The organism is Cryobacterium lyxosi (assembly GCF_004403345.1).
Taxonomy (GTDB): domain Bacteria; phylum Actinomycetota; class Actinomycetes; order Actinomycetales; family Microbacteriaceae; genus Cryobacterium; species Cryobacterium lyxosi.
This window is the reverse complement of the sequence record NZ_SOGT01000012.1, coordinates 1-112,152: the sequence shown is the minus strand read 5'-3', so window position 1 is coordinate 112,152 and position 112,152 is coordinate 1. Positions and strand designations below refer to the sequence as shown.

At 62.2% G+C, this 112,152-nt stretch carries 110 protein-coding genes and 3 pseudogenes (1 of these 113 only partly in view); 57 read left to right on the top strand and 56 right to left on the bottom strand.

The features are described from left to right. Together E3T27_RS10360 and drmB are read left to right on the top strand one after the other, a co-directional pair. A protein-coding gene (locus tag E3T27_RS10360; RefSeq protein ID WP_134572592.1) for a helicase-related protein crosses the window boundary here: on the top strand, positions 1 to 56 show its 3' portion. It extends 3,070 nt beyond the left edge of the window; the window shows 56 of its 3,126 coding nt (coding positions 3,071-3,126); its start codon lies beyond the left edge, outside the window; the stop codon is at positions 54 to 56. Beyond that, positions 53 to 1,858: a DUF1998 domain-containing protein gene (gene drmB / locus E3T27_RS10355; RefSeq protein WP_134572590.1), complete on the top strand. Its 1,806-nt coding sequence runs from the start codon at positions 53 to 55 to the stop codon at positions 1,856 to 1,858. The genes E3T27_RS10360 and drmB overlap by 4 nt, the downstream gene beginning before the upstream one ends. Before the next feature lie 72 nt (positions 1,859 to 1,930). On the opposite strand, the gene E3T27_RS10350 is transcribed toward drmB, so the two are convergent. Next, a complete protein-coding gene (locus E3T27_RS10350) occupies positions 1,931 to 3,001 on the bottom strand; it encodes a DNA cytosine methyltransferase (protein WP_134572588.1) in 1,071 nt (356 codons plus the stop codon). A gap of 502 nt (positions 3,002 to 3,503) precedes the next feature. Here E3T27_RS10350 and E3T27_RS10345 point away from each other — a divergent pair. Further along, positions 3,504 to 4,536: pseudogene (locus E3T27_RS10345) on the top strand (NADPH:quinone reductase). Between the two features lie 119 nt (positions 4,537 to 4,655). Here the strand turns inward: E3T27_RS10345 and E3T27_RS10340 are convergent. Continuing rightward, positions 4,656 to 5,162, bottom strand: coding sequence for a hypothetical protein (locus E3T27_RS10340; protein WP_134572586.1), 507 nt, complete (start codon positions 5,160 to 5,162; stop codon positions 4,656 to 4,658). A gap of 307 nt (positions 5,163 to 5,469) precedes the next feature. Here E3T27_RS10340 and E3T27_RS10335 point away from each other — a divergent pair, with 307 nt between their 5' ends. From E3T27_RS10335 to E3T27_RS10310, 6 genes are all read left to right on the top strand, one after another. After that, a complete protein-coding gene (locus E3T27_RS10335) occupies positions 5,470 to 5,718 on the top strand; it encodes a type II toxin-antitoxin system Phd/YefM family antitoxin (protein ID WP_134572585.1) in 249 nt (82 codons plus the stop codon). Further along, entirely contained in the window at positions 5,715 to 5,972 is a 258-nt protein-coding gene (locus E3T27_RS10330) for a type II toxin-antitoxin system RelE family toxin (protein WP_104199701.1), read from the top strand. Before E3T27_RS10335 ends, E3T27_RS10330 begins: the two co-directional genes overlap by 4 nt. Positions 5,973 to 5,975: 3 nt before the next feature. After that, entirely contained in the window at positions 5,976 to 6,302 is a 327-nt protein-coding gene (locus E3T27_RS10325; protein WP_134572583.1) for a hypothetical protein, read from the top strand. Between the two features lie 166 nt (positions 6,303 to 6,468). After that, positions 6,469 to 6,804, top strand: coding sequence for a hypothetical protein (locus E3T27_RS10320; RefSeq protein ID WP_134572581.1), 336 nt, complete (start codon positions 6,469 to 6,471; stop codon positions 6,802 to 6,804). Between the two features lie 165 nt (positions 6,805 to 6,969). Beyond that, a complete protein-coding gene (locus E3T27_RS10315) occupies positions 6,970 to 7,257 on the top strand; it encodes a DUF3253 domain-containing protein (RefSeq protein WP_198416523.1) in 288 nt (95 codons plus the stop codon). A gap of 196 nt (positions 7,258 to 7,453) precedes the next feature. Beyond that, positions 7,454 to 7,825 (top strand): PH domain-containing protein, encoded by a 372-nt coding sequence (locus E3T27_RS10310; RefSeq protein ID WP_104198190.1) that lies wholly within the window; start codon positions 7,454 to 7,456, stop codon positions 7,823 to 7,825. Between the two features lie 136 nt (positions 7,826 to 7,961). Here E3T27_RS10310 and E3T27_RS10305 read toward each other — a convergent pair whose 3' ends face one another. Together E3T27_RS10305 and E3T27_RS10300 are read right to left on the bottom strand one after the other, a co-directional pair. Then, a complete protein-coding gene (locus tag E3T27_RS10305) occupies positions 7,962 to 8,111 on the bottom strand; it encodes a YccF domain-containing protein (RefSeq protein ID WP_420898056.1) in 150 nt (49 codons plus the stop codon). Then, a complete protein-coding gene (locus E3T27_RS10300; RefSeq protein ID WP_198416522.1) occupies positions 8,108 to 8,857 on the bottom strand; it encodes an IclR family transcriptional regulator in 750 nt (249 codons plus the stop codon). Before E3T27_RS10300 ends, E3T27_RS10305 begins: the two co-directional genes overlap by 4 nt. Before the next feature lie 163 nt (positions 8,858 to 9,020). Between E3T27_RS10300 and E3T27_RS10295 the strand changes: the two genes are divergently transcribed. The 6 genes from E3T27_RS10295 to E3T27_RS10270 are packed head-to-tail and all read left to right on the top strand — an operon-like array spanning position 9,021 to position 14,567. Further along, entirely contained in the window at positions 9,021 to 9,845 is an 825-nt protein-coding gene (locus E3T27_RS10295) for an ABC transporter ATP-binding protein (protein ID WP_206750164.1), read from the top strand. A 1-nt stretch (position 9,846) separates the two neighbouring features. Then, positions 9,847 to 10,701: an ABC transporter permease gene (locus E3T27_RS10290; protein WP_198416520.1), complete on the top strand. Its 855-nt coding sequence runs from the start codon at positions 9,847 to 9,849 to the stop codon at positions 10,699 to 10,701. A gap of 30 nt (positions 10,702 to 10,731) precedes the next feature. Beyond that, positions 10,732 to 11,772 carry an ABC transporter substrate-binding protein gene (locus tag E3T27_RS10285; RefSeq protein ID WP_158251896.1) on the top strand — a complete coding sequence of 347 codons (1,041 nt, stop codon included), beginning with the start codon at positions 10,732 to 10,734 and terminating at the stop codon, positions 11,770 to 11,772. 39 nt (positions 11,773 to 11,811) lie between these two features. Next, positions 11,812 to 13,050, top strand: a complete 1,239-nt coding sequence (locus tag E3T27_RS10280; protein ID WP_134572577.1) for a CaiB/BaiF CoA transferase family protein — start codon at positions 11,812 to 11,814, stop codon at positions 13,048 to 13,050. Beyond that, positions 13,050 to 13,973 (top strand): beta/alpha barrel domain-containing protein, encoded by a 924-nt coding sequence (locus E3T27_RS10275; protein WP_134573006.1) that lies wholly within the window; start codon positions 13,050 to 13,052, stop codon positions 13,971 to 13,973. Before E3T27_RS10280 ends, E3T27_RS10275 begins: the two co-directional genes overlap by 1 nt. Before the next feature lie 54 nt (positions 13,974 to 14,027). Continuing rightward, a complete protein-coding gene (locus tag E3T27_RS10270) occupies positions 14,028 to 14,567 on the top strand; it encodes a DUF2256 and DUF3253 domain-containing protein (protein WP_241992214.1) in 540 nt (179 codons plus the stop codon). Between the two features lie 52 nt (positions 14,568 to 14,619). Here E3T27_RS10270 and E3T27_RS10265 read toward each other — a convergent pair whose 3' ends face one another. Both E3T27_RS10265 and E3T27_RS10260 read right to left on the bottom strand, forming a co-directional pair. After that, on the bottom strand, positions 14,620 to 14,994 hold the full coding sequence (locus tag E3T27_RS10265) for a YccF domain-containing protein (protein ID WP_104198183.1): 375 nt from the start codon (positions 14,992 to 14,994) through the stop codon (positions 14,620 to 14,622). 9 nt (positions 14,995 to 15,003) lie between these two features. Further along, positions 15,004 to 15,330, bottom strand: coding sequence for a cupin domain-containing protein (locus E3T27_RS10260; protein ID WP_134572575.1), 327 nt, complete (start codon positions 15,328 to 15,330; stop codon positions 15,004 to 15,006). Between the two features lie 170 nt (positions 15,331 to 15,500). Between E3T27_RS10260 and E3T27_RS10255 the strand changes: the two genes are divergently transcribed. The 3 genes from E3T27_RS10255 to E3T27_RS10245 all read left to right on the top strand — a co-directional run bounded on the left by E3T27_RS10255 (position 15,501) and on the right by E3T27_RS10245 (position 19,422). Further along, positions 15,501 to 16,049, top strand: a complete 549-nt coding sequence (locus E3T27_RS10255) for a PadR family transcriptional regulator (protein WP_104198181.1) — start codon at positions 15,501 to 15,503, stop codon at positions 16,047 to 16,049. 55 nt (positions 16,050 to 16,104) lie between these two features. After that, on the top strand, positions 16,105 to 17,760 hold the full coding sequence (locus E3T27_RS10250; RefSeq protein WP_134546393.1) for an ABC1 kinase family protein: 1,656 nt from the start codon (positions 16,105 to 16,107) through the stop codon (positions 17,758 to 17,760). A 138-nt stretch (positions 17,761 to 17,898) separates the two neighbouring features. Beyond that, positions 17,899 to 19,422, top strand: a complete 1,524-nt coding sequence (locus E3T27_RS10245) for an HNH endonuclease signature motif containing protein (RefSeq protein WP_134572573.1) — start codon at positions 17,899 to 17,901, stop codon at positions 19,420 to 19,422. 86 nt (positions 19,423 to 19,508) lie between these two features. On the opposite strand, the gene E3T27_RS10240 is transcribed toward E3T27_RS10245, so the two are convergent. The 7 genes from E3T27_RS10240 to E3T27_RS10210 form a co-directional block, all read right to left on the bottom strand. Further along, on the bottom strand, positions 19,509 to 20,054 hold the full coding sequence (locus tag E3T27_RS10240; protein WP_104198177.1) for an HAD domain-containing protein: 546 nt from the start codon (positions 20,052 to 20,054) through the stop codon (positions 19,509 to 19,511). Positions 20,055 to 20,300: 246 nt separating this feature from the next. Continuing rightward, entirely contained in the window at positions 20,301 to 21,515 is a 1,215-nt protein-coding gene (locus E3T27_RS10235) for a M20 metallopeptidase family protein (protein ID WP_134572572.1), read from the bottom strand. A 61-nt stretch (positions 21,516 to 21,576) separates the two neighbouring features. After that, positions 21,577 to 22,347, bottom strand: a complete 771-nt coding sequence (locus tag E3T27_RS10230) for an amino acid ABC transporter ATP-binding protein (RefSeq protein ID WP_241992213.1) — start codon at positions 22,345 to 22,347, stop codon at positions 21,577 to 21,579. Continuing rightward, on the bottom strand, positions 22,344 to 23,306 hold the full coding sequence (locus E3T27_RS10225) for an amino acid ABC transporter permease (RefSeq protein ID WP_134572570.1): 963 nt from the start codon (positions 23,304 to 23,306) through the stop codon (positions 22,344 to 22,346). The genes E3T27_RS10230 and E3T27_RS10225 overlap by 4 nt, the downstream gene beginning before the upstream one ends. Before the next feature lie 2 nt (positions 23,307 to 23,308). Then, the gene (locus tag E3T27_RS10220; protein ID WP_166786178.1) at positions 23,309 to 24,133 is read right to left on the bottom strand and encodes a transporter substrate-binding domain-containing protein; all 825 of its coding nucleotides are present in this window, start codon (positions 24,131 to 24,133) and stop codon (positions 23,309 to 23,311) included. Positions 24,134 to 24,356: 223 nt separating this feature from the next. After that, complete coding sequence (locus tag E3T27_RS10215) at positions 24,357 to 25,262, bottom strand: IclR family transcriptional regulator (RefSeq protein ID WP_134572568.1); 906 nt, start codon at positions 25,260 to 25,262, stop codon at positions 24,357 to 24,359. Continuing rightward, positions 25,259 to 26,536 carry a metal-dependent hydrolase family protein gene (locus E3T27_RS10210; protein WP_134572566.1) on the bottom strand — a complete coding sequence of 426 codons (1,278 nt, stop codon included), beginning with the start codon at positions 26,534 to 26,536 and terminating at the stop codon, positions 25,259 to 25,261. The genes E3T27_RS10215 and E3T27_RS10210 overlap by 4 nt, the downstream gene beginning before the upstream one ends. A gap of 285 nt (positions 26,537 to 26,821) precedes the next feature. On the opposite strand from E3T27_RS10210, the gene E3T27_RS16830 reads away from it, so the two are divergent. From E3T27_RS16830 to E3T27_RS10195, 4 genes are all read left to right on the top strand, one after another. Further along, a complete protein-coding gene (locus E3T27_RS16830; RefSeq protein WP_206750163.1) occupies positions 26,822 to 27,013 on the top strand; it encodes a hypothetical protein in 192 nt (63 codons plus the stop codon). Beyond that, the gene (locus E3T27_RS10205; RefSeq protein ID WP_134572564.1) at positions 27,010 to 28,368 is read left to right on the top strand and encodes a M20/M25/M40 family metallo-hydrolase; all 1,359 of its coding nucleotides are present in this window, start codon (positions 27,010 to 27,012) and stop codon (positions 28,366 to 28,368) included. The genes E3T27_RS16830 and E3T27_RS10205 overlap by 4 nt, the downstream gene beginning before the upstream one ends. Before the next feature lie 509 nt (positions 28,369 to 28,877). Beyond that, on the top strand, positions 28,878 to 29,768 hold the full coding sequence (locus tag E3T27_RS16700; RefSeq protein ID WP_174722207.1) for an aggregation-promoting factor C-terminal-like domain-containing protein: 891 nt from the start codon (positions 28,878 to 28,880) through the stop codon (positions 29,766 to 29,768). A 353-nt stretch (positions 29,769 to 30,121) separates the two neighbouring features. Next, positions 30,122 to 34,972: an NAD-glutamate dehydrogenase gene (locus E3T27_RS10195; RefSeq protein ID WP_134572562.1), complete on the top strand. Its 4,851-nt coding sequence runs from the start codon at positions 30,122 to 30,124 to the stop codon at positions 34,970 to 34,972. Between the two features lie 78 nt (positions 34,973 to 35,050). On the opposite strand, the gene E3T27_RS16560 is transcribed toward E3T27_RS10195, so the two are convergent. The 4 genes from E3T27_RS16560 to E3T27_RS10180 form a co-directional block, all read right to left on the bottom strand. Beyond that, positions 35,051 to 35,206: a hypothetical protein gene (locus E3T27_RS16560; RefSeq protein WP_166786177.1), complete on the bottom strand. Its 156-nt coding sequence runs from the start codon at positions 35,204 to 35,206 to the stop codon at positions 35,051 to 35,053. 242 nt (positions 35,207 to 35,448) lie between these two features. Further along, positions 35,449 to 35,772, bottom strand: coding sequence for a hypothetical protein (locus E3T27_RS10190; RefSeq protein ID WP_104198170.1), 324 nt, complete (start codon positions 35,770 to 35,772; stop codon positions 35,449 to 35,451). A 57-nt stretch (positions 35,773 to 35,829) separates the two neighbouring features. Beyond that, positions 35,830 to 36,102, bottom strand: a complete 273-nt coding sequence (locus E3T27_RS10185; protein ID WP_104198169.1) for a glutaredoxin family protein — start codon at positions 36,100 to 36,102, stop codon at positions 35,830 to 35,832. Between the two features lie 52 nt (positions 36,103 to 36,154). Beyond that, entirely contained in the window at positions 36,155 to 36,451 is a 297-nt protein-coding gene (locus tag E3T27_RS10180) for a hypothetical protein (RefSeq protein WP_104198168.1), read from the bottom strand. A 62-nt stretch (positions 36,452 to 36,513) separates the two neighbouring features. Here E3T27_RS10180 and E3T27_RS10175 point away from each other — a divergent pair, with 62 nt between their 5' ends. Next, positions 36,514 to 36,804 (top strand): hypothetical protein, encoded by a 291-nt coding sequence (locus E3T27_RS10175; RefSeq protein ID WP_134572560.1) that lies wholly within the window; start codon positions 36,514 to 36,516, stop codon positions 36,802 to 36,804. A 77-nt stretch (positions 36,805 to 36,881) separates the two neighbouring features. Here E3T27_RS10175 and E3T27_RS10170 read toward each other — a convergent pair whose 3' ends face one another. Both E3T27_RS10170 and E3T27_RS10165 read right to left on the bottom strand, forming a co-directional pair. Continuing rightward, entirely contained in the window at positions 36,882 to 37,658 is a 777-nt protein-coding gene (locus E3T27_RS10170) for an ice-binding family protein (protein ID WP_134572559.1), read from the bottom strand. 265 nt (positions 37,659 to 37,923) lie between these two features. Then, the gene (locus E3T27_RS10165; RefSeq protein ID WP_134572557.1) at positions 37,924 to 38,523 is read right to left on the bottom strand and encodes a histidine phosphatase family protein; all 600 of its coding nucleotides are present in this window, start codon (positions 38,521 to 38,523) and stop codon (positions 37,924 to 37,926) included. A gap of 221 nt (positions 38,524 to 38,744) precedes the next feature. On the opposite strand from E3T27_RS10165, the gene E3T27_RS10160 reads away from it, so the two are divergent. Next, positions 38,745 to 39,506, top strand: coding sequence for an endonuclease/exonuclease/phosphatase family protein (locus E3T27_RS10160; protein WP_134572555.1), 762 nt, complete (start codon positions 38,745 to 38,747; stop codon positions 39,504 to 39,506). A gap of 25 nt (positions 39,507 to 39,531) precedes the next feature. Here the strand turns inward: E3T27_RS10160 and E3T27_RS10155 are convergent, their stop codons facing one another. Continuing rightward, positions 39,532 to 40,275: a sulfite exporter TauE/SafE family protein gene (locus tag E3T27_RS10155; RefSeq protein ID WP_104198164.1), complete on the bottom strand. Its 744-nt coding sequence runs from the start codon at positions 40,273 to 40,275 to the stop codon at positions 39,532 to 39,534. 129 nt (positions 40,276 to 40,404) lie between these two features. On the opposite strand from E3T27_RS10155, the gene E3T27_RS10150 reads away from it, so the two are divergent. Beyond that, the gene (locus E3T27_RS10150; RefSeq protein WP_134572553.1) at positions 40,405 to 41,085 is read left to right on the top strand and encodes an HAD-IA family hydrolase; all 681 of its coding nucleotides are present in this window, start codon (positions 40,405 to 40,407) and stop codon (positions 41,083 to 41,085) included. 188 nt (positions 41,086 to 41,273) lie between these two features. Then, positions 41,274 to 42,173 carry a DarT ssDNA thymidine ADP-ribosyltransferase family protein gene (locus E3T27_RS10145; RefSeq protein WP_134572551.1) on the top strand — a complete coding sequence of 300 codons (900 nt, stop codon included), beginning with the start codon at positions 41,274 to 41,276 and terminating at the stop codon, positions 42,171 to 42,173. 64 nt (positions 42,174 to 42,237) lie between these two features. Here the strand turns inward: E3T27_RS10145 and E3T27_RS10140 are convergent, their stop codons facing one another. Beyond that, complete coding sequence (locus E3T27_RS10140; RefSeq protein WP_134572549.1) at positions 42,238 to 42,795, bottom strand: MOSC domain-containing protein; 558 nt, start codon at positions 42,793 to 42,795, stop codon at positions 42,238 to 42,240. 137 nt (positions 42,796 to 42,932) lie between these two features. Between E3T27_RS10140 and E3T27_RS10135 the strand changes: the two genes are divergently transcribed. The 3 genes from E3T27_RS10135 (at position 42,933) to mgrA (ending at position 44,972) form a co-directional block, all read left to right on the top strand. After that, entirely contained in the window at positions 42,933 to 43,235 is a 303-nt protein-coding gene (locus E3T27_RS10135) for a hypothetical protein (RefSeq protein ID WP_104198160.1), read from the top strand. Between the two features lie 158 nt (positions 43,236 to 43,393). Then, a complete protein-coding gene (locus tag E3T27_RS10130) occupies positions 43,394 to 43,873 on the top strand; it encodes a Dps family protein (protein WP_104198159.1) in 480 nt (159 codons plus the stop codon). Between the two features lie 73 nt (positions 43,874 to 43,946). Next, complete coding sequence (mgrA, locus tag E3T27_RS10125) at positions 43,947 to 44,972, top strand: L-glyceraldehyde 3-phosphate reductase (RefSeq protein ID WP_134572547.1); 1,026 nt, start codon at positions 43,947 to 43,949, stop codon at positions 44,970 to 44,972. Here the strand turns inward: mgrA and E3T27_RS10120 are convergent, their stop codons facing one another. From E3T27_RS10120 to E3T27_RS10105, 4 genes are all read right to left on the bottom strand, one after another. After that, positions 44,973 to 47,660 carry a DEAD/DEAH box helicase gene (locus tag E3T27_RS10120; RefSeq protein WP_134572545.1) on the bottom strand — a complete coding sequence of 896 codons (2,688 nt, stop codon included), beginning with the start codon at positions 47,658 to 47,660 and terminating at the stop codon, positions 44,973 to 44,975. Positions 47,661 to 47,664: 4 nt separating this feature from the next. Further along, positions 47,665 to 49,791: a S9 family peptidase gene (locus tag E3T27_RS10115; RefSeq protein ID WP_134572543.1), complete on the bottom strand. Its 2,127-nt coding sequence runs from the start codon at positions 49,789 to 49,791 to the stop codon at positions 47,665 to 47,667. A 44-nt stretch (positions 49,792 to 49,835) separates the two neighbouring features. Then, on the bottom strand, positions 49,836 to 51,017 hold the full coding sequence (gene hutI / locus E3T27_RS10110; protein WP_134572541.1) for an imidazolonepropionase: 1,182 nt from the start codon (positions 51,015 to 51,017) through the stop codon (positions 49,836 to 49,838). A 307-nt stretch (positions 51,018 to 51,324) separates the two neighbouring features. Continuing rightward, positions 51,325 to 56,391, bottom strand: a complete 5,067-nt coding sequence (locus tag E3T27_RS10105) for a multicopper oxidase domain-containing protein (RefSeq protein ID WP_134572539.1) — start codon at positions 56,389 to 56,391, stop codon at positions 51,325 to 51,327. A 348-nt stretch (positions 56,392 to 56,739) separates the two neighbouring features. Between E3T27_RS10105 and E3T27_RS10100 the strand changes: the two genes are divergently transcribed. After that, positions 56,740 to 57,168 (top strand): ISAzo13-like element transposase-related protein, encoded by a 429-nt coding sequence (locus E3T27_RS10100; protein ID WP_166786174.1) that lies wholly within the window; start codon positions 56,740 to 56,742, stop codon positions 57,166 to 57,168. On the opposite strand, the gene E3T27_RS10095 is transcribed toward E3T27_RS10100, so the two are convergent. The 4 genes from E3T27_RS10095 to E3T27_RS10085 are packed head-to-tail and all read right to left on the bottom strand — an operon-like array spanning position 57,159 to position 60,451. Next, on the bottom strand, positions 57,159 to 58,502 hold the full coding sequence (locus E3T27_RS10095; RefSeq protein ID WP_134572535.1) for a formimidoylglutamate deiminase: 1,344 nt from the start codon (positions 58,500 to 58,502) through the stop codon (positions 57,159 to 57,161). The genes E3T27_RS10100 and E3T27_RS10095 overlap by 10 nt on opposite strands. Continuing rightward, complete coding sequence (locus E3T27_RS17185; RefSeq protein WP_255408782.1) at positions 58,499 to 58,621, bottom strand: hypothetical protein; 123 nt, start codon at positions 58,619 to 58,621, stop codon at positions 58,499 to 58,501. The genes E3T27_RS10095 and E3T27_RS17185 overlap by 4 nt, the downstream gene beginning before the upstream one ends. 2 nt (positions 58,622 to 58,623) lie before the next feature. Then, positions 58,624 to 60,288 (bottom strand): urocanate hydratase, encoded by a 1,665-nt coding sequence (gene hutU / locus E3T27_RS10090; protein ID WP_134572533.1) that lies wholly within the window; start codon positions 60,286 to 60,288, stop codon positions 58,624 to 58,626. Then, positions 60,239 to 60,451 (bottom strand): hypothetical protein, encoded by a 213-nt coding sequence (locus E3T27_RS10085; protein ID WP_134572531.1) that lies wholly within the window; start codon positions 60,449 to 60,451, stop codon positions 60,239 to 60,241. The genes hutU and E3T27_RS10085 overlap by 50 nt, the downstream gene beginning before the upstream one ends. 85 nt (positions 60,452 to 60,536) lie before the next feature. Between E3T27_RS10085 and E3T27_RS10080 the strand changes: the two genes are divergently transcribed. Continuing rightward, a complete protein-coding gene (locus E3T27_RS10080) occupies positions 60,537 to 60,809 on the top strand; it encodes a DUF2277 domain-containing protein (RefSeq protein WP_104198150.1) in 273 nt (90 codons plus the stop codon). Here E3T27_RS10080 and E3T27_RS10075 read toward each other — a convergent pair. The 3 genes from E3T27_RS10075 to E3T27_RS10065 are packed head-to-tail and all read right to left on the bottom strand — an operon-like array spanning position 60,806 to position 62,879. After that, positions 60,806 to 61,243, bottom strand: a complete 438-nt coding sequence (locus tag E3T27_RS10075) for a hypothetical protein (RefSeq protein WP_104198149.1) — start codon at positions 61,241 to 61,243, stop codon at positions 60,806 to 60,808. The genes E3T27_RS10080 and E3T27_RS10075 overlap by 4 nt on opposite strands. Before the next feature lie 16 nt (positions 61,244 to 61,259). Next, complete coding sequence (locus E3T27_RS10070; RefSeq protein ID WP_134572527.1) at positions 61,260 to 61,742, bottom strand: hypothetical protein; 483 nt, start codon at positions 61,740 to 61,742, stop codon at positions 61,260 to 61,262. 39 nt (positions 61,743 to 61,781) lie between these two features. Next, positions 61,782 to 62,879, bottom strand: coding sequence for a type I restriction endonuclease (locus E3T27_RS10065; protein WP_104198147.1), 1,098 nt, complete (start codon positions 62,877 to 62,879; stop codon positions 61,782 to 61,784). Between the two features lie 278 nt (positions 62,880 to 63,157). Between E3T27_RS10065 and E3T27_RS10060 the strand changes: the two genes are divergently transcribed. The 4 genes from E3T27_RS10060 (at position 63,158) to E3T27_RS10045 (ending at position 69,262) form a co-directional block, all read left to right on the top strand. Then, the gene (locus E3T27_RS10060; RefSeq protein WP_134572525.1) at positions 63,158 to 63,508 is read left to right on the top strand and encodes a hypothetical protein; all 351 of its coding nucleotides are present in this window, start codon (positions 63,158 to 63,160) and stop codon (positions 63,506 to 63,508) included. Positions 63,509 to 63,592: 84 nt separating this feature from the next. Continuing rightward, positions 63,593 to 66,160, top strand: a complete 2,568-nt coding sequence (locus tag E3T27_RS10055) for an Ig-like domain-containing protein (protein WP_134572523.1) — start codon at positions 63,593 to 63,595, stop codon at positions 66,158 to 66,160. 25 nt (positions 66,161 to 66,185) lie between these two features. Next, positions 66,186 to 67,340, top strand: a complete 1,155-nt coding sequence (locus E3T27_RS10050; protein WP_134572522.1) for a threonine synthase — start codon at positions 66,186 to 66,188, stop codon at positions 67,338 to 67,340. A 305-nt stretch (positions 67,341 to 67,645) separates the two neighbouring features. After that, positions 67,646 to 69,262 (top strand): isocitrate lyase, encoded by a 1,617-nt coding sequence (locus E3T27_RS10045; protein WP_104198143.1) that lies wholly within the window; start codon positions 67,646 to 67,648, stop codon positions 69,260 to 69,262. Positions 69,263 to 69,394: 132 nt separating this feature from the next. On the opposite strand, the gene E3T27_RS10040 is transcribed toward E3T27_RS10045, so the two are convergent. Beyond that, the gene (locus E3T27_RS10040) at positions 69,395 to 70,297 is read right to left on the bottom strand and encodes a DUF808 domain-containing protein (RefSeq protein ID WP_104198142.1); all 903 of its coding nucleotides are present in this window, start codon (positions 70,295 to 70,297) and stop codon (positions 69,395 to 69,397) included. A 279-nt stretch (positions 70,298 to 70,576) separates the two neighbouring features. Here E3T27_RS10040 and E3T27_RS10035 point away from each other — a divergent pair, with 279 nt between their 5' ends. From E3T27_RS10035 to E3T27_RS10025, 3 genes are read left to right on the top strand one after another with little or no spacing between them, the layout of a single operon-like run. Continuing rightward, positions 70,577 to 71,629: a permease gene (locus E3T27_RS10035; RefSeq protein WP_420898063.1), complete on the top strand. Its 1,053-nt coding sequence runs from the start codon at positions 70,577 to 70,579 to the stop codon at positions 71,627 to 71,629. Positions 71,630 to 71,666: 37 nt separating this feature from the next. After that, positions 71,667 to 72,374, top strand: coding sequence for a TIGR03943 family putative permease subunit (locus E3T27_RS10030; protein ID WP_241992210.1), 708 nt, complete (start codon positions 71,667 to 71,669; stop codon positions 72,372 to 72,374). Next, the gene (locus tag E3T27_RS10025) at positions 72,364 to 73,776 is read left to right on the top strand and encodes an Ig-like domain-containing domain (protein ID WP_134572518.1); all 1,413 of its coding nucleotides are present in this window, start codon (positions 72,364 to 72,366) and stop codon (positions 73,774 to 73,776) included. Before E3T27_RS10030 ends, E3T27_RS10025 begins: the two co-directional genes overlap by 11 nt. Before the next feature lie 333 nt (positions 73,777 to 74,109). Here the strand turns inward: E3T27_RS10025 and E3T27_RS10020 are convergent, their stop codons facing one another. Next, positions 74,110 to 74,646 (bottom strand): hypothetical protein, encoded by a 537-nt coding sequence (locus E3T27_RS10020; protein WP_134572516.1) that lies wholly within the window; start codon positions 74,644 to 74,646, stop codon positions 74,110 to 74,112. A 7-nt stretch (positions 74,647 to 74,653) separates the two neighbouring features. Next, complete coding sequence (locus tag E3T27_RS10015; RefSeq protein WP_134572514.1) at positions 74,654 to 75,982, bottom strand: LbetaH domain-containing protein; 1,329 nt, start codon at positions 75,980 to 75,982, stop codon at positions 74,654 to 74,656. Between E3T27_RS10015 and E3T27_RS17230 the strand changes: the two genes are divergently transcribed. Continuing rightward, complete coding sequence (locus E3T27_RS17230) at positions 75,981 to 76,346, top strand: hypothetical protein (RefSeq protein ID WP_134572512.1); 366 nt, start codon at positions 75,981 to 75,983, stop codon at positions 76,344 to 76,346. The genes E3T27_RS10015 and E3T27_RS17230 overlap by 2 nt on opposite strands. A 157-nt stretch (positions 76,347 to 76,503) precedes the next feature. Here E3T27_RS17230 and E3T27_RS10005 read toward each other — a convergent pair whose 3' ends face one another. After that, complete coding sequence (locus E3T27_RS10005; RefSeq protein WP_104198136.1) at positions 76,504 to 77,127, bottom strand: response regulator; 624 nt, start codon at positions 77,125 to 77,127, stop codon at positions 76,504 to 76,506. Next, on the bottom strand, positions 77,124 to 78,344 hold the full coding sequence (locus tag E3T27_RS10000) for a sensor histidine kinase (RefSeq protein ID WP_104198490.1): 1,221 nt from the start codon (positions 78,342 to 78,344) through the stop codon (positions 77,124 to 77,126). The genes E3T27_RS10005 and E3T27_RS10000 overlap by 4 nt, the downstream gene beginning before the upstream one ends. A 187-nt stretch (positions 78,345 to 78,531) precedes the next feature. On the opposite strand from E3T27_RS10000, the gene E3T27_RS09995 reads away from it, so the two are divergent. Both E3T27_RS09995 and E3T27_RS09990 read left to right on the top strand, forming a co-directional pair. Beyond that, the gene (locus E3T27_RS09995) at positions 78,532 to 79,107 is read left to right on the top strand and encodes a GlcG/HbpS family heme-binding protein (protein ID WP_134572511.1); all 576 of its coding nucleotides are present in this window, start codon (positions 78,532 to 78,534) and stop codon (positions 79,105 to 79,107) included. 757 nt (positions 79,108 to 79,864) lie between these two features. Further along, entirely contained in the window at positions 79,865 to 80,554 is a 690-nt protein-coding gene (locus tag E3T27_RS09990) for a GNAT family N-acetyltransferase (RefSeq protein WP_241992209.1), read from the top strand. A 223-nt stretch (positions 80,555 to 80,777) separates the two neighbouring features. Here E3T27_RS09990 and E3T27_RS09985 read toward each other — a convergent pair whose 3' ends face one another. Then, a complete protein-coding gene (locus E3T27_RS09985; protein ID WP_134572509.1) occupies positions 80,778 to 81,224 on the bottom strand; it encodes a hypothetical protein in 447 nt (148 codons plus the stop codon). Between the two features lie 355 nt (positions 81,225 to 81,579). On the opposite strand from E3T27_RS09985, the gene E3T27_RS09980 reads away from it, so the two are divergent. Further along, entirely contained in the window at positions 81,580 to 82,098 is a 519-nt protein-coding gene (locus E3T27_RS09980) for an adenylyl-sulfate kinase (RefSeq protein ID WP_198416519.1), read from the top strand. A gap of 324 nt (positions 82,099 to 82,422) precedes the next feature. On the opposite strand, the gene E3T27_RS17180 is transcribed toward E3T27_RS09980, so the two are convergent. The 3 genes and pseudogenes from E3T27_RS17180 to E3T27_RS17350 form a co-directional block, all read right to left on the bottom strand. Continuing rightward, a complete protein-coding gene (locus E3T27_RS17180; protein ID WP_255408790.1) occupies positions 82,423 to 82,551 on the bottom strand; it encodes a hypothetical protein in 129 nt (42 codons plus the stop codon). Between the two features lie 309 nt (positions 82,552 to 82,860). Next, positions 82,861 to 83,049: pseudogene (locus E3T27_RS09975) on the bottom strand (ISL3 family transposase); the annotation flags it as partial. A gap of 1,813 nt (positions 83,050 to 84,862) precedes the next feature. Beyond that, positions 84,863 to 85,336 (bottom strand): DNA-processing protein DprA, encoded by a 474-nt coding sequence (locus tag E3T27_RS17350; RefSeq protein ID WP_104198132.1) that lies wholly within the window; start codon positions 85,334 to 85,336, stop codon positions 84,863 to 84,865. A gap of 1,099 nt (positions 85,337 to 86,435) precedes the next feature. Here E3T27_RS17350 and E3T27_RS09965 point away from each other — a divergent pair. Next, positions 86,436 to 87,020, top strand: coding sequence for a recombinase family protein (locus tag E3T27_RS09965; RefSeq protein ID WP_134572998.1), 585 nt, complete (start codon positions 86,436 to 86,438; stop codon positions 87,018 to 87,020). Positions 87,021 to 87,136: 116 nt separating this feature from the next. Here the strand turns inward: E3T27_RS09965 and E3T27_RS09960 are convergent, their stop codons facing one another. Further along, entirely contained in the window at positions 87,137 to 87,469 is a 333-nt protein-coding gene (locus E3T27_RS09960; protein ID WP_104198130.1) for an SdpI family protein, read from the bottom strand. Positions 87,470 to 87,693: 224 nt separating this feature from the next. Here E3T27_RS09960 and E3T27_RS09955 point away from each other — a divergent pair, with 224 nt between their 5' ends. From E3T27_RS09955 to E3T27_RS09945, 3 genes are all read left to right on the top strand, one after another. Further along, positions 87,694 to 88,041 (top strand): hypothetical protein, encoded by a 348-nt coding sequence (locus tag E3T27_RS09955; protein ID WP_104198129.1) that lies wholly within the window; start codon positions 87,694 to 87,696, stop codon positions 88,039 to 88,041. An 820-nt stretch (positions 88,042 to 88,861) separates the two neighbouring features. Then, on the top strand, positions 88,862 to 89,599 hold the full coding sequence (locus E3T27_RS09950; protein ID WP_166805468.1) for an ATP-binding cassette domain-containing protein: 738 nt from the start codon (positions 88,862 to 88,864) through the stop codon (positions 89,597 to 89,599). 278 nt (positions 89,600 to 89,877) lie between these two features. After that, positions 89,878 to 90,894 (top strand): hypothetical protein, encoded by a 1,017-nt coding sequence (locus E3T27_RS09945; RefSeq protein WP_166786172.1) that lies wholly within the window; start codon positions 89,878 to 89,880, stop codon positions 90,892 to 90,894. Positions 90,895 to 91,921: 1,027 nt separating this feature from the next. Here E3T27_RS09945 and E3T27_RS09940 read toward each other — a convergent pair. Further along, a complete protein-coding gene (locus tag E3T27_RS09940; RefSeq protein ID WP_134572505.1) occupies positions 91,922 to 92,728 on the bottom strand; it encodes an alpha/beta fold hydrolase in 807 nt (268 codons plus the stop codon). 51 nt (positions 92,729 to 92,779) lie between these two features. Then, positions 92,780 to 93,331 carry a hypothetical protein gene (locus E3T27_RS16820; protein ID WP_206750162.1) on the bottom strand — a complete coding sequence of 184 codons (552 nt, stop codon included), beginning with the start codon at positions 93,329 to 93,331 and terminating at the stop codon, positions 92,780 to 92,782. Between the two features lie 322 nt (positions 93,332 to 93,653). Here E3T27_RS16820 and E3T27_RS09935 point away from each other — a divergent pair, with 322 nt between their 5' ends. Both E3T27_RS09935 and E3T27_RS09930 read left to right on the top strand, forming a co-directional pair. After that, complete coding sequence (locus tag E3T27_RS09935; RefSeq protein WP_134572503.1) at positions 93,654 to 94,169, top strand: hypothetical protein; 516 nt, start codon at positions 93,654 to 93,656, stop codon at positions 94,167 to 94,169. A 21-nt stretch (positions 94,170 to 94,190) separates the two neighbouring features. Then, positions 94,191 to 94,457 carry a hypothetical protein gene (locus E3T27_RS09930; protein ID WP_134572501.1) on the top strand — a complete coding sequence of 89 codons (267 nt, stop codon included), beginning with the start codon at positions 94,191 to 94,193 and terminating at the stop codon, positions 94,455 to 94,457. Here the strand turns inward: E3T27_RS09930 and E3T27_RS09925 are convergent. From E3T27_RS09925 to E3T27_RS17345, 3 genes and pseudogenes are all read right to left on the bottom strand, one after another. Further along, a complete protein-coding gene (locus E3T27_RS09925) occupies positions 94,438 to 95,064 on the bottom strand; it encodes a chymotrypsin family serine protease (protein WP_134572499.1) in 627 nt (208 codons plus the stop codon). The two genes, E3T27_RS09930 and E3T27_RS09925, sit on opposite strands and share 20 nt — an antisense overlap. Before the next feature lie 252 nt (positions 95,065 to 95,316). Next, a pseudogene (locus tag E3T27_RS09920) lies at positions 95,317 to 95,655 on the bottom strand (recombinase family protein); the annotation flags it as partial. Positions 95,656 to 96,132: 477 nt separating this feature from the next. Next, the gene (locus E3T27_RS17345) at positions 96,133 to 96,483 is read right to left on the bottom strand and encodes an alpha/beta hydrolase fold domain-containing protein (RefSeq protein WP_198416518.1); all 351 of its coding nucleotides are present in this window, start codon (positions 96,481 to 96,483) and stop codon (positions 96,133 to 96,135) included. 941 nt (positions 96,484 to 97,424) lie between these two features. On the opposite strand from E3T27_RS17345, the gene E3T27_RS09910 reads away from it, so the two are divergent. Both E3T27_RS09910 and E3T27_RS09905 read left to right on the top strand, forming a co-directional pair. Further along, entirely contained in the window at positions 97,425 to 98,039 is a 615-nt protein-coding gene (locus E3T27_RS09910) for a nucleotidyltransferase domain-containing protein (RefSeq protein WP_104197138.1), read from the top strand. Beyond that, entirely contained in the window at positions 98,036 to 98,437 is a 402-nt protein-coding gene (locus E3T27_RS09905; protein WP_104197137.1) for a hypothetical protein, read from the top strand. The genes E3T27_RS09910 and E3T27_RS09905 overlap by 4 nt, the downstream gene beginning before the upstream one ends. A gap of 116 nt (positions 98,438 to 98,553) precedes the next feature. Here E3T27_RS09905 and E3T27_RS09900 read toward each other — a convergent pair whose 3' ends face one another. The 3 genes from E3T27_RS09900 to E3T27_RS09890 all read right to left on the bottom strand — a co-directional run bounded on the left by E3T27_RS09900 (position 98,554) and on the right by E3T27_RS09890 (position 101,117). Further along, positions 98,554 to 99,528 carry an NAD-dependent epimerase/dehydratase family protein gene (locus tag E3T27_RS09900; RefSeq protein ID WP_104197136.1) on the bottom strand — a complete coding sequence of 325 codons (975 nt, stop codon included), beginning with the start codon at positions 99,526 to 99,528 and terminating at the stop codon, positions 98,554 to 98,556. Between the two features lie 172 nt (positions 99,529 to 99,700). Continuing rightward, positions 99,701 to 100,225, bottom strand: a complete 525-nt coding sequence (locus E3T27_RS09895) for a GNAT family N-acetyltransferase (protein WP_134572495.1) — start codon at positions 100,223 to 100,225, stop codon at positions 99,701 to 99,703. Positions 100,226 to 100,391: 166 nt separating this feature from the next. Beyond that, positions 100,392 to 101,117: a carbon-nitrogen hydrolase family protein gene (locus E3T27_RS09890; protein ID WP_166786171.1), complete on the bottom strand. Its 726-nt coding sequence runs from the start codon at positions 101,115 to 101,117 to the stop codon at positions 100,392 to 100,394. 245 nt (positions 101,118 to 101,362) lie between these two features. Here E3T27_RS09890 and E3T27_RS09885 point away from each other — a divergent pair, with 245 nt between their 5' ends. Beyond that, entirely contained in the window at positions 101,363 to 101,695 is a 333-nt protein-coding gene (locus E3T27_RS09885) for a GNAT family N-acetyltransferase (protein ID WP_206750161.1), read from the top strand. 93 nt (positions 101,696 to 101,788) lie between these two features. Here E3T27_RS09885 and E3T27_RS09880 read toward each other — a convergent pair whose 3' ends face one another. From E3T27_RS09880 to E3T27_RS09870, 3 genes are all read right to left on the bottom strand, one after another. Next, positions 101,789 to 103,186, bottom strand: a complete 1,398-nt coding sequence (locus E3T27_RS09880; RefSeq protein WP_198416517.1) for a S8 family peptidase — start codon at positions 103,184 to 103,186, stop codon at positions 101,789 to 101,791. Positions 103,187 to 103,385: 199 nt separating this feature from the next. Next, the gene (locus E3T27_RS09875) at positions 103,386 to 103,991 is read right to left on the bottom strand and encodes a hypothetical protein (RefSeq protein WP_134572489.1); all 606 of its coding nucleotides are present in this window, start codon (positions 103,989 to 103,991) and stop codon (positions 103,386 to 103,388) included. A gap of 88 nt (positions 103,992 to 104,079) precedes the next feature. Continuing rightward, entirely contained in the window at positions 104,080 to 104,688 is a 609-nt protein-coding gene (locus tag E3T27_RS09870; protein ID WP_241992208.1) for a phosphotransferase, read from the bottom strand. Between the two features lie 345 nt (positions 104,689 to 105,033). Between E3T27_RS09870 and E3T27_RS09865 the strand changes: the two genes are divergently transcribed. The 4 genes from E3T27_RS09865 (at position 105,034) to E3T27_RS16980 (ending at position 107,631) form a co-directional block, all read left to right on the top strand. Then, on the top strand, positions 105,034 to 105,372 hold the full coding sequence (locus tag E3T27_RS09865; protein WP_134572487.1) for a PadR family transcriptional regulator: 339 nt from the start codon (positions 105,034 to 105,036) through the stop codon (positions 105,370 to 105,372). After that, positions 105,369 to 105,983: an HAAS signaling domain-containing protein gene (locus tag E3T27_RS09860; RefSeq protein WP_134572485.1), complete on the top strand. Its 615-nt coding sequence runs from the start codon at positions 105,369 to 105,371 to the stop codon at positions 105,981 to 105,983. The genes E3T27_RS09865 and E3T27_RS09860 overlap by 4 nt, the downstream gene beginning before the upstream one ends. A 343-nt stretch (positions 105,984 to 106,326) precedes the next feature. Further along, positions 106,327 to 106,533 carry a hypothetical protein gene (locus E3T27_RS09855; RefSeq protein ID WP_104197129.1) on the top strand — a complete coding sequence of 69 codons (207 nt, stop codon included), beginning with the start codon at positions 106,327 to 106,329 and terminating at the stop codon, positions 106,531 to 106,533. Between the two features lie 387 nt (positions 106,534 to 106,920). Next, complete coding sequence (locus E3T27_RS16980; protein ID WP_241992207.1) at positions 106,921 to 107,631, top strand: hypothetical protein; 711 nt, start codon at positions 106,921 to 106,923, stop codon at positions 107,629 to 107,631. Positions 107,632 to 107,811: 180 nt separating this feature from the next. Here the strand turns inward: E3T27_RS16980 and E3T27_RS16555 are convergent, their stop codons facing one another. Beyond that, positions 107,812 to 107,955: a hypothetical protein gene (locus E3T27_RS16555; RefSeq protein ID WP_166786169.1), complete on the bottom strand. Its 144-nt coding sequence runs from the start codon at positions 107,953 to 107,955 to the stop codon at positions 107,812 to 107,814. A gap of 124 nt (positions 107,956 to 108,079) precedes the next feature. Here E3T27_RS16555 and E3T27_RS09845 point away from each other — a divergent pair, with 124 nt between their 5' ends. Both E3T27_RS09845 and E3T27_RS09840 read left to right on the top strand, forming a co-directional pair. Then, positions 108,080 to 109,993: a sensor histidine kinase gene (locus tag E3T27_RS09845; RefSeq protein ID WP_134572483.1), complete on the top strand. Its 1,914-nt coding sequence runs from the start codon at positions 108,080 to 108,082 to the stop codon at positions 109,991 to 109,993. 56 nt (positions 109,994 to 110,049) lie between these two features. Then, on the top strand, positions 110,050 to 110,709 hold the full coding sequence (locus E3T27_RS09840; RefSeq protein WP_420898062.1) for a response regulator: 660 nt from the start codon (positions 110,050 to 110,052) through the stop codon (positions 110,707 to 110,709). A gap of 123 nt (positions 110,710 to 110,832) precedes the next feature. On the opposite strand, the gene E3T27_RS09835 is transcribed toward E3T27_RS09840, so the two are convergent. Both E3T27_RS09835 and E3T27_RS09830 read right to left on the bottom strand, forming a co-directional pair. Next, positions 110,833 to 111,408 (bottom strand): tetratricopeptide repeat protein, encoded by a 576-nt coding sequence (locus E3T27_RS09835; protein WP_241992206.1) that lies wholly within the window; start codon positions 111,406 to 111,408, stop codon positions 110,833 to 110,835. Further along, on the bottom strand, positions 111,377 to 111,877 hold the full coding sequence (locus E3T27_RS09830; RefSeq protein WP_134572480.1) for a GNAT family N-acetyltransferase: 501 nt from the start codon (positions 111,875 to 111,877) through the stop codon (positions 111,377 to 111,379). Before E3T27_RS09830 ends, E3T27_RS09835 begins: the two co-directional genes overlap by 32 nt. Positions 111,878 to 112,152 lie beyond the last annotated feature (275 nt).

Genomic DNA, 112,152 nt, shown 5'->3' with positions numbered 1-112,152 from the left:
GGTCCGTTGATCGGGCGGTGCGGGTAATTGTGCGCGGCGAGAAGGCTCCCGCATGACGCAGGACGGGTTGAGGACTTTGCGGCTTAGCGAGACAATTGCTCCGTTTGGAGTCGGTGCAATTGTTGATATCGCTGGCGACTCTCTGATGGCGACGGACATTAGCTGGTGGCCCAAGAATTCACCTCGTTTGTCCTGTGATCGTCTTGAGCGAGAGCTTCGTGGCAGGACCCTCAAATCGCCTCCCAGCGTGCCGTCGTACCCCTCCAAGAAGACGCCCGGGCTTACCTTTCAGCGCTTCCCCTCATGGCTGTTCTGTCAGAACTGCCGGTCGCTCCGTCAACTGAACTCGAGCGAGGAGACAGGGAAAGCTCCTCGATGCGTGAAATGTGCTGGCCCTCGGGTTCCGATGCGCTTTATTGCATTGTGTGAGAAGGGTAGCCATGTTCAGGATATTTCCTGGAGATGGTGGGCCCACCGAGCAGCGACTGTTCTATCCCAGCAGAAGTGCGCAGATGGCGAAAACTTATTCTTCTGTACGTCCGAAAACGGCAACGAAGGGCTTTCGGGGCTAAGCGTCGAATGCAAGTCCTGCGGTGTTCGACGCAACTTTGGAGAGTTGTCAGCCAAGGGTGCGTTGAAAGGTGATGGCGTCAAGTGCAGCGGTAAGCAGCCTTGGCAATCAAAGCTTGAAGCTGTTGATTGTGACGCGACCGTCCAGGTCGTGCAGCGAGGGGCAACGAACGTTCATATGGCGGATGTGATCTCGGCGATAGACATCCCGGAAGCCAAACCTCTGAGCCTTGTGCACGCCGAAAGTATCCGAAACCACGGTTCGTTCGGGGCCCTCAGCTCTGACCCTGACGGCCCAATCTCCGAGTACTTGCGAGAACTGATCGCAAAAGAACTCAGCGTGCCACCGGAAACGGTCCAGGCGGTTGCACTCTCCAATGATGCGATTACGGACGGGAGCCTTGCCACTGCCAGGTCGGGTCTTCTCGACGGTGAATGGGCAGCATTCCAGACGCCCTCGAAGGAGCGCTTCGCGGCCAGCCCCAACTTCATAACTGAGGCAACCGGATTCGTGCGTCACTCGGACGCCCCAGTGCTCCACAGGCTCGGAGATCTCATTTCCTCAGTCGTGCTTGTGCGACGTCTGAGGGAAGTTCGGGCAATGACCGGATTCCGCCGGTATTCGCCCGACTCGAGCGTCATACCGGTCAGCTTCGCACCCAAGGGGACGGAGCAGTGGTATCCAGCGATCGAATCGTTTGGAGAAGGTATCTTCTTTTCCCTGTCCGAGGCTGCAGTTTCGGCGTGGGAATCTGCGCTGTCAGTGCGGGAACGCACGGCTGTGCTCGAGCGACGGCGGCTGGATTCACAGATTGCATCTCGGCACAGTGAAGTCACGCCGAGGTCGGTCATGCTTCACACACTGGCGCACCTCGTCATGCGACGACTCGCTTTCAACAGCGGCTACGCGTCGGCAGCATTGCGGGAGAGGGTCTATTCAAGTGTCGAGGGCGCCGATCGCCAAGCGGGAATTCTTATCTACACGGCATCGGGTGACAGCGAAGGTACGTTGGGAGGTCTTGTGCGTCAGGGGGAACCGCCCCGACTAGCCCGCATGCTGTTGGCCGCGATTGAGGATAGCGATTGGTGCTCAAATGATCCGGTTTGTCGTGAGAGCAAAGGGCAGGGCATGAACGCTCTTAACCTGGCTGCTTGCCACGGGTGTGCCCTTGCCCCTGAGACATCATGCGAGTCCTCGAACCTGTTCCTGGACCGCAGCCTGGTCGTGGGGTCAGACGGAATGGGATTCTTCGATTCAGTCCTGGCCGCCGGGCGATTGGCCAGCTAGCTTGTTGGCCTGGCGTCGAGGGCGACTCGTACTCGGAGCCACAACAAGCGGTTTCGTCCGCGGAGGCGCGTCTTAGAGGCGCGCCTCCAGGGAGCGCGCAATCGCAGCGCCCAGGGGGATAGGGACAGCATTGCCAATTTGTCGCGCGATCGCTGACTTCGACCCAACGAATTTATGCTGTGGTGGGAAGCCTTGAAGGATGGCTGCCTCGTAGTGCGTGATGGCACGTCTGGCCGTGGGGTGCAGATACCGACCCTTCTCAGGCTTGAAAAACTCCGTCCGGATGGTCACCGACGGCTTATCCCAATGCAACCGTCCCATCACGTCACCCGAACCGGTCGTGTGTCTTCTCCAGCACGGCGACTTGAGATCATCAGGGAGATTGAACCTGTTTCCCCCTGGCGGTATGGCATCGAATCGGTCGAGAGAGAGCTGCCTGTAATTTCGCCCAAAGTGGAGCTCGCTCGCGATGAAAGCCCCGTTAAACGTCTCACCGTCGAAGAGCACCCTTCGGCTGTGAGGTAGGTCGAAGATCGGCGCGCTGAGGGCGATGCCCTCAAAAGCCTCACGAACCGTTTTGTGATTGGCGGTGTGCGTTGCCTCGGGGAGGCCGGAAGGCTCAACGTCGTTTCGGTAACCAATGAGCACCGCCCGTTTCCGGGCTTGAAAGGCTCCGAAGTCGGCTGCGTTGAGCACGTCATCCTCAAACGTGTACTTCTCGAGAAGGCCGCCCTTTTTCGTCGCATCCACAAAGTCCTGGTACTGATGGGATTTTCGAAAAGCCGCAACGTTTTCGACCACGAAGTACTTTGGCTTCGCGCGAATAATTGTTTCCGCGTATTGCTCCCAAAGGGAATTACGCGAGTCTTCGATGTCCTGCTTGCCCAGGGTGGAGAACCCTTGACAGGGCGGTCCTCCGATGATGACGTCGACCTCCGGAACCGTCTCTTGCGCGAGCCAATCCTGAATCGAACCGGGGTAGACGATGCCCTTACCAAACGTTGCCTCGTATGAAGCTGCTGCTGCGCGATCCATTTCAACTGCTCGAACGGTCGTGAAGCGTGAAGACGCGGAGTGGAAGCCGGCCGTCAGCCCGCCCGCCCCGGCAAATAGGTCTAAGACTTTGATCTCGCGTGCACTCATTCTTGTTTGATCTTAGCGGTCCCTGTGAGGCGAGCTGCCGCCCGTCACGTCAGTTAGGCAACGAGCCCCCTACGACGCCGCTGTCACTGGACACGTGGGCTTTGGCTTTGTTGGGTGCTCGCCGAGTCGGCGGAGCATCGGTGACCGAAAACGTCGCGGGGGCGCCTTCATCAGCCATTTTGGCGGAGCGGCCTGAGGCGCGCCGCACATGCAAGAGAAGTGCTCTTAACGAGATGCTCTGCCTCCAAGGCTGAGGGACGAAAGGGTGGGAACACGTGGATCACAATTGGGCGGCCGACGCCCCCAATGGCTGATCTAAGCCAACTGGCTCTTGTCGTGCGGTTTCTGTCCTGCGGACTCCGGTCGAGCGCTTGTCTGAAAGCTATCGGGACCCTACAGGGGGACGGCCTTACGGCGGCGGTTTCATTAACTGGGCCTCGCCCCGGCGTCGGAGAAGGACGAGCGCGGGAAACATTCCACCCCCGCCCGCGTTACCCCTGACATGAAGTCAATTGTCTACAGCCAGACCGGTGACCCATCCGTGCTCCACCTCGTCGATCGGCCAGTGACCGAACCCGGAGCCGGCGAGGTGCGGGTGCGGATCGTGGTCAGTGGTGTGAACCCCACCGACTAGAAGTCGCGCCGCGGCTCGGCACCGGGCCAGGGGCTCGCGTTCGACGACGTCGTGCCCGGCCAGGACGGCGCCGGCATCGTGGAAGCGGTCGGCGCCGGCGTGCAGCACGTCAGCGTGGGTGACCGGGTGTGGCTGGCGCTGGCCGCGGACCAGCGCGCGAACAGCGGCTCGGCCCAGGAGCACGCCGTGCTTCCGGCGGAGCGCGTCTTCTTGCTGCCGGCGAATGCGAGCTTCGACCAGGGCGTGAGCCTCGGCGTGCCGGCGATCACGGCGTACCCTGCGCTGACGGTGGCCGAAGACGGACCGCGGCTGCAGCCGGGCGCCCTGACCGGGAAGGTCGTGCTCGTGGCCGGCGGGGGTGGCCCGGTCGTGCACGCGGCGATCCAGCTGGCCCGGTGGGCGGGAGCATCCGTTGTCACGACCGTGAGCGGACCGGCGAAGGCGGTGCTCGCCACTGCGGCCGGCGCGCAGCACGTGCTCACCTACACCGACCCGGACATCGTCGACCAGATCCAGGCGATCGCTCCAAACGGCGTCGACCAGATCGTCGAGGTCGCCCCCGCCCAGAACGCGCCGCTCGACCTGGCCGTCATCCGCAACCGCGGGTCGATCGCGGTCTTCGCCAACAATGGCGGCGACCAGATGACGCTCGACGTGCGCCGGCACTTCAGCCTCAACGTGCGGTGCGCTACCAGTTCGTGCTGCTGTACACGGTGGGTGCCGACGTAATCCGGGCGGCGGTCGAGGACATCAACGCTGTTCTCATTGACGGCGCTTTGGCAGTTGGGGAGGGGCGGGGCTGCCCTTGCACCGCTTCGACCTCGCGCACACCGCGGATGCCCACGCCTTGGTCGAGAGCGGTGCGGTCGGAAAGGTGCTGATTGACGTCTCGGTGGGGTGATCTCCGGGCGGGATTGAGCGGGGGCCGGAAGCTGATTTCGGGTTAACGACACCTTCCTGGGCGAGCTCTGCTCGTTCAGACTGTCAATGGCGGCGACTGGCCGGGACCATCAGTCAGTCTCAGTAGCCGATCACCGTGACTGTCGCGAGGGGAAGAGTGAGCCGCCCTGAGGTGTAAAGCGTGTCGAACCAATTGACGACTTTGAAAAAGTCCCTTGAGTCGCGGTAGTTATTGCGCACGGCGATAACGAGGTGTTGGGCGTCAGGCATCATGCAGGCCTGAAAGAGATCCTTCAAGAACTGATTGTTCGCATAGCCGCGCCCTGCTTCAACTTCAAGCACCGTGCCGGAGGCTGAATGGAAGGCATCTGCATCAAAGCTCTTCTGCACGGCGTCGTTCTGCCCGTACAGAACCGGAAGCTTGATCTGGTTTGCGTGAGTCTTCCCCTCCTCGACGACAAAATTCAGAGCACGAAGACCCTCGGCCAGAATTGCGAGAACTTGGTCGGATTTCAGGTTGGTCGACTCCGAATCAATTGAAACGAACTCAGCCTCGAACACTGCTATCGCGAGCCTCGTGGCTACGGGAGTTGGGCCAGATTTCGGATAAGTCTGCCACACGATCATGCGCCGGTGCTCCCATTCGTCGTGTTCTGCGACGCTATTACCTGCAGGAATCGGACACTGGCGTGCGCTGACCTCACGGGCAATTTCATATCCTTAATCAACCATTTCGCATTTGCGCCTGCACGATGGTTGAAGCCGCCGGACAACGTCAGCCTCACGTTACCGTGATCGACCAGCCACAAAATGCCATCGGCGGTCACTGGCCGTGAGAGCGGGGCGATCGGAAAGGTGCTGCGGGTCGAGGGCTGTCAACTGCAGACCGACACTGCACATGTACATCGCAATCACGCTGATGTACATTTGAGGCATGTCGAAGTCAAGCGTCACCGACGCCAGGGCGCGCCTACCCGAGTTGATTGCCCAGGCCCACTCAGAGGCCGTCTTCTTGGAGCGTCGCGGACAGGTCGCTGCTGTGCTGGTGAGCCCCGAGCAGTATGCACGCATGCGAGAAGCGCTTGAGGATGCTGAGGATGTTGCGGCGTTTGATGTGGCGATGGCCGACGAGGGCGACAACATTCCCTGGGAGCAGGTCAAAGCGGATCTCGGCTGGATGTGAGCAAATACCGGATCGAATTGCGCCCGGCAGCGGTCAAAGCGTTGCGTCGCATTGATCCGCAGGACCGCGGTCGGGTACAAGGCGCCATCGCCCTGCTGGGCGAAGACCCTCGCCCGCCCGGGGCTCGAGCGTTGCAAGGACGGGACGGCTATCGGGTGCGGGTGGGCAACTATCGGATTATCTACACCATCCGCAACGACATCCTTGTGGTGGTCGTGGTCACCGTCGGCCATCGCCGGGACGTGTACGAGTAGCGCGTGGTGCTGCCCGACGGCCGCGTTGTCGTGGCCCACAACGCCGCCTACGACATCGATCTCATCGGAGCCCCGAGCCTCCGTCGACGCGTACGCCACCGCCTACCGCTGGCCGATTCTGCCGTCATCGGCGCGTCCATGGTACGCGCTGCCGGATTTCGCGACGGAGCAGACGGCATCCGCTTTTCTGGAACGTATCAGCGTGAGGCTGCCCGAAATTACGGGACCGGCCGAACAGCAGGACTACCGCGCTGCTCGACCGCTGCCTGCTCGACCGGCAGCTCTCCACCCACGAAGCCGTGGCACTCTGATTCGCCAGAACCTCCCTAAATCAGCCCTGTCCGAGGGCCGCGGGCCGGCTACGTGTTCACTAGAGTGCGAAGTGCGGGCGGAAGCCCGCCTCGCGCACTCACGACGATTGTTGGAATGCACGGCCATTCAGCCGTGGGCCCTGCAACCGGATCGAACTCGCCGAGCTAGCGAGAGGACAGCCAGCATGCCGCCGACTTGGCAGCCATCCGCCTGGGGCAAGGCCCTCACCAGCTCCGGCGACTGGAAGCTCGCACTCCACGGCGACTCCGTCACGGTCACCCTGGGTGGCGTCGCTATTGTGACCGCGGTTGAGGACGTTGAGGCTGTCGTCGTCACCCGCGGCCTGTTCTGGAGTCAGATCCGGCTCGAGGTGGGGGAGTGGGTGAGTCGGCTCTACGGCATCCGCTCGAAGGACGCTGCCGCGTTCGAACGAGCCTTCGCCGCGTCCCTCAAGTCGCTGCAACTTCGGCAGCGCAGCGCGGAGTTCGATGCGGCGGCCCGCCGAGCGAGCCTTGACTGAACGGTTTCACTGTCGCGCTCGCGAAACGCCTGCAGATCTAAGGGTGAATCGCCGCCGGATTCAGCACCGAATAAGCGGCCCGCAAGGCTGCCGTCGGATTCAGCCAACTGCTCGACGACGAGGTTGTGCGCCCGTATATTGACGCCCAGTTTGCCGAACGGCTCTGTGAGCTCCACTGAAACGAATGGAGCAGAAGGCGGCGTCAATGCGACCGACCTGCAGCTCGAGGCGACCATCGTGACGCTGCTCCAGACGCGGGCGCACGATTCCACGATCTGCCCCTCTGACGCGGCGCGAGCCATCGGCGGCGAGGATTGGCGCGACCTGATGGAACCGGCCCGCCGAGCTGCACGCCGCATGGTCGCCCGCGGCGAATTGCCGATCACGCAGGGCGGAGTCGTGGTCTATCCGTCGACTGCGAAGGGTGCGATCCGGTGGCGAACGCCGCGATAAATGGTGGCCACTTGCAGGGAGCCAGATCTGGGTATCAAATCACGGTGCCCACACACACCGGAGTGCTATCAGGGTGGGTACATTCGTTTGATGCTTGAACTTCAACTGGGTCCCCTTTGTCGGCGGGAGCAGGGCGACCGCTACATTTAGTCAAATGGGCGAATTTCGCGCCGCAAACGAAAGTAAAGAAGTCAAAATGGAAACAGCCGCAATCACTTCCTGGACGTTTGTCTCCGAAGTAGAAATCCCTGCCGATATTCACCCGATGCTCGTGGCCGGTGAGCAACCTATTGCCGCATACAAGACATTTCGAGATAGCGCAGTCTTCACAACTAAGCGCCTGATCGTAAGGGATGCGCAGGGCATTACTGGTAAGAAAGTTGAGCTTTATTCGTTGCCGTATTCCAGCATTAATATGTGGTCATCCGAAAACGCTGGAACACTCGATTTCAATGCCGAAATCGAATTGTGGACGCGCGCGGGGCACATCAAAATTAATGTGGGCAAGAAGATCGATGTTCGAAAGCTCGACAAGTTGATAGCGGAAGTTGTGCTGAACGGGCATTGAACAATCTGACGCAGACGGCGCCGGCTTTCCGGAACACATCAGCGCGCTCCTTTGAGCGCTAGGGCGTGTCGACGGTCTGCTTGCCGAGAAGCATGAGGGCGACCGGGATCAACTTGAAGTTGGCGATGCCGAACGGTCAGAGCGCGTAGACGCCGATGCGTGCCGCCGCGATCCCCCAAAAGATCGTAACGATGAGCACGCACATGATGAGGGCGGCCACAATATAACTGACGAAAGGCCAGAAGCCTGAGAGCACGAACCAGATGATATTGAGGAGGGTATTCATGATGGTTCTATTTTCTCGAACCCCAGCGCGCTCGAGATTCGCGCCGCGGCCTCCACGACCGGCTCCGTATACCCGGGAACGGCGGTCGCCTCGTTGAGCCTCGAGAACGGGGCCACGATGCCCACTACGGCCACCACGTTGCCATGGTGGTCGAATACGGGGGAGCTCACCGAGGCGACCTCGGGTTCGCGCTCCTCGAACGATGACGCCCAGCCCTGGGTGCGAATCTGATCCAGCAGCTCGGCGGGCAGCGCCTCCTCCGGCGCAACGGTCAGCAGCTCCTGTCGGGCAAATTCGTCGAAGGCGAGAAACACCTTGCCGGCCGAACCCAGGTGCAGCGGCATGACGGTGCCTACCTCGAGAACACGGGAAATGGCACGCGGCGAGCGGGCCGTGGCCACCACGGTTCGGTACTGCCGCCAGCGCACATAGAGCACCGACGACTCCTGGGTCTGTTCACGCAGGGTCTGCAGCATCGGGCGAGAGGCCTGGATGACGTCGAGGCCCTGCGTGGCATTGATAGCCCAGCGCGCCACGCCCAGTCCGATGCGGTAGCCGCTGCCGTCGCGGTCGAGAAAGCCCTCCGACACCAGGTTCTGTACGAGGCGCTGCGTGGTGCTTTCGGGCAGTCCGGCGCGCTGGCGAATCGCGCTCAGCGACAGGGTGGGTTCCTCCACGGTGAAGCAGTCCATGATCTGGCGAATCTTACCCAGCACCAGAATGCGGTTACCAGCTGTTTCAGTCACGAGGTGTCCTTGTCTGCGCTGGGCGAGCGAAGCATCCGTTTGTCACAGAATCATTATTCATTGCGTTCGGGTGCAAAGCGCCACTAGGGTTCATGTAACCACATCGCGAGTGGTTCACTCGCGATGTGAGTGAAAATCTCGACACCCGGCCTGTAAGGAATGCATGACAATGATGTCAACAGAATCACCGCACCAACCGGCAGTCCAGCTCGATGCCTGCACGAAGGAATTCGTGACGCCGCAGGGCGGCTCATATTTCGCGGTGAAGGGTATCGACCTCACGGTGATGCCGGGCAAGTTCGTGTCGATCGTTGGCCCGACAGGATGCGGCAAGTCCACGGTGCTCAACATGGCCGCCGGGCTGATGGCGCCGAGCGAGGGTGAAGCGCGCAGCTTCGGTGCCCCGGTGGTGGGCGTCAACCGCCGGGCCTCGTACATGTTTCAGCAAGACGCCCTGCTGCCGTGGAAGACCGTGCTCGACAACGTGTCGCTCGGCCTCATCATGCGTGGCGTTGGCAAGAAGGAAGCGGCTGCCGAGGCTCGCCGCTGGCTCGCCAAGGTGGGCCTGTCGAACTTCGAAGACCGCTACCCGCACCAGCTCAGCGGCGGCATGCGCAAGCGCACCTCTATCGCGCAGGCCTGGATCGTGAACCCCGACATTCTGCTCATGGACGAACCCTTCTCCGCCCTCGACGTGCAGACCCGCCAGATCATGGAGAACGAGCTGCTCGACATCTGGCAGGAGTCGGGCAAGGCCGTGATCTTCATCACCCACGACCTCGACGAAGCCATCGCCCTCAGTGATGAGGTCGTGCTGCTCAGCGCCGGCCCGGCGAGCCACGTGGTGGCCCGCTATGACATCACCCTGCCACGCCCGCGCAACCTGCTCGAGATTCGCGACGACCCGCAGTTCGTCGAACTGCACCGCGAGATCTGGGGCAAGCTGCGCGACGAAGTGGCCAAAACCTACGCGGCACAGGCGGCCTGACATGTCAACGACGTCCACTCGAGCGCATGCCGCGCCCGCAGTATCCGCTACCCGCCCGCCCCGCAGCGGCCCGGCCCGACCTCGCGGCGAAACGCCCGCGGCGCTGATGCGCTTCTACCAACTGCTGCTCACCGCGGTGGTGCTCGGTGCCTGGGAGATTCTCGGCCGGGCTGGCGTGATCGATACGTTCTTCTTCTCGCTGCCGAGCGCCATCGGCGTGGCCGTGTGGGACTGGATCACGACCGGCTTCATCTTTCCGCACCTGTGGATCACCCTGCAGGAAGCCCTCTACGCCTTCATCATCGGTACCGGGCTCGGCCTCATTCTTGGCTTTCTGTTGGCCAGGGTGCGGTTTCTCGAGCGGCTGTTTGAACCGTTCGTGCAAATGTTCAACGCCTTGCCCCGGGTGGTGCTCGCACCCATCTTTTTGCTGTGGTTCGGGCTCGGCATCGAATCCAAGGTGGCCTTCGGCGTCACCCTGGTCTTCTTCATCGTGTTCTTCAACGTGCTGCAGGGCGTGAAAAGCGTCGACAAGGTGTTGCTCGACAACGCCCGCATGCTCGGCGCCACCGAACGTCACCTCATTCAGCACGTCGTGCTGCCGAGCGCCCTTACCTGGATCTTCTCCAGCCTGCACATCAGCGTCGGCTTCGCCATCGTGGGCGCGGTCGTGGGCGAATACCTCGGCGCCGCGGCCGGCGTCGGCTACGTCATCGCTCAGGCCCAGGGCGTGTTCGACACCGAAGGTGTGTTCGCGGGCATGTTCATCCTCATGATCGTCGTGCTCTTCGTCGACCTCGGAGTGAACCGACTCGAACGCTATCTGCTGCGCTGGCGCCCGGTTCCCGGCGCGTAAATACTGATCGTCCTAGAGAAAGAGAACACCGTGTCCCTGCCCAAAAAGTTCACCGTGGCCGCCGCAGCGTTGCTTACCGTCACCCTGTTCGCCGGCTGCAGCAGTACCGCAGGCGGGGGAGCGGATGCCGCAGCCACCCCCAAGGTCGCCATCGGCATCGGCGGCCAGACCCTGCTGACCTACCTGCCCACTACCCTCGCCGAACAGCTCGGTTACTACGAAGAGGAGGGGCTCGACGTCGATCTGCAAGACCTGCAGGGCGGGTCGAAGGCCCTCACCGCGCTGCTCGGCGGCAGCGTCAACGTGGTGAGCGGCTACTACGAGCACACCATTCAGATGCAGGCGAAGAACCAGAGCATCACCTCGTTCGTGCAGATGGGTAAGTCGCCCGCCATCGCCCTCGTCGTGGCTCCGGGATCAGCCTCCGAGATCAAGTCTCTCGACGACCTCATCGGCAAGAGCGTTGGCGTCACTGCGCCGGGCTCCTCCAGTCACACCATGCTGCGCTTTCTGCTCGAGGAGGCGGGCTTGAATCCTGATGGCGTCAGTGTCGTCGCGATGGGGGCCGGGGCATCCGCTGTGGCCGCCATGGAGTCGGGTGGAGTTGTGGCCGGCGTGATGCTCGAACCCGACGTCTCCGTGCTCGCGGAGCGCACCGGCACCGAAACCGTGAGCCTGGCCGACCTGCGCTCACCCGCGGGCGTGGAGGAGCACTACGACACCGACATGTGGCCGTCGTCGTCGTTCTACGCGCAGAGCGACTGGCTCGCGAAGAACCCCGAAACCGCGCAGAAGCTCGCGAATGTGCTCACCAAGACGCTCGCTTACATTGCCGAGCACACCGGCACCGAGATCGCGGCCGAGATGCCTGAGACCTTCAGCGGCGGAGACCTCGAACGCTACGCCGCGCTCATCGAGGAGCTCAAGCCGCAGCTCACCGAAGACGGACGCAACAGCGCGGCCGGTGCCGAGGCCGTGCTCGACACCCAGCGCATCGCCAACCCAGAGGTGGGTGACGCTGAGATCGACCTCACCGCCACGTACACCAACGAGTTCGTCGGCGGAAAATAGCCACGTTTCGCATCACAGTATTGCCTGGAAGGACTTGATATGACCAACGTGGCCCCGCTCGCCGGAGTGCGTGTGCTCGAACTCGGCAACTTCATCGCCGCGCCTACGGCCGGGCGTATGCTGGCCGATTTCGGCGCCGAGGTGATCAAAGTGGAGCGGCCAGGAACCGGCGACGAGCTGCGCAACTGGCGGCTGCACGCCGGCAGCACGTCGATGCTGTTTCGCACGATCAATCGCAACAAGAAGTCGATCGTGCTCGACCTCAAGACCGAGCTGGGGCGCGATATCGTGCTGGAACTCGTGGCGCACTGCGACGTGGTGCTCGAGAATTTTCGGCCGGGTACGTTGGAGAAGTGGGGGCTCGGGCCCGCCGAGTTGAACGCGGTGAATCCCGACCTCATTCTCACCCGGGTATCGGCGTTCGGGCAGACCGGGCCGCTCTCGCAGCGCCCCGGATTTGCCGCGGTCGCTGAAGCGATGGGCGGCTTTCGCGACCTCGTGGGCGACCCCGACCGGCCTCCCGTGCGAGTCGGCGTGTCGATCGGCGACTCCATAGCCGGGCTCTACGCGGCCTTCGGCTCGGTGATGGCACTCTTTCAGCGCGAGGTGCGTCAGGGGCGAACGGATGCGGCGCTTGAGTTGCACGAACGCGTCATTGATGTGGCGCTCAACGAATCGATGCTGTCGATGATGGAATCGCTCATACCCGACTACTCGGCCTACGGCGTGGCGCGGGAGCGGGTCGGCGGGCGGATGGACGGCATCGCTCCCACCAACGCCTACCTCTGCGGTGACGGCGCGAGTATCGTAATCGCCGGCAACGCGGATGCTATTTACCAGCGATACATGCACGTGATCGACCGCGATGACCTCGGGCGTGATCCAGGGCTGCAAAACAACGCAGCCCGGTGGCTGCGGCGGGATGAGCTCGATGCCGCGATCGGGGCGTGGACGTTGGGGCTTTCGGCGAGAGCGGCTTTGACCGTGTTGGAGGAGGCGGGGGTCCCGTCTGGTCCCATATATACGGCCGCCGATATCTGCGCGGACTCACAGTATGAGGCGCGCAACATGATCCAGCGCTTCGATGTCTCCGATGGGTCGCAGGTCTTGCCCGGCGTGGGTTTTCCTGGCATTGTGCCGGTGATCGGCGAACGCTCTCTCGACATCCGAACCCTCGGGCCAGACCTCGGGGAGCACACCCGAGAGGTGCTGTCTCGGGTTCTGGGCAAGACCTCTGCCGAGATAGACCAGATCATGAGCGAATTGCAGCCCGCTTGATGTTCACCCTCGAACCCGCCGCGGTGCTGCGCGACGTCACCCTGCGCGACGGCCTGCAACTCACTGGCGGCATGCTCTCCACCGAGCGCAAGCTCGCGACCATTCGGTCATTGCTCGCGCTCGGGGTGGAGTCGCTCGAGATCGGGTCGATGGCTCGGCCCGACCTCGTACCGCCGATGGCGAACACCCTCGAGGTGCTCGCGGAGCTCACGCCCGCCGAGCGTGCGCGGTGCTGGGTATGGGTCGCCACGCCACGGCATGTGGAGCGCGCCGCAGCCGCGGGTGCCCGCAACTTTCAATACTGTTTCTCCGCAACGGATGCCCACAACCAAGCCAACATCGGTCGCACGACCGAGGCGAGCCTCGCCGCCATGCCGGCGGCTGTGGAGATCAGCCGTGACGTGGATGGGCAGATCCAGCTGTGCATCGCGACCTCGTTCACCTGCCCGTTCGACGGACAGGTCGACCCATCGCGGGTGGTGCAGATTGCGCAAGACGAACGCGCAGTCGGGGCCTCCCACGTGGTGATCTGTGACACGCTCGGGCAGGCGGTTCCGGCTCAGGTCTCGTCGCTCATTACGCGTGTGCGCCTCGAGACGCCGGCCCGCGAGATCGTTTTTCACGGGCACGACACCTGGGGGCTGGGCGTGGCCAACACCCTCGCGGCTATTTCCGCCGGGGCCACCATGGTGGACGGAGCGCTCGGTGGCCTGGGCGGATGCCCCTTCGCGCCGGGAGCGAGCGGCAACACCGCGAGCGAGGACATCCTCTTTGCCACACGCCCGCCGTGGCTGACACCCGACGTGTTCGGGTCACTCGTGCGCATATCAGAAACGTTGCTGATGGAACTCGGCGAGCCGAATCGTTCGAAAGCCGCCCAGGGCGCCCGCTCACCCGCGAAGGCGTTCGACTGGGTGCTGTGACTGGCGGCGAAAGCGAGGCTCGGCACGGCGGCCGGGTGCGTAGCTGAGCCCTGAGTGTCACTGGAGGCAGACCCTGGCGTCGCGGCGACCGTCACCTCGCTAAAGAAGGCACCGGTCTGCTCGGCACCGCGCACCAAGAAGCAGGCCTGGCAGGGTGCCGTGTTGTCGCGCAAGATAGAAGGTATGGCCCACCGTCAACCAAAGCCCTCCGATGCTGACCCCGCAGCTGCCCGGGCGGAGAAAACGTGCGCCTCGTGTGGGCGTCGCATCGAGTGGCGCGCGAAGTGGGCCAAGAACTGGGATTCGGTGAAGTACTGCTCCGCGGCGTGCCGGTCACACGGTGTCAATACGACCGACTTGCAACTCGAAGCGACCATCGTGACGCTGCTCCAGGCGCGCGCGCACGATTCCACGATCTGCCCTTCTGACGCGGCGCGAACCATCGGCGGAGAGGATTGGCGCGACCTGATGGAACCTGCACGCCGCGCCGCACGCCGCATGGTCGCCCGCGGCGAATTACAGATCACGCAGGGCGGAGTCGTGGTCGATCCTTCGACTGCGAAGGGGGCGATCCGGTTGCGAACGCCGCGATAGAGCGTTACGGAAGGTGCGGGTCGGGTGATTGCCGCCGCGCTACCGGTGAATCTTATGGCGTGTCCACGATCTGCTTGCCGAGCGGCATGAGGGCGACCGGGATCAACTTGAAGTTGGCGATGCCGAACGGGATACCGATGATGGTGAGGCAGAGAGCGATACCCGAAAGTAGATGCTCCAGGGCGATCCACCAGCCGGCCAGAATCACCCAGACAACGTTGCCGAGGAGAGACGCGACGCCGGCGTTCGGCGTCTCAATCACGGTCTTGCCAAACGGCCAGAGGGCGTAGACCCCGATGCGTGCCGCCGCGATCCCCCAGGGGATCGTCACGATGAGAATGCACATGATGAGAGCCGCGACCATGTAGCCGAGGAACAGCCAGAAGCCTGAGAGCACGAGCCAGATGATGTTGAGAAGGGTCTTCATAATAGTTTCCTAGCCGATCAAGGTGAGCATCAGTCGTGATTCCTCGAGCGCTTCGACCTCGTGCTCGAGGCTGGCATCGAGTCGAAGCAGGGCGCCGGGAACGAGGTCGGTGACCTGCCCGCCGGCCGTGACTCGCAGGCATCCGTCGAGGGCTTGCATGAGCAGAATTTTGGGCGCTGAGTGCTTCTTGAGTGTGAAACCGGCTTCGAAGGTGAGCACGACCACGCGCACCCCGGGGGAGGAGAGAACCGTGCTGTGACCGAGCCGACCGGGTTCAATCGCGGCGTCAGCCCGAATGTCCGCGATGTGCGTGAGGGGTCGCGTTGTGTGTTCCATGATTCAACGCTAGACCCGTGCACGTCTTTCTCGTGATCGACGGTAATTGCTAAAATGAGGCTGTCTGGGAGCCGGCCCTGAGCATCGGTGTGAGTGTGTCGCTCGAAGGCATCGCTGGGTATCGTTAACCTATCGCTGTATATCGTTCGCAATACTTACAGGAGGAAATCATGGGCAATTCATTTCCAACAAGCGGGTTCAACGCTGGCAACATGGATGGCATCTGGCAGGCGATGGAGCAGTTTCGTTCGCGGTTCGAAAAGCAGACCGGTACCCGCGCCGGCCGTGGTGAGGTGCGCACGGCGGTGCTCGCGCTGCTCGCTGAGCAGTCGATGCACGGCTACCAGATCATTCACGAAATCGAAGAGCGCAGTGGTGGCAGCTGGAAACCCAGCGCCGGCTCGGTCTACCCGACCCTGCAGCTGTTGGCCGACGAGGGCCTCATTAGCGCCGAGGAGTCCAATGGTCGCAAGATCTACTCCCTGACCGATGAGGGCCGCGCCGCTGTCGCTGACTCTGACATGAGCGCGCCGTGGGAAACTACGGCGTCGACTTCTGGCCACGGGCATGGCCATGCGGCATTGCCGAAAGCGGGGATCGAGCTCGCCCAGGCCGCGGCGCAGGTTGGTCGCACCGGTTCGCCGGAGCAGGTCAAGCAGGCCGTCATGGTGCTCGACGACGCGCGTCGCAAGCTCTACTCGATCCTCGCCCAGGACTGACGGGGTGCCACTGGTTCGTCGAGGTAGCTACGATTCGAACTCGGGCGCGGGAAACATGCGCGCCCGCTACCGCCGCATTCTGCGTTTCGCCAGCTGGTATCTGGCCATAACGTGGTGGTTCGAGTTGTTCCTGCCCCGCATCGGGCTGGTGAAAATCGCCGAGCGCACGCGCTCTAAGCGGATGCAACGCTTCGCCAAGGGTTTTTACGTGCTCGCGTCCGACCTCGGTGGCCTGATGATCAAGGTCGGGCAATTCATGTCATCGCGCCTCGACGTGTTGCCGCCCGAGATCACCAAAGAACTCGAGGGCCTGCAAGACGAGGTCGCGCCGGTGCCGTTCGCGGCTATTCGCGCGGCCGTCGAGGCAGAGCTGGGCATGCCGCTCGAGCGGGCCTTTACGTCGGTCGACGAGACGCCGGTGGCTGCGGCATCCCTCGGGCAGGCGCATCGGGCGCGACTGACCGCGCTCGATGCTGCTGACACGGGGCTCGACGGGGTCATCATCAAAGTGCAGCGGCCGGGGATCGACGAGATCATCGACGTCGACCTGGCCGCCCTGCGCAAAGTGGGCGGGTGGCTCAGTCATGTGAAACTCGTCTCCAATCGAGTCGATATGCCGGCGTTGGTCGAGGAATTCGCCCAGACCAGCCTCGAAGAAATCGACTACCTGCACGAGGCAGCCAGCTCTGAACGTTTCGCGGCGGCCTTTCCCGACGACGACCGGGTGAGCGTACCCGTCGTTGCCTGGGAGCGCACCACCCGCCGCGTACTCACCCTCGAAGACGTCACGGCGATCAAGATCACCGACGTCGATGCCCTGGTCAAGGCCGGCATCGACCCCGTCCAGGTGGCGCCCGTCTTCGCTGAAGTCATGTTCGACCAGATGTTCACCATGGGGTACTTCCACGCTGACCCGCACCCCGGCAACATCTTCGTCACCCCGCACGCCGACAGCGAGCGTGGCTGGAAGCTGACATTCATCGATTTCGGCATGATGGGTGAGGTTCCCAAAAGCACGCGCACCGGGCTGCGCAAAATGCTGATCGCCGCCGCCTCGCGGGACGGACGCGGACTGGTCAACGCCATGAACGACGTGGGAGTGCTGCTCCCCTCGGCCGAAACGACCGAACTCGAGCGCGCAATGACACAGCTGTTCGCCCGGTTCGGCGGAATGGGATTCGCCGAACTGCGCGAGGTCGACCCGCGGGAGTTCCGCGAGTTCGCCGTGCAATTCGGTGACGTCGTGCGCTCGTTGCCGTTTCAGCTCCCTGAGAACTTTTTGCTTATCATTCGAGCCATGTCCCTCACTTCCGGAGTCTCGAGCGCGCTCAACCCCGCATTCAACCTGTGGGACTCGGTCGAGCCCTACGCAGCGCAGCTGCTGCGCGATGAGGGCGGCAACCTGGTGCAGGACTTCGCCAAACAGGCGTTGGAGACCGCCGGTCTCGCGTTTCGCCTGCCGAAGCGACTTGACGGGTTGATCACCCGCATCGGAGACGGCACCGTAGCGGTCGCCAGCCCGGTCCTCGAAAAAAGAGTCGCGCGCCTCGAACGCACCGTGCGGCAGGCGGTCTCGGCGCTCGTTTTCGGCGCAGTGCTCATCGCCGGCGTCCTTCTGCGAGCGGATGACGCGGTGCTCGGCACCGTACTGATGATCGCGTCGATCGCCCCCCTGCTGCACGCCCTGTTCTCGGGGCGCCGCGGGTTCTAAACGAGGGGCGTGACAGCCGTCGCCGCGAACGCGACCCGATCGAAGAGACTTCTGATCTGGCATCACTTTTATGCTGAGATTTGCTCGCTTTAGTGGTCGATTCGGGCTATAATTGTGGGTGAAGGAGGCACTGACGCCATGACCCTCACCGCCCCGCCCACTGCAACTGGCTCCGTGCCGGAACCCGAGGGTTCTCGGGTTTGGGTCATCGGTCAGGCTGGTGCGTTGCTGGGCTCTGTTTTGGATGGAACACGGTTTGGTCACCTTGATGATGCTGAAGCCATCGCGGTACTGGCGGCGTTGGAAGAACTCGGCCGCAAGGTTGATGGTGTCAGGCTACGAGCCACCGCCGACATCGGCGTGCGCGCTGAGGCCGACCGTGGCAACGGGTCCCTCGCCTACCAGAACGGATGCCGTAACCGGGTTGAATTCATCACCCAACTCGCCGGCATCTCCAGCCGCGAAGCTCAACGGCGTCTGAAGCTGGGCGAGACCGTCGTGGAACGCACGCCGATGGGCCTGCCCGTGCCAGCGCGGTACCCCGTCATCGCCGAAGCACTGGTCAGCGGCGACCTCGGCCTGGAGGNGACCGCGCTGCACGGAAAAGTCCTGCAGGACGACCTTGACCGTGTGGAACGTGCCCTGGTCGCCTCCGCGACTGGCGCGATCACCCCGGAAACTGCCGGACTACCCGGAGCCGGCATCCGCTTCACGCCCGACCTGCTGCGGGCGCAAGCCGTGGAGTGGCAGGGCCGGCTCGACCCCGACGGCGCCGCCCCCAACGACGACACCGTCGAAGCGAAAAGCACGCTGACGTTCGGGCTGCTGCGCCACGGGCTCTACCCGCTGCGCGCCGATGTCACCCCCGAGCTGCGCGGCATCATGGACACCCTCTTCGACACCTACCTGTCAGCCCGGTCTCGCACGCCCCGGTTCGAACCCACCACACCCCTCGACGGCACCGGCAGTGAGCTAGACGGTCTCAACATCGGCGATCCGAGCGTGAACGGTGAACGCTTCAGCGCCGACCCGTTCACCGGCGACGCCCGCTACGACGGCGACCCCCGCACCGCCGGCGAGAAACGCGCCGACATCCTCCGATCCGTCTTCGAAACGGCCGCGCGCGACCCGAAGACCCCGACGATGGGCGGCGCCGCCCCCACCGTCATGATCCACGTCAACGCCACCGACCTTCAACACGGGCGCGGTGTCGGCTGGATCGACGGCATCGAAGCCCCCATCAGCATGCGCCGGGTGAAGGAAGCCATCTGCGCCGGCGGCGCCCAACACATCATCTTCGGCACCACCGGCACCATCCTCTACCTCGGCGACACCGTCCGCTGCTTCACCACCACACAACGCGCCGCGATCGCCGCCCGCGACGAAGGCTGCATCATCCCCGGCTGCACCATCCCCGCCCGCTGGAGCGAAATCCACCACGTCATCCCCTGGCACCAACACGGCCCCACCAACATCGACAACGGCGTCCTCCTCTGCTGGTTCCACCACCACACCATCAACACCAACGGATGGAACATCCGCATGATCAACGGCAAACCCCAGGTACGAGGGCCCCTGCTCTGGGACCCCACCCAAACCTGGCGCCCCGCCCGAAGCCACCGCGCCAACACCCCCAGCCCCGAACCACCCTGGCGCACCTAAGACGAATCGGGCCGCAGCTGCTAGCCGCATCTGGCCGCAGTGGGCTCAGTCGTGGCGCGAGGGGCAAGACGAGTGCTCGAACGAAATTAGGGCAGCTGCTCGAGCCAGACGCGCATCAGGGCGATGTCGTCGACGGTGATGCCTACCTCGGAGCGCGGCGGAATTAGCAGCGACGGTGTCTCCAGCGTGGCGTTGCGCACCGTCTCCCCGTGCAGTTGCACGTCGGCATCGTCGATCCAGATGAACGGTGCCGGCATGTTCTGGTCTTCTTCGATGCGCTCGGACTTCCAAAGTCCCGTCTCGCCATCGGTGCGGCCGGGGCGTTTCGGCGGAGTCGTCACGTCGAGCATGCGCCCGCCGGCCAGCCCGTGCAGCTCGGGCACGAGCAGCTGCCGGGTGGCATCGAACTCGTTCCAAGAGGTGAGCCAGACCAGCTCGACTCCGTACTGCATCAGCAGGGAGTCGAGTGCCGTGATCAGGCGGGGAGCCCAGTGCACGTCGCGGGTTGCAGCGTGACCGTCACCGTATTCGATGTTGATCGATGCCTGGGCTACATCTCCCCAGGCCGGGTCTGGCTCGGAACGGGGGCACAGGCATCCGTTGACAGAGAGGTAAAGTCGTGGAACGCTCACTTTGCCTGCCCATCGTGACGGGTGGCGTGGTCGGCATCAACGATGCGTGCTCGATCGGCCGTATCGGCCATGGTGGTATCGCTGTTCAGCGTGAAATTGTGAATTGTCGAACTCCCAAGAATATGCATCTGCATATAGCTAAGCACGCACGAGCGACATGCGCCTCCCCGCGAACTGGGTGAACTTTCGGGCCGCGTCTGTGGTGGCGTTTGTGCATGATGAGCCCGCGCCAAAGATAGCCCGGGCTTAGCCCGCCAGTTCGGCCATACGCGACAGTGCCAACTGCGTGTATAAGGCCGTGCCGTCGGCCAGGACATCGTCGTCAAAGGTTGCCGCGGGGGAGTGATTGAAGGCGGGGGTGGCGGCATCCGCTTGTCGCGACATGGCCGAGAGAAAGACAAAGGTTCCCGGTACCTGTTGCAACACTCGCGAGAAGTCCTCAGAGCCGCCACGGGGGTTGACCATGCGGGTGAACCGCTTTTCACCGAAGAGTTCACCGACGACGCGCTCGGCCCGGCTGGTTTCGCCCTCGTCTGTGACGGTCAATGGATATTCGGTGGCGTAATCCACCGCTACTTCAACGCCGTGCGCTGCCGCGATTCCCTCGAGCAGCCGGGGGACCACGCGCGCCAGCTTGGCCCGCGACTCGGGTGTATATGACCGAACGGTCGCCTCCAGTCGCGCGGAGTCGGGGATGATATTGCGCTTGGTGCCGGCCTGCAGCACCCCGACCGAGAGCACCACCGGGTCGAACATGTCGAATTGGCGGGTGACCATCACCTGCAGGGCGGTGACCATCTCGGCAATCACCGTCACCGGATCCTGCGCTTGATGTGGGGCCGAACCGTGCCCGCCGGCCCCGTGCACCGTCACCGTGAGGCTATCGCTGGCCGACATCAGGGTTCCGGCGCGACTGGCGAATTGCCCGTTGGGTGCGCCGGCCGACACGACGTGCAGGCCGTAGGCGGCATTCGCCCGGCGGCCGGCGGCGTCGAGTACGCCCTCGCGAATCATCACTCCCGCCCCGTCGTACCCTTCCTCACCCGGCTGGAACATGAGCACGACGTCTCCGGCGAGCTGGTCACGGTGGTGGGCGAGCAGCGTCGCCGCGCCCACGAGCATAGACGTGTGCAGGTCGTGACCGCAGGCGTGCATGGCGCCGTCAATGCGCGAGCTGAACTCCAATCCGGTACGTTCCTGAACTGGAAGCGCGTCCATGTCGCCGCGCAGCAACACCACGGGCCGTGAAGCGGATGCCCCGACGCCGGTTCCGCGCAACACCGCCGTCACCGAGGTGGTGTCGGTACCCAGACTGATCTCGTACGGTAGGCCCTGGAGGGCCTTGAGTACCTTCTCCTGCGTGCGTGGCAGCTGCAGCCCGATTTCAGGTTCCTGGTGCAAGCGGTGGCGCAGGTCGGTGATGTCTCCGGAAAGTTCACGGGCATCTGCGAGTACGGTCACGGTTTCTCCTTTGAAGGCCTCTGGTGGTTCCAGTGTGAGCCGCGGCGGGAGAGTTGTCGAGTCACATCAGCGTCTTGCGCACGAACTCCCGGGTGCGCGGTTGCTGCGAGTGGTCGAACACCTCGGCCGGCGAACCCTGCTCGAGAATGACGCCGCCGTCCAGAAAAACGACCCGATCGGCCGTTGCCCGAGCGAAGCCCAGCTCGTGGGTGACCACGAGCATGGTGGCGCCGCTGGCGGCCAACGCGGCCATGACATCGGTGACTTCGCTGACGTTTTCCGGATCGAGGGCCGACGTCGGTTCGTCAAACAGAAGCAGGGCGGGTTCAAGGGCCAGTGCCCGGGCGATGGCGACGCGTTGCTGCTGCCCGCCGGAGAGCTGGCGAGGGTAAGCGTTGGCACGATCAGCCAATCCCACTCGGGTCAGCAGTGTCATGCTGCGCTCGATTGCATCGGCCTTGCTCAGTTTGAGAATGGAGCGCGGTCCGTCGGCAATGTTCTGCAGCACGGTCCAGTGCGGAAACAGGTTGAAGTTCTGAAAAACCATTCCCACTTGGCGACGCTGCACGGCGATCTGGCTTTCGCTGAGCCGGCGCACGGTCCCTTTAGGCTCTTGCCGATAGCCCATCAGTTCCTCGCCTACCCAGATCGACCCGCCGCTGGCGACCTCGAGGCAGTTCACGCAGCGCAGCAGGGTGGATTTTCCCGACCCCGACGAACCGAGGATCGCGACGGTTTCGCCCACGTGCACCTCGAGGTCTATACCCTTGAGTACCTCGACCCCGGAGAAATTTTTACGCAATCCGCTAATGCGCAGAAGGGGCAGAGTCACGATTGCAGACCGCGATCCCGGTTGCGTTTGGCGGCTCGTCGATCGAAAAAACTGGCAACAATAACCGAGCTGCCATTGCGGCTGGACCCCCGGCCGTAGTGACGCTCAATGAAGAACTGCACGCCGTTGAGCACGGTCGTGATGAAGAGATACCAGATACTCGCGACAATCAGCAGTGGCACGGTTTGATAGGTCTGGCTGTAGATCTGCTTGACCGAGAACAACAACTCGGCTCCGCCGATCACGCTCACCAGCGAAGTCCCCTTCACCAGCGCGATGATGGAGTTGAAAGTGGGCGGAACGATGAAGCGCATGGCCTGGGGTAGCTGGATTCGAAAGAAGACGCGAACCGGCTTCATACCCAGGGCTTGTGCCGCCTCAAGCTGCCCCACGTCAACCGAGATCAGCCCGGCGCGATAGATCTCGGCCTGATAGGCGGCATCGTGCAGTCCAAGACCGAGAATGGCCGCCAACAGTGGCGTCACCAGGGTGTTGGACTCGATGAAGGCAAATGTCGGACCAAACGGAATCCCGATGCTCAAAACCGGCACGAGCAGGCCGATGTTGAACCAGAAGATCAGTTGCACGAGCTGTGGTGTACCTCGGAACAACCAGATGTACGACGAGGCGAGCGCGCTCAGCAGGGCGTTGTCTGACAGCTTGCACACTGCCAGAACGCCGCCGAGAACCAGACCGATCGTCAGCGCCGTCACCGTGAGAAAGAGAGTCATGACAACGCCCTGGAGCACGGTTTCGCTGTTGAGGTATTGCCCGACGACGTTCCATTCAAAGTTGGGGTTCGTCAGCACCAGGTTCACTATTTGAGCGGCGACGACCACGGTAATGATGGAGAGCACCCAGGTAGCGGGCCGCCGGGGAGGCAGCGCCCGTGCTACGTCCACAGGGTGTTGCGGGTGAGGCAATTCGATGTCGGTCTGGTTACTCGGCAGGTTTGCCATGACTATTGCGGATTTGCGACGAGCCAGTCGGCGTACAGGTTGATGCCGGGCTGTTCGATAATCTCTCGTTCGAGACCGTACTTGGTCATGATCTTCTCGTAGTCACCATTGTCAAAGAGCACTTGAAAGCTCGCGAGCAGCGGGTCGGAGAGCTCGGAATCTTTCGGAAGCAGAGCTCCCATGAACTGACCGGCGAACCCGTTGGCGAACTCGTCGCCGACGACTTCCAACTCGTCGTTGGATTCTTTAGCCGCGTAGAACAGCGAGGCTCCGCCGGTGAAGAATGCATCCGTTCGCCCTGATCGCACGGCCAGCACGCCGTCGGGAACGCTCGCGACACTCAGTACGGTGAGGTCCTTACCCTGCTCCTGGCATTTCACTGCCTGAGCCTCGGCGACTTTGTAAGTGGCGGCGTTGGCGAGTGCTGCCACGGTGACATCACACAATTCGTCCATGTTGGTGACGTTCTTGGGGTTGCCCTTCTCGACCAGAAAAGGCACGACCTCCTGCAGAACGTCAACGAATTCGGCGCCTGGGCGCTCCCTCGGTCCGCCGACCGAGTCGGCGTAGGGAAAGAAACCGAAAGCGTAACGTTCGGCGCTGATCGCGGCGAACGCGCCGGAAATGTCCGGCACGGTGGCGACCGTGACATCCACGCCCATGACCTCGGCGATGGCCTCCATGAGCTCGGCGCCGGCGCCGGTGTACTCGCCGGTTTTTCCGGGCGTCGTGACCCACCACGGGGGGTTTGCACCGCTCGTGACGACAGTGAGCTCGCCAGCGTCCTGAATGTTTTGGGGTAGGGCGTCGTGGATGGCTTGGTCCATGCCAGAGGACGCTGTGGGTTCCGCCGGTTCGACCGCTGCACTGCAACCGGCTAAGAGCGAGACCGAGAGGGCTATACAGAGGGTTTTTGCGACCTGGATACGATTCATTGACAGTGTTCCATTGCTGTAGTTGATTAGGTGAACTCAACACGCCTGCGTACAGGCCTGCGCCGATCTAGTGAAAAAGACGACGGAGCGCTGGAATTGCGCGGTAGAAGCGCCGCTATTTTTGGGGGTAGCCGAGCGTTGCAGAGATACGGTGGGCGGCGCTGACGACCGAATCTCTCCACGCACCCTCGACATTGCCCGACACCCGCGACATGGCACCCCCAATTACCAGGGCCGCGATCATGTCTCCAGAATAGTCGTAGACCGGCGCGGCGACTGCCCCTGCCCCGGCATCGACCTCGCCGAGACTGAGGCTGTAACCGCGCTGGCGAATCTCCTCCAATTGTCGGCGCAACTCGGCCTCGTCGGTGATGGTGTGTTCGGTGAACGCCGGCCCACGATGCCTGAGTACCTGGGTCAGGCGTTGCTCGTCCTGGCCCGAGAGCAGCATCTTCTGCCCAGCCCCCGCATTAAGTGGCCGTTTTTTGCCGACATCAACGGAGATACGCAGGGAATGGGTGCTCTCAATGCGGGAGATGCAGATCGCTTCCATGCCCAACGGAGCCAGCAGATAAACCGTTTCATTGGTCTGCGCCTGCAACGTCTCCAGCTCGGGCTGCGCTGCGGCCCGCAGTGCTTCGATCGGTTGGACCGCCACTTCGCTGAGGGTGAGTAATCGACTGCCTACCCGGTAGCGGTCGCCGATGCGCTGCAGAAAACCGCGCGATTCGAGGGTTTTGATCAGGCGAAACGCCTTGTTTCGGGTCACTCCAATGCGCCGGGCGATGTCGGCGACGCGCAGTTCCCTCTGCCCGTTCTCGAACTCGAGCAGGATGTCGAGGGCTGCGGCGACCGGCCCGATCGTATAGTCGGTGGCCGGGCCCGTTGCGACGGTCGGCTCCGTCGAAGTCTCAGAAGCCTCAGAAGCCTCAGAAGCCTCAGAAGCCTCAGAAGCCTCAGAAGCCTCAGAAGCCTCAGAGGTGTCAGGCGTGTCCGGGGTGTCAGCAGTGTCGGTTGTCATGCGGTCACCGCGATCGTTCGACGACTGTGCGCATCCGCTATAGAGAGGAGGGAACCGCTCATGAACTGGCCGCCTTTCAGCACGGCGGTGCGACGGCTCGCATCCTGCAACAAGCGGATGTCCCGATGCGGGTCGCCGTCCACGATGAGCAGGTCGGCGAACTTGCCCGCCGCGACAGTACCGACATCGGCTGACATGCCGAGGCACTGGCTGGAGTGGTCGGTGGCGACCGTGATTGCTTCGGCTTCGGTCATGCCGGCCTCGACCAGCAGTTCCAATTCCATTCCGGTGCGCCCGAATCCGTGGAACGGGTTGGTGTCTGTGCCCGCCGCGATGCGCACACCCAGTCGCACGGCCCGAGCAATGCTCTCACGATGGCGAGCAGGCATGTCGGCGGTGTGGGCGCGCACGCTGGCCTGGGACAGGGTGCTGTGCCAGTTGGAGATGCACATTGTTGGAACATACCATGTGCCGCGATCAGCCATTTCGCGCGCGCACTCTTCGCTGAGGTAGGTTCCGTGCTCAATGGTATCGACCCCGGCCCGTACGGCCAGGATCGCGCCGGGGTCGCCGTGGGCGTGTGCGCACACCGGGATCCCCTCGAGGTGCGCCTCGTCAACGATGGCGGCGAGTTCCTCCTCGGTGAACAACGGGCGGTGCGGCCGTCGTGCGGCGAACGTCATGCTCCCCGTCATCGCAACCTTGATGACGTCAGCGCCCATGCGAATAACCTCTCGCACCTTGGCCCGAGCAGCCACCGGGCCGTCGCACCAGGGTTCGGGCAGACCGGGCCAGATCTCGTAGCGCCCGCGGGAGTTGATCGCGCCGCCCGACACCGGATGGTGATCCATCAGCGAGTTGGTCGGCGACACAATGATCAGCGAGGTCTGCAAACGCGGACCGGGAATGACTCCGCGGTCAACGGCGTCGACGAAGCCGCGTTCCAGGCCCCCGAGGTCGCGGGCCGTGGTGATTCCAGCCTCCACCGTCACCTTCAGGGCCGCCACGGTCTGGGACACCAGCAGTCCGAGTGGTTCCGGGTGCGTGACCAGGCTCTGAGCCCACGCTGCATGGTGCGTGTGGCAGTCGATCAGGCCGGGCATCAGGGTGGCGCCGCCCAGATCGACGACCTCGACGCTGACGGGAAGGGGTCGATCGTCGGTCACCTCGACGATACGTTCGCCGTCGATAATCACGGTCGACCGCGCGCGGGCCGGGCTACCGGTGCCATCGATGAGACGAGCGTTGACAAGGGCACGCAGCTGGGTGGTCATGAAATGGGCTCGTTTCGGGAGGTGGAAAGAAGAGTGGATGCGCAAGCGTGGTTTCGCGCACTCGCCAGCACCGACCGCCGCATCTTGCCTGGTTCGGGTGGCGGAGTTTCGTAGGACAAGGGGATTACTCTAATTGTATCGCTGCATAGACAGTGTATCTATATGATATACAAGAGTGACCATTAATGCTCGCCGTGAAGGGTTGCGCAAATGTTGATGACAGGACTTGCTCGGGAGATTTCCATCTCGGGAGTGGCCGAAGCGCCATTAGGGGAGATGCGGGACATGAAGACAGCAACTCCCCAATTTGAGCCGCCACACGGTCTGCCGGCACTGATCGGCCAATTCGGGCTGCTCGCGGCACCGCACCTCTCCGAATTCGGGATGACGCCCGCGTGGCGAATCGGCAGCTCCGTGCAGGTCGGCTGGCGAAATAAACGCGGGCAGGCACCGACCTTGGGGCCTGTGACACGATGACTATCGACGATGTCTACGCCCACATTGATGCGGGATTTACCGCAGCGCTCGACGAACTCGCCTGTCTCGTTCGCATCGCCGGCGTAAGTGCTCAGCCCACGGATGACCTTGTCGTGTGCGCTCAGATCGTGCTGAACAGTGTCTGCGCGAGTGGTCTGCGCGCGCACCTGATCGAGGGCTATGGACCGCCAGTGGTGTACGGCGAACGCATCGTCGACCCCTCTTTGCCGACCGTGCTCATTTACGGGCACTACGACGTGCAACCGGCAGATTTTGACGCGCACTGGCAGGATGATCCGTTCGAGTCAACCATTCGAGACGGCCGCATGTACGGGCGTGGTACCAGCGACAACAAGGGCCAGCACCTCGCACAGCTCTGCGCGCTGCGTGCCATACGCGCCGTCCACGGCGAGCTGCCGGTGAATGTAAAGGTGCTCATCGAGGGCGAGGAAGAAGTCGGAAGCCCGCATCTGGCCGAACTCGTGCGCGATAACCGGCACCTGTTGGCGGCCAATCTCGTCATCACCTCGGATGGTCCCGTGCATCGCAGCGGCACTCCGCAGCTCGTTCTCGGTACTCGCGGACAGCTCGGCGTTGAGCTGCGCACCCGCGGGGCGAACCGGGAGGCGCACTCTGGAAGCCTCGGCGGGGTGCTGCCCGACGCCGCCCAGCATCTCGTGCAGGCGATGGCGACGCTGTGGCAACCCAGTGGTGAGATCGCCGTTGCGGGCTTCTTCGATGATGCGCTGCCCCCGACGCCAACCGAAAGCGCGAATCTGGCCGGGTTGCCCCTCGACCTGAACGATCACTTGACGGACTTCGGCATTGTCGAGCTTCCCGAACCGGCGGGAATCGGCTATTACGAACGGTTGATGCTGCAGCCGACCATGACCATCACCGGTCTGACCAGCGGCTATACCGGACCGGGGATGAAATCAGTCATTGCCAACGGCGCCCGAGCGCACCTTGATATGCGGCTGGTACCCGGGCAGAACCCCAATGAAATATTTCGGTTGCTCGAGGCGCATCTGGCGGTGCATGCTCCGGATGTCGAGCTGACCCGGCTCAGCTCGGTTCCAGCATCACGCACAGCGCTCGACAATCGCTACGTTGCGATCGTGGCTGGTGCAGTAGAGCGTGCGACTGGCGTGGTTCCCTTCATCGTGCCGAGCCTGGGCAGCTCGCCGCCAAACTTCGTCTTCGCAGATATCCTGGGCATTCCCTCAATTCTCGTGCCCTATGCCAATCCGGACCAGAACAATCACGCCGCGAATAAGAACTTCGAGCTGTCGCGATTCAAAGACGGGATGAGAATTTTTGCCACCATCCTCGACCACGTCGCCCGCGCGAACTAGTCGAGTTACAGCGCGAGGCGCAAAGCACCGTCTATCTGGTCGAGTTCTGTCCGGTTGACGTAACCCCGACATGCCGAGGCGCTCGGGCGCGACGGCCGAGTCTGCTCGAAGGAAAACGTGCGCCTGAAACAGGAACGCATCCAATGGAATCTCGCGCTGGAGCGCTTGCTCGCTAAATTTCGTGCAAAATAAGTTTCGATTTTTTTGAGCCTGAAGATCGCGCTCCACTCGGTCGTTATGCCCACCGATTCGACGATGATCAGGCTAAAAGCTCGGTCGTACCTCTGAATGAACTCGCCAGCAGTCGCAAATTATTTCATGACAGAACGCGTGTGACCGAAAATCAGGAGTTTCGGAGAATATCGTGAGGTTTTGTTCAAAAAGGGCGGGCATGCTGGCGGCCTTGTCCGTGCCACCCCGAAGTGCACGGACCAAAAACCTAGCGAATGGGCGTACCTAGCGCCCATCATTCGCGCCAAATGAAGGATATGCGCCCAAAAAACACTGAAATGCCTCATGCCCACGTCGCCCTCAAAAACACTCGCATTCACCGTGAGCGCCGCAAACCACGAACCCGCCGACACGAGATCGTAGCGGCGACCGGAACCGCACTCGTTATTGCCGGTCTGGTCGCCAGCAGCGGATTCGTCGCCCAGTCGGCCGATGCCAGGCAAGACAGCATCGCCGCCACGACCGTACTCACCGAAAGTACGGGCCTGCAGAGCGATCAACTCGAGTTCTACGTGCAGCGCGGTGAGACGATCACTCGAGATAACGCATCCGCTGCCCTGAGCGCGGCCCACGTCGTCATCGCTGCCAGCCAAAGCAAAGTGGATGCCACCACTCTCACCTCGGTAGCCAGCTCGCTTGCCAACTACGCGATCCTGCCGATCGAGCGGGTGGAATCGCTCACGGCCGAGGCGAAAGCGGAGACCGCGTCGGTCGCTGCCGCCACGGCTACAGTCGACCGCGTCGCCGCCGAGGCCGCTGCGGCGGCCGCTGCGGCGGCCGCTGCCACCGCGGCTGCTGAAGCAGCAGCGCAAGCAGCTGCGGAAGCCGCTCGTGTGCAATCCTTAGCCGGCGGTAACTCCGTCGACGGTGCGCGCGCCACAGCGCGTTCGATGGCCGCCTCGCAGTACGGCTGGGGTGAGGACCAGTTCAGCTGCCTCGATCGGTTGTGGCAGAAGGAATCGGGTTGGAACTACGCGGCCATGAATTCCAGCAGTGGCGCGACCGGAATTCCTCAGGCACTCCCCGGTAGCAAGATGGCGTCGGCCGGCAACGACTGGGCTACCAACGCCACCACGCAGATCAGCTGGGGTCTCGGCTACATCAAGGCCTCGTCCTACGGAACGCCGTGCGCGGCCTGGTCGCACTCGCAGTCTGTTGGCTGGTACTAAAGCGCTGATGGTGTGAAGTTCATGCCCCGGTCACGACCCAATCGACGAGCAGCAGGCTCTTTGCCAGTGGATGGCCGCAGGTTCTGCGGCGTCCATCCAGGGTGCAGGGCCCGGCGATACGATAGACGCATAAGGACTCCATGATTGAGTTCGACGAGGCACACCGACGTGCGCGTCGCAGGAGCCCGCACTCATAGTTCGTCTGTGTACACAGTGCGCTGGTTGTTGCTCGTAGGCTGCCCGGTCATTGCCGTACCGGATTCCCACCCGGGAATGCCGGCAGTGGCCGGTAGCTCGTGAGCGAGAACAAGCCGCACCCGCACGGCGATGAATTTGATGGAGGCGTTTTTTCAATGTCGTCTGGTTTCACCCGCTCGGGTCCGTCGCCGTCGGATCTATCCCCCTCCGGCCCAACGCTCGAAACGTTCATAGTTGATTACTATGAGCATCTAACAGACGAAGATGCGGCGGCCTACACCCCTGAGGTTCTGGAAGCTCGGGCGCGTGCCCATTGGCGGGTCGCGCAGCGCCGGGTACCCAAAACCGCGGCCGTCGAGATCCACAATGAATCCGGTCGGAGTGTCGTCTACATCGTCACCGACGACATGCCTTTTCTCGTTGACTCGGTCACGGCCGAGTTGGTGCGCCAGCACGCCGCTATTCACCTGGTCGTGCACCCCCTGCTCATCGTCGCTCGCAGCAAGTCCACAAACGACCTCGTCGATATCAACCGGATTCCGGCCAGCGTCGGCGTCTCCAGCGCCGGTGTCTCCAGTGGTGATACCTCGGCCATGCCCAATATCGCCCACCTCATCGCGACCGGTGATGATGCCTCGCACCTCGAGTCCTGGATCGCCATCGAGATCGACAGCGCGAGCGACGATGAGCACACCAGCCTCATCGGCGGGCTGGCTGCTGTGCTCAAGGACGTGCGGGCCGCGGTCGAAGACTGGCCGCTCATGCGCACCAAGGCTAGGCAGATCGCACAAGCGCTCGACACAATCGTTGGTGGCGCGCACATCAAGGACCTTCACCAGACCCAGCAGCTTTTGCAGTGGCTCGACGAGGGCAATTTCACTTTTCTCGGTTACCGCGAATACAACCTCGAAACGCAGGGCGGTGAGGACGTGCTCACTCTCGTCGAGGGGAGCGGCCTCGGCCTGCTGCGTTACGCCGACGACCGTCACCAGGTTCAGCACCTGACCGATGCTGGCCGTCAGAAGGCGCGCGAGCGCACCGCCCTGGTGATCACCAAGGCCAACTCCCGGTCCACCGTGCACCGTCCCGCCTACTTCGACTACATCGGAATCAAGAGTTTCGATTCCGCCGGCGAGGTCGACGGTGAGCAGCGGTTTATCGGCCTGTTCGCCGCGAGTGCGTACACCAGCTCGGTCACCGCAGTTCCGGTGCTGCGCGAGAAGGTTGAGGCTGTCATGACCGAGGTCGGTTTTCCGCCCGAGTCGCACAGCGGAAAAGACTTGCTCGGCATCATGGAGACGTATCCTCGTGACGAGCTCTTCCAGATCGAGGTGCCCGCCCTCGTCACAGCGTCGCTCGCGATTCAGCGTCTGCAGGAGCGTCGTCGTACCCGTCTGTTTCTGCGACCCGACATTTACGGCCGGTTCATGTCGGCGCTGGTCTACCTTCCGCGTGACCGCTACAACACCGGCGTGCGACTGCGCATCGAGAAAGAACTACAAGAGACATTCAACTCGGAGTCGCTCGATTTTGAAGCGCGAATGACCGAATCTGCGCTGGCGCGATTGTTCTATCGCATCCGCCTGCCCAAAGATGTCCTGGCGGACTCCGTCGATATCGCGGCGCTGGAACAACGCCTGGCCAGAGCCGTTCGATCCTGGCCCGAGGGGATCAGCGACGAACTGTGCACGACACACTCGGTCGAAGATGCGGAGCGGTTGGCCGACGTGTGGGCCGACGCTTTTCCCGCCAGTTACCGGGTCGACTACGAAATTACTGATGCGCTGCAAGACATCGGGCGATTCGAGGCCTGTGCCGCGAAAATCAGCCGCCCCGGACTGTACGTGTACCTGCCCAGAACGGCTGGTGACCCGGGCGAAGACGCCCGCATCAAGCTCTACATGACCGAACCGAAAAGCCTCAGCCAGATTCTGCCCTTTCTGCAGAACCTCGGCATCGAGGTGCTCGATGAAGTGCCGTTTGAAATTCAGACCACCGATGGGCGTCGCTTCTACCTCTACGACCTCGGCCTGCACTACCCGGCCGGAGTCGACCCGGTCGCGACCGGCGCACTGCTGGCAGACTCCTTCGGCGCGGCCATCAGCGGCGCCATCGAATCCGACAGCCTCGACCGCCTGGTCTTACAAGACGGATTACCTTGGCACCGCGTGGTTATTCTTCGCAGCTACGCCAAGTACCTGCGCCAGATCGGCAACACCAACTCCTACGGTTTCGTCGCGAACGCCCTGCTGGCCAACCCGGCCGTCACGCTCGGCCTTGTTGCCCTGTTCGAGGCCCGATTCGATCCAGACCTGGCCGATGACGAGCGGATGCTCCGCGTCGCCGACGTACGCGAACAGCTGCGGGTCGCAATGGAGCAGGTTGCCACCCTTGACGCCGACCGGGTGCTGCGCACACTCATCACCCTGATCGAAGCGTCGCTGCGCACGAATTTCTTTCAGCACAAGCCCTATCTCAGCATCAAACTCGACCCGTCGCAGATCACGCAAATGCCCTCACCCAGGCCCATGTACGAAATCTGGGTGTACTCGCCGCGCGTGGAGGGTGTGCACCTGCGTTTTGGCAAGGTAGCCCGCGGCGGGCTGCGCTGGTCCGACCGCCGTGAAGACTTTCGTACCGAGGTGCTCGGCCTGGTCAAGGCCCAAACGGTCAAGAACGCCGTCATCGTGCCCACCGGCGCCAAGGGCGGATTCTTCGCCAAGAAGCTACCCGACCCCGGTCGTGACCGTGCGGCCTGGATGGCTGAGGGTATCGATAGCTACAAGACCTTCATTCGTGGACTGCTCGACCTGACCGACAACCTGGTGGCCGACGTCGATGGCGAACACGTCGTTGCACCGCACCGGGTGGTGCGGCATGACGACGACGATAGCTATCTTGTCGTCGCCGCTGACAAGGGCACGGCATCCTTCTCCGACATCGCCAATGGACTGGCCGCCGAATACGGTTTCTGGCTCGGCGACGCTTTCGCCTCGGGTGGTTCGGTCGGGTACGACCACAAGGAGATGGGCATCACCGCCAAGGGAGCCTGGGAGTCGGTCAAGCGCCACTTCAGCGAACTCGGTGTTGACACGCAAACCGAAGACTTCACCGTCGTCGGTGTCGGCGATATGTCCGGTGACGTGTTCGGCAACGGCATGCTGCTCTCCAAGCACACCAAACTCGTCGCGGCTTTCGACCACCGGCACATTTTTCTCGACCCCAACCCCGATCCGGCGCTCTCTTTCACGGAACGCACCCGGTTGTTCGAGCTGCCGCGCTCATCCTGGGCCGACTACGGGACCGATCTGATCAGCGCTGGTGGCGGCGTCTTCCCTCGCCAGGCCAAGGTCGTTCCCATCTCGGCCGAGGTGCGGGTCGTGCTCGGGCTACCAGAAGGCACCGCCCAGCTGAGCCCGCCGGAATTGCTGCGGGCGATTCTGCTGGCGCCGGCTGACCTGCTCTACAACGGCGGCATCGGAACCTACATCAAAGCGAGCAGTGAATCGGCCGCGCAGGTTGGCGATAAAGCCAACGACGGCATTCGGGTCGACGGCCGGGACCTGCGGGTCAAAGTCGTCGGGGAGGGCGGCAACCTCGGGTTCACTCAACTCGGCCGCATCGAAGCTGCGCTTGCCGGAGTCATCCTCAATACCGACGCGATCGACAACTCGGCCGGGGTGGACTGCTCCGACCACGAAGTCAACATCAAGATCTTCGTGGACCGAATGGTCGCGGCCGGCAAACTCGACCCGGCCGAGCGGGCCGGGTTCCTCGCCGAGATGACCGACGAGGTCGGGCGGCTGGTGCTGGTGGACAACGTCGACCAGAATATTCTGCTGCTCAACGACCGCATGCTCGTGAACAACTGGAGCCCGAGCTACGAGCGCCTCATGAACTGGCTTGAAGAATCGGGAGATCTGCAGCGCGAGCTGGAGGCTTTGCCGACGACAGCCACGCTACGGGAGCGTCTGGACCGCGGGCAGGGACTGACCAGCCCCGAGTTGAGCGTGCTCGCCGCCTACGCCAAGATCGAGCTGGCTACCGCGCTGCGGGGCAGCGACCTGGCCGATGACCCGTGGTTCGGTAATACCCTGCGCGGATACTTCCCGGGGCACCTGTCCGAACGTTTCGATGCCGAGCTGGACACGCATCCGCTTCGCCGGGAGATTATCGCGACGGTCGTCGCGAACGACATGATCAACCTCGGCGGCATCACCTTTGCTTTCCGTGCGATGGAGGAGACCTCGGCTAACTCGGCGACGATCGCGCGAGCTTTCGTGGCTCTGCGCGAGGTTTTCGACCTCGACTCGATGGTCGACGAACTCAACGCGCTGCCGTCGTCGTTCCCGACCAAAAAATGGACGTCGATCCATTTGGACATTCGCCGCCTGCTCGACCGTGCCGTGCGTTGGCAGGTCAATCAGGGCGCCAACATGCCTGTCGGCGCGGTAATCGCCGCGTACAAGCCGCAGATCGCGCTCGTGCGCGCGCACCTCGGCGACTACCTACAGGGCGCCGATCGCGGGCGCCTCGAAACGCAGGAAGAGAAGGCCAGGGAGTGGGGTCTGCCTGACGATCTCGGTCGCCGCTGGTCGGAATTGTTCGAAGCGTACGCGCTGCTCGACGTGGCCATGATCGCGGCCAGGGCGAATGTGCAGGTCACCCGGGTCGCCGAAATCTATTACACGATCTACAACCGTTTCGGCGTCGACAGTCTGCTCGAGCGCATCACCAAGCTGCCGCGCAAGGACCGCTGGCAGGCCCTCGCCCGCGCAGCTCTCCGCGACGACCTCTACTCGACCGTCGCAGACATGACGCGGTCTGTGCTCGATGAAACACATGCCGGAACCGCCGACGAGCGCCTCCTCGCTTGGGAAGAACTCAACGCCGAACAGCTCGGCCGGGCTCGTAGCGTCTTCGACGAGGTGAATTCGCTCGCGCAAGACGACATGGCGTCTCTCTCGGTCGCCGTGCGCCTGCTGCGTTCCATCGTGCGCCGCTGAGCATCGGGTGACGGCGGGTGCGACTCACCCGTGGCCGACGCTGCTGGTTGGCGCCCCCGGCGGTTGTGACAACGGCGCTCAGGCATCCCAGCCGCGCGCCGGGAGATTGTCGAGCCAGTCGTCGAGCGGCGTCGACGTAATCGTGCCGCTGCCGAGTGGGGGGCCGTGCGCTGGCGGCACGCGAGACGATGATTGCTGATCGAAATCGACGGCCGGAGTGATGGTGACACTCATTGGAGGAAGAGCTATCCCAACGGAGGTCCATGCCTCGCCGGACAACCTGCTGATCGGATGTAGGAACGTGTGAAACATCAAAACCCCTGACTCGAAGCGGTCAAAACCGCTACCAGGGTCTGGGGTAACACTTAGACGCTACGCGTAAAGATGTCAAAACATCAAGAGTTCTGTATTAACAGAAGGAGAACACGCCGCTAAAAAAGCCAGTGAGTCCCTGCCCGAGAGCGCGCCGGGTACGGCTAGGGCAGGGAGGCGATCACAATCGCGGCGGCCATCCATAACGGCATCGCTAAGACCATCAGTGCGAGGCCGACCCATTGCAGCCGCGCATACGGCTGATTGACGCCGCCGCGATTGCGGGTGCGCACAATATCGACCACCGAGATGACCATGCCGACGAACATGAGTGGAGAAACCGAAAGCAGCACGAGAACGTTGAGCGGGTCATCGCGCACAGACGAGCACACTGCGACGCCGGGCACGCAGTAGATGACGAACAGTGCCGCGCTGATCCAGAGCGAAATGGGAATGTGCCGCGTCGACGTCGTGATAGTTGCGTTCATGATGCGACCCCCGTTAGTGCCTGCGATTTCTGACAATAGCACGGGGGTGAGGCTGGGTCAGCCCATGTAGCCGAGTTGGGTGAGCCTCGTGCGTACCTCGGCGTCGCTGGGCTCGACCAGGTGCGTGTCGTCGGGAAACACGATGACGGGAATGTTGGTGCGCCCGCTAATGGCGCGGGCGCGATCGGCGCCGTCCTCGACGAGGAGCAGATCGACGTAGTCGTAGTCCACCTCGAGGCGGTCGAGCAGCGACTTGGAACGACGGCAATCGCTGCACCACTGTGCTCCATACATTGTGATGCGCGAAGCGGTGGCAGTCGATTCAGTCATATCTGCGAGTGTAAGCCGCGCACCTGAGTGTCACGGATGGGGCGCGTTCGCTTTAGTCGTGCAGGTGGTCGACCTGCCAGCCGGTGGATTGCTCGAGCAGATCCAGAATGTTTTGAGCGGATGCCCGCGCTTCGGCCTGGCCGCGCACGTTCACCACGTCGATGGTCAGGGGCAGGCTTTCGCCGAACTTGGGAATCTCCACATCAATTCGGCCGCCGTCGGGCAGCGCGATGAAAGCGTTCGCTCCAGCCGGGTTCTCTACATTCGTACCGAGGGCGGTAGCGATGGCCGCGAGGGCATCGGGCTTGGTGCGCTGAACCTGGGCGATGATCGTGGCAGTGAACGTCATGGGGCTCCGAATGTGAGGGGTTGAGGACTCGTACAGTAAAGCAGTACCCGTAACCTGAATCCATGCCTTCTTATCGCGTCACCATGAGTATCGAATCCCTGCACGCAGGAACCGTGCCTGCCTCGGTCGTGCCCCGGGCGGCTGCGGCGGCCGCCGAATTCACCACCGTGGAAGCCTCCGATCTTACGATCGTCGCCGGTGCAGCGCGGGTCATCGTGCGTTTCACGGCGGATGACTCGGCATCGGCCCTGCAGATCGGCGCCCACGTCGTGGCAGATCTGCGGGTCGTCGCCGAGTTGCGGGCGTCGCTGATCACCGAGCGAGTCAAGGGAACCTGGGTGCCGGTGCACTGACCTCGACGTTCACGCGGTAACGCACACGGGCGCGGGCGACACGACGTCAGCCGCGCCCGTGTGCATATTTTGCGAAGCTACTCGACGGGCGCGGTGACCGTGTTGCTCTGCAGTGTGACGGCCGTCTGGGCCAGGAGGCGTCCGTTGATGGTCGCTCCGGTCTTCATGGCGATCATCGTCTGGCTGAGGATGGTGCCTTCGAAGTGCGCGGTCGTGCCGATGGCGACGGATCCGCCAACCTGCCAGAACACGTTCTTCGCCTGCACGCCGCCGGCGAGAATCACGTTCTGAGCTGAAGCCTGTTCCAGGTCCTTGGAGATCTGAAAGATGAAGACGTCATCCGCGGTGCCGGTGAGGGTGACGTCGGTGGAGATGTTCACGTCGGTGCCCCACTTGTAGAGGCCCTGGGTGAGGGTCAGGCCACCGATTTCGCCGGCGCCCAGGTTGATGAAGTCCGGAGTGGTGCGCCCGGCGGCATCGGTGTACGCGATCTCGAGGTCGCTGACGGCCTCGGTGAGGTACGTGGCATCGGTCACGATGCAGGAGGGGCCCTCGGCGTCGACGCTGTAAATCGTGCCATTGGTCACCTCCGGGCAGGTGACGTGAATAGCGGCTCCCGTGATGGGGCTCGCTCCGACGTTTCCGCTGATCGCTGATGTGTAGACATCCGTGATGCCGGACTTCGAGAGGATAGCAAAGGTGCCGGCCTCTCCAAGGTCGACCACGGCGCGCGGTGCGGGCTCGGATGCGATGGCTCCGCCGACTCCGATGCTGCCCACTCCGATGATGCCGACGACCAGGAGGGCGCCGAGAAGTCGCTTGCGCGACGATGAAAGCTGTGTAAACGAACTCATGTTTTTTTCCCTCTCCAAAGACCCGCACGATGCGGGTCAGGGCAGGGCCACGTGCTGATATGGCCGCCGGTGCTGCACACCGGGCTTCTCCCGTTGACCGGGCTCGAAAGTAGGTGACGCCCCCAAGCCCCAACTGTCGTGCCCTCCGGGCGCAATACGCACATACGTTCGTGCGCCCCCACGACAATGATTCCAACGAATAGAATCTGTCTAACCCCAGACTAGGGGTAGTACGGCCGTTTGCCGTGCTTCGTTCGCCGGACGACTAAACGATCGGGTCCATCGAGCTCAGGTGGGAGGAGTCGTTCCACATCTGCAACACGCGGTTCTCGCGCTCCCAACCGAGCGTCGACACGGTTGCGGTGCCGAGGCTCAGGCTCTTGCCAGCGACGGCGGGCAAACCCATCCAGCGCGCGGTCATGATGCGCAGAAAGTGTCCGTGGGCGAAAATGGCCACCCGACCCTCGGCTGCGAGGCAGGTGTCGATGGCGAGATCAGCCCGTGCGCCCACGTCCTCTACGGATTCACCATCCACAATAGGATCGCCCCACACGGTCCAGCCGGGAATTTCCGAGCGGATGTCCGCGGTTCGGCGTCCCTCGTACACCCCGTAATCCCATTCCAGCACGTCGTCGGTGGCCACGCCCTGCGCGCCGTAACCGGCCCGTTCCATGGTTTCCCAGGCACGCACCAGCGGGCTCGAGTAGACCCGATCGAAGTGTCGACCGTCCAACATCTCGCCGAGAGCATCCGCTTGACGGCGCCCGAAGTCGGTCAGTGGAATGTCGGTGCGCCCGGTGTGTTGACCGGAGATGCTCCACTCGGTCTGCCCGTGGCGAATAAGAACGATGTCGTTCTGGGTCATGCGGCTCCCTCGCGTGTGCCGCAGGAACGCGGCCGATCAAGTCTACGTTTCGTGCGCCGGGCAGCCCCGACCGGGGACGCCTCGGCGTCGACCCTTGGGTTCGAAAAAGTCGGCTGGCTGGATGCCACCTGCGCATGTGTCAACTGACCCCGGATGTTCAATTTCGACCCCGGCGAGAGTCGTAGGCTGGAGGCCTAGCCATCGAGTCTGAGACGGGTGCCATGAGGGTCATAAGCTACAACCTCCGGAAGAACCGTGCCAGCGGCGAACTCGTCGACCTGGCCGAACGGTACAGTCCCAACATTCTCTGCCTGCAGGAATGCAACACCGTCGATCTGCCGGCCGAGGTCGGAAACCTGCACCTGGCCGATTCGACTCATCGCAATCGCCTCGGCCTGGCCATCTACTATCGCAGGGACCGCTTCACAGCGATCAGGACGCAGACCTTCGCGCTCAAGAAGTCGCTGCATGACCGTGTCGCCGCGCCCGCACACGAACGCCTGATCGCCACCCGCCTGGTTGATAATGTCGCGCAGCGGGAGTTCGTCGTGGCATCGTTTCACGCAGCGCCGCTGACCGCGCTCAATTCTCTGCGCCGCAACCAGATTCGCAGCGCCCACGAAGAGTTGAGCGTTCTGGGCCCCGGCCTGCCGACCCTCATGGTCGGCGACTATAACTATCCAATCTTCCAGGGCAAGCTCGGTAATAAGGTGAACCAGTCCGGCTATGACCTCACGCTCAGCGATACGCGCACGTATACCCGTTATAAGTTCTTTCGCGGACACTTCGACCTGGCGACCTCGATGGGCTTGATAATTTCCAATGTCGAGACCCTCCCGCAGGGCACCTCAGATCACATGCCCATTCTGGTAACGGCTACCTATTCCGACGAGCCTAGGATGCAGACGGATGCCGCGCATCACCTTGCCAACCCGGCCGCCTCCGAGTCGGTATCCATCGACGGCGCCGACTTCACTATCTGAGGAAGTGGCCAAATCGCCGCCCGCCTTAGACGAGCAGCTCGATTATTCCGCGCACGATGGTCGCGAACGACCCGAGATAGGCAACGATTACGAGCAGGCGGCGGGCCACGTGCGGCTCGACCACAGAGGCCAGCCGGTCACCGATGATGAGCCCCACGATGCAGGCGCATCCGATGAGCACCCAGACCAGCACAGGTAACTGAGGCAGGTCGGCCGATCCCAGGGCGAATTTTGAGGCCAGGGACGCCAGCCCGATCGTGAGAAAGTACGGCTGCATGGTCGCGGCAAAGGACCGCTGCGGCCATCCTGTGGCAATCGCGTAAATGCTCACCGCCGGACCGCCGACACCGGCCGTCGTGTTCATGAACCCGCTGGTCATGCCGGCCATCACGCGAAAACCGAGGCGGTCGCGCACAACGACCCGGCCGAGATTCACCGATATGGTCAGACCGGCTGCCACGAGTACGCCGATCGAAATTTCGAGCCAGGCTACCGAAACGAACTGCAAAACGTAGGAGCCGGGCACGATACCGACGACGGCGCAGAGCGCCAGAACTATGTAGCGCCGCCAGTCCACCTGCCGAAATACTCGCGTCAGGATGATGCTTGCCGTGAGGACCCCGCAGACGTTGACCACGATGACGCCGTCAACCGGCCCGAGCAATAAAACCAGAAAAGGCGCCGCTACCAGGGCGAAGCCCATGCCGGTGATGCGCTGCATGCTCGACCCGACCAGCACGGCTGCAATCACCAGAACGGTCGTCCACACGTCAAGGTCTCCCAGCTCGGTTGTTGCTGTCCACGATACCGGCCCGGGCGGCACCGAATGGCGTGGGCAATGCTCGGTGGCCTACCGTTGACACATCGGCAGGTAGCCGGCGCGACGAAAGGACAACGGATGCCCGACCTCAGTTTTGCCACCGAAAACGTTTTGCAGGGGCGCACCTTCGACGCCGTATTGTTCGACATGGACGGTACCCTCATTGATTCCACGCCGGCGGTCAACCGCTCGTGGGCCGTTTGGGGAAGGGAATGGGGCGTGGCCAAGGACGAAACCGTCCACGGTCGCCCGGCGCGCGACATCATCGCAGAACTTGTACCAGCCGCCCGCGTCGACGAGGCGATCGACCGCATTCTGGCCCTCGAAACCGCTGACACCCAGGACATCACCGTGTTGCCCGGCGCCGCAGCGCTCCTGGACAGCCTGCCGGAGAGTCGACGGGCGATCGTCACGTCCTGCGCGCGGCCACTGGCGGTCGCACGGCTGGCGGCATCCGCTTTGGTGGCACCGAGCGTGATCGTGACCATCGATGACACCCCGCGCGGCAAACCGTTCCCTGAACCGTTTCTGGAGGGAGCCGCCCGGCTCGGCGTCGACCCGCGCCGGTGTCTGGTAATCGAGGATGCGCCTGCCGGGTTGCAGGCCGGCCGCGCCGCTGGCTGTACCACGATCGGAGTCGCCGGAACCTATCCGGCGGCCGAACTCGAGGCCGACCTCGTCGTGCCCGGGCTCGATCATCTGCGCATTGAATGCACTGACGACGGTCTCATTGTTCGGTTCAAGTTGCCGAAAAACTAAAGAACGGTCAGCGCTGCCACCCAAATGAACGTAACGTTAATAAGCGGTATGTGCGTTCGGCTTTTCCGAGTGGTGCGAGCCGCGTAACGAAAGGTTTTTCCCTCTTGGACGACGAATGCATCCACGGACTCGAGGGCCAATTGTGCGCTCTGTGCTTTCCCAAAGTTGTTACTGAGCCCCTCACCCCGGTGAAAAAGACCCGCGCCCCGAAGCTGTCTTCGCTGCGCGACCCGCTGCCGACGGCGGCTATGCCCGCCGCACGCACAGCCCGCCCGGTTCGCGTGGCCGGCGCGCCTCGCCCGGTGCGAGCTGAGAAGGTCTCGACCGACAACGTCGACGAGCAGCGCGTGTACCACCTCACGCACATCAGCAACCTCGGTGCGATCCTGCAGGACGGACGCCTGCTTGCCAACGACGCCCTCACCGCGCGGCCGACCGTCGACATCTCCGCACCGGGCACTCGCGACCTGCGCCGGGCTGCCCGCGTCTCCGGCGATGGTCGCAGTGTTGCTGAGTACGTGCCCTTCTTTCTGTCGCCGAATGCGACCGTCTGGGAGAGCGTGCGAGCTGAAGCCGCTGACCCGCGCCTGGCGCGCGATACCCACGGCTCCGAGGCCTTCGACTTCGTCATGCTCGTGAGTACGGTCAAGAAGATCAACGAGGGGATGGCGGCGCGTGCCGCAGCTGAAATTGTCTCGGCCAATGCCCCGGTAGACGAGGCCCAGGATCTGACCGCCCAAGATCTGACCGCGCCAGATGCTGACGCCGCCGAGGAGGCGGTTCCGTTCGTTGCGAGCGTGATCGCCGTCACCAACGGTGATGCCGCCGGCGCGCTGACCCGGTTCGGCGCCACGCCGGCCACCGCCGAACGCATGCTGCAGACCCTTCGCGCCGAAGCAGACGGTGCGATGATTCTCGAAGCCGAGTTGCTCGTTCCCGACGCCGTGCCGATGGACCTGATCATGCTCATCGGCGTCTGCAACGACAATGTGCGCGAAACTGTGCGCGGCATCCTGAAGGCCAGCTCGTATAAGCCCAAGGTTGCGGTCTACCCGCCGTGGTTCCACACCTCCGCTGATCCCCAGTAGGGCTTGGTTGTCGGGCCGGATCCGGAGAGTAAGCCCCTGATCTGGCCTGATCGTGAATCCAGATCTAGACGACCCCGAGTGGGAGATGCTCACCGACGGGCAGCTCCACCCGGATCCGGTCGCTCGGGTGCACGATGCCGCCGGTCACCACGACGCCCATGATTCCGCCGCGACGTTGAACCGCGCCGGCAGCATCCGTTTTGATGAGCTGCTTCATCAGGCCTTTCTGGTAGCCGTTGATGAGCGAGCAGGGGCTGCGCATGCCGGTGATCGAGACCACGGCCTCGCTGCCGAGGTGCAGTCGGGTTCCCAGCGGCAGGGTCATCAGATCGATTCCGATGGTCGTCACGTTTTCGCCCAGCTCGCCCGGTGCGACCGTATACCCGGTGGGTACGAGGTCGTCGAACAACTCTGCGGCCATGAAGTGCACCTGGCAGAGGTTGGGCGCCGTGGGATCGCGTTTTTTGGCATAACGGTGCTGCACCGTGGGGCCTGCGTGAGAATCGCCCTCGACACCGATTCCAGCCAGCAAACGGATGCTTACGACCACCGGCTTGCTGAAGCGGTGCGCGTCATCGCGGCTGACAGAAACGACCGCGCCGGGACGTCCCTCGAGTGCCATGCCCTTGATTCTGCCATAGCGCACGCACGTTCGATGGAACGCATACAACACCGACTGCGCAGACGTCAAAATGTCTGCGTCAAGTGGTTGACGCACCAACACGCTGGGCCTACATTTCATCAGTGGAAAGGTTGCCGATGACCAGTGTTACCCCCGACAGTCACGACCAGTTCGATGAGGGTACGGCTGAACCACTGCCACTACCGACAGACGAAACCGCCCCGCATATTGCCCGGCCCTACCGAGCCCTGGAGCGAGAGTTGGAACGCGCGGTGCGCGATCGCGTCGACGTCAACCTGCGAGTCACCGCGGCGGTCAACGCCATGCGCGACGGCGGCTGTTCCTGGGCTGATATCGCGCGCCTCCTTGGTACCGCCCCGCAGACCGCGCACAAGAAGTACAGTAAGCCGCGCCCGCCACGCGCCCCCAAGGACGCCTGACGAGATCAGGCCGTGCCAGACGCCGCGCCCGCGATAATCCCGCGTGCCGGGGGCCGCACGTCGGGTTTGCGGCCCTCGGTCGGGTGATTGCATTGTGGCCCAGATCACACGGTCGTGATATAGCCTTGAGGCGAATTCTCCCTGATTGAAAGGACACCATGCACGCCTCCGAAACACTCAGTAACAACCTGCAGTCCGTTCTGGTCGACCTGATCGAATTGCACGTGCAGGGCAAACAAGCGCACTGGAGCGTCGTTGGAAAGAACTTCCGCGACCTGCACCTGCAACTCGATGAGATCATCGTCGATGTGCGTGAATTCTCCGACCAGGTCGCCGAACGCATGCGCGCACTCGACGCGATGCCTGACGGTCGCAGCGAGACGGTCACCAAGGCCACCAACCTGCCGAAGTTTCCCGACGGCGAAGTCGACACGGCCGAGACGGTCACCCTCATCACCGAACGGCTCGACGCCACGGTCGCCAACATGCGCAAGGTGCACAATGAGGTCGACGAGGAAGATCCCACCAGTGCCGATCTTCTTCACGCTTTCATCGAGAAGCTCGAGCAGTATTCCTGGATGGTCAGCGCGGAGAACCGCAAACCGCGCAAGCGTTCCGAGATGAAATCCGCGCACTGAGCTTGCTGACGCGTACTCCAGGTTTCTCCTGGGGTAGCGTCGGTGTGGACGAGAAAAGTGCCATCATGATCAAATGACCTATCTCGCGAATGAATCCCGTTATGAGTCCATGCCCTACCGTCGTGTCGGGCGCAGCGGCCTCAAGCTTCCCGCCATTTCGCTCGGTCTATGGCAGAACTTCGGCGATGACAAGCCGCTCGCCACACAACGAGCTATTCTTCGCCGGGCCTTCGACCTGGGCATCACCCACTTCGACCTGGCCAACAACTACGGTCCGCCCCCTGGGTCGGCCGAAACGAACTTCGGCCAGCTGTACCGCGAAGATTTCAGCGCCCACCGCGACGAACTCGTGCTCTCGACCAAGGCCGGCTACGACATGTGGCCGGGCCCGTATGGCAACTTCGGCAGCCGTAAATACTTATTGTCGAGCCTCGACCAGTCGCTCTCACGCATGGGCGTTGACTACGTCGATATCTTCTACTCGCACCGTGCCGACCCCGATACCCCGCTCGAAGAGACCATGGGTGCACTGCACACCGCCGTGACGAGTGGCCGCGCCCTCTATGCCGGCATCTCGTCGTACTCGCCGGCACGCACCCGAGAAGCAGCCGCGATTCTGGCCGACCTCGGCACCCCGCTGTTGATTCACCAGCCTTCCTACTCGATGTTCAATCGCTGGGTCGAGGACGACCTGCTCGATACGTTCGACGACATCGGCGTCGGCTGTATCGCGTTCTCGCCGCTGGCCCAGGGGCTGCTCACCGACCGCTACCTCGGTGGTATTCCGGCGGACTCCCGGGTCGCCCGGGATGGCTCGGCGAACAAGTCCATGGTGAGCGCGGAGGCGCTGACCCGTATCCGTGCCCTAACCGAGATCGCCTCCGAACGTGGTCAGTCACTCGCCCAGCTGGCATTGGCTTGGGTGCTGCGCAATTCAGCGGTGACCAGTGCGCTTATCGGCGCATCGTCGGTCGCCCAGCTCGAGGCGAACGTGGGGGCACTGCACAATCTCGACTTCAGCGCCGAGGAACTGGCCGCCATCGACGAGCACGCTGTCGATAACGGCATCAACCTGTGGGCGGCGTCGAGCGCGGTCTGATCACGGCTCGAGCAGACCGCGAATGTCTTCGGCGGTCAGCGCTGTGCTGAACATGGCGTCGTCGTCGAGCACAGCGTTGAACAGCTGCGATTTTTGCTTCTGGAGTGCCACGACCTTCTCTTCGATAGTGCCGGTCGCGACGAGCCGGTAGACCATCACGTTGCGGGTCTGGCCGATGCGGTGGGTGCGGTCGATGGCCTGCGCCTCGGTTTGCGGGTTCCACCACGGGTCGAGCAAAAAGACGTAGTCGGCTTCGGTGAGGTTGAGACCGAAGCCGCCCGCCTTGAGGCTGATCAGGAACACCGGCGCCGCACCGCTTTTAAACCGGTCGATCACTTCGCTGCGCCGCAACGTCGACCCGTCGAGGTAGCAATACGGAACACCCTGCGCGTCGAGCCGGGCGGCGGCGAGCTTCAAAAATGACGTGAACTGGCTGAAGACGAGTGCCCGGTGTCCCTCGCTGATGACATCGTCGAGCTGGTCGAACAGGGCGTCGAGCTTGCTCGAACGCACGCCCGCATACTTCTTGTCGACGAGGGAGGCGTCGAGGCTCAGCAGGCGCAGCAGGGTGAGCGAGCGAAAAATGATGAACCGGTTCTTGTCGAGTTCCTCGATCAAACCGTAGAGCTTCTGCCGTTCTCGCTGCAGAAACGTGTCGTAGAGCTTCTGGTGCGCCGGGTTCAGCGCGATCTGCAACTCCTGCTCCTGCTTGGGCGGCAGGTCACGGGCAACGACGTCCTTGGTCCGGCGCAAAATCAGCGGGCGGATGCGCCGCCGCAGCTTTGCGAGCCGCTCGGGGTTCTCGCCCCGGGTCACCGGCCGGACGTAGTCCTCGATGAATTTGCGCGATGAGGCAAACAGGCCCGGCGCGACAATACTGAACAGCGACCACAGATCCATCAGGTTGTTCTCCAGCGGAGTTCCCGTGATGGCCAGTTTGAACGGCGTGTTCAATTCCTTCGCGCAGGCATAGGCGCGGCTCGTGCGGTTCTTCACGAATTGCGCCTCATCGAGAATGAGGCCAGCCCAGGCCACCGCCTGGTACGCGTCGAAATCGAGACGGAACAACGCGTACGACGTGATGAGTACGTCGACGTCGGTGGCGGCATCCGCTATCAGCGTGCGGCTTTTTACCTCCGTCCCCGTGACGGTGCGTACCCGCAGCCCGGGCGTGAATCGAGTCGCCTCGTTCTGCCAGTTCGCCACAACGGATGTCGGTGCCACGACCAGGAACGGCCCCGGCCCAGAGACACTCGCGTGCACCAGCAGCGCCAGGGTCTGGAGTGTTTTACCGAGGCCCATGTCATCGGCGAGTACCCCGCCCAGCCGGTGCTTCCAGAGAAATGCGAGCCAGGCGAACCCCTCCTGCTGGTAGGGGCGCAGGGTGGCGCGCACGCCGCCCGGAAGGGAAGTCGGGTCGATGCCGGCCAGATTTTTGAGCCCGGCGGCGGCGGCCCGCCATGAGATGGCCGGCACTGTCTCGTCGGCGAGATCCTCGAAATCGCTCCATAAACTGGCCTGGTAGCGGCTGATGCGCAGGCCGGTCTCCCACTCCTGCAGTGCGCGGGCTTCGTTGATGAGTTCGTGCAGCTGTTCGAACTCGGGGCTCTGCAGGGAGAGATAGCTGTTGTCGACCAGTTTCAGGCGGGTCTGGCCCTTGGCGAGCGCCTTGAACAGCGGGCCGAATGGCACCGTGATCGCGCCGACGGTGACGATCACGCCGAGATCGAACCAGTCGCGCTGGTCGGTCTCCATCGTCGTGATCACCAAGTGCGGCACTTCGGTGCGCTCGAAGTCGTCGGGCAGTACCTCGGGAAAGCGCACCGAGGCGTCCGTGCTGGTGACCAGGACCGTGCGTTGCAGGGTCGGGTAGACGGAGCCGAGAAACTCGGCCGTATCCTCTGCGGGGACCATCGCCGCCTCGACGCGTCCGAGCAGGTGACGCTGCTCGCGGTTCAGCGGGCCAGCGGTCGGTGCGAGCGTGATTACGGTCGGCAGGCCGAACCGCACACTGTAGATGCCGTGGCCGGCGATGATTCCGGCGGCCTCGAGGGGGTGGTTCTCCCCGTCGATGTGCAGGCGGGCTTGCAGAACCAGGGGTCCGGCAGAATCTGTTCGGGAGGCGTCGACGCTGATCTCGGCGAGCGAACCGACCCGCACACACACCCCTTTCTTGGCGCCGACGAAGCCGATGCCGAGCTGTTCGGCCTCTCGCAGCAACGGCCAGAGCAGCGCACTGGTGAAGTTGTCGAGGTAGATCCAGTCGGTTTCCTGGCTTGTGTACACCTCGCGCACGGCCTTGTAGAGGGCGGCGAACTGGGAGATCCAGCGGTGGTGTTCGGGGTCGAGGTTGAACCGGTTCAGCTGAAAGGTGAGGTGGCTCCAGGTGACGTTGCTGCGCACCCAGTTACCCTTCGCATTCGAAATAACCGGCCGCACGCCGAGCCGAAACTCGCCGTGGCCGGGCTCGAGCGCTTTCACCGGCTTGGCCGTCGGCCCACGCCACCGGTCATTCGTGCGCGGAGTCTGCTCGCGCAGCTCGAACTGCAGCCCCATCGCCACTTTCGGGCCGGTAGCCAGTGCACGCGGTTGCCCGAAATTACCGATTCGCGGCAGAGCGGATGCCGGCGGCTCGGGCGCCTGCACCAGCCGCTTCCACGCGGGGGTCAGGTCTGGGCCGTCCGACATTCCCCTAGCTGTCGCTCTCTGACGGATTCAGACCGGCGGTGCCCAGCACCCAGGCGTAGTTGAACGCGCGCTCACGCCACGCGCTGTAGCGACCGGAGACGCCGCCGTGGCCGGCCGACATTTCGGTCTTGAGTAGGGCATCCGCTCCGACTTCCCGGAGCTTAGCGACCCATTTCGCCGGCTCGACGTAGAGAACGCGGGTATCGTTCAGGCTGGTCACGGCAAGAATATGCGGGTAGGCGACGGCGCGCACGTTCTCGACCGGGGAGTACGACTTCATGTAGGCGTACACCTCGGCATCGTGCAGGGGATCGCCCCACTCGTCCCACTCGATCACGGTGAGCGGCAGTGAGGGATCGAGAATCGAGGTGAGGGCGTCGACGAATGGAACCTCGGCGAGGATGCCGGCGAACAGCTCGGGCGCGAGGTTCGCCACGGCGCCCATGAGCAGCCCGCCGGCGCTGCCGCCCTCAGCGACCAGTTGGTTGGGGGTTGTATAGCCCGCGTCGATGATGTGCCGGGCGCAACTCACGAAGTCGGTGAAGGTGTTGCGCTTGGTCAGGGTCTTGCCGGTTTCGTACCAGGTTCGGCCGAGTTCGCCGCCGCCGCGCACGTGCGCGATGGCGAAGATCATGCCGCGGTCGAGCAGGCTGAGCCGGGCGATACCGAATCCGGGGTCGATGCTGTGCTCGTACGATCCATAGCCGTAGAGCAGTGTCGGTGCCGGGGTGCCGGGCAGGATGAGGTCGCGGCGGTAGACCAGCGAGATGGGTACCTGGGTGCCGTCTTCGGCGGTCGCCCACTCACGGCGCTGTTCGTACAGCGTGGGGTCATAACCGCCGAGCACCGGCTGCTGCTTGAGCAAGCGGCGCTCGCCGGTAGCCACGACGAGGTCGTACACCGTTGACGGGGTGACGAAGCTCGTGAAGCCGAATCGAATGGTCGGCTGCGTCCACTCCGGGTTGCCGGCCGAGCCGACGGCGAACAACGGCTCGTCGAAGTCGAGCTCGGTCAGTCCGCTCTCGTCGTGCCGATCGATGGCGATCCGGGTGAGGCCGTCCCGGCGGTACTCCACGACCAAAAAGTCAGCGAACGCGTCGACGCTTTCGAGGCGGATCTGTGGGTCATGCGGCAGCAGCATCCGCTGGGTGCCTCGCGGATCTTCTACTGCGACGCTGACCAGCTCGAAATTGACCGCGCCGCCGCCGTTATGCACGATCAGCAGGCGGTCTTCACCGTTGATGATGGCGTGCTCAACATCGTATTCGGTGTGGTCGTGCCGGGGCCAGACCACGGTGAAGTCACCGGTGGGGTCGCTCGCATCGAGCAGCCAGGATTCGGTGGTGACGCTGGAGCCGGCCTCGATCATGAGGAATTTGCGGCTGCGAGTGATGCCGATGCCGACCCAGAACCGTTCATCGGGTTCGTGAAAGATGCTTGTGTCAGTGGTTCGTGCGGCGCCGATTTCGTGCCGCCAGACGGTGTCGGGGCGCCAGGCGTCGTCGACGGTGGTGTAAAAAAGGTAGCGTCCACTCGGGTCGAACAGGGCGCCGGCGCTCGTGTTCGGGATAGTGTCTGGCAGGTTCTCGCCGGTCGCGATGACGCGTACCCGGATCGTATAGCGTTCGTCGCCCTCGACATCGACGGCGTACAGCAGTTGGGTGCCGTCGTCGCTGAGGTCGAAGCTGCCGAGCGAAAAGAACTCGTGGCCTTCGGCTTCAACGTTGTCATCGAGCAGGATCTGCTCGCCGGTCAGGCCGATCTGGTCGCTGCCGCTGATGAGGGGAGCGGCCCAGTCGATCGGGCTGCTGATGGGCGCGCGACAGTGAATGCCGTACTCCTGGCCCTCGACCGTGCGGGTGTAGTACCAGTAGTTTCCCCGGCGCACCGGAACACTCAGGTCGGTCTCCTGGGTGCGGTTTTTGATCTCGTTGAAAATCTGCTGCCGGAGCGGTTCCTGGTGGGCGGTGCGGGCATCCGTGTAGCTGTTCTCCGACTCGAGGTGGGCGATGACCTCGGGGCTGTCCTTGTTGCGCAACCACTCGTAGTCGTCGATATAGACGTCGCCGTGGTGTTCGCGATTTTGCGGCTTCTTGTATGCCAGGGGAGGTGTGCTCGGGCCAGAGGTCATCCCCCCAGCGTAGTTTGCGCGCGGGCGCGCGGGGGATGCCGTCCTCAGGATCCACGGCGTAGCCCGTGCCTCCAGACGGCGCCGGTCAAGGGAACCCCGGGGCGGTAGGCCAGGTGCGAAATCGAGGGAGCGTTCAGAACCTGCAGGTCGGCGCGACCGCCGACCTGCAGGGAGCCGACGGTATCCGCTCCCTGGTCTTGGCCGAGCGACCGGGCCGCACCGCGCGTCGCCGCCCAGACGGCCTCGCCCACGGTCAGGCCCATTTGCAGCACGGCCGTCGCCACGCAAAACGGCATCGACGTTGTGTAGGAGGTCCCCGGATTGCAGTTGGTCGCCAAGGCGATGGTCACGCCGGCGTCGAGCAGTCGTCGGGCCAGCGGAAACGGCTGCCGCGTTGACAGGTCGCAGGCCGGCAGCAGGGTGGCCACCGTCGTTCCCGCGGCCAACGCGTCGATGTCGGCCGGCTCCAGGTAGTTGCAGTGGTCGACGCTCGCCGCGCCCAGCTCGGCGGCGAGTCGCACGCCACCGCTGAAGCCGAGCTGGTTGCCGTGCACACGGATTCCCAGGCCGGCAGCCCGGCCGGCCAGTAGCACCTCCCGGGTTTCCTCCACGTTGAATGCGCCCTGCTCGCAGAACGCGTCGATGAACTGCACATAAGGTCGCACAGCAGTGAGCATCGGCCCGGTCACGAGGTCGAGGTAAATGCGACGGTCTATCCCGACGGGCACGATGTGGGCGCCGAGAAAGGTCACGATATCGGCCACCTGGGCGGCAGCGCGCGCCGAACGTGTTTCGCTTTCGACATCGAGCCCGTATCCGGTCTTTGTTTCGAGAAAGGTGGTGCCCTGCACTTCGGCCTCGTGGCGCAAACGCCGTGCCGTTGCCACGAGCTGTTCCTCGGTCGCGGCCCGCGTGGCGGCGACGGTCGTGTTGATGCCGCCCGCGGCATAGGGGTCGCCGGCCATGCGGGCCTCGAACTCCGCCGAACGGTCGCCGCCGAACACGAGATGGGTATGCGTGTCGACCCAGCCGGGCAGAACCGCGCGGCCGTCGACATCCGTTCGACGATCGGCCGCGGGAGCCTTCGCCGCGGCGCCGATCCAGAGAATGCGACCCGCGCCGATCACGAGGGCGGCATCGCGGCGTCGTTCGCCCGATTCGTCGTGGGTGGTCAGCTCACCGATACCCGTCACAAGCTCGGTACCGTCAGGCTCGGCCGCAGTCATCTTTCGAGCCTAACGAGCGCGTAAGTAAATAACTTAGACGTAGGCCGTTTTGGGTGTCATGGTTGTGCTGCGTCGGTTGCCGTGGAGGTCGAAGAGTCGTTGGCGGTCAAGTTCGCCGCGTTGTTTTCTGGGCGCGTGGAATGCGGCGCGCTCTGAGGACACGACGTTCAGGATATCCGGCCCGCGGGCCCCACTCGGTGGCACTCGGTGGCACTCCTGGGTCCAGCGCGCCCAGCAACGCGCGTGAGCCGGCGGCACCCGAGGTGCCGCCGGCTCACGTTCTCACGCTGTTCTCACAATGGATGGACTACTGGAGAGGCTTGAGGTCCGCCTTGGGCGAGCCCTCCACTCTGAAGATGCCCCACAGGCCCTGGTTGACCTGGTTCTCCAGACCGCCGTCCCGGTAGAGGTAGTCCCCGGGAAGCTTCTGGCGTCCACCGGCCCCACCGAGCAGGTTGTAGTTGAAGGCGTTGCCTGTGAGCAGACCGCCCTCAGCTGTCTTGATCATCGCGTTCGGGTCGCTTGGCTGGTAGCGCCACCCGTGCCCGTTCAGGCTGAAGGTGTGTGGCCGGTCGCGGTCACCACCCGATACGAGCCGCAGGTGCGTCTCGTCTCCGACATAGGCCCGCACGAGCGGTGTGGCCGGGTCGCCGTGCACCACCGACGACATGACGTTGGCCACCTCTGGGTCCTTCGCCAGGCGAGGGGCGAAACGCTCGGTCGTGTAGTTGATGCCCCGGTGCCCCTGGTCGCTGGGTTCGCCCTCCGCTGGGTAGGGGAGGATGGCCCCGGCCTTGTCTCGCAGGATCAGACCGTCGACCCAGTTGAGCACAGCCTCGCGGAAGCTGCGTTTGACGCCGGCGGAGTCGGTGTAGGTGACGTTGGCCTGTGCGCCCGAGGTGATCGCAACCCCGGAGTTGGGGTTGACGTATGTCGAGCCCTTTGGCTCGATCAACAGCGACCCGTAGGATCCGTGGTGGCGACTCCCACGCCGGTCAGCGAAGTCGAGCAGGTTCGCTGCGCCGTCCTCGACCGCGGCATGGACATACCACGTGTACTTTGTCGTAATTCCTGGCGCGACGGTCTGGTCGTAGTTGTACCCGACCGTCGCCCCGTCGGAGTCAATGACGTTGTAGGTCAACAGGTTTGGGTGCATGGACACCCGGTTGGAACGTGGGAAGTTCGTCACGTCCGCAGGCAACGGTAGGTCACCGGTGTGCGCTGCGGGCGTCCGCGGCAGCTCGTTCTTGAGCGTCACCGTGACGCAGTCACCCACATTCGCTCGGATCACCAGGGGCTCAGTCTTCATGGCACCCGTGCGAACCTTGGTCACATCCTCGCTTCGCACGAACATCGTGCCGTACGGGTCGTGGTCACCTGACTTCGCGTTATACACGATGTCCTTGGCGATGGCCGACACGTTGACAGCGACCGCCCTTGACCCTGTCGGGCACGGGGTGACCGAACCCAGTGATCCTGTTGGAGCAACCTTGAGCGCGTCACCGGGCTTCAGGGCTGGCCACGCGTCGCCACTTCCAGGAGCTGCCCGGTCGGGCAGCGGCTGGAGGTCGGGGACCGCATTCTTGGGGACCCGGAACAGACCCCACATCCCCATCCACTGGTCCTCAAGCAACGGGGAGCCATACAGGTAGTCACCGGGGGAACCGGCGCCGTCCTGCAGGATCGACGGGGTGCCGTTGGCGACGCTGTTCGAGGCTTTGGCGACTGTTGCTGCAGCACCGGGGTTGGTCTTGACCACCTGCGAGCCCTGCAACTCGTAGTTGAAGTACTCCGCGAGCGAGAGGGTCTGGGTGTCGACCGTCCGAGACAGGGGATTGTCCGGCTCATTCAGCCAACGGTGACCGTGAAGGTTGAACTCGTGCATCTCCTCGTGGGAGCCAGCCACGTTGCGGATGACCACAGGGTCCTTCGAGTACGCCCTCAGGAGCGGCGTATCGGGATCGCCGTTGACCGCAGATGAGTAGGTGTACGCGGGGTCGCCCTTAGCGCCGTGAACCCCAGGTTTCGTCCGGATCTGGAACGGGGCGTTCTTGTAGTTGATCGAGTAGCCGCCCTGGTCCTGGCCGTAGTTGTCCGGTGCCGAAGGTGGATTGATCGGTGGACCAGTGCCGTTGTCCTTCCACATGGGCGTTCGGTCGGAGTAGAAGATGGTCATCTCCCGGAAGTCCGGGCCGCTGGCTGAGCGGATATCGGCCATGGGGCCGACCCCGTTCGTCGCAGCACCAGTCTTCGGATCGTGCCACGTGGCGTCAGCGGGCTCGACGTTCATCGCGGCATAGAGGCCCTTCTGCTGGTGCAGGTTGGCGTACTGGTGGTCGTGGAAGAAGGTCGTCCGCAAGGCTGTGTCCACGAACCACCGATAGCCGTAGGTCTGGCCAGGCATCGCCGAGGAACTGTAGTTCCAGCCCACGCTGGTGCCGTCGGAGGCAACCTGGTCGAACTTGACCAGGTGCACGTGTGTCGAGACCTCGGACGTCTCCTCGGTGGCCATGTAATCACCGTCGAGGCGGTTCACGTGGTCGAGGGGGACGTCGGGATTCTCGTCGAGGTGCAGGTCATTGGTGGTGAACAGCTGAACGCACTCACCAACCCTGGACCGGATGGTGTACGGCTCGGGTGCCTTCTGTCCTGTCCGCACAGCGACCGCATCGGATTCCTCCACGTAGACCCTTCCCTGCTTGTCCTTCCAGCCCGCGGAGTTGTAGGTGATTGGGGTGTCGATGACGTGTGGCCGGTAGACCCGTGTTGGTGCAGTTGTCGGACACGGGTCGATGTAGCCGTTGCCGGGCTTGTCCGGGTCAAGAGCAGGCATCCCTGCGGCCTCAAGCGCGGTCGGGCCACGGGGGGCATCGCCGGGGCGACGAATAGCAGCGAAGGTGTCCTTGACCACCGCGTTCGGCGGCCGGTAGGCACGCTGGCCGACGTCACCCTTGACGAACAGTGGAAAACCGGGCTGTGCTGCGGTCGGGGCCGCCGTGGCGCCTGCCCGGTTCGGCAGCTCCTGCAGTGCCTCCAGGGGCGTGCCGTCGGCATACTGTGCCGTGCCGTCGCGCAACTTGTCGAAGATGCGCAGGTGGCCCCAGAAACCCTGGGCGAAGTGCGGGTAGAGGTGGCAGTGGAAGATCGTGTCACCGACCGTGCGCTGGGTACCGCCGGCACCTCCCTCGATCTTCAGCTCCCGAGCCTCATGTGGGCCAAACGACTGGACGTCGTTAAGCGGTGACTTCGGGTTATTCGGGTCGGCGTTCCAGCGCTGAGTGTGCTGGTGCCATGGGTGGGTCTCCTTGGCGCCCGGGTGGACGACGTGGAACTTCAGCGGGTCACCGACGTACCCCTTCGGGATCAGGTTGTCCGAATCGGTCACCTTCACGCCGTCGACGGTTCGGGTCAGCTTGCCCTCGTCGCCGAAGACCCACGACTGCAGGTGGGACTCCTCGCCCATGCACTTGGCGCCGGGGTCGTCGACGACCTTGCCGAGCTCGGGCACGTAGCCGTTGCAGAAGTTGTCAGTTGGGGCATAGGTCTTGCCGTTGGGGAGCGTGATGGTCTTGGCCACGCCACCCGGGTTCTCCGGAGTGACGGTCCCACGGTGCTCGAGGATGGCCCGCAGCCGGTTGCGCAGCGGCTCCGAGCGGTAGTTGATGCCGAAGGTCGAGTCCCTCAGCCCGGTCGTCGGGAAGGTCGCTTCTTTCCCGTCCCGGTCCAGGACGCCCTCGTTCTCGTCGAGGAAGATCATGACGGCCGAACGGGTCGAGGCCTCGCCTGCCCGGATGTCGGCGAACAGCTGGGACTCGACGGCGCGCCCGCCCGTGAGCAGATCGGCCCCGGTGATCTGATTGTGCCAGGTCGAGTCCTTCGGGTGCACGACGACCGCGCCGTACAGGCCGTTCTGGACGGTGGTGTGCTTCGGGTCGTTCGGGTCGAGGTTGGCGTTGTCGTACAGCGGCGCCTCGCCCTCCCGGTCGGCGTACCAGGTGTAGGTGCGCTCGGTGCCCGTGGAGATGGTCGTGTCCGGGTTTAGGCCCACCCGCGCGCCGTCGGAAGTCTTCACGTCCGCTTGAACGAGGCCCTGGGTGGACAGGCCGATTCGCCGGCCCGCGATGTCGTTGCGTACCTTGACGGACACGCAGTCACCGACGTTGGCGCGCACGACGAGCGGCTGGGTGAGGTTGGGGTTGGCAAGGATTTTTTCCTTGTTTACCCTTGCATCGGCGTTCTTGAGGGCATACATCAGGCCGTTGGGCAGCTTGTCGCCCCAGCCGTTGAGAGGGATGGTCACCTGGAAGGCGGCCAGGTCGTACTCAATAGCGCGGGCACCGGCCGGGCAGACCCCGTTGGCCGGGGTGATCGGATCGCCAATGACAGCTGTCGCCGACGAGGAACCCATCAGAGCGGAAGTCGTCATCACGACAACACCGCCCGCCGCCACGGCGATAACCAGGCGAGAGCGGCGTGGCGTCGGGGCCACGACAGGCCGGGCACGCCGTGTCGGCGTCGGGGCCACGACAGAGCGGGTACGCCGTATCGGCTTCGGGGCATACCCACCGGTCACGTCATCGCTTCGGCGCATGCCCAGGACGAGGCCTGCCAGGGCGAGGAGCAGAAGCACCGGGAACACGCGAGCGGCCTCGATGGCTCCGTGCTCGAAGAGTGCAGCACCCGAGGTCGACTCCATGTGGCCGCCCGTGGCCGATTCGGCTACCGCTGCGCCAGTAGTGCCAGCGGAAGAGGCGCCGCCGTTGTGCGCAGCGTGCGGGTCGGCAGCGGCGGCGGCAGCGGAAGGGGCCTCAGCGGCGCCGTTGTGGGCAGCGTGCGGGTCGGCAGCGGCTTTGGCGGAGCCATTGGCTTGGCCCGTCTTGGCCAACCATGCCGCCGAGGGCTGGTGCGGGTGGAACCCGGGCTTGGTCGCGGCAGCGACCGGGGCGCCTGGCGCGCCAGGTGGCGGGACGGCACCAAGTGCGACACTGGCGCCAGGAGCTGCCTGGGCAGCCGGTGCGACAGCTGAGGAAACCGCCTGGGCGGCGGAGGCATGCTCGGAGGGGAAGATCAGCGTGTGGCCGATCGCACCTGACATGAACACAGCCGTGGTGACACCGACGACCGCGACCGTGGCGCGAGCCAAGGAGATCATCCGAGATGCCGGCCGCAGGCGAGCGATCATCGCGAACACGACCAGGACGGCCGGGACCACTAGCACAAGCGACAATGTCCCGTCCCGAAGGAAGTGCACCGCTGAGGTGCCCGAACTCCAGTCTTGCTGGGCAGAGGCTGCGTGAAGCCCGTGGAGCCAGGCCGTGCCGCCATAAGCGAGCACCACCCCCATGCCGACGCGAGCTCTCATAGAAATGTTCATCGGTCTCCCTGTAACGGCATTGATGGTGTGCTGAGGTCAAGCCGAACCTCTGAGCTGGAACAAATCAGGGCGGAGTGGCTTGGTCACGGGTGTGGTGATCCACGGGGCAACCTTGCTCGGCCGACCTTGAGAAAACCTTGAGCTAGAAATGGTCATCCGGGAGTCAAGACCCGGCTTCCGCGCGGTGTGGCAGTAGTGCGCGATCGAGGTCCCCGCTGTCACCCGACAACGGGCCACCAAGGTCGACAGGCGCACAATGCTCAAGGTCGCCACGGGACTGCCCTGGGGCGCTGGTGACGTCGACTCTTGAGATCTCATGACGGTCCCGCCTTCGCGGCGTGAATCCGGTTGCCGTGGAGATCGAAGAGTCTGTGCCACCGGGCCGACGAGCTGGCCGAGCAGGGTCACGGGGTGTCCGCGCCGACCGTGGCGGGCCTGCTGCGGGAGGAGAGTTTCAGCCTGCAGGGCAACGCCAAGACCATCGAGGGTGGCCGTCACCCGGACCGGGATCCCCAGTTCGCCCACACCAACGCCGCGGTCGAAGAGTACCTAGCGGCCGGCCAGCCGCTAACCAGCCACGAAGTCATCGTCAACCTCATTGCCGGTACCACTACCCGTACAGGCCTAACCGTCACAGCCAGACTCGACGACACGATCTACCCCAAAAGCATCAAGATCACCGACCGCGAGATGGCAGACCTGGAAACCCAACACCTCACCAAACATGGCTTCCACGGCGACTGGAACTACACCGTAAGCCCAGCAGATCAACCCTGAACTACGCGTGTTGTTGATTTACAGGCCCTAGCGAGCGCGTCGGTCATCAGTGCTGCCGGCCGCTCGCCGCCGATCAGCTGGCCACACTCGGCTACCAGTCGTCCGCCCACGAAAACGCGCAGTACATCGGAGGCCGTGGCGGTCAGCGGCAGTTGCCCGGCAAGGGAGCCGACCGTGCGCACCCCGGTCGTGCTGATCTCGACAAGATCGCATAGATCACCCGGTTGCAGCCGGTGGCGTCCGAGTCCAAGGGCGGCATAGCCGGCGGTCGACGCGGCTGCCAACAAAGCGGCGGGGGCGAAACGTCCGCGCTGCTTCGAGACGAGTCGTTCACCCATTTCGAGGCCGCGCATCTCCAGGAATGGGTCGATGACCGCGTTTTGATCGGAGCCGAGCGCAATCGGCGAACCGGCCGTGGCGAGGGCGTGCGCCGGGCCGACGCCGTCGCCGAGGTCGGCCTCGGTGGTCGGGCACATCACCACGGTCACGCCGGCGTCACCGAGCAGGGCCCGGTCGGTGTCGCTGAGGTGCGTAGCGTGCACGACACTCAGGCGTGGCGCGAGTGCCCCGACCGACTCGAGTAGGCCGGTCGGGGTCAGGCCGTAGGCGGCCAGGCAGTCCCTGTTCTCCAGCGGCTGCTCCGAGAGATGGATATGTAGGGCGACCTCTCGTGGCAGCCCTGCGAGCACCTCTCGCATCGCGTCGGGCGTGACGGCCCGCACCGAGTGCAGAGCCGCCCCGAGGGTCACCAGGTCGTCGCCCGCGAGCTGCGCGCGCAGCGACTGCCAGCGGGCCAGCCACCCGGCGGCACTTCCGTCGCTGAACGCGCGTTGCTCCGGTGCCAGTTCCCGACCGATGCCGCCCGTCAAATAGAGCGTGTCGAGTAGCACCAAACGGATGCCCACGGCCCGCGCCGCCGCCGCAAGCGCCAGTTCCATAGCGTGCGCTGGCTCATACGGTGCCCCGTCCGCGCGGTGATGCACGTAGTGGAACTCCCCGACGGCCGTGTACCCGCTCACGAGCATCTCCGCAAACACCGCGGTAGCCAGCGCCTGGTAGTTCGACGGGTCGAGCTGGGCGGCGACCCGGTACATCCGCTCGCGCCAAAGCCAGAAATCACCGCCATCCCCGTGGGTCTGGCCCCGCAAGGCCCGATGAAATGCGTGCGAGTGGGCATTACCGAACCCCGGCACAACCGTTCGCAAGCGGATGTCCGCCGCCTTCGCAGGCTCAACCTGAACGCGCGTGATGCGACCGGCCGGGTCGACTTCGAGCCGCATCCCTGCGATGTGGACCCCGTCGATCAGCAAGGATTCGCACCAGAACGCGGTCACCGCAGATCCCGCACGAGTTGTTCACGGGCGTCGATTCCGGCCACGCGGTCCGCGGCTGCGGCGAATTCCTCGGTGAGGCTGGTGGAGCATCCGTTTTGTTCAGCAGGCTGCTGGGGCATTTTTACTCTTCCCACATGGGCACGCGCAGGCCGCGCTCGCGGGCCACCTCTTCGGCCCGCTCGTAGCCGGCATCGACGTGACGCATGACCCCGGTGCCCGGGTCGTTGGTGAGCACCCGCTCGATCTTCTCGGCGGCCAGCGCGGTACCGTCGGCGACGATCACCTGCCCGGCATGGATGCTGCGGCCCATTCCCACGCCACCGCCGTGGTGAATGGATACCCAGGTCGCGCCGGAAGCGGTGTTCAGCAGTGCGTTCAACAGCGGCCAGTCGGCGATCGCGTCGGAGCCGTCCTTCATATCTTCCGTTTCGCGATAGGGCGAGGCGACCGAGCCGGAGTCGAGGTGGTCGCGGCCGATCACGATCGGCGCGCTGAGTTCACCGGAGGCGACCATCTCGTTGAACTTCAGCCCGGCGCGGTGTCGTTCCTGGTAACCGAGCCAGCAAATGCGCGCCGGCAGGCCTTCGAACGCCACCTTTTCCTGGGCTTTGGTGATCCAGCGGTGCAGCCCGGCGTTGTTGGGAAACAGTTCGAGAATGGCTCTGTCGGTGGCGAGGATATCGGCCGGGTCGCCCGAGAGCGCCACCCAGCGGAACGGACCTTTACCCTCGGCGAACAGCGGACGAATGTAGGCGGGCACAAACCCGGGAAAATCGAAAGCTCGCCCGCAGCCGCCGAGCTGCGCCTCGGCGCGAATGGAGTTGCCGTAGTCGAAGACCTCAGCGCCGGCATCCTGAAATTCGACCATGGCCTGCACCTGCTTGGCCATCGTGGCGCGGGCACGCGTGGTGAACTCGTCCGGTTTCTCGGCCGCGTAGCTGTGCCATTGGTCGACCGTGACGCCCTCGGGCAGGTAGGAGAGCGGGTCGTGCGCGCTGGTCTGGTCGGTGACGATGTCAATGGGTACCCGGCGGGCCAGCAGCTCCGTGAATACGGTCGCGGCATTGCCGACCAGGCCCACCGACAGGGCCCGGCGTTCGGTCCTGGCTGCGAGCACCCGGGCGATCGCCTCGTCGATATCGTCGGTCATCTCGTCGAGATAGCCGTGGTCGACGCGGCGTTGCAGCCGGGCCGGGTCGACGTCGACGATGAGCACGACACCGTCATTCATGGTGACGGCGAGCGGCTGTGCGCCGCCCATGCCGCCGGCCCCGCCGGTCAGGGTCAGGGTGCCGGCCAGGGTGCCGTTGAATTTTTTGGTAGCGACGGCACCGAAGGTCTCGTAGGTGCCCTGCAGGATGCCCTGGGTCCCGATATAGATCCAGGATCCGGCGGTCATCTGCCCGTACATGGTCAGCCCGAGGTGCTCGAGGCGGCGAAACTCGGGCCAGGTAGCCCAGTCGCCGACGAGATTGGAGTTGGCGATGAGTACGCGCGGCGCCCACTCGTGGGTGCGAAAGACGCCGACCGGTTTGCCCGACTGGACGAGCAGGGTTTCGTCTTTTTCCAGCGTTTCAAGCGTGCGCACGATCGCGTCGAAGCATTCCCAATTGCGGGCGGCCTTGCCCGTACCGCCGTAGACCACGAGGTCGTCGGGGCGCTCGGCAACGTCCGGGTCGAGGTTGTTCATGAGCATGCGCAGCGGTCCCTCGGTCTGCCAGCTTTTCGCGGTCAATTCAGTGCCGCGGGCGGCGCGAACGGGGCGTGCGGTGTGAGGGACTGTCATGGGCATCTCCTTCGATAACAAATCCGCCGACGCGATGGTCGACCATGGCGTTGAGCTCGGCCGACGACTGCTGGACCGAGAGCAGCAGCTGGTCCTCCTCCTCGGCGAAGACACAACCGGCAGCGCGCAGTCGCGCGATCAGGTTGGCCGTGGTTGCTGACATGGACGTCTCCTGTCGAAGCCGGCGAAGCAGGAGCATCCTACGCCCGGGTCTTGAAGGGTGCGCACGCCTTGATTACCCTGACGGCATGTGCCGAAACATTCACGTCCTGAGCAACTTTGAACCCGCCGCGACCGACGACGAAGTGCACGCGGCCGCGCTGCAATACGTGCGCAAGATCAGCGGGTCGGCGCACCCGTCGAAGGCCAATCAAGAAGCCTTCGACCGCGCAGTGCACGAGATCACTCACATCTCCCAGCACCTGCTCGAAGACCTCGTGAGCGCCGCACCACCCAAAAACCGGGAGATCGAGGCGAAAAAGGCCAAGGCGCGTTCCCAGAAGCGGTTCGCTGCGGCTTAGCGGCTCAGCCTTTCCGCATAGAGCACCATGACGGCCGCCACGACGCTGGCCGCCGCACCGAACGCCAGGCCGAACGCTATGGTGATGCCGGCATACAGTCCGTCGTCCAGCACCGATAGCACAGCCGCGATCGCCGCGGACAGCAACACCACACCGCCCATCGCGCCGAATGCGGCCACTGTGACGCGCAGGCGCCGCGATTTCGTCAGGTGCCGATCGGCAATCGCTATTGCGGCGAGCCCGCCCAACAGTGCGACCGCCCCGATGACGAAGCCAATCACGCCGTAGTTCGCCATGGAACGCACGACGAACCAGAACCGAAATTCGGTTTCTCCACTACCGGCGTCGGTCATCACGACCGCCACGCCCGCCGCGAGCAGAAACCCCACGAACGGTGCAAACACCGCGATGCGCCAATAGCGCCGAATTACCATGTGCCCACCCTACGGTCTAGAAGTCCACCCAGGCACTGGGCAGCGGATGCGCGACTCGACCTGGCCGGGTGCGCTCGCGTCGCTCGGCCCGGTAAACCAGAATCGCAGCCACGCTGCCCGCCACGGTAGCGACGACCAGGCTGATAATGACCAGCAGGTAGGACCAACCGCCGTTTCCAATCGTGCCCAGCACAATCCCCACAGTCAGCACGCCGCCGGCCGCACCGAGAGCGGCCAGTACCGTGCGAGTGCCCGATGATGTCGTGAGGTGCCGGTCGAGGCAGCCGACCAGAACGAAGCCGCCGATCAGCGCGGCGCCGCTCACCACGAGACCGACGGCGCCGTAGGCCAGAATCGCCGCAACGACACCCCCGGCGCTCTGGCCGGTTCGTATATAGGGATTACCGCCGAGGGCTATCACCCCGAACACACCTGCCCCCAGCAGAAACCCGATTACCGGCGCGACAAGCAGGATGCGCCAGTACCGGTGAATCATCATGGCTCCCACCCTCTGGCGCCTGGCATGGCGTCAAATTATTTAGTTCTGGTAGCTCTTAATCGTTTCGCGAATGTCCTTCGCGAAGAGGTATATCTCGTCAAGGGTGTCGATAGGGTGGCGAGTCTCGACCTTGTCGGCGTCGAAGACTCCAAGGTACTTCTGCTTCCGTCCATTAAAATGAAGTCGCGCCACCGGCTTGCGATTGTTGTCATCGAGAAGCACTGCGAAATAGGATTTTGAATCTCTATGCATCACTCGCTGTGGCTTTACTTCGCTGCAGGCAATCGCTTTGACGATTTGATACCCCTCTAGTTCTTCAAGAGTCGTCTCGATCTCGGTGTCTCGGGCGAGATCGATCTCAACTATGTCGTGGCTGTTAATGACTTCGCCGCGCACTTCTGACGCTGCACCCGAAAAATTCGAACCGCCCAGCGCTGTTTTCAATCGGTCGTTAACCTGATCGTTCAGGAACTGCTTTGTCGATTTTGCCACCAGGGACGTAAATTGCTCACGGATCTTTTGCGTAAAAGCACCGTCGTAAACTCGTGTCGTGAAAAATCGAATCCAGTCGTCTTCAGGCTCCGTAAACTGAGCCGCGATAGTGCGCTTTATTTGACCGATGTACTTGAGCTCCTCTGCCGAGTTAATGATCGAGTCGAGGTCAAAAACGTCCTTGGTCAGTTTCCTCAGTTCCGGAATCAGCGTTTCGTCGATGTCCATCAAATCCAGAACCAAAAACGGCTTTTCATCCATACGGTTGGGCGCGTCTAAGTCCGTGTAAAACTGGTAAATCTCGCCATTTGTGAGAACGGCGATACGCGCGTTGGTGACTGCGAAGTAGCGGAACAACTGTGAGGCGTGTTCAATCTTCAACGCTTCCGTGGACTTCTTACATTCGACAAGGATCTGGACTTCGCCGTCGCGCATAATCGCGTAGTCGACCTTTTCGCCCTTTTTCACGCCGACATCGGCGGTGAATTCGGGGACGACTTCCAACGGATTGAAAACGTCGTAGCCCAAGATGGTCGAGATGAAGGGCATGATAAAAGCGTTTTTGGTAGCTTCTTCAGTCTGAATTGCTCCGCGCTGGTTTCGTACTTTGAGAGCCAATGCCCCTATTAGTTCTGCAAATTCCATAGTTCCCCCGATGTGTGATTTTCTACCTCCGAGCTTATCGGCTCGACCTAAATCAGTTGAGCTTCGGTGGGATTTGGTGCAGCGGGGCGCGATCCTCTCCTTCCTGAATCGTGGCTAAGTTGCCCGTGGAATACGGATGCGGTGCCCGAGCGTCCTAATCTGGTCACACAATTCTTTCGCACGTTCTGATCGACGGACTCAGACGGGGAGAGCCCGACAGCGTCGACGCTCACACTCCAGCGTATGATCGACTCGTTCTGGGCGGGTCTGGGCGGGTCATGGCGGCGACCGCCGCACGGGGCATCCGTCTGTTGGCTTACGGGAGGGCAAGTTACGGCGGATCGACCGAAAGTGATGTCGGCCTCGCTTCCGCCGCCGGAACCGAGGGTCTCGTCGATGACGACCTGGCCTTCGTTCTGCCGTGGGGTTTCAGCGTTGCCGACATCGTGACCCCCGTGCTGTACGCGCAGGGTGGTCGGGATCGTGTGGTACCGCCCGCGCACGCTACCTGGCTGCTGCAGAACACGCCAGAGGCGGAGTTGTGGCTGCGGCCTCGAGACGGGCACATCGCCGTTCTGGATGCCTGCGCGGTCGCGATGGATTGGCTGCGCGAGCACTCCCGACTGTGATCCGGCGCGGTGAAGCCTTGTCGGGTCGGATGAAGCGCGTTACTGTAACGGCAATGTCGTGGCCAGCACCGGAAGGACACGAGAATGACAATCGTTCGCGCTCCGAGGCCGTCCCGCATTATTCGTCGTGCGCTCGCCGCGCTCGCCGTGCTCGCCACTATCGCCGCCTCGTTTACGCTGTTGCCGACCGATGTCGCTGATGCTTCCAGCGGGTCCGGCCCAACCGCGAGCCTCGTGCGGACCGCCCCCGACCTGGCCAAACTCTGCGCCCGCCTGAAGATCACGGTTGCCAAAACCACCCTGTGCAGCCACGGGCCCGACCCTCTCGCTGCTTTCGGCGGTGCGGCCAAGCTGAAGCAGACATCTGCTTTGGAGGAGCAGCGTGTAGCCGCCGCTCCGGCGTCGGAACTGACCGCGTTGTGCAGCGCGGGCGGCGTGAGCGGCAAGCGCATCGAAGTGATCTACGGCGTACCGCAGGATCGCACCAACCGGTTCGCCGAAATGCTCGCCCCGCTGCGCGACATCGTGCGGCAGGTCAACAACAACCTCGAGGCAGTGGATGCCGCCACCAGCCAGAATTACCGTTTTCTGTGCACGAATGGTGCCGATGTGACGGTGCGCAACGTGACACTGGCTCCGGTCGGAACGGATGGCACGTACACCTTCGACGACTATGTGATAAGCATGCAGAACCAGGTCGAGCGGGGCCTGGGCCCGGTGAATTACATCGCGAACGACCGCTTGTACATCACCTACATCGACCAGATTCAGGATGTCTACCCGTACGGCGGTCAGGGCGAGCTGACGGGCGACGATCAGCCGAGTGCCGCCGCCAACGCCAACAACGATTCGCGGCCGCGCTATTCCATGTCGGCTTACCTGGACATGCCCGTGATCGCCCACGAGATTGGCCACAACATTGGTGCCGTGCAGGATTCTGCGCCGCACTCCACCAAGGGCGGCCACTGCTACGACGAGAACGACCTCATGTGTTACGACGACGGAGGGCCCTATTTCGCCCTCGGCGGCCGGCTGACCTTCACCTGTGCGGGGCTCGCCTCGGCCGTCGACTGTCATAGCGAGGATTACTACTACCCGGGCACGCCGCCCGCGTCGAACTATCTCGCCACCCACTGGAACACCGCTAACAGCGGATTTCTGAGCCCGATCGTGTCAGTGGTCAAACCCTCCCCGCCGACCGCCGTCACGGCGATTGCCGGCGATGCCCGCGTGTTCGTAGGATGGGCCGGGCCTGCTACCGGGGCGCCGGTGGTGGATCTCTACCACGTGGTTGTCATTGCGCCTTCCGGTGACCAATGGCTGTGGGCCGGTGATGGAAGGGAACGAACTGCAACAATCAACGGTCTCACTAACGGGACGCCCTACACAGTGTCCGTATCTGCAGAGAATTCGTCCGGATCCAGCGCTCAGGTTTCAGCCCCCACCACCGTGGTCCCGAAAGTCGCGGCCATTCGCGAAACATTCACCTCGTCGGCCGCGAACTTCACGGAGATTCGCGGCGGCACGTGGGCTGTAGCGTCGGGCCGGTATTCGCTCACAGCCCCGTCGACAGCCGCCGCGCCAAACGCTAACCTTGCCTTGCAGAAAACAGTGATGGCCGGGGATTTCTCGGTCATGGCCACCGGGATGACCGTGGCCTCAACGTCACCGTGGAACGATTTCTCGATCGTCTTCGACTACCGCGATGCGCTCAACTATTACTTCGCGAACTTCAGCGAGGGACAAGATGCCGCCAGCAACGGTCTGTTTCGCGTTTCGCGTGGTGTTGCCGTCCAGATCGCTGACTTCACCCCCACGATCACGGCAAACACCTTCTACTCCATTCGCATCGAACGGCAGGGTGCGGCCATTCGCGTTTTTCGTGGCACCACCCTCCTCGCGGCAGCTGTCGACGCGACGTTCTCTTCCGGCCGAGTCGGCGTCGGTAGCAAGAACGACGCCGCCAAATTTGACGACCTCATCGTGACCGGAACAATCGGAGGAACCGACACGATGGCTCCCACGGTCGCGGCGAAATCGCCGGTGAGCCTGGCCACCCGGGTCGCGCAGACCGCCAATACGACGGCAACATTCAGCGAAGCCGTGCAGGGAGTCTCGCCGACCACGATGCGACTAAAAAACGCTGCCGGTACGACTGTCTCCGCCGCGGTCAGCTATGACGCGGCGACGCGAATTGCCACCCTCAACCCGAGCGCGAGTCTCGCCCCCGACACGAAATACGCTGTCAGCCTCACCGGGGGAGCTACCGCGATCCGCGACGGGGCGGGCAATCCGCTCGTGTCGACGGGGTGGAGCTTCACGACCGGGCCGGCGCCGACGATCACCATCCGTACCCCCTCCAGCGGGGCCACAGGCGTTAGTCGTACCGCGAGCATCTCGGCGACGTTCAGTGAGGGGATGGCCGGAGTTGCCGCATCCACTTTCACGCTGAAGAATACCGTGACCGGCGCACGGATCACCGGCGTCGTCTCACGCAGTGGCACGACCAACAAGTGGATCCTGAACCCCGGTTCCACGCTCGCAGCCAGGACCAGTTTCACCGTCACGGTCACTGGCGGCACCACGATGGTGCGTGACCTGGCTGGCAACCCCGTCTCGACGAGCATCTGGAAGTTCACCACGGGTAGTTGATAGCGGGGCAAGTTAGTCTGAAGCGATGCCCGCTTTACCTGACCTTGTCTGCTCCGAGTGCGCCGCAATCTATCCGGTGGCGAGCCTGGCCTGGAGGTGCAGCTGCGGCGGTCTCCTCGACGTGGTCGATTTCGTGCTGACGATGGATGCCACGGCTCTGCCCGGCCGCAGCCCCTCACTCTGGCGCTACACCGAAGTCCTACCCATCGCGGTGGACCTCACGGTTTCCCTGGGGGAGGGGTTCTCGCCCCTCGTGCCCTCCCGCGCGTTCCCTCACGTGCAGCTCAAACTCGACTTTCTGTTGCCGACGCTGTCGTTCAAAGACCGCGGCGCAGTCGTGCTCGCCACCCTCGCCAAACGGTTGGGAGTCACACGGGCCATGGTCGACAGCAGCGGAAACGCCGGCACGGCGATGGCCGCCTATTTCAGCCGGGCCGGGATCGACTGCACGGTGTACGTTCCCGAATCCACCTCCCCTGGCAAACTCGCGCAAATGCGCACGCACGGCGCGACGGTTGAGCTGGTGCCCGGTTCGCGAGCGGACACCTCCGCGGCGGCACTGCTCGCGGCGGGGCAAGACGGCGTGCTGTACGCGAGCCACGTCTACCACCCGTACTTTCTGCACGGCGTGAAAACCTACGGCTACGAGATCTGGGAGCAGCGCGCACGCTCGCTGCCCGAGACGGTGGTGGTTCCGGTGGGCAACGGAACGATGGTTCTCGGCTGTTACCTCGCCTTCAGCGAGCTGGTTGCCGCTGGACTTGCCGAGCGGATGCCGCGCATCGTCGCGGTGCAGGCATCCGCGTGTTCACCGCTGGAACAGGCCATGGCGCAGGGACTCGAAGCACCCGTGGCCGTTCAGAACGGCGCCACGATCGCGGAGGGCATCGCCATCACGGCGCCGCCTCGGGGAAAACAGCTTCTCCGGGCCGTGCGCGCCACCGGCGGCACCATAATCTCCGTCACCGACGAGCAGATCGCGGCCGCACACCGGGAGCTGGCTGACGAGGGGCTCTTCGTCGAGCCGACCTCAGCGGTCTCGTTCGCCGCCGTGCGCGCCGCCGTCGACCGAACTTATGTCTCCGACAGTCCCACCTGGGCGGTGGCCGCGAGCCTGCTCACCGCCCAATTCGTGGTCGTGCCGTTGTGCGGTGCCGGCCTGAAATCACTGACACGGTGAACGAGTACCCCCTGTGTCCCGCCTGCGGCACCGAGATGATGGCGGACGGCGTAGACACCGCTGAAGGTCTCGAATCCTGCCATCGGTGCCCACGATGCCGGTTGGTCATCCTCGTACCCGGCTTGTGGCCGGAATAAGTGCATTCCTGACGCATAACTTTTTATTTGCAGAAGAACTTCATTTCTTCTGCGCACTTTTCCTGAGAAGACCGGTTGTTCTTGCGCCAATCTGGTGTTAGCAGCCGATACCGGCCAGTTGAGTCAGTTGTCCCGGCTCAGCCCAACTCAGACGTCGAAGGAAAAAACATGACTGTGTACCAGAAAGACATCGAGGACGTTGAAGCCCTCAAGCAGCAGGTCGGAAGCAGCTGGGACGCTATCAACCCCGAATCCGTCGCCCGTATGCGTGCCCAGAATCGGTTCAAAACCGGCCTGGAGATCGCTCAGTACACCGCAGACATCATGCGCAAGGACATGGGGGAGTACGACGCTGACTCCTCGATCTACACCCAGTCGCTCGGCGTCTGGCACGGGTTCATCGGCCAGCAGAAGATGATCTCGATCAAGAAGCACCTCAAGACCACCAACAAGCGCTACCTGTACCTGTCCGGCTGGATGGTTGCCGCGCTGCGCAGCGAATTCGGTCCTCTCCCCGACCAGTCCATGCACGAGAAGACGGCCGTTCCGGCCCTCGTTGAAGAGCTCTACACGTTCCTCCGCCAGGCCGACGCCCGCGAGCTCGACCTGCTCTTCACGGCCCTGGACAATGCTCGCATCGTGGGCGACGACGCCAAGATCGCCACGCTCACCGGTCAGATCGACGCCTTCGAGACCCACGTCGTGCCGATCATCGCCGACATCGACGCCGGTTTCGGAAACCCCGAAGCTACCTACCTCCTGGCCAAGAAAATGATCGAGGCCGGCGCCTGCGCCATCCAGATCGAAAACCAGGTCTCGGACGAGAAACAGTGCGGTCACCAGGACGGCAAAGTCACCGTTCCCCACGAAGACTTCATCGCCAAGATCAACGCCGTTCGATATGCGTTCCTCGAGCTCGGCATTGAAAACGGCATCATCGTGTCCCGCACTGACTCGCTCGGTGCCGGCCTCACGCAGAAGCTCGCTGTGACCAACCAGCCCGGTGACCTCGGCGACCAGTACAACTCGTTCCTCGATGTCGACGAGATCACCGAGGCCGACCTGGGCAACGGCGACGTCGTCATCAAGCGGGGCGGCAAGCTCTTGCGCCCGAAGCGCCTGGCCAGCAACCTCTTCCAGTTCCGTTCCGGAACCGGCGAGGCGCGCTGCGTGCTGGACAGCATCACGTCATTGCAGAACGGCGCCGACCTGCTCTGGATCGAGACCGAGAAGCCGCACATCGGCCAGATCGCGGCCATGATGAACGAGGTTCGCAAGGCCATCCCGAATGCCAAGCTGGTCTACAACAACAGCCCGTCGTTCAACTGGACCTTGAACTTTCGCCAGCAGGCATACGATGCACTCCTCGCCGAGGGCAAGGATGTCTCCGCTTACGACCGCGCCAAGCTCATGAGCGTCGACTATGACGAGACCGAACTAGCCCTCAACGCCGACGAGAAGATTCGTACCTTCCAGCGCGACAGCTCGAAGGAGGCTGGTATCTTCCACCACCTCATCACCCTGCCGACCTATCACACGGCCGCGCTCTCGACGGATGATCTGGCCAAGGGCTACTTCGCCGACCAGGGCATGCTCGCCTATGTCAAGGGTGTGCAGCGTCGCGAAATTCGCGAGGGAATCGCCACGGTCAAGCACCAGAACATGTCCGGTTCCGACCTGGGTGACAACCACAAGGAGTACTTCGCCGGCGACGCAGCACTGAAGGCTGGTGGCGTGAACAACACGAGCAACCAGTTCGACGAACCGGCTCTGAGCAGCCACTGACTCCCACGGAGCGTGTAACGAAGAAGCCCCAGTCAATCGACTGGGGCTTCTTCGTTACACAGACCGAGGGAGATGTGGGACCAGCCGCGGAGCTGTCAGATCGCGATTGACCGCCGCCGCAATCGGCGCGTATCAGACCCGTCCGGGCACATTGCCGTCTGGTTGGTTCTGCTTGAGAAGGCGCGATATTCCGAGAACGATCACGACAATGATCAGACCAAGAATGAGGCCGAATGCGGCCGACATAGCGGTGTCGATAACCCAGACGACGACGGGTCCGGCCGTTTCGACGGTTTGGGTTGCTGCGTGCAGCACGTCGTAGGGTGCTTGCCAGAACGTATCGGCCAGGTTTGAGATAACCAGGTGGCCGCCAACCCACAACATAGCGACCGTCCCGATGATGCCGATCACCCGAAACACAGCGGGCATCGACCGCACGATGCGCGCACCGGTGCGTCGCAGCCATCGTGCTGAGTTCTCCATCAACGTCAGTCCGACGTCGTCGATCTTCACCAGCAAAGCGACCGCGCCGTAGACGAGCACCGTCATGCCGAGGCCGATCACCACCAAAGCACCGAGCGTCATCCAGATCTCGAAATCAGGATCCAGGCCTGCCAGCGAGATGAGCATGATCTCTGTGCTGAGGATTAGATCGGTGCGAATGGCGCCGAAGATGAGCTTGCGCTCATCCCGCGCTTCCGTCTCGCCAGCGTCATGATGAACGCCGAACCATTCGGTCACTTTCTCGGCACCCTCGAAGCAGAGATAGGTGCCGCCAAGGATCAGCAACCACGGCAACACCCATGGTGCGAACGCAGACAGGAGTAGTGCCAGCGGAATAATGATGATGAACTTATTGAACAGGCTGCCCAGTGCGATCCGCCAGACCACGTGAAGCTCGCGCGCCGGCGACAGCCCCTGAACGTACTGCGGGGTGACGGCAGCATCGTCGATGACGACTCCTGCCGTCTTCACACTCGCCTTGAGGGCGGCGGTGAGTATGTCATCCACTACGGCAAGCAGGCCGACCGACATCTGGTTCTCCTCGGATCGGGCATCGCCTGGTGCAGGGCGATGGCATTGGTGTCCACAATACTGCGTGGCGGAGGCGGGTGATTCCTGGCTTAGGGACGATCAAGTAACCAACGCCGCCGGGTGTCTCAAGCTCGGGTGGTGAGACTGTGTGTGAGATGCTCTTTCTGTACCCGGATGAATTGTTGGGTCTGAAACTGTCTGGCCGCGCGTGGGTCGAAACAGCGCTTCGCAAACGAAATGAGCAGAACTATCGGCACTCAGCGAGAAGATTCCGTGCTGTTGACCGATTCGGCTGCGGCGAAGCCACGTAAAGCTGCGCAGCGGGGTGGTGAAAGATTCAGGGGCCAACGCCGCGGGCTGATGGGCTTGCTTTTGGGGCTGGCCGTGTTAGCTCTCCTTGCTGTATTGCGCATGTCGGCACCTCAGTCAGTGGCTGCAGGGATGTCGGACTCTGCCAAGGACTTCGTCACACTTGCCGTGAGCGTACTTATCGAGTCACTGCCGTTTGTTTTCTTGGGTATTTTTTTGTCTGTCGTCGTACAGGTTTGGCTTCCGGATGGCTTTTTGCTTCGTCACTTGCCGCGACGGGGAGTATTGCGGCGGTTTGCGGTTTCGCTGATCGGCGTTCTGGTACCTGTTTGCGAATGTGGAAACGTACCGCTCACCCGCGGCCTCATCATGAAGGGGCTCACGGTAGCCGAGGCGATGACGTTCCTTCTTGCCGCGCCAATTCTCAACCCGATCACAATCATCACGACGTATCAAGCGTTCGGCTGGGAGAACGGAATCCTGGTCAGTCGTATCGCTGGCGGGTTTTTGATCGCAAACCTCATCGGCTGGATATACAGCCGTCACCCCCGTCAGGAGACCCTCCTCACGTCGCAGTTCCAGGCGGCCTGCGCCAGCGAAGGGGAGCATCACGCTGCTGCTGGCAAACTCCAGCGCAGTGTTCGTCTCTTCACCAAAGAGACCAGCGCGATGATGCCGGCGTTGTTCATTGGTTGCGGCATTGCCGGGGCGATCCAGGTGGGGATACCCCGTGACGTGTTAGTTACCCTGGGCACCAATCCGGTGTGGTCCGTCCTGGCTCTTATGGTGCTGGCCTTCGTCGTATCGATTTGTTCGAACGTGGACGCGTTCTTCGTGTTGTCGTTTGGAGCGACATTCCTTCCTGGTGCGATCGTCGCTTTCCTGGTCTTCGGCCCGATGATTGACATCAAAATGCTCGTTCTGATGCGAACCACGTTCACGGCGCGAACGTTGGTCCAAATTACGAGCGTTGTGGCTCTCTGTTCGGCCGCGCTGGGGCTGGCGGTGAACTATGTCGCTTAGTCATCTGATCACTCGATGGCGGGGAGCCCTGTTGAGCTTGATCGGAATTGTCGCGACGGTGTGGCTGGGCATCACCGGTCAATTGGGCCTCTACATTCATCCCCGGTATTTTGCTTTTTCGATCATCATGGCGGTCCTGGCCGCCGCTGTCGTTATCGTGTCATTCGCGCTGTCCCCAGGTGACGAACACGCAGGGCACGATCACGATCACGAAACCGGGCACAAGCGTTTCTGGGCAGGCGCGAGCAGCGTGGTGATCGCCGCCTCCGCGGTAGCTCTGTTGGTTTTGCCGCCCACGACCCTAACGACAACCACCCTGGAGCAACGCGATTTGAACGGTTCCGCCGCAGCGCTGACCGAGGAAGCTTCGGCAAAGTTGACAGGAGGGGACGCCTCAAAATTCTCTGTGAAAGACTGGGCTTCACTGCTGCGACAAGGCGCCGGGGTCGAATTTTACGCCGGAAAAAAAGCCCAGCTCACCGGATTCGTGACGCCAGACCAGGATGATCCAGAGAACGTGTTCTACGTGGCACGATTCGTTGTGAGCCACTGCGTGGTCGATGCCCAACCGGTGGGAGTACCGGTGTACCGGCCGGGATGGCAGGACGAATTTCCGCTCGACAGTTGGGTGGGCGTTTCTGGCGGCCTGACCGCGAATCCCAGCGTCGCCAGCAGTGAGGGAATAGTCATCATTCCTGAAGTGGTAGCCGCCGTCGACCAACCACAACAGCCGTATGTCTACTGATTTCACCCGATCCGGCCGAGACTTCACCCGGATGTTGCTCACGACCGTTATCGTCCTCGCCGTGCTGGCGGGCGCACTGGCACTGCTCAACACCACACGAGGACCCAGATTGGAATCGGCGGCCATCAACCTCGGAAGTGTCATCGATCACCCGGGGCAACGATTGTTGCTCAACACCGACCAGCCGATATCCAGCATCGACCCAGATCAGATCACGGTGACCCCGGAGGTCCCGGTATCCGTCGCCGTTGACGGCACAGTCGTAACCATCACCTTCGAAGACGTCCTCAACTACAACACCGATTACCGGGTCAACATCGACCCGGTAATCGGATTGTTCCAAGGCGCCCAGTCGTCGATTGAGTATGACTTCACCACCGATGATGTGGACCTGTACACCCTGCATCGCGACTCAAGAACCACCGATGATGGCACGAAGCGACCGGACGAAATACGGCGCGACACGCTTCTTGGTACCGAGGTGGGGCAGGCACTATTCACAGCGGAGCGGATACAGGAATTCGCGGTGCTTCCGGGGTATCTCGCCGTGGTCACGCTAGATCAGGAAAATAGAAATCACCTCACAATGTTTTCTCTCACGGAGGAGACCGAGCTTGAAATTGTGCTGCCCTCCGATACGGTCCTGAAAGACCTTCAAACATCACGCACGACAAATCTGATCGGCTTCACGCTAACGAGCGGGCTAGTTGGTGGGGATCACGATCCGGTTGACACTCTCTACACATACGACGTCAACGAGCAGACAGCAGTGCCACAACCAGTTTTCGGGGTCGACCAGCGGCCCCTACCGGTAACGGACTACGTTTTCGTTCCCAACACCACATCCCTGGTGGCGCACGGTCCGGACGAGGTCATGTATCTGATCGACGTGACTGTGGAGGGTGACATAGTTCCCCTCGGCCAGCACGTCGAGATGCGGGGCCTCATCCCAGGAACAAACTCCCTGGTGGTTGCTGACCCGACCCAAGGCGCATCAATAGATCTGCGCGACAGTACCGTGACCCCTTTGGACTTACCTGCCGATGATGAGCTTGGTGATGCCATCCCCGCAAAACTTGAAGTCCTCAACCGGGAGGGCAAATACGTTCGTCTGTATTACGCGTGGGGTACCGATGGAACGTCCCGCCCGCTCCTGGCTCTCACCGACCGCGAAGGCAGCTCGTTCGTCTACGTGCCAGCCTCACCGGACACCGACATTCGGGATTTTTGCGTCTCCCCGAACGGTCAATATGTGGCTGTGGAAACCTTCCCTCGCGGGGGAGATAGTGATCAATACCCGACTCTGCCTGGCTCTTCCGCAATGATGACTACGTTCGTAGACCTGAGCACCGGTGTCAGCAACCGCAGCATCAACGGATTTCAACCGCACTGGTGTAAATAATTCGATTCGCTGGCAAATAAAATTCACATCATCCCCCAACCGCCAGGGCCCTGACAAGATGCCCCTGGGCGGCTACGAAAGCGCTCTCCGACACGCACGATTATTCACATTCAACTCGGGCTAAGGCTGATCTCAGGTGGCCCGTTGCTAACCGGCTCCCTGCTACTCGTGCACCGGCCCGTGCAGACCAAAGTCCTACGGGCCGGCCGCGATGTTCGGGCCTTCCCACTGGGCGGCCCACGACGCAGCGGATGGTATCGTGCCGTGCACGGTGTCGCGCGGGTGCACGGTGGGGTGGGTGCACGGTGGGGTGGGAGCACGGTGGGGTGGGAGCTATCCGGATGGCTTGGTGGCCCCGACGCGTACCGGATCGGTCCAGGGAGTCACCGTGCCGTCGTCAAGCACGGCACGGACGCGGTAGGCCAGTGTGGAGGCCTCGGCCAGCTGGATGTCGCGTCCGAGCATCCCGGCAGCCGCGTCGTTGACGCCGCTGGCGATGTCGAGCTCCAGACACTGCCCGTCCAGCTCCCGGAGGCTGGTTCCGGACCCTTCTGTCGTCACCGCCTGCGCCTCAAACCGTGTCGTGTTGCCCCCGTACTGCTCGAAGCAGGCGCGCCAGGTGGTGGTCCAGGACACCCGGCCGTTTTGCTCGGTGGTCATCTCGTCGTTGAGGAGGGCCTCGACCACCTCAACCGGTTCGCCAGCCTCCACGGGTTCGGCCGGTGATGTCTCCGGCTGCGCGGTGCCCGCCGGGGCTGCGCACCCGACCAGGAGCAAGGCGGACAGACCCAGACCGGTCAGCAGTGCGATCGAGCGCGGGTGCACGTGATGAGGCGGCAGGCGCCGCCCCATCACGTGGCGTTTCCTCAAAGAGTCGTCACCATTCGACGTCGCCGAACTTGACGCCGTTGATGATGACCGTTCGCGGCGGGACCTCGGTGCCGGGCGCCAGGTCGCTGCCGACGACCACGCTGCGCTGACCGATCACGCTGCCGTTCCCGATGGTGCTGCGGAACACGATGGACTCGTCCTCCAGCACTACGTCGTCGCCCACCACCGTGGGCTCCTCGGGCTCACCGGCAACGACCACCCTGCCGCCACCGTGCACGACGACCTTGTCGCCGTACTGCACCCGATCACCGGCGACCAGGTCAGCTTCTTCCAGCGCATGGAAGATCACGTCATCGCCCATCCGGTCCACCGATCCGACTCCGAAGGGCTCACCTTCGTCCGCCCGTAGCGAGATCCGTGCGCCACTGACGCTGGAGAAACGACTGAAGGTGTCGATCAGGTTCAAATCGCCGATCAGCCGATTTCGGAACCCGGGCACCCGCTTTTCCTGCCCGGCGAAGCTCGGCAGGTCGCGATCGTGGTTGAACTCGGTGTGCCCCGGGTCGAAGTTCACGCCGCGCACGTTGCTCGGGTTGTCCCGGTACAACCGGGTGTACTCTCGCGCGAAAGCGGTATTCACCTCGATGACGGCTTCGTTGAAGGCCACATCGGCCTCGTTGATGAGGCGCACCTTGCCCAGCGCAGGGTCGTCAGCTTCCGTCTGGGTCGTGACGTTCTTGCCGGGCAGCACGATGAAGCCGCTGCGCAGCCGAACGCCGGGGCCGACCCTGCCGAGCGCACCAACACCGGTGTTGCGTTCCAGGACAGCACCGTCCACCTGGCTCGAGAACGACAGGAAGACCTCCTGGTCGCCGGCGGGGTCCGCCGGGATGTCATTGCCCTCGACACCGATCTGGGCCGGTCCGATCACCGAGACGCCGTGCGCCAGGATGACGCGATCGCCGATCTCGACGCCGGGCTCCGCATGTCCTTCGCCGCGGACGGTCTCGCGCCCACCGTCATCGTCGGAGTCGGAGTCGGAGTCGGAGTCACCGTCTCGTGCACCGAGGATCAGGACGTTGTCCTGGACGTTGCTCTCGTCGCCGATGCTGATGGGGGCATCGTCATCGGCAACCAGCTCGGCGAACGGGCCGACGTACACGTGCTCGGCCAGGCTGATGTGCTCCGGCTCCTTGACCTTTGCTGTGGCGTCCAGGAAGGTCGCGGTCTCGGCCGGAGATCCAGCCTGGCAGACCGGACGGTTCTCCTTGGTCGGGTGGCAGCCCTCGGGCTCGGCGGCCGTGGCGCTCAAAGACACCAGCCCCGTCAGCAGCAGTGCCGACGCTGCGCCGCTCGCCACGAGTGTACGTCTCATGGTTCTTCCTCTCATGGGTCTTCCTCTCACGGTTTTTCCTCTCACATCCCTGGCGCTCACCCCTGTGTTACCGGATGCGGCGCGACGTCAATTCGTCAGTGAGCTTGGTGTGCGACAGTGTGACACAAGGGCTTTCCCGTTAGCTACCCCGATTTACGGGCTTGTTTTTTTGGGAAATGGGGATTTCCTGGGCTGCTTGGCCGTGTCGGCGAGAGCCGACGTGAAAGCGCTTCAACGAATGCTTGGGCACGCCTCAGCGAAAGAGACGTTCGACACCGACAGCGACCTTTTTGCTGCTGACGTAGACAGCGTTGCAGCGGCACTGAATCAGGTCACGACAAAAATGAATCTGGCCAAGATGTAGGCAAATGAAACCGGACACGACGAACGGGCTGGCTGTAACGCCCAATACCCATGCGGTCCCCGTTGCGACCCCGTGACGGTCGCCGAGAGAACAGGACAGTGGCTGCTCAGTGACACGCCGTTCACTCTAGGTTCGTCTTTCGCGTAGGAGAGGTGCCCTAGCGCATGCCTTCCCGGCGGAGGGCGGTGGTGATGGCGGCACCGCGGGTGTCGACACCGAGTTTCGCGTAGATGTGGGCCAGGTGGGTCTTGACTGTGGCCTCGGAGATGAAGAGGCGTTTGCCCAGTTCACGGTTGCTGAGTCCCTCGATGAGAAGGCTTAGCAGTTCGGCTTCCCGCGGGGTGAGGACCTCATCGGGGTTCCTGAGCTGCTGGAACAGTCGCGACGCGACAGGCGCGCTCATGAAACTCCTGCCTTGGATGGCGCCGCGGATGGCGCCGAAAATCTCCTCCGGGTCAGCGTCCTTGAGAAGATAGCCCATGGCTCCGGCATCGACGGCGCGAACAATGTCGGCATCGGAATCGTAGGTGGTGAAGACGAGGATCGCTGGCTGCGGGCTACGCCGACGGAGTTGCCGGATCGCCTCGATGCCGTCCATGCCTGCGCCGAGGGCTAGGTCCATCATCACAACGTCCGGAGAGCAGCGCTCAGCGGCGGCGAGTGCTTCTTCTCCGGAGGCGGCTTCGGCGATGACGTCGAGGTCGAGTTGGGTCCCCAGGAGCGCCCGCAGCCCGGTGCGGACCACCAGGTGGTCATCCACCAGGAGAACGGAGATTGTCATGGTGCTTCCACCCGCACTTCCCCCGGCACTTCCGCCGGCTGCGCCTGCCCGGTGGCGGGAACCGGGAGCTGTGCTGCCACGATGGTCCCTTCGCCCGGAACGCTTTCCACCGCAAAGACGCCGCCCAGCTGTTCCACGCGTTGGCGCATGGCCCGCAGGCCGTATCCTCCGCTTTCCGAGGGCTCGGCAAGGGCCCCGGGGTCGAAGCCGCGGCCGTCGTCGTAGACGTCGAGCGTCACCGTGCACGGAAGGTACCCGAGGGTCAGGCTGGTATTGCCGGCATCGGCGTGAAGTCTGATGTTCGCTGCGGCACTCTGTGTCACACGAAGCAGGGCATGCCGGACGTCGGCCGGGACCGGACGTGCCTCACCGGTGACCTTTACCTGGACGGTCTCCAGATAAAGCGACGCTGCTTCAAGGAGTGCCTCCGCCAGCGGCGCGTCGATTCTCGGTACGGAGAGTTCGTGCACCAGACTGCGCGTGTCGGCGAGGTTCTGGCGGAGCAGGGACCCAGCCCTGCTGATATCCGTGCGTGCCGCAGGATCCGGCCAGGTACGCAGTGCGGCTTCGAGCAGGAGCACGCCGGAGGCCAGGCCCTGGGTCACCGTGTCATGAATTTCGCGAGATACCCGCTCACGCTCGGCAGCGATTCCGGCATCGCGTGCGCTGGCCGCCAACTGGTGCTGTGCGTCGGAGACCTCCGCCGCAAGCTGTCGCTGGAGGGCTGTATCGTGCTCCATCCGGTCGTAGACCAGGGTCAGCAACCCTCCGGCGGCCAGCGGACCCAGCAACATGGCGACATCAGTGGACCCGCTCAGACGGAATAGCCCGATGGCGGTGGAGACCGCCGTCGCACCCCCGGCCAGATAGGCGGCCCAGCCGCTGAAGGCCGCGCGGCAGAGGAAGAACACGGCAAGCGAACACCAGGCGAAGCTGGGCGCGAGGATCACCAGCGCTGCCCAGCCCACCACGAGGGTGAACACCCAGGGCGTCCAGGGCCGCCGGCGTTGCGCGAGCACGGCGATTCCGGCGTATAGCGTGCAGACCGCTGCCACGAGTATCAGCACCGGAACATTGTCGGCGGGGCTGTGCCGAAGCACGTACCGGACCCCGGACGTGACCATGAGTAGGGCGAAACTCAAATGGACGACGGCGTCGATTCGGCCGAGCTCCGGGCGATCAACCGATACGGGTGGCGGGGTGGCTGCGGCAGGCATGAAGATCCAGTCGATATGGGGCGCTGCGATCATCCTAAAGGCCCCGCGGCTACTGCCCCTCAACCATTCGGCTGATATTGCCTTCACAATGGTTGAGCCCGAGACCGACCGATGCCTGATGCAGGAGGACCTGCAGTTCGCCAGCATAGGGAAACAGCCGATTGCAGGACCATTCAAGGAGAATGTCATGAAGAAGTCGCACAAGGTTTTTGCCACCGTCGCCACCGCAGCATTGTTGCTGACCGCGGGTGTCGGCGCCGCTGCTATGGCAACGCCGGCTCCCGCCCCCGCGGCTGGGTCTGCTTCCGCTTCCGCATCTGACATCCAACCGGGTGCTGGAACCGTGGTGGCCCAGAACCGGATCACAGTCGGCGCGTCGGCCGATGCAGTGAGGGCGGCCCTGGCGAAGTGCCAGGCGGATAACCTACCGTTCGTCACCGTCGCACTGGTAGACCGCTTCGGCACTGTCCAGGCGCTGCTGCGTGGTGACAATGCCGCCGAACACACCATCGAAGCCGCCAAGCAGAAGGCCTACACCGCCGCGGCCTTCGGGGCGCCCACGAGCGAACTCGCCAAGCGCATCACCGGGAACGGCCCCGGCATCCACGACCTCCCCGGTACCCTCTTCCTGCCCGGCGGCGTGCCCCTGAAGGTTGACGGCGTCTCAGTAGCCGGCATCGGAGTGGGCGGTGCCCCGGACGGTAAGCTCGACGAAGCCTGCGCAGCAGCCGGAGCCGCTGCAGTCACCGGCGCTGAAGGGTAATTTTCCTCCATGGCACCCTCCCGGAGTCATGGCTGGTCCGGCGCCTTGACCGCGTATGCCGGCGGCTCGTGGATACAGCGAAAAGCAAGCTGACGATAAAAATCTAAGTTCATGTATTTTCGTCCTCGTTGGCGTAAGTCTGACGCTCGCCTGATAACCCTCGTCGGAGGCATCCATGGGCGCCGGGTCAGTGTACGACACCGCAAATGGCCGTTGCTGTCGCGTGCGTTACCGCAAGCCAGACAAATCACACACGGACAAGCGAGGTTTTCGAACCCGACGCGACGCCGACTTGTTTTTCGCATCTGTTGAGATCGCCAAACATACTGGCCGATGCATCGATCCCGGCCGCGCCCGAGTCAGGGTCGCCGACTGGACAGACACGTGGCTGGCCAGCTCAGACCTGCGCCCATCGACTTTAAAAGCTGGCGGATCACATGTTTGTGGGGGTCCGCGGTGACGGTGTGCTCCGCAAAAGGGTATTTCGACGCGGGCGGTTCGATTCAGCCGCTGCTGACTTAGACAGCGTTGGAGCGGCGCTAAACCAGCTCGTTACAAAAATGAATGTGGGCAAACGATGAATTGCCGACAGCTGCACGGATGGCTAAAGGGGCTTGATTCCGTGTAATCACGAGGATCTTGCGAGTGTGTGTCGCGTGACAGACCATTTTGGATATTTTGCCAGCTCTGGACTCCCGGAATTTTGCGGAAGTCGCTATTGGTTAATCCGAAAGTCTTGCCACCGTACTTCGGACACGTGACAGCGTTGAGCAAGAATGGCGCGCCCTACTGCATCATTTCTATTAACCGTTCGACCATTGGTCGAGCACTTCCAAACCGTCCCGCAAATGGAACGCTCTGCGGGAATCTTCTGAAGACCGCGAACGTGCTCCGTAATATTGGCCGTATGAATACAAGACTGTCGATTCGGCTGGCTACACCAGCGGACGCCGCGGCCATGGCACGTATTCACGTGGCGACGTGGCAAGAGACCTATCGGGGCCTCATGACTGACGAGGTGTTGGACGACTCAGAGTTCGTATCTGCGAGACAGCGTTTCTGGACGATCGGGCTGACGGATGAGCGATTCGCTCACCATCGAGTTGCCGTCGCGGAGTTCGACGGCGAACTGATCGGGATTGCCCAGAGCGCGGAGCCCACGGATGCCGATGCTACATGGAGTCAGCAACTCAACATCCTGTGCGTGCTTGCCTCCGCGCACGGCACGGGGGCGGGAAAAAGCCTCCTGGAGGCTGTCCTTTTTTACGACGCAGCGGCCGCACTGTGGGTGGCCGACCCAAATCGCCGAGCCCAGGCGTTCTACCGCAAGCACGATTTCATTCCAGACGGAACTGCCAAGGAAGAATATGGAATCAAGGAGATTCGAATGGTTCGACGGGGACAGAGCAAGCTACAACCATCCGAAAGCGCACCCGATCGCGCCTGAACGCGCGCGCGCTGGCACCTGCCTCTCGCAATGACCGCTGAAGGAGCATGACATGCAGCGATTTCCACCGATTGAGCCGTATGCCACGGGGCGAATGGACGTTTCCAGGAGTTACGGCGCTGTCATTGAGGTTTTGAAGTCGTTCATTTCGTCGATTGCGTCGGTGAGTCAAAGACCGGACATTTACGTGCCCCTCTGACTTGGGAGGCGAAGGCTCCGTTTCCTAGCCTTCTGTGGCATACCCGAAGCCTCCGAGGGTGAAAATCTGCCCGTCTGCGTCGATACGGACATCTCCTTCAGGGCGCGGTGTGGTTGTGTAGTGGAAGCCGTAGACGAGGACAGCCTCGATGGCAAGTTTCATGAACTCGTGTTTCTCAATGTCGTCAGAAAACGCGAAGGGTTCGATACCCGCGTATCTCTTCGCGATCCCGCTGATGCCGAAGATCTCGAAACGCCTGAGGACGTACCTTTGCCCTGAATTTGGGTCCGTTTCTTCCTCTTCACTCATATTGAAGGGAATGACGCTTTCTTCCCGGACGAGCTGGAAGGCATCTCCGGGCCGGCGTCCGACGCCCGAAACTCTTTGGAGCCAGACGCCGCGCTCATGGTCGACGACATACAGCCGGTCGCCAAGTGCGCCCCTGACCGGAGCATCCTCAATCGTGAACAAGCTCGTCCCCTCGTCGTCGCTTCCGCCAAACTCGGCCCCATCGGCAGAGTGAAGTCAACAATGACACCGAGTCACTCATAGGCCCAGCCCCCTATCCAGGGTGGCGCAGTGGTCGAGGAGTTACGGGGCTCCGCTTATGACGGCACCCTTCTTTCAAGTGGCGACGTCCACCTGCACAGTGCCTCGAAACCTAGAGACTGCCCATGGGTTTCGAGGCAGTTAGGTTACGAGACACTGCTGAAGCATCGTGCGGTGTGAGTCGCAGCGGGAACCTTGAACGAGACGATTGAGCGGTGAGTTGATCCACGCCTGCTGAGGCCCACCGGAGAGCACGTTATGTGACAGTCATCGATAGATGATCGACACCGTATTCCTCAACGGAACGGTCGGCGCCGGCAAGTCGACTATCGCGGCCGCTCTCAGCGTCCTGATGACTGAGAGTGGGCGACACCATGCCGTAATTGACCTGGACCACATCAGACGCGCCTGGCCAGCGCCCGAGGGCGACAGATTCAATCACGAACTCGAACTGCTGAATCTGCGCGACTTGGTCGTCAACTATCGGAATGCTGGTATCGAGCACTTCATCCTCGCCGGCGTTGTCGAGCAAGCCACCGAAGTGCCCCGGTTCGAAGCCGCGTTGAAGAGTCGCGGCCTTCTCCTCTGCCGGTTGGATGCCGATGGTGCCACTCTGATCAGAAGACTCAGTTTGCGCCATGCCGACAACCCGACCGAGCTGGATTGGCACCTGCGGCGCGCGGGCGAACTCGCAGCGTTCCTCCAGAGGGCGGCAATTGATCACGTCGTCGTGGACGCTTCAGGAGACGCACCAATGGTGACGGCAAGAGAAGTGATGCAGAAGGCGGGTTGGTGAGGGCGCGTTCGGTCTGTTCCGAGTGGAACCTCGAGCGACACGGATTTGGGAGGCTATGCCTACCCGGGTTCAGCCGACGTGTCACAGGGGAACCCTCTGCGGGTCTGCGTGCTCAAGCGTTTGGTCGACCGTTTCAAGGCTTTGCGGAAGGAAGGGCCAAGGTGACCTTTGCCCTGCAGAAGCCAGCTTCCGGCGTGCAAATTTCACGCATACTTCAGATTTGCTTCTGATTCGACTGCGGCCGGAGATTACCGACCCCCGGGCTCTTCGGGCTCATCGAGATTGCCCGGTGCGTTTGCCTGACCGCTTTTCCGGGGCTGTAGGTCACGCGTTCTTCGACTCTGCTTGCCGGGCCCAGTCAACGATCAGGCGCACGCCCTCGGTGAAGCTCTGGTCGTGCGGGCGATTGAGGAAGGCGGGGAACGTTCCGGGCAGCACGTGGTAATCGACCACGTCGCCGGCGGCCGAAAGTTCTTGGGGAACTGGCCACCCGATGAACGCATCGAGTCCCGATCCGCGTCGATCATGAGTGTCGACGGAAACTCGTGCCGGGCGTGGCCGCCAGCAAATGCGTAACGTTCCGTTAGCGCGGTTCGCGTGCCCGAGTAGTGGAGATACGTCAGATTGAGGAGCATTGGAGGACACCGCCGAGACGGGCCAATTGCTTCGTGAGTCACACCCAAGACTCCAGGACCACTGCCATCCTGACCAGCCAGCACCACACTCAAAGATCGCCTCGGTGGGCCCGTTCGATGTTCCGGGTCGGTCGAAGACGGTGTCCCGTGCGGCGCCCTGGCAGCCGCATCGTCGACACCACTCATCGGAATCGACCACCCGGCACTCGATCACCGCCCTACCCGGTTTCACTCGTTGTCCCACGGCTTCCAAACCGAGGGCGTCGAGGCGGCAGAACAGAGTCAGATCAGGGGCGTCGAAGGTAACGTGAGACACCTCGAGGTCTTCCGGTTGGGGAGCGTAAGAATTCCCATCATGGAAGGCCTCGACACCTACCGGCGACCAGCCCCACCGGCTCCGTTACACCCTCATCTGCGAAGAGCCTTGTCAACCGACGACGCCGAGCACGTCGCGCGGCTCGAACCTCAGGTCCGCGAGTTGTGGCGGGCGAACGCGATCGTGCGCAACGCATCGGTGGCGGGCAGCCTGTCTGCGGCGCTGCCGTCTCAGTATCGACGCGGTGGGAAGGCTTGCAGGTAGTTGCTGACTCCTTGGAGCGTGAGACATATGCTGCCTATCTGCGGCCCTTTCATCGTCACCGCGTGCAGCGCCCAGCCCGACGGCAGCGAACGCCGCCGCCGTCAATGCGCCGAGGGTGGTCGCCGCTGAGCTGGCCGGATCGTTACAGATATGCCCCGGCCGAAATCGTTGGGATAGTGCACGTTCCGCCCCGCCACAGGGTAACGCCCCCAGACATACTTGCGGACTGGTACCTGCCCACGTTGTAGCGACCAACGAACCTGTTGCCGCTGTCGTGATAAGCGCTGTTCATCCAAGCAGAGTCGTTCCAGCCAACCCCGCCCGAGGTGCCAACTGCCAAGTTTCTGTAGATGACGTTTCCGTTCGTTGAGTTGAATCCGTACGAGACGTTCATGTTTCCGCGGATCCCCAGGTTATACACGTAAATCCAACTGGAACCACAGTTGTAAGTCTGAACGGTCTGCGTAGTCACGTCACCGGGCTTGGGGCAGTAGCCGCGCGCCTGCGCGTATCTGGCAACCGCACCCTGAACTTGTCACAGTCGAGGGTGGCGCCCGCAACGACAGCACCATCCGGAATGGAACCGGCTTCTGCTGGGGGTGTGGGCGCAGCGTCTGACATCGGCGAGGCGCTCTGGGGAGCTAGGTCTGCGGCGACGGCAGCGTGGCCAGTTCCCAGCAAACCCATCGTCGCTAGTAAGCCAACGGATACTGCTGCGATCCATCGATGGCGAAGAAACGGCCTATTTTGAGTTACATCAACCTCCTCGAGCCGGATCTCGACGACCGGATTTCGACCGCTCGTCGGCTCCTTCGAGCATGATGTCCTGCCGGTCGACCTCGCGCAAGACCCGAGTTCGGCTCGACCCGTCGAGTTTTAGAGCCTGGTGCGTTACCACGCGTACGTCCCGCCGGCACAACCGACGGCTTCGGGCGTAACATCGCACCATGGTCATAAGGCAGGTTGCGTTCGTCAACGGTCGAGCTCTGGCTTCCGCCCTCTGGGTTATGTCCGCATTGGGTCACAAGACGAGTTCTCTTGGAACGCTGCAACTGGCTCCGCACCAGCCGATCAGAAGCGCGTCCGACAGGGCTTTGTTGGAGGCGTGTTCCTGGGCTGCCGAGTACGGCATGGCGTTTCCAAGAGATGTTGAACGCATTCGTGCAACCGCTCCCGGTGTCGCAGAGCGACACTTCTTGGCTGAGGTGCTTGCACAGCTCGAGCCACGTCTCGACGGTTGGTTGAAGGAAGTTTGGCCGGAAAATGTAGCGGTCGAACCTGCCGCGAACGAGCATCTGCATTGGATGCTTCGACACGGAGTTCGCGGCCGCGCCTCCTCCGAAACATATCTCATCCTGCCGACAGTTGAACCCATCGGCCGCAGAGTCGAGGACTCCGCCTGGGTGGTCTCGCGGTCACTACTGAATGATCGAGACGCGTTCCGCCGCTGGTTGAGAGGTCGCGCGAAGTTGCCGATTGCGTCCTTGGACACTTTATTCGTCGACGCCGGTGCGTAAGTAAACAGCTGACTGGCGAACGGAAGACAGCATTACGGGCTCATCGCATTCGAGAGTCGTCGCCGAAGGGGCCCTGCGGTCGCGGTGTTCTCATGAATGCTGCCTTCGTTCGGCGGTGATCGGTTAGAACCGGAGGTCCGGGCCGGTCCGGCTGAACCGTCTCGTGGGCAGTACGCGAACGTGCGGTCGCCGGAGAAGCCAACCGTGGAGTCCAACAGGTCCGTCACATCTTGCGCGTCGATGACCAGGCTCGAGATGCCCTCTTGGATCAGAAGATGGCATCCGGCGCTTGCAGCGCTCGTTACCGGGCCGGGAACGGCGCCGACGGGCCGGCCCAGGGAGTGGGCTTGCGCGGCGACGTTGAGCGAGCCGGAGCGATGCCCGGCTTCGACGACGATGGTTGCGCCGAACCGGGCGACCAGTGTTCCGGTGACGATGTCGCCGGGCTCGGAGAGTGCCGCGAGCGTCATCCTCGCGTCGCGCTCGTCGTGCGTGGTCTCGGTCATGGCATTGCCTCCTCGATCTGAATACGAGGTACACCCAGGGGCCCGAGCCTCGGCGCATTCGTCTTCCTCATGGTGGTTCCCGCTACGGACAAACCTCGCACCAGTTCCGTGGGAACAGCGTTGCGTTCCGCTGCGTCCGGCGTATTTTCGAACGCGTTACCGAGGAGGACGACCTGGCCGAGATCTTTAACCTCGCCCAGTGGGCCCCGAAGAAAAGTTAGGTCATACAAAACCCAGCCGCCAAAACCAAAGTTGACCAGCACTTCTGGAACTCTGACTGAGGCTAGCTAGGAAACTCCCGCTAGATCTGCGAGAGAGCCAGGCATGATCCATCAAGGCAGTATGTGCCACGCCCGTCGAGTGTCGAGCCGGGCGGTCAGGAAGAGGGTGACACCTATTATTCCGAGGATCGCGTCGAACGTGATTCCCCAGTCCCATACGCTCGCCCGGGTGTGCACCAGAAGGAGTTCGTGCTCGCTCGGGACCCGGCGAGGGGTGGGGCTGACATGCACGCCGGACGAGGTGAAACGTGCTGCCTTGGACCAATGGCTCAGCCCACGGCGGTGTGGCGTCGGAATCTGACGGCGGCGAACATTTGGCTCAGCCGGAGATAGAGGTCGTTGTCGATGCTGTCGATGAGTGAGTCGACTTGTGAGTAGCGAATGAAGCATGAAAAGAGAGCGGTGAAAACGAACCCGACGCCAAGTTGGACGAGTGCGCCCCCGACCGCAAAGACCCGCCCTGCCGAAGAGTTCTTCATTCCCTGACCGTCCCGGTGAGCGCGGCCGCACTGACATGAGCGAGGGTCGGGGTGCTTGTTTGCTCCACGGCGCCGAGGTTAGCAAGAGGTTGTCGATTCGGCCGGGGCGTCGTCCCTGGCACAAGAACGTGTCGCGGGAGACATGACCGCGCCCGAAAGCGCCGGCATGACTCTCAGAATGCCCGCCTGGATACCTGACGCTGCGCGGTGGGTACGCATAATCGAGAACCATGCGCTCGGGGTACCACAGAATCACTCACGATGGCAGCCGTGCCCGTAAGCCGGACCCCCACTACGACGATTATTGACCCGTTCGCAGCAGAGCGGGATGGTTTCGCCATGGATGGATTACTAATTGGATACGCACGCGTTTCCACAGAGGAACAAGACCTCACCGCCCAACAGAATGCCCTCGAACGACTGGGCGTTAGATCGTCATTGATCTACACCGATCATGGTCTGACCGGAACGAACCGGGCCAGGCCCGGACTCATGGAAGCGCTGGCCGCCTGCCGTGCTGGAGACGCCCTTGTCGTTGCCAAACTCGACAGACTCGCACGGTCACTCAGGGATGCGAAAGACATCATTGACGCGCTGACGGCTAAAGACGTCAAGCTCAGTATCGGCGGGGCCGTGCATGATCCGAACGACCCGGTCGGGCGTCTGCTCTTCAACGTCCTGGCGATGGTCGCCGAATTCGAGTTGGATCTGATTCGAGCCAGAACGCGGGAAGCAATGCAGGTGGCCAAGTCGAAAGGACGTCTTCGCGGTAAGCAGCCCAAACTGTCGGTGGCGCAACAGAAACACTTGATCGAAGTACACAACGCCGGCCTACATTCCAGCGCGGAATTGGCGGAGCTTTTCAACGTCGCGCGGTCGACCGTCTATCGAACTATTCAACGTCAAATCAAATCGGGCCATTGATCGGGGTCCTCAATCGAAGTCTCGTTGCCGGATTGGCTGGTCCGGCAACGGGAACCCCTTGCGCACGAGTGAACCTCGCCCGGTAGCTAGATCTGGTGCTCTGCTCAGATCTGTTTTCAGCTCGTTGCTGCCCTCGCTCCTCGCCATGCGGCCACGATGGACCACCCCAGGAACAGAAACAAGAGCACGATGCCAGCGGTCGTGGCCCCCGGCGTGAACTGGGCTGCCCCTGCAGCGATCGCGACGACAACGAAGCCAATCCATGACGGCGCCCGAGCGGCTCTATGGCCTGCTACCCATGCAGCATCAGTGGCCATCGTGGGCGGAATCCTGAGCCCAACGAAACCATTGCGGCGGATCTTTCCCGACGCGCCAAGCTGCGTCACGACGACGACGAGGAGCATTGCGGCAGCGATGATGTAGGCGGTGAAATTTGCTTCGTAAGTCATTCCTCAGGGTATCGGCACCGCACAACTATGGGATGGAGACAGCTGGGTGAACCATTCCCGCATTCTTTGTTGGGACGCGCGACTCAGGCGTATGTCCTCGATTTGAATGAATGGAGCGCTCGTTAGCCGAACCCTCTGCGGGACGGCTTCGTCATTGTGTGTGCCGAGTACCTCGTCTGTGAAATGGCGTTGTTCTGACAGCGGCATATGGCGGGCGTCAGTTCGTGGACCAGCACTGGGCGCTCTTGCGCGATGTGGGCGATGCCGAATGGAATTTTCGGGCGTCTGTTTCGGGGCCTCTTGAGGGAGGCGGGCAACAGGAGGACCAGGTCTTGCGCTGGCTAGCTGATAGCGCGATTTACGGATATCGCAAAGTCAACCAATATCGACAGGGGTCTATTCATGGTGCAGCGGTGTCGTTTGACGACATGGTTGCCCTGATACTCGAAATCGTCACCGCTATATGGCGGCTGCGCGGCTGCGCTCTCTACATCCTGCAAGGGACGCGGGAAGGCCTGGCTTTGGGAGCGGTCGAAGGTGAATGGGATGGAAACGCAAGCTACGTGAGGTAGCGGGATGCAATTTGCACGGATTTCAGAGCGACAACCTAGAAGGTGAGCCCTGCCGCCTTGAGTTCCAAGCGCACAGCGTCCTTCCAATTCGTACCGGGATATTCCACGTAGCTCAGACTCGCGAGGTCAGAGGGGGCGTTCGATTTGCGTTGACGACGAAATATGTTCACTCACCCGAGTCGTAATACGCAAACAATGTTCTTTAACGCTGGGAGCCCGGGCAACGACCCTTATTTGTTTGAGACGCGAATACCCTCGCATAACTTGTTTGATTTAGGAACTTTGATGTCGCTTCAATCGCAAGTTACCCTCCAAATAGCGAATGCACATTCGAGTGAGAATTCGCCAACGGCAATTAATATGATCGGGGTAAATAAATGCGCGTAAAAACTTTAGTGACATTAGCAGTGGCAGCGACTCTGTCCATCGGTGGCAGCGTTGTAGGCGCGACCGCGGCGTTCGCTGATGCGAGTGGTACATCCAGCTATGGATGTACAGCCACTTCTTACACGCCCTACAAGGCCGGATCAGGGCAAATTTACGGACGTGGGTACGTGTCCTGTTCCGGATCTCCGAATCGGACGGTTTTTATCGAAGTCCACCGGAGCGAGGGGTGGTGGCATCCGGTAATCGCCACGAACAGCGACTCAAGCGCTAGCACTATCTATTCCATCAGTGCCCAGGGCTGCGACGACAACTCGGGGCATGTCTATTTTGACGAGGTGTCGATGTCAGGTGGCGCCGAGATAAATAGCGGCAATTCCAGAACTCTCTCCACGGACTGCCCCCTCTAGTGGTTGTCGTCCTTAGCGCTAAGGACTTGACGGTCCAATACAACGGTACCTCCTCCCCGCAAATCCAGAACTTTAACCTGGAACTGGACGGGGGCGTTGTCGCCATCGTTGGTCGCAACGGTGCAGGAAAGTCCACGCTGCTGAGGACTCTCGTGGGGATCCAGAAGGTCGGTGCCGGGACTCTGGAAGTTCTTGGCACCGACCTTCGCTCGGCTGGGCCGAAGTACGACTTGCTCAGCCGAATTGGGTTTCTGCCCCAGGACTTTGGCTATGTACCGAGCTTCACTGTCGAAGAATTCGTCATGTATGGCGCATGGCTCAAACGACTTCCGCGAAAACATATCCCCATCGCCGCGCGTGACGCCATCGAGCAAGTGGGTCTCGGCTCGGCGTGCAACACAAGAGTTGGAAAGTTATCTGGCGGAATGAGGCGGCGGGCCGGAATCGCTCAGGCAATCGTTCATTCGCCCGACCTGCTGATTCTCGACGAACCAACCTCGGGCCTCGATCCCGAGCAGCGGATCAGCTTTCGCGAACTTATTCGATCGATTCAAGCCGAACGTTGCGTTATTCTCAGCTCCCACCTTATCGAGGACGTGCGAGCACTCGCCTCTCGAGTGCTCGTCCTTGACGCAGGTAAGAACTTGTTCGACGGAACTGTTCCAGAGCTCGAGGGTCAGGAACTGCCAAATGCCCCCGGTGATTCAGCGCTTGAGCGCGGCTACACAAGCGTGATCGCTGGGAATCGGGCGGCAGACCAATGAGGCAACTCAAGCTTGAACTTCGACACTCATCGTTTCGATTCGTAGCTCCGGCCCTGGCCATCGTCGCCATAGGGGTCGGTGTCACGAGTTCATGGACTCAGGTAGCGAGCTGGCAGAACATCTCCGAAGCGCTCCTGCAGACAACACATTTCCTTGCTCCATTCCTTGCCGGATTTGGGGCGTGGGAGTCGCTCAGATCCGCACGCAGAAACCTGACGGTGTCAGAAAGTACGGCATCCCTCAGCCTCGCCTCCATACGCGCACCACAGTTCATCGCCATGGTGCTGTGGGTGATTGCCCTCACGATCGTGATCTTCCTGTCGCTCCTTATACGAGCGGGAATCATAGGTCATCTAGACGGGTCGGCTGAGATATTTAGTCTCACTCTGGCCGTTGCAGCGAACGTTTTGTTCATCACGGTCGGTTTCGTAGTCGCTGAGATCACGCGGCAGTGGTGGTCCATTCCTTTCGCTGTGCTCATTCCACTAGCCCTATATGCAATTGAGCTCTTTGGAAATGGAACGCGTTGGTTGTTGGCGCTCAACCCCCTGCATGGCTACATTGCGGCCAATGGTCAGCTCCCTGATTCATCTGCGTTTGCTGGCCAATGCCTTGTCGCACTGGCCAGCGTCCTACTGCTAATCGCGGTCGCAATGAGTCGCGACAGGACACGAAGCGCGGTGACGATCGGGTTGATTGGGATCCTCGCCATAGTTCCGCTCGTCACCGGTGGCGCTCTCGTTGCTTCGAGCAACGGCCAGGAGTGGAGGGCGCAGGCCGACGCTGAGCTGGAATGGACAACGGAAAAGAAGAACGGGGTATCGGTCACTGTTTTGAGCACGTACACGCCTGTCCTCGATCAGCTCACCAGCACCTGGGCGCGAATTTCGGACCTCACCTCGACAAGCGACCTCGCCTTCACCTCACTTCAACAGGACCTCGATCCCACCTACGACCCCGAAGCACCCAGCAAAACGTTCTTCCGTCTCGACCTGAACCCGAGAGCGGCCGACATCGTTTCAAGCTCCATCGAGGCAGGGTTTAACGATGTTTCCGCATGCACTCCTAATGATCAGTCCGGAGACTTCTGGCTGCAGGGCCATCTGATCGTCCAGTCGTGGTTCATGGATAGGCGCGCTTTTGGCTCGAATGTCTCCATTGACAGCGACCCGCGCCTAGGCGAAGGGCTGTCGGCTTTGTTCTCGCTGTCTCCCGACGAAGCACGCGCATGGGTCAAAGAGCACCCACAGAACATCCGAACCTGTTCGTGGGACTACGCAGACTTCGAGTTCTAGATGCGGCTGTTCCTCAGGAGCCGCGCTCTTCTGGCTTGCGTCCTATTCGCCACCGCCCTCGAAGCGTCATTACCGCTTTGGGGTGCGAGGGCGTTCAAGATCACTTATCCCGGCTTCTTCGAAGCCGTACCTCTTGGCGTACCAGCTCAGTTCGCGGCTGTTGCAGCGATTCTTTACAGCACCGACTCAGCGTTCCACCCCCTCGAACGGATGGCCGCACGTCCGCTATTTCCAATGCGCCTGTTGTCCCTCCTAATCGTCACAACCCCACCGCTTGGCGTGCTCGTCCTGGCCTGCGCGGTGATGGGCGATTCTGGAACTATTGGGTGGGCCGCACCCGTTCGAGCTTTCCTTGGAATGCTCGGGCTCGGATTAGTCGCCGCTCAATTTATCGATAGGCGGCTAGCGGGCCTGTCCGCTGTCCTTGCCATAGCTGCCCCCATGACCCTCAACCCGATTCAAGTTACCGGGTTCGAGGTTTGGGGATTTGCCTATTCAGGTTCCCCTGAGCCAACATCGTGGCTCGTTGCCACTGCCTTTTTCGTCTTAGGGAGCATCCTTCATGTCACATTCCTACCAAGGGGACCCCAACTCGCAAGCTGATCGTGGCGCATAAGACTTCCATTTCGCCCCGTGCTCAGCTCCTGATGCCACGAACACTTTCATATATATATATATATTTTTTACGAGGCTCTTCTTTAGAACGGTCCCCAACTCGCTCGGTTGCTCAGCCACAACCAAGTTGGGAGGTGAGACCGGTGCCTGCCGCTGCGTCAAGACTATAAGTCTCGCTTCCGGCAGTCGGTCCGCGGTGGACCAGCTGCGGCGGCAGCAACGTCAGATGTCGCGAGGCTTTCCATCACTCGAGGCCGGCAACGACCTCGACGACCTCAAGCCCGTCGACGTTGAATAACTGCAGGACACATTCCTGTAAGGGGGACCTCGACCGGGCACCGAATCGCGTGAAGGCAACCGAGTCGACGCCTGAGCTGAGATGCCCGTTAGACGAACCTTGATCGAGACGATGTCAGGACAGCAGGAATGAACGAAGCGCGATAATCCAAGAGTCGAATGAATCGAGGTGTCCGTCGTGGGACGCCCCGGCGAGATCAACTCGTTTCACGTCTCGGCCGCGGTCGATGAACTCAGCCTCTTCTTGAGCGGTGAACATCCCCGCTTCCGCGTAGACGACAAGAGTCGGTGCAGTTACGATCTCCCATTCATCCCAGCGGGGTCGGAGGAGACCGTTCAGGGTCGCGACCATAACTTCTGCGTTGAACCGCGGCCAGAGTCCATCCGCTTCGTCCTTCAGATCGGCCGCCCACGCCCGAGCCAGAGGCCCGTCGCCCAGGAAATCTCGAGCGGCTGACGTGTTCGCAAAAGGAACAGGCCAGGACCGGAAGAAGTCACCAATCCGTTCATTCTCGGCACTGCTGCCGCCGCCAGCCCCACCTTCGAGCAGGACAAGCTTTGCGACCAGATCCGGTCGCGCTGCGGCGAGGAGCATGGCAGTGTGGCCACCCATTGACTGGCCGATCACGGTGACGGGCGTATCGGCCGTCGCTTCGATCACCTGCACGACGTCGCTCACGAACGCTTCCCGTGACAGGTCGTCGGGGATCGTGGTGCTCTGGCCATGTCCACGCTGATCGATCAAGATGGTCCGGAATTCGGGAAGGGCTTCCGCAGTTGCGGCGAACTCCCGCGAGCTGCCAGCCAACCCATGCAGGATAACGACGGGCAGTCCGTTACCTCCAGAGTCGAAACAATTGATTCGGACGCCAGAGCCAACATCCACTCCGAAACGGCCGGGGAAGTCCCCTGTCGCGATCATGTATTCACGGTACCTCCCGCAGAAATCAGCCATCCGCGTGGACAGGAGCGATCACCTCCGCGTGCGCCACAGCGGCGAAACCACGCCAGCCCTTGCCGGCAAAAACCAAGTCCAGGCGCACCGCAGCGGGAACCTTCGTGGGACGAGAGCGTTCAAAATGTCGACGCCGCCCAGGAGGGTCTTCCCACACGCGTTACTCGGCCACTGCGGACGCATGGCTCGGCCATCGGCATCGACCAGCCATAGCTCGGGCGAATACTCCCTCGTCAACGTGCAGAGCTCCTCACCGCCCTCGCTGACGCCATTCGAAACACCAGAATCAGGCGTCGCCAAAACCTTCAAGAGCGCATCGAGATCGCCGTCGAGACGATCCGCCGTCGGCCCAGTCGTCTCACCCAAAGTGGGAAGCACATTGCAGCGATACACGGCAACCGGCATGAAGTTTGTTGGAACTCGCATGCGTGCCGGCGCATCCGCGCCATCACTGTGAGAATCCAGCAAATCAACGTCATTGTTGGCGGGCTGGAACCCAGCGGGAGAGCGTGGGGATTGGAACGCCGAGATGATGGTCCTCTCTCTTTGTTCAGGTCCCTGCGTAGTCATTCGCAGCCTTCATTTTCATGGTGAACGTTGTCCCTATTGTCGGCTATTCCTGTACTCGCCGGGCGGTCCGAGCCGTCTATAACTTGAGCATTAACAACTCGTCGTCGAACTGTGAGGCGACGTTTTCACGAAAGATACCGGGAGCACGGTTTCATCTTGACGCAAGATAGACCACACTAAAGAGTGTTGGTCTCCAGTCAACCGGCGGGACGCGACCCAACTTTATGGGGATACCAAAATTAAAATCAAATATAGACTGCTATCTGCTATTGCCGTATTCGCGCTCCTGAGCGCGGGCGCACAAGCATCTTCGGCAACTGAAATGGATAACAGCGCCGTCGCCGCCGAAAGCGCACAAGCAGCAATGTTATCTGACGAGGTTGCGCTAATTGCGGAGGATAACCGTGACAGAAGCATTCAGAGCGCATCCGGTTACGTTGCCACTGGACTCGCATTCGATTTGGCAGAAGGCGACCAGTTTGTCGTTGACGGCAGCGGGCAGTCAGCGACGCTGTCCAACGCCGAAGGCCAAATACTCCTATCGCTAGAGGCTCCTTCGCTGACGCGTGGGGGCGGCACCGAAACATTGCCAGCCAAATTCAGTGTTCTCGACAACGTCTTGCAAGTAGTTCCGCTTGACGCGACTGCCGGTCAAACTTCGTTGAACCAGCATGCCTCCTGCTTCGAGAGCTGGCTCGCCGGTTTCATCGTTGGGGTGTCAGGAGAGCTTCTCGTTTGTCTCCCCATCGGTTTGGCATTCGCTCCCGCTGGCGTTGCTTGCGCCGTTGGTCTGGCTGGTTTTGCTGCAGTGCTAAACTTTAGCCGGTCCTGCGGCTAGCGGAAATAATCGGATATGACCATGACTAAGAAACGCCTGACGCCACTCGAACGCCTAAACGATCCCAACGAGATCCTCAAATTGTTTGCGTGGACGGAACTCGCATGGTTTGTGGGAATTCTCATCGGAAACTGGATAAAATCGCTATATTCCAACGAATCATTCTTTGATTTAATCCCGGAATACCTGCTATTTGGTTGGGTGCCGGCTGCGATCGCCATCGCAATCGTGGGGATCATCCTTTTCAAACGCGCGGAACGAAAATCCGCTAGGGGCCAGAAGGAATAAGGTCCGCAGGCAGACCCAAGCTGTATAACGGGTTCTTAAGAGACTGCTCGAGAAAATTGCAAGGTAGATCGTCGTCGAATCCAGGGGCATACGATACGTCCCCGCCTTCAACGCCAATGAGGCTCCCGTTCCAGGTGATTGCCGATCCTGAATCGCCTGGAACGGAGCACATGTCGATCATCATGACCACCGTGCCATCGACTTGTCCAGGGCCAATAACTAACCCGCAATCTTCTGCAACTTGGGTTCCGGCTTTACAAGCTTCTTTGCCTGCTTCTGGAAAGTCAGATGTTGCGTATTGGGGGAGTCGAATTGACTCGGGGGCCCGCAACAAAGCGAGGTCGTAAGTTTCGAACCGCTTAATCACTGGCAACGGAGCGGAGAGCGAAGGCGCTTCGACAGAATCCTCTGTACCTATGCAGTGCAGTGCAGTTATGAGTGCACGCTCGTTGTTGTAGATGATTTCTGCAGAGACTGTGCAAGAGCCGACATCAGGATTTTCTATTAGCAATGACTGGAGTTGTTTGGCATTATCCCCTGACGAACAACTCGAGGTCAGTAGGCCAGCTGAAAGTACGAGAAGAAATATAGCTTTACGCGATGACATGAATAGATCCCTCCCAAACGCATCAGTTCTGTCACTCAAGACTAGGCTAAGGACTCCTTACTGTTTGATTGATTCCAACGCTGTCCTGCCACGGGGTCCGCTTCTGCCGACATGATCGGGGTTTGAGTAGTAATGGATAGAAACGTCCGCTTATGCTTGAAGTCGTTACGCGGGCTGCGGTTTTCTGCCGATGCTTTCTTTGTTGAGGTGTCCGTAGATGGTTGATCGTTGCGTCTTGAGTAGGTACGCGATCTATTGGACGGTGTAGTTGCCGGCGTTGTAAAGTTCTTGGGCGCGGAGGGCGCGGAGGGCGTGGAGGGCGTGCTTGGGTGTGAGTTTGGGCTTTCGGCCACCTTTTCGCCCTCGGGCCCGCGCGGCGTTAAGCCCGTCGCGGGTGTTGGCGATGATGAGTTCTCGTTGCACTTCTGCCAGGACGGAGGGCATCCCGAACATGGCTCTGCCTTCTGCTGTGGTGGTGTCGATGCTTTGCTCAAGCACGCGCAGACCGACGCCGCGTTCTTGGAGGGCAGCGCCGAGGGTGACCAGGTGCAACGCGGATCGGCCAAGGCGGTCGAGGCGGGTGATGACGAGTTGGTCACCACGCCTGTTGGCCGAAGCGAGGGCTTTGTCGAGTTCGGGGCGGGATGCATTGGCCCGCTGGCGCGATCCAGGTAGATATCTGCCGGGTCGACGCCGGCGCGGGTGAGGGCATCAATTTGGTGGTCAGGATTTTGGTCTACGGTGGAGACGCGCGCGTAGCCCTAGTGCTCCGCTGTGGCGGAGGCGAAATCTTTTGGCTTCGGTCAACTTGTCTCCGTCGCCTTACTCGTTTGCACACCCCGACTAGTAGCGGCACGATTGCTTCTGACTATCCAGCCTCACGACAGCGACAATGAAATTGCGAAAGTACGATACGGAAAACTCGACAAAGGGTTCAGCTCGACGTGCGCACGTTGTGCAAACCGCCTCTAGAACAATCCGCCTATCTGTTCGAATACCGCGTAGCCAAAAGGCTGAGGAAGTTACGGATGTAGTTGGAACGCGGCCTGCGAGGCTTTGTTTGGTTATTCAACCCTCCAAATGATCCGTGTCGATCCGTTTGGTAGCTTGCGAGCTCGTGGCGGTGGTTCTACTTATCGACGGCGGCGCGCCGCCCCTGCCACGCCGGACACCCGCCCGCACCGCTGCAACGACATCGTCGACCGGCACCGGAAAGTGGACCGCCGGGCTTCTTCTGAAACCACTCGAAGACCGTCGGAGCATTGAGATGGTCGCGAGCCGATAGTCAACGGTAACGACTTGGAATCCCGCTGCGGCCAGCGATCGAGCGACGTCATGAGACTTTGGCTGGTCAAGGTTGCCTTTGAAGAATCCACCTCCGTGAATCCACACGATCGGCGCGGATCTGACTGGAGTCATGCCGATAGGCGACGAATAGCGTCGGACGGGTATAGGGCCGTGGAAACCCTGGATCACGCTGTCGATCCAGTGGACAGGCTTCATGCTTTGATCGCGCGGCTCACGTTCTCACCGCGTCGAGCCCGACATGCGCCGAAACCATGCTTCGTCGCCTTGCCGCCAGTGCAAACGGGACGACAGAACACTGGTGCAGCTACGGGATGCTGCCAGCTTCGTGCAGACTCGACTCACGTCAGCACCGGCTCACGATTCGCTGCCCTGCGTATACCAACAACGGCAAGGACGAGTAAAGCGACCCCGCTCACGGCGTAAAGGACTGCGCCTGTGGGTACGTGGACGCCACCCGACACGGCGAACGTATCCGCGACATCCATCCCAAGCGAAAACGACCCCACGAAGTATGCAGGTGCCCCACCAACAATCACCAAGAGATGGCCCATGATTACGGGAGCGCGTCCGACCCGTCCAGTAAGTCCGAGGACGCTCAGGACCAGGGCCAGCACGAGGCCAACAGAACCCCACACAATCAAGCCAATCACGGAGCCAACGACGTCCGCTCCCGCGTCACCAAGTCCCGCAACGATCTGCTGATACCTGAGCCCGGGGACGGCGGCTTCTGGATCCCACACGGCAATCGTCAACACCATCACCGCCGCATACACACCCACAATGAAATACGATTCCCCATTCCTGCACACTAGCGCGAGACCTAACCACACTGCCGAGCGCTTCTTTCCCCGTCTGCCGCCATGGCGCGGGGCGCCCGCAAGGGGAACCCTATGCGGGACGCTTCGACACGTTGCGCCTTCCACTGGCATAGGCGGGAGGAACAGTAGCCACCGGCGAGACGATCACCCACTCATTGGATTGCCGTGCGCTACGTGTGTATTGTTTAGAAACACACACGTACTGTAGGGCAACACAGGAAGCCGGAGGCTGAGATGAACTTATCCGCACCGCTCGCCTCGTTCATGCATGGTTTAGACGCTGTGACCTTGCGCGTCATCGCCAGGGCTGGCGCGCAACTCTCCGGCCGACAGATCGCCCGTCTCGCCGGAAGGGGAACACCAGCCAACATCCGGTTGTCTCTCCTTCGGCTAGTGGACATCGGGCTCGTGACCATGGTTCCAGCGCCACACGCGACTATGTATTCGGCCAACCGATTGCACGTCCTCTGGCCGGCCGTGGAGATCGCGATGGACGCACGCCAGGAACTGACCAGGCGAATTGCGGCGTTCGCCGACAGGAACGCGCCCGACGGTGTCACGGTAGCCCTCTACGGATCCGTGGCACGCGGAGAGTCAACCAGTAAGAGCGACATAGACCTTCTCATCGTCTTTCCTGATGCCGTCCCCCTCGACGACCGTGACGAATTCGTCACCGGGCTCAGGGACAGCGTGCAGCTGTGGACCGGCAATGATGCTCAGATCTACGATCTGACTGAATCAGCATTGACCACACAAAGTACCGAGAACGATCCGATCGTCGACAGCTGGGTCAGTGACGGGATCATCGTCTTCGGGAACACCCGCTTGGGCATGAGGAGAGCGCCATGAGAATCACACAGATGACGGCGCAAGAAGTGCGTATCCGCGCCGAACACGCCCGCGACTCCCTCCTCACCGCCCAGGCCCGATTCGAGCCGGGAGGGCCGATGGCGTCGAACAATACGACCGGTCTCAATGCCGTGAACGCCGGTATTGCAGCGGCCGACGCTATCTGCGGCTCGAAACTGGGGTACCGCTCAAGCGGGCAAGACCACAGGCAGGCCATTGGCCTCCTGAGTCAGGCGCTCCCCGAGAAGAAGACAGCAGCACGAGACCTGGGAAGACTGCTCGAAGCAAAAACCCTCACATCGTACGGGGCGAGCCACATCACCGAAGCCAGGGCCAGCGAACTCCTCAAGTACGCAACTCGGCTGGTTGATCACATGGACTCTGTCCTCGCATCCTGACCACAGCTCGACCGCAGGTCCGGACCCACCTCACGTCAGTGCCAGAAGCCGAACCCGTTATGGGAATCGGACCCGTGATGTCATAGAGATGGATTGACTAGGTTTCGGTGGGGTTGTTACGCGCCGATCTCGGTGAGGAGGACGCGCTGCTCCTGCTGGGTGAGGCCGGATCGGCGTTCCCGATCGAGTCCGCGAGCCCGTTCATCCTTCAGCACATCCTGGAGAGTGTTCAGCAGGGAACGCTCGGTTCCGCCTGCCTGGACAAACCGGCTGCGGCTGCGCCGAGCGAAGGCGGCGTCGCTGCAGGGAAGCCACAGCGGCAAGGACCGCGGGCCAGCCCAGCAATTGATACCGTGCGCGGTCAGCCAGTCGTCTTCGGCCATGATGAGTTCGCCCGTATGGCCTGCAACCCCGGCGGCGGCCAGCAGAACCATGGACAGATCACGTTCGCTTCCAATGACGTTGTAGATTCCGGCCAGGCCGTGCTGTCCCGCACTAATGAGCCACTCAGCAAGATCCCGGACATCGATGAACTGTACGTACCGATCTTTAGCATTCGGCACGAGAATGGGTTCTTCCGGTGCAGCGGCAAACCTAGATACCCAATAGCCGAAACGGTCACTCATATCACCTGGCCCCACGATCAGGCCCGGTCGCGCAATCAGAAGACGATCGCCAACCGCCGCTATTGAGGCGCGTTCGGCGGCGACTTTCGCCTGCGCGTAATCATCGAGGTCGACTGGCTCGACAAGAATGGCGTCCTCATCAGCACCTGGTTCAGTATTGGTCGCATACACGGAAACGGAGGAGACCAGGGTCCAATGCGCCGTGCTGCCGGCCAACGCTTCGAGCGCTCCAGTAACAAGGTGCGCGTCATAGCTGAGCTCAATGATCTCGTCCCAAGATTCACGCGCGACAAGATCGTAGGCGTGAGGCGATCGCCTGTCGGAGCGGACGAACGTCACCCCGCGGGGAGCGGATCCAGATTCACCGCGAGCCAAGCACGTCACGTCCTGACCTTGGCACGCCAATTGCTCGGCTATCTCTCGACCAAGCCAGGCAGTTCCCCCGAGAATAAGCGTGCGAGTCATGACCACAGTCAATCGCACAACCCAAACACAATGATGCCGGATTCGCTCTGAGCACAGCAGCTCTAAACCAATATCGTCGCCGAGGTGGCAAACACGTTGCGATGTTGCAGCCTCCCGTATGGGGAACGTCTTGAGGTACTGGGTTTGGAACGGCCTAGGTGAAGTTGCCCGTTCAATGGGAATCAGTGAGCAGCTGATACATGAAATGGTCTTGCCACCGGCCCGCAATCTTCAGGTATTCGGGTGCAATACCGTAGCGCACGAAGCCCACACGTTCGAGGATTCGTTGGGAGCGCGCGTTGGGGATCAGCGTCTCGGCCTGAATCCTGTGCAGACCCAATTCTTTGAATGCCACCGCGGTCATTGCTCGAACTGCGTCGGTGGCATAGCCACGTCCATTGCTTTCTTGAGCGACCCAGTAGCCCAGGTTGCAGGACTGAAAAGCTCCGTATGTGATCCCACTGAACGTGATCCGACCTACAACCTGTGAAGCTTCGTCGAGAATCACGTGTGGCATAGCCTCGCCTCGGCTGTGCCGAGCGAGCGCGTTATCAACTTCCGCCTGCTGACCTGCAACCGTGAAGTAGGGGTCCGCGCGGACTGGATCCCATGGAGCTAAGAAAAGCCGGCTGGATAGCTGAAGCTCGACAAGGCGCTCCACATCGTTGACGGATATGAGTCGAGTAATAGCAGGCATTCGAGAATGCTCCCACATGCGAGGCAAATCATCCGCGTCCGCAAGGGGGACGTTGAACGACACAGATTTAGGGCCACAGCACCCGTCGGCCGATTTCGCCGACGCTGTGTCACAGAGGAACCGCAAGTGGGACGGATTCAGCTCATCCTTGCCCTGGAACCGCGCGCTATAGACGCGGTGCGAGATTCACGATGACTAGTTCATCGTCTGTTGTGGTTGCCCGACTAATGCAGGTCCCATCGGGTGCCCACACTGCGGAGCCGCCAGCAGAGCGTTGACCAAGAGGGTGACCTCCAGTGTTTGCCGCGAGTGAATACATTCTGTGGTCGACAGCGCGAGCGGCCATCCGAACATCCAGTTTTCGTTGTTCACCGTCGGTGTAAAGAACGGATGCCGCATACAGGTCGGCCCCGTTCTCGGCCGCGGTAATGGCGTGCGACGGCCATGCGGTATCAACACACACAGCCAACGCCACACGCCATGCGTCGATGCTCATCATTGTCGGCCCGGTGCCAGATTCGAAGTAGTTAATTTCGTCGCCGTGCAAGTGCGTTTTGGGGGCAACACCGATGGCGCGGTCTGGCCCGATTGCCAAGGATGCCAGATAGCGTCTCCCTGCCATCAGTACCGGTGCTCCGACGACCGCCGTGACGTTCAGTTGGGCACAAATATCCTGCAGCGCATCCAGGCGGTCATCCTCTGGAGAAAACCATCGATCGGAGTGAGCCAGTTGAGGCAGGTCGTAACCGGTCAACGACAACTCAGGAAAAACGATCAGCCGAACATTGCGCTCGCTCGCTGAATGGATTACCCGCAGAGTCTTCGAGATGTTCTCCCCGATCATTCCAACAGCGGAATTCATTTGCGCTGCGGCAACGATGAGCGAATTCATGGGCGGCACTGCTGAAATTTTGCTCACCGTTGAGCATTACATGACTTTCTCCCCACTCAAGCCATGCAACGACTATTGTCAGAGCCAGAAAAACCCATCGTTGCGACGACCAGTTGAATCCGCCGAACCCTCAAAGGGACGCTGCTGTCGAAAATGAACGAGCAGTTGGCGGCCATCGCGGGCGGTCACGTTGGCCGTCCGCGATCAGATTGGCTATGGAAATGCCTGGCTGCAATAGTCAGGAGATGATCCAACGCACTCTTCAGACCAAACGGTTGACTCTTGTTCTCCTGGGAGAGGAACCCCTCGAATTCGAGGTCACCCTGGACGCACATCCCGACGTCATGCGTTACCTCGGTACTGGCGAGCCGCGGGAGCGATTGGAAGTTGAGGAACACCATCAATTTCGTATCGACGAAGCGCGAAACGGTCTCGGTTTCTGGGCGGGTTTTGTTGGTGCAGACTTCGTCGGTTGGTGGCTCCTCACGCTGGAGGACGATGATGAGCGAGGACAAGCAGAACTGGGGTATCGGTTGTTACCGGATTTCTGGCGCCAAGGATTGAGCGTGGCGTCGTGAACTGTCAGTGAGTCTTGGAGACGGCGCTCGGCAACGAGAAGCGGGTGTGGTCCGGGCTCTCGCCCCGACCATACCCGCTGACCGTCTTCTAGGTCAGAAGCCGCTGACGTTGAGCCGTCCGCCGGTGACCGTCTTGCCGCTGAGGGAGGCCGTCGGGACGACCGAGCTCAGGATCGCGCTCTTGATCTGCGCCGCTGTCGCACCGGGGTGCGTGGAGGCGTAAAGGGCGGCCGCGCCCGTGACGTGTGGCGTGGCCATTGAGGTGCCGTTGTAGGACGAGTAGGTGTTGAAGGCGGTCGTCGACCAGACACCGACTCCGGGGGCGCCGAGGTCGACGGTCTTGGCGCCGTACTGGCTGAAGGACGCCAGCGCCCCATTGCGGTCGATGGCGGCGACTGCGATAACGTTGGCGACGTCGTAGTTGGACGGGTAGGACGCCGTCGTGTCGTTGTTCGTGCCGCTGTTGCCGGCGGCCGCGACGAACAGGATGTTCGCGGCGTTGGCGCGCGTGATGGCGTCGAGCAGGGTCTGGGAGAAGGCGCCGCCGCCCCAGCTGTTGTTGGTCGCCACGATGTTCAGGCCGTGGCGGGTCTTGAGGTCGGTGAAGTAGTCGACCGACTTGACCGCGTCGGCCAGGGATCCGCCCTGGCGGCCGAGGAACTTGCCGCTGATCAAGGTCACGTCCCAGTTCATGCCGGCTACGCCTTGCCCGTTGTTGGCCTTGGCGCCGATGGTCCCGGACACGTGCGTGCCGTGGTTGTCGAGCGAGCCTCTGGAGCCACCGTCATAGATGGTGTTGTCGCTGTTGGCGAAGTCCCAGCCGTTGACGTCGTCGACGTAGCCGTTGCCGTCGTTGTCCACGCCGTCCGCTGCGGTCTCGTAGGGGTTGGTCCAGACCTGCCCGGAGAGCTCGGGGTGGGTGTACTGGATGCCCTCGTCGATGATCCCGACGTAGACGCTCTTCGACCCCGTGTGGCCGGCGGTCCAGGCCTCGGCGGCCTGGCTGCCGTAGGCGTTGGCGGGGGTCGAGGCGTCGCCGTACATGCCCCAGAGGTCCTGGGAGGTATTGGTGCTGGTGAAGATGGGGTCGGTGGCGGTGGCCTGGTGGGTCAGGACGTAGTTCGGCTCGGCGTAGGCGACGGCGGGGTCACTCTTCAGCTGCGCGATCGCCTGGTTCAGGTTCTTGCCCTGCGGCAGACGGACGAGCTCGACCTCGGTGCGGTCGGCGGCCGCGGCGACGATCCGTTCGGCGAAGTGGGCCGAGGCTTGCCCGCGGGCACGCTCGCGCTGGTCGGCGGAGGCGCCGGCCACGTAGCCGACGACGAGCTCGCCGGGGACTGCGGCAGCAGCGGTACCGTTGGCTTGTGGGGCGGGAGCGGCCGAAGCGGGCGTGCTAAGGGCCAGTCCGGTCATGCCGATCAAGATCGCCGACGAGGCAGCCGCTGCGGTGAAGAGCTTGAGACGCATCTGTTCCGAAAATCTTTTGAGCATGAAAAATCCTTTTCCTTGCGGGTAGTGGATTGCCAAGTAGTCACCAATGACTTTGCCCATATTGAGCGTTCAACACAGGTGCAATTGAAAGGTATGACTTGCCGCAGATGATCACACGTCGGCTCATGAGGGGACTGCGCTTCGCGGGCTGCTGTGATATGGCCCAATGTTCAGCCTTGGGGGTCAGTGGCACCGCCCTCTACTTCCTGCCGCGCCTCCACGCGATGCCCGAGCCCAGCCTCGCCGTCCTATCCGCCCTGGGCAGCGCGCCACCCAGATGCGACTTCCCCGACCCGGTGAACCCTTGGAAGACGACGTTCTGCTGCCGGCCCACGAAGGGCAGGTGCCGAGCAGGGCCAGGAGCTGCCGGTTCAGGGTCGCACTCGTCGAGCAAGTCGATGCGGCGCAGGTCAGCGTTCGGGTAACGCAGCCCCGCCCGCCGGATCAGACCCGCGACCATGGAGTCCGTGAACGACGAGTAGACGTCATCCACCGCCAACCGGACGCGGTCCTCGAACGGCAACCCGATGCTGAGCGTCTCGCCCTGGGCGTCAATCGCCTCCAGTAGCTCGCCGGCGTTCATCTCGCGGAGGTTCCGTTGGTCTCCCCCTTCCAGCCGGCTCATCACTTCCCGCCCGGGTAGGAGGCGCTGCCCGTTTCTACCGCCAGCGGACAGAGCTGTTTCGCCGAACACAGCGGCAGCCTGGGGTGAGGAATCTACCTCTGAGCCGCGTCGGCGCACGGAAGGAAGTAGCAGCCGGTGTTCGGCGCCCGTGATCAGAGTCACAACGGATTGATCAACCATGGCCCAAGATTAGACGGCATCGTAGACGCGGAGGCATCCCGCGAACTGGTCCGCGGAGAAACGGCTAAAGGGTCTTCAAAACCCGTAGCTACAGGCTCGCGCTCATTTCGAGAAGTCGGGCGCGATCGCGTTGGTAGAGTGCGGCGTGTTCGATGAAGTCATTGCGACCTGTGTCGGCAGCACGTTGATCCGTGAAAATGGCCAGATCCTCCATTCGATCCGCTGCCGTACGGAGGACGGCGGCCTGGTCGAAGTCATATCCGTAGGAACGAATGAGTGCATCGAGCGGACCGGGGCGAGCATCCTCTCCTGGAACGTCATGGTCTGTGTACTCGCCGAGCGGTACGAGCCGATATGCGAGGTAAGCGAGATCCCAAATCCGAGGCCCCGGAGAAGCTATGTCGACGTCGATAAGTCCCGTGATGTGCCCGTCTTGGAAGACCATGTTGTAGGGAGCGACGTCGTTCAGGCACACCACCTCGATTGGCTCGTGCGCCGGCAGCTGCCACGTGGCGGCCCGGTGTGCGAGTCGTGCGTCGGCGTCATGTACCCGTCGGAGCAAAGATCCAGCCTCGTGCAGGATCGTCGGCGACCAGATCCAGCTTGGGGTTGGGTAGTTGCCGACGATTCCAGGGAGGTAGGAGAGCACTTCGCGGCCCTGCTCGTCTAGGCCGAAGGGCTCGGGTACTTCCGTCACTCCCGCCGCGCGGAGTGTAATCAGGAGTTGATGCACCGCGAGAGTCCATAGTCCTGCTGGGCGGTGAACCGTGTCGCCTACCCGCACGATCGTGCTCGAGTTTCCCCCGGCTTACACCTCTTCATCCATCCTTCCAACCTAAAGGCTTTAAGCGGAACCCACTACGGGACGCTGATGCTCGCCGGTCGATTTAGGCGTGGCACGACTGCACAAACCGGCACAGCCACCACTGGCCACGTCGGTGCGGTCAGTCTCGCCACTCAGCGCCGAGGTGGCGGGCGAAAAATTTCGCAGTGTACGGGCGCCGCTTGCTGATGCCTTGCATTGCCCGGTATATTGCTATGCATGGGTATAGCCGAAGATAAAGTCCTCACGAACCTCCGTAAGGGTGTCTTAGAATTCTGCCTGCTCGCGCTGCTGCGCGACGGCGAATGGTATGGCCTGGACATCGCCCGGCGCCTCAGTGAGCAAGGACTCCTCGCCGGCGAAGGAACCGTCTACCCGCTCTTATCCAGACTGCGCCGATCGGGCTTGGTCACGACGGAGTGGAGCGAATCCGACGTCGGTCGCCCTCGACGGTATTACACGCTCACCGATCTCGGCCGCGAAAATTTGCGGGCCTTTTCGGCGGTGTGGGGTCCGTTTCGACACACGGTTGACACCATTTTGGAGACAAAGCCATGAACTTGAACACCAACCCACCTTCGACACAAGAGACCCGCTACCTGGCGCAGCTCGCCGCAGAACTGACGAGTGTGCCCAAGCAATATCGTGCCGACGTCCTCGACGGCATCCAAACTCACATCCACGACGCTCTCGAACGTGCGGACTCGGACCTAGGCACGATCCTTCACCAGCTCGGCACGCCGTCCATCGTGGCAGCCCAGGCAATGCAAGACCTGGTCGAGGAGTCGGATCTTGCCGGACCTCCACTGGTCTCACACCGCAATCGAAGACTGCAGATATGGGCCTTCGCCCTCGCCCTGCTCGTGGTCCTTATGGAGATCTTTCTGTCACCTCCGCACCTGACTGTGAAGATCCTGCCGTCCTTCTTTCCTCCGCTGGCACTCACGCTCATCCCGCTCCTCACGAGGGGGCCAAACCGGCACCGGGTATCAGCTATCTGCACTGTCTTACTGACGATATTTCTGCTCACCGCACTGATCTTAAGTTTCACATTGAGCGCCTTCGCGTACCCCGTAACGCTCCTCCTCATCCCGACGCAGACGATGGTCTTCATTTACATCCCGATGCTCGCATTGGCAGTGATCCCACTCATCGGTCGCCGCCAGTAGTGTGCGGGCGTCGAACGTCATCCTGCAGGACGCCCGGCTCCATTCCCGCGAGGGGAACTTTCTACGGTACGTAGGGTTTCTAAGTCGCACGTCTTCCCTCTTTCCTCATTGGGAACTCGTAGGGCGATCAGTCCAGGTCGGGTCATCTCGCCAAGCCACCCTTGAGCGCAGTCCTTTGCGATGGGAGATTCCCGGCCGTCGTGTAGGTGACGGGCGAGAGATTCTCGCCGAGCCGAGCCGAGAGCGCCCCTTTGTTGAGAGAGCGTCGATATCGAATCCGGGCAAAAAAATAGTACTCATCAGGCTCGAAATTTCGGAAGCAGTTACCAGCTAGCGTTGAATTATGTATTCATACAACTTCTACGGCGTCGCCGCAATGGCCGGAATAGTCGCAGCGTATATCCTCTGCTTCGTGCTTTTGGCTTTGCTTGGGCGATTGATACTCGTTGCAACCCAAGCACTCCGCGCTTATACCCTGGCCAAGAATCTGCAGTTGGATCTGCTACTCGAGGACACAAATGACGAAGACCTAAAAAAGCAGGCCATCTAAAGAAGACCACCGCGGTGGCCACGTTCCGTCCCGTACACGGGGCCGGCTTACAAAACAGAATACGTAACACGCCGAGGGTCGGCGAAGTCATTGATGTTTTCCGTCGACGGGGTCGCGGGGTTTGTTCCAGGTGTAGTCGCCATTCCGGTTGATGTGCTCCCAACATCCCTTTCAGTTCACGGGGACTGGACCACGCGACTAGCCGACTTGCGCCCGTACCGCGAGCGGAACGCTCACCGGGACGAACGCTGGTGACAACTGTGGGACGATGATCGCGTCAGCGTAGTGCTCAATCGCACCGCCATAGAGTGGGCGCCCTCTTCTCGCCACGCATTAGTTAGCTGATCGATCTCGGCTCTGCTGGGGTCCCTTCGGTTGATCAGTTGCGTGCATATTGGCAGCGCACCCAAGCACAGCGCGGCAGAGGTGCTCCCTGCCGGCAAGGGTGGGTTGACCTGCGCGCCCCGTATGCTTGCATCCGTGATCGCCGCCATCGCCTTCGTCACTCTGATTGGACTGCTGGTTCTCTTCCAGCTTTCCCTCGCCTTCGGTGCGCCGTGGGGACGATTCGCGTGGGGCGGGCAGCATCCCGGCGTGCTGCCGCTCGGGTATCGGATCGCCTCCGGCGTCTCCATCCTGATCTACGGGTTCATCGCCCTGCTCGCCCTCGACCGGGCGGGTGTCGCTGACGTGTTTCCGAACGAGTTCTCGCAAGTGGGGATCTGGGTGGTCTTTGGATACCTCACCCTCGGCGTGATGATGAATGCGATCTCCCGGTCCAAACCGGAGCGGTATGCGATGACACCGGTCGCCCTCGCGCTCGCGATCCTCGCGCTGCTGATCGCGTTGAGCGGCCCCGCCGAGGAATCGTTCGCCGGCATGGTGCTCGATGACGGAGACGGACCGGTGTTCTGCACGACGATCATGGAGTCCTACCCGCCCCAATGCGGCGCCGACTCGCCTGCTATTACCGGATGGGATTGGGCCGCGGTCGAGCACGAGCAGTCGCAATCGATCCACTGGGGCGAGTACCGATTCAGGGGCGAGCGCGGGGGCAACACCATCTCCGTCAGCGGTTCGACATCGCCGCTGCACTGACACGGCGGAGGGAAGGAAGCAACGCACCCATGAGGTGTAGCTGTCTTCGGTACGAACTCTGCGTCGGCCTGATCATCCACGCGGTCTGATGCCCGCAAGCCGGACCCTGAGCGGTACCTTCAGGCGTATCGCGTGCGACATTGCTGTCTGCGCGGGAGTAAGTGCAAAGGTCTGCTCAGTTCAGGAAACGGTGGTTGGCACCATGTCGTGTACCGCGATATTCGAGTGTGTTGTTTCCGTCAGATCGATGGCGTAGGTACCGATGAGCGCGATGGCCGCGGGATCGATGACGCCACAAGCTGGCGAGGTGTTTTCACTGTTCATGCTCTTAGCTAAACAGCCCGGACCAGGCTCTGTCGTCAGCCTATGGGTTAGAACCACTCATCCTTTGGGAGGAATTCGCAGCAATTGGCCGTTCACGCCACACAGCGGGTTCTAGCGTTGAAGTATGCATCCTGCTTCTGGTAATCGTCGTTGGCTCGTCGAGCCTCTAATTGGCATCGTTCTCGTGTTGATCTGGGCTGTCGGGTTCAGCACACGCTTGGTGAGCTTCGTCCCGGTGCGCGGAGAAATGATCTCGTCTACCACTCCATACGCGTTCGCGCTCGTGGTCGGCTTCGCGGCCGCCATCGCGCTCTCCCGCGTTGCAATCGGCACCTCGCTCGTCCTGGTTGGTGTGCTTCTGACGGCGCAGCTGCTCTTTTGGCCTGCTCGGTTCAGCGCGCTCAGTTGGTCGGCGTATCTTATGTTGCTCGTCTTCGCCGCACTCGTCGGGTTCTATGCAGCCGGGTGGATGCGTATGGTTGCGCCGTTCGTCTTGGTTCTCTACGCGGTCGTGGTCTCGGCTCTGCTGGTCCTTCCCCGCTTCAGCGCAACCAGCATCGATGGTTTGATCAACGGAAAGCATCTGTCAACGGTTGCACTGATCCCGGATCTATTCGTTTGTGGCGGCGTGGCCGCGCTGATCACGTTCGGGTTCTGGTACCTCGGGTTTCGGCTCCGCTTGGTGAGCCCCGCGCTGCGGTCAGGCTGGGACGACGCTACCTCGCCGATAATCAGCATCGCCCAACGGGTGCTGCTTCCGCTGCGCCCCGTGCTAGAGCCAGCCATCGCCGTCGCCTTCTATGTGCTCTGGATCATCGCCGAAGCCGGTCGTTCCGGCAGTTCTTCATGGCCATCTTTTCCCTTCACCCTCAGCCTTCTCGCTGCGTCGATCGCCGTCGCCCGAACGTATCCCCGGGTTGCGGTCGCGCTGCCCGGCGTCGTGCTTGCGATTCAACTCTTCGCAATTCCCACCCGGTTCAGTTCGACGACCTGGCCCGTGTACTTCGCCGTTCTCATCACCTGCCTGATCGTGAGTGCGACCGCAGATCGGCGCATCCGCTGGCTGTCTCTGCCGATTGCGTCCGTGTATGTCGTCGTGATTACGACGCTGATGACCGTTCCCACGCTGTCAGACGGCTACGGCTGGACGTCATGGGTCGGCGCTGGAAATTCAGGCGACAACGTCTTCAAAAGCTTCGTCGGTGTCCTCGTGGTCGGTCTCCTCCTCACGGCAGCCGCCTGGTTCATCGGTTTTGGCCTTCGTGCATCGCAGTTGAAACGAGCCGCCGACGCCAAGCTCGGCGCAACCGTCGACGAACTCCGCTCGGCCGAGATCGACTTGATCGTCGCAAGCGAGCGCGACCGCATCGCCCAGGACGTGCACGACATCATGGCGCATTCACTGGCAGTAATCATCGCGCAAGCCGACGGCGCACGTTTCATCGGCCCGCAACGGCCGGATGCGATCAGCGAATCCCTGGAACGAATCGCTGCTTCCGCCCGCACGTCGCTGGCCGAGGTGCGAATGCTGATCGAGTCACTTGTCGAAGATCCGGACGGCCACTCGAATCCCACCCTCGAGAACCTGGACGATCTTGTACAACGGATGCGCGGCGCCGGCCTCACCATCACCGTCAACCGCTTCGGAGACCCCACCCCGCTCACGTCTGGACAGCAACTGGCGGTGTACCGCATCCTTCAGGAGAGCCTGACGAACGCGCTCAAACACGCAGGAGCCCATTCCGCTGCTCGGCTCACGCTCGACTGGCGCGGACCAGGACTTGCCTTGACGGTCGCCTCTACCGGGGAGCCCCGGCAATACCCAGACTCGAACGCGCGCGGGCACGGGCACTGCCGCGGGATCTATGGGATGCGCGAACGCGCACGGCTGGCCGGTGGCTGGCTGACCGCGGACGTGGACGATGAAGCACTGGGGGGCTTCCTGGTCACTGCATTCGTTCCAACGGCGTGCGTTGTCGAAGAGACAACCGAGGCAACGGAAGCCGCACTCCTGGCAGCAGAAGCAGGCTCGCGGTGAGAGCCATCCGAGTTGCGATTGCCGATGACCAGCAACTGTTCTGTTCTGGGATCCAGATGCTCATCGAGTCACAGCCCGACCTAAAGTTCGTCGGTGCCGCCTACGACGGAGAAGCCGCTATCGCCCTCGCTCGCGCGGCGCGCCCCGACGTCATGTTGATGGACATCCGGATGCCGCTGCTCGACGGCATTGAGGCGACGGCGCGCATCCTGGACGCCACCGACAAACCCAACGCACCCGACACGGACACCAGAGAATGCAGCTCCGATGACTGCGCCACCATTCTCGACGCGCAGCCCAAGGTAATCATGCTCACGACGTTCCAACGCGATGAAGCGGTCGTTCGCGCAATCCATGCCGGCGCAGACGGTTTCATTATGAAGGACACCACACCCGAGTTCGTACTCGCTTCGATCCGCACGGTCTACGCCGGGCACTCCGTGATCGCGCCCAGCGACACAGCCGACATCATCCGGGCGCAGACGTCCCAGAAATACAGGGAGCCAACCGCCGAATCAATCTCAGCGCTCTCCGCACGCGAGAAAGAGGTCTTCCTGATCGCAGCGCGCGGCCTCAGCAACGCGGACATCGCCCAAACCGCCTATATCAGCGAGGCGACGGTCAAGAGCCACATACGCAACATTCTGGCAAAACTGTCACTCACGTCACGCGTGCAGATCGTCGCGCACGCCTACGAGAACGGGCTGCTGCGCTGAGTCGCGCCTACTCGAGGCACGGAGAATCCATCGCCTAAGCCTACGACGAGCCTGGGAACGCTGCCCGCAAGCCGGAACCCCGACGGGACGGGCGAATCGTCCGTTCATCGCGCGTGCTGGCGGTTACTTGGGATCGACAATAGCGTCGGCATATTGGTCAACGACGCCGCGATAGACGGGCAGGGTCTTCCCCAACGCCTTGAGGGCGACTCGTAAAGCGTCACCGGGGCGCCCTGCGTCGAAGAGCGACAACGCCAAGAATGCCTCGCCTGAGGCGCCGACTGTAGCGTCGGGTCGAATGCCTTCCAGAATCCTTATCGCTTCGGTGGTCTCACCGACATTGCGAAGTGAGCTGGCCAACTGAATGAGAGCTTGAGATCGACGGACAGGGTCAAGACCTAGGTCCAGCGCACGTCGGTAGAGTGGGATCGCTTCCGCCTCCCGTCCAAGAAAGTCATGCACCGATGCCCACTCGTAGATGGCCGCCGGATCATCGCCGTCCCGCTCTGCGATCAAGAGATGCAGTGAACCGAGGGTGGCTTCTGCGTCGGCGTCACTGGCCTCAAGCCAGAATCCTGTGATGCGTTCTTCCCAGTTGGACATGGCCCATTTTGGCAGATTACAGAGCTGTTTGAGCACTGCCCGAATGGTGAACGGTTTGCGGACGTCAAAGATGTGAGCCGTATACCGATCGGACATCTATTGCTCCGCCATGATCATCCTCTTCGAATTCAAGTCCGATTTTTTCTGCTACTCGTCTCGAAGCAATATTGTCGGGGTGGATGATCGCTTCTAGGTGAGCGGCCTCCAAGACATCTCGCGCGAAGTCCCGGCAAGCCTGTGCAGCCTCGGTTGCATACCCCCGTCCCTGCATCTCTGTCCGGACGTGGTAGCCAACCTCAAGTTCGGGTCGGCCGTTGACGCCCTGCCAAGTCAGGCCGCAGTCACCGGCAAACTCACCTGTCTTCGTCTCGATGACCCAAAGACCGTAGCCGTGTTCGGCGTAGTTGCTCTTGTTCCAGTCGATCCAGGCCTGGGTCTCCTTGCGGCTCTTTAGTCGAGGGTAAAACTCCATCACGTCTGAGTCAGCCAGCATGGCAGACATGACCTCGAGATCATCGTCGGTCATGTTTCGAAAATTCAACCGGTCTGAATGAGGGAAAGCCATAGCTCGAGCTTAAGAGGTCTTCCGTACCCCTAAAGCGATCCGGCGGTTAGTCGCTGGGAGTATCGGCCGGCCCCGTAAGCCGAACCTTGAGCGGGGCATCGGAATTATGCCTCAAGGGGATCCGCAATGTTACTTCAGCTTGCCAGCGATAACAGCGAGCTCATCGACGTCACCATCCTGTTTCGTCCACGAAGGAACTAAGCCGTCGTCGTCGGAGCGAGGGACGAGGTGAAAGTGAACGTGAAGTACTGTCTGCCACCCAGCCGATCGGTTGG

What these genes read in the sequence shown, in the direction of transcription:
- hutI (WP_134572541.1), bottom strand. Translation starts at nt 51,017, where the DNA reads ATGACTGCGGCCGAGCCTGACGGTACCGAGCTTGTGACGGGTATCGGT.
- drmB (WP_134572590.1), top strand. Translation starts at nt 53, where the DNA reads ATGACGCAGGACGGGTTGAGGACTTTGCGGCTTAGCGAGACAATTGCT.
- E3T27_RS16555 (WP_166786169.1), bottom strand. Translation starts at nt 107,955, where the DNA reads ATGAACAGTGAAAACACCTCGCCAGCTTGTGGCGTCATCGATCCCGCG.
- E3T27_RS17185 (WP_255408782.1), bottom strand. Translation starts at nt 58,621, where the DNA reads ATGCCCCAGCAGCCTGCTGAACAAAACGGATGCTCCACCAGCCTCACC.
- E3T27_RS10050 (WP_134572522.1), top strand. Translation starts at nt 66,186, where the DNA reads ATGCCCGCTTTACCTGACCTTGTCTGCTCCGAGTGCGCCGCAATCTAT.
- E3T27_RS09900 (WP_104197136.1), bottom strand. Translation starts at nt 99,528, where the DNA reads ATGACTCGCACGCTTATTCTCGGGGGAACTGCCTGGCTTGGTCGAGAG.
- E3T27_RS10320 (WP_134572581.1), top strand. Translation starts at nt 6,469, where the DNA reads ATGCCGCCGACTTGGCAGCCATCCGCCTGGGGCAAGGCCCTCACCAGC.
- E3T27_RS09865 (WP_134572487.1), top strand. Translation starts at nt 105,034, where the DNA reads ATGGGTATAGCCGAAGATAAAGTCCTCACGAACCTCCGTAAGGGTGTC.
- E3T27_RS10065 (WP_104198147.1), bottom strand. Translation starts at nt 62,879, where the DNA reads ATGGAATTTGCAGAACTAATAGGGGCATTGGCTCTCAAAGTACGAAAC.
- E3T27_RS09930 (WP_134572501.1), top strand. Translation starts at nt 94,191, where the DNA reads ATGACTAAGAAACGCCTGACGCCACTCGAACGCCTAAACGATCCCAAC.
- E3T27_RS10215 (WP_134572568.1), bottom strand. Translation starts at nt 25,262, where the DNA reads ATGACAACCGACACTGCTGACACCCCGGACACGCCTGACACCTCTGAG.
- E3T27_RS10275 (WP_134573006.1), top strand. Translation starts at nt 13,050, where the DNA reads ATGTTCACCCTCGAACCCGCCGCGGTGCTGCGCGACGTCACCCTGCGC.
- E3T27_RS10130 (WP_104198159.1), top strand. Translation starts at nt 43,394, where the DNA reads ATGCACGCCTCCGAAACACTCAGTAACAACCTGCAGTCCGTTCTGGTC.
- E3T27_RS09835 (WP_241992206.1), bottom strand. Translation starts at nt 111,408, where the DNA reads ATGTCCGATCGGTATACGGCTCACATCTTTGACGTCCGCAAACCGTTC.
- E3T27_RS10015 (WP_134572514.1), bottom strand. Translation starts at nt 75,982, where the DNA reads ATGAGACGTACACTCGTGGCGAGCGGCGCAGCGTCGGCACTGCTGCTG.
- E3T27_RS10075 (WP_104198149.1), bottom strand. Translation starts at nt 61,243, where the DNA reads ATGGTAATTCGGCGCTATTGGCGCATCGCGGTGTTTGCACCGTTCGTG.
- E3T27_RS09895 (WP_134572495.1), bottom strand. Translation starts at nt 100,225, where the DNA reads ATGCCTGCTATTACTCGACTCATATCCGTCAACGATGTGGAGCGCCTT.
- E3T27_RS17230 (WP_134572512.1), top strand. Translation starts at nt 75,981, where the DNA reads ATGGTTCTTCCTCTCATGGGTCTTCCTCTCACGGTTTTTCCTCTCACA.
- E3T27_RS10060 (WP_134572525.1), top strand. Translation starts at nt 63,158, where the DNA reads ATGGCGGCGACCGCCGCACGGGGCATCCGTCTGTTGGCTTACGGGAGG.
- E3T27_RS10220 (WP_166786178.1), bottom strand. Translation starts at nt 24,133, where the DNA reads ATGGACCAAGCCATCCACGACGCCCTACCCCAAAACATTCAGGACGCT.
- E3T27_RS10165 (WP_134572557.1), bottom strand. Translation starts at nt 38,523, where the DNA reads ATGACCCAGAACGACATCGTTCTTATTCGCCACGGGCAGACCGAGTGG.
- E3T27_RS09945 (WP_166786172.1), top strand. Translation starts at nt 89,878, where the DNA reads ATGGTGCTGTGGGTGATTGCCCTCACGATCGTGATCTTCCTGTCGCTC.
- E3T27_RS10295 (WP_206750164.1), top strand. Translation starts at nt 9,021, where the DNA reads ATGACAATGATGTCAACAGAATCACCGCACCAACCGGCAGTCCAGCTC.
- E3T27_RS10260 (WP_134572575.1), bottom strand. Translation starts at nt 15,330, where the DNA reads ATGGAACACACAACGCGACCCCTCACGCACATCGCGGACATTCGGGCT.
- E3T27_RS09960 (WP_104198130.1), bottom strand. Translation starts at nt 87,469, where the DNA reads ATGACTTACGAAGCAAATTTCACCGCCTACATCATCGCTGCCGCAATG.
- E3T27_RS10170 (WP_134572559.1), bottom strand. Translation starts at nt 37,658, where the DNA reads ATGAGTTCGTTTACACAGCTTTCATCGTCGCGCAAGCGACTTCTCGGC.
- E3T27_RS10350 (WP_134572588.1), bottom strand. Translation starts at nt 3,001, where the DNA reads ATGAGTGCACGCGAGATCAAAGTCTTAGACCTATTTGCCGGGGCGGGC.
- E3T27_RS10310 (WP_104198190.1), top strand. Translation starts at nt 7,454, where the DNA reads ATGGAAACAGCCGCAATCACTTCCTGGACGTTTGTCTCCGAAGTAGAA.
- E3T27_RS10210 (WP_134572566.1), bottom strand. Translation starts at nt 26,536, where the DNA reads ATGACCACCCAGCTGCGTGCCCTTGTCAACGCTCGTCTCATCGATGGC.
- E3T27_RS10205 (WP_134572564.1), top strand. Translation starts at nt 27,010, where the DNA reads ATGACTATCGACGATGTCTACGCCCACATTGATGCGGGATTTACCGCA.
- E3T27_RS17350 (WP_104198132.1), bottom strand. Translation starts at nt 85,336, where the DNA reads ATGACCGAGACCACGCACGACGAGCGCGACGCGAGGATGACGCTCGCG.
- E3T27_RS10040 (WP_104198142.1), bottom strand. Translation starts at nt 70,297, where the DNA reads ATGTCGGTCGGCCTGCTTGCCGTAGTGGATGACATACTCACCGCCGCC.
- E3T27_RS10305 (WP_420898056.1), bottom strand. Translation starts at nt 8,111, where the DNA reads ATGAATACCCTCCTCAATATCATCTGGTTCGTGCTCTCAGGCTTCTGG.
- E3T27_RS10255 (WP_104198181.1), top strand. Translation starts at nt 15,501, where the DNA reads ATGGGCAATTCATTTCCAACAAGCGGGTTCAACGCTGGCAACATGGAT.
- E3T27_RS09905 (WP_104197137.1), top strand. Translation starts at nt 98,036, where the DNA reads ATGAGAATCACACAGATGACGGCGCAAGAAGTGCGTATCCGCGCCGAA.
- E3T27_RS09885 (WP_206750161.1), top strand. Translation starts at nt 101,363, where the DNA reads ATGATCCAACGCACTCTTCAGACCAAACGGTTGACTCTTGTTCTCCTG.
- E3T27_RS10280 (WP_134572577.1), top strand. Translation starts at nt 11,812, where the DNA reads ATGACCAACGTGGCCCCGCTCGCCGGAGTGCGTGTGCTCGAACTCGGC.
- E3T27_RS10140 (WP_134572549.1), bottom strand. Translation starts at nt 42,795, where the DNA reads ATGGCACTCGAGGGACGTCCCGGCGCGGTCGTTTCTGTCAGCCGCGAT.
- E3T27_RS09840 (WP_420898062.1), top strand. Translation starts at nt 110,050, where the DNA reads ATGCTCATCGAGTCACAGCCCGACCTAAAGTTCGTCGGTGCCGCCTAC.
- E3T27_RS10150 (WP_134572553.1), top strand. Translation starts at nt 40,405, where the DNA reads ATGCCCGACCTCAGTTTTGCCACCGAAAACGTTTTGCAGGGGCGCACC.
- E3T27_RS10045 (WP_104198143.1), top strand. Translation starts at nt 67,646, where the DNA reads ATGACTGTGTACCAGAAAGACATCGAGGACGTTGAAGCCCTCAAGCAG.
- E3T27_RS09965 (WP_134572998.1), top strand. Translation starts at nt 86,436, where the DNA reads ATGGATGGATTACTAATTGGATACGCACGCGTTTCCACAGAGGAACAA.
- E3T27_RS16830 (WP_206750163.1), top strand. Translation starts at nt 26,822, where the DNA reads ATGAAGACAGCAACTCCCCAATTTGAGCCGCCACACGGTCTGCCGGCA.
- E3T27_RS10180 (WP_104198168.1), bottom strand. Translation starts at nt 36,451, where the DNA reads ATGACGTTCACTGCCACGATCATCGCCCAGGTTCAGCGCACCAAGCCC.
- E3T27_RS09925 (WP_134572499.1), bottom strand. Translation starts at nt 95,064, where the DNA reads ATGTCATCGCGTAAAGCTATATTTCTTCTCGTACTTTCAGCTGGCCTA.
- E3T27_RS10265 (WP_104198183.1), bottom strand. Translation starts at nt 14,994, where the DNA reads ATGAAGACCCTTCTCAACATCATCTGGCTCGTGCTCTCAGGCTTCTGG.
- mgrA (WP_134572547.1), top strand. Translation starts at nt 43,947, where the DNA reads ATGACCTATCTCGCGAATGAATCCCGTTATGAGTCCATGCCCTACCGT.
- E3T27_RS10190 (WP_104198170.1), bottom strand. Translation starts at nt 35,772, where the DNA reads ATGAACGCAACTATCACGACGTCGACGCGGCACATTCCCATTTCGCTC.
- E3T27_RS10005 (WP_104198136.1), bottom strand. Translation starts at nt 77,127, where the DNA reads ATGACAATCTCCGTTCTCCTGGTGGATGACCACCTGGTGGTCCGCACC.
- E3T27_RS10000 (WP_104198490.1), bottom strand. Translation starts at nt 78,344, where the DNA reads ATGCCTGCCGCAGCCACCCCGCCACCCGTATCGGTTGATCGCCCGGAG.
- E3T27_RS10160 (WP_134572555.1), top strand. Translation starts at nt 38,745, where the DNA reads ATGAGGGTCATAAGCTACAACCTCCGGAAGAACCGTGCCAGCGGCGAA.
- E3T27_RS10115 (WP_134572543.1), bottom strand. Translation starts at nt 49,791, where the DNA reads ATGACCTCTGGCCCGAGCACACCTCCCCTGGCATACAAGAAGCCGCAA.
- E3T27_RS10070 (WP_134572527.1), bottom strand. Translation starts at nt 61,742, where the DNA reads ATGATGATTCACCGGTACTGGCGCATCCTGCTTGTCGCGCCGGTAATC.
- E3T27_RS09910 (WP_104197138.1), top strand. Translation starts at nt 97,425, where the DNA reads ATGAACTTATCCGCACCGCTCGCCTCGTTCATGCATGGTTTAGACGCT.
- E3T27_RS10085 (WP_134572531.1), bottom strand. Translation starts at nt 60,451, where the DNA reads ATGTCAGCAACCACGGCCAACCTGATCGCGCGACTGCGCGCTGCCGGT.
- E3T27_RS09980 (WP_198416519.1), top strand. Translation starts at nt 81,580, where the DNA reads ATGATCGACACCGTATTCCTCAACGGAACGGTCGGCGCCGGCAAGTCG.
- E3T27_RS09845 (WP_134572483.1), top strand. Translation starts at nt 108,080, where the DNA reads ATGCATCCTGCTTCTGGTAATCGTCGTTGGCTCGTCGAGCCTCTAATT.
- E3T27_RS10120 (WP_134572545.1), bottom strand. Translation starts at nt 47,660, where the DNA reads ATGTCGGACGGCCCAGACCTGACCCCCGCGTGGAAGCGGCTGGTGCAG.
- E3T27_RS09940 (WP_134572505.1), bottom strand. Translation starts at nt 92,728, where the DNA reads ATGATCGCGACAGGGGACTTCCCCGGCCGTTTCGGAGTGGATGTTGGC.
- E3T27_RS10185 (WP_104198169.1), bottom strand. Translation starts at nt 36,102, where the DNA reads ATGACTGAATCGACTGCCACCGCTTCGCGCATCACAATGTATGGAGCA.
- E3T27_RS09860 (WP_134572485.1), top strand. Translation starts at nt 105,369, where the DNA reads ATGAACTTGAACACCAACCCACCTTCGACACAAGAGACCCGCTACCTG.
- E3T27_RS10055 (WP_134572523.1), top strand. Translation starts at nt 63,593, where the DNA reads ATGACAATCGTTCGCGCTCCGAGGCCGTCCCGCATTATTCGTCGTGCG.
- E3T27_RS10135 (WP_104198160.1), top strand. Translation starts at nt 42,933, where the DNA reads ATGACCAGTGTTACCCCCGACAGTCACGACCAGTTCGATGAGGGTACG.
- E3T27_RS10225 (WP_134572570.1), bottom strand. Translation starts at nt 23,306, where the DNA reads ATGGCAAACCTGCCGAGTAACCAGACCGACATCGAATTGCCTCACCCG.
- E3T27_RS16700 (WP_174722207.1), top strand. Translation starts at nt 28,878, where the DNA reads ATGCCTCATGCCCACGTCGCCCTCAAAAACACTCGCATTCACCGTGAG.
- hutU (WP_134572533.1), bottom strand. Translation starts at nt 60,288, where the DNA reads ATGACAGTCCCTCACACCGCACGCCCCGTTCGCGCCGCCCGCGGCACT.
- E3T27_RS10195 (WP_134572562.1), top strand. Translation starts at nt 30,122, where the DNA reads ATGTCGTCTGGTTTCACCCGCTCGGGTCCGTCGCCGTCGGATCTATCC.
- E3T27_RS16560 (WP_166786177.1), bottom strand. Translation starts at nt 35,206, where the DNA reads ATGAGTGTCACCATCACTCCGGCCGTCGATTTCGATCAGCAATCATCG.
- E3T27_RS10250 (WP_134546393.1), top strand. Translation starts at nt 16,105, where the DNA reads ATGCGCGCCCGCTACCGCCGCATTCTGCGTTTCGCCAGCTGGTATCTG.
- E3T27_RS10080 (WP_104198150.1), top strand. Translation starts at nt 60,537, where the DNA reads ATGTGCCGAAACATTCACGTCCTGAGCAACTTTGAACCCGCCGCGACC.
- E3T27_RS09995 (WP_134572511.1), top strand. Translation starts at nt 78,532, where the DNA reads ATGAAGAAGTCGCACAAGGTTTTTGCCACCGTCGCCACCGCAGCATTG.
- E3T27_RS09875 (WP_134572489.1), bottom strand. Translation starts at nt 103,991, where the DNA reads ATGGTTGATCAATCCGTTGTGACTCTGATCACGGGCGCCGAACACCGG.
- E3T27_RS09855 (WP_104197129.1), top strand. Translation starts at nt 106,327, where the DNA reads ATGTATTCATACAACTTCTACGGCGTCGCCGCAATGGCCGGAATAGTC.
- E3T27_RS09890 (WP_166786171.1), bottom strand. Translation starts at nt 101,117, where the DNA reads ATGAATTCGCTCATCGTTGCCGCAGCGCAAATGAATTCCGCTGTTGGA.
- E3T27_RS10335 (WP_134572585.1), top strand. Translation starts at nt 5,470, where the DNA reads ATGTCGAAGTCAAGCGTCACCGACGCCAGGGCGCGCCTACCCGAGTTG.
- E3T27_RS09935 (WP_134572503.1), top strand. Translation starts at nt 93,654, where the DNA reads ATGGATAACAGCGCCGTCGCCGCCGAAAGCGCACAAGCAGCAATGTTA.
- E3T27_RS10175 (WP_134572560.1), top strand. Translation starts at nt 36,514, where the DNA reads ATGCCTTCTTATCGCGTCACCATGAGTATCGAATCCCTGCACGCAGGA.
- E3T27_RS09830 (WP_134572480.1), bottom strand. Translation starts at nt 111,877, where the DNA reads ATGGCTTTCCCTCATTCAGACCGGTTGAATTTTCGAAACATGACCGAC.
- E3T27_RS10105 (WP_134572539.1), bottom strand. Translation starts at nt 56,391, where the DNA reads ATGAACATTTCTATGAGAGCTCGCGTCGGCATGGGGGTGGTGCTCGCT.
- E3T27_RS09880 (WP_198416517.1), bottom strand. Translation starts at nt 103,186, where the DNA reads ATGCTCAAAAGATTTTCGGAACAGATGCGTCTCAAGCTCTTCACCGCA.
- E3T27_RS16820 (WP_206750162.1), bottom strand. Translation starts at nt 93,331, where the DNA reads ATGACTACGCAGGGACCTGAACAAAGAGAGAGGACCATCATCTCGGCG.
- E3T27_RS10290 (WP_198416520.1), top strand. Translation starts at nt 9,847, where the DNA reads ATGTCAACGACGTCCACTCGAGCGCATGCCGCGCCCGCAGTATCCGCT.
- E3T27_RS10025 (WP_134572518.1), top strand. Translation starts at nt 72,364, where the DNA reads ATGTCTACTGATTTCACCCGATCCGGCCGAGACTTCACCCGGATGTTG.
- E3T27_RS10340 (WP_134572586.1), bottom strand. Translation starts at nt 5,162, where the DNA reads ATGATCGTGTGGCAGACTTATCCGAAATCTGGCCCAACTCCCGTAGCC.
- E3T27_RS17345 (WP_198416518.1), bottom strand. Translation starts at nt 96,483, where the DNA reads ATGACTCCAGTCAGATCCGCGCCGATCGTGTGGATTCACGGAGGTGGA.